The 115,343-nt window shown below is 62.1% G+C and carries 102 protein-coding genes and 7 tRNA genes (2 of these 109 only partly in view); 84 read left to right on the plus strand and 25 right to left on the minus strand.

Going from position 1 to position 115,343, the window contains the following annotated elements; all coding sequences use genetic code 11:
- The 7 genes in view from nuoH to nuoN are tightly spaced (at most 51 nt apart) and all read left to right on the plus strand, a layout consistent with a single transcriptional unit that may run on beyond the window.
- Positions 1-535 carry the 3' portion of an NADH-quinone oxidoreductase subunit NuoH gene (gene nuoH / locus DKK67_RS08155; protein WP_111495877.1) on the plus strand. The gene continues 446 nt to the left of window position 1, outside the view, so only the last 535 of its 981 coding nucleotides appear in the window; its start codon lies off the left edge, out of view; it ends in the stop codon at positions 533-535.
- Positions 536-545: 10 nt separating this feature from the next.
- Complete coding sequence (gene nuoI / locus DKK67_RS08160; RefSeq protein ID WP_111495878.1) at positions 546-1,085, plus strand: NADH-quinone oxidoreductase subunit NuoI; 540 nt, start codon at positions 546-548, stop codon at positions 1,083-1,085.
- 51 nt (positions 1,086-1,136) lie between these two features.
- Complete coding sequence (gene nuoJ / locus DKK67_RS08165) at positions 1,137-1,661, plus strand: NADH-quinone oxidoreductase subunit J (RefSeq protein WP_111496818.1); 525 nt, start codon at positions 1,137-1,139, stop codon at positions 1,659-1,661.
- On the plus strand, positions 1,658-1,966 hold the full coding sequence (nuoK, locus tag DKK67_RS08170) for an NADH-quinone oxidoreductase subunit NuoK (protein WP_111495879.1): 309 nt from the start codon (positions 1,658-1,660) through the stop codon (positions 1,964-1,966). Before nuoJ ends, nuoK begins: the two co-directional genes overlap by 4 nt.
- Complete coding sequence (gene nuoL / locus DKK67_RS08175; protein WP_111495880.1) at positions 1,963-3,825, plus strand: NADH-quinone oxidoreductase subunit L; 1,863 nt, start codon at positions 1,963-1,965, stop codon at positions 3,823-3,825. Before nuoK ends, nuoL begins: the two co-directional genes overlap by 4 nt.
- 40 nt (positions 3,826-3,865) lie before the next feature.
- Positions 3,866-5,413, plus strand: a complete 1,548-nt coding sequence (gene nuoM / locus DKK67_RS08180) for an NADH-quinone oxidoreductase subunit M (protein ID WP_111495881.1) — start codon at positions 3,866-3,868, stop codon at positions 5,411-5,413.
- Positions 5,413-6,852 carry an NADH-quinone oxidoreductase subunit NuoN gene (gene nuoN, locus DKK67_RS08185; protein WP_111495882.1) on the plus strand — a complete coding sequence of 480 codons (1,440 nt, stop codon included), beginning with the start codon at positions 5,413-5,415 and terminating at the stop codon, positions 6,850-6,852. Before nuoM ends, nuoN begins: the two co-directional genes overlap by 1 nt.
- On the opposite strand, the gene DKK67_RS08190 is transcribed toward nuoN, so the two are convergent.
- Positions 6,849-7,301, minus strand: coding sequence for a YchJ family protein (locus DKK67_RS08190; RefSeq protein ID WP_111495883.1), 453 nt, complete (start codon positions 7,299-7,301; stop codon positions 6,849-6,851). The genes nuoN and DKK67_RS08190 overlap by 4 nt on opposite strands.
- A gap of 98 nt (positions 7,302-7,399) precedes the next feature.
- A complete protein-coding gene (locus tag DKK67_RS08195; protein ID WP_111495884.1) occupies positions 7,400-9,994 on the minus strand; it encodes a bifunctional aconitate hydratase 2/2-methylisocitrate dehydratase in 2,595 nt (864 codons plus the stop codon).
- A 307-nt stretch (positions 9,995-10,301) separates the two neighbouring features.
- Between DKK67_RS08195 and miaE the strand changes: the two genes are divergently transcribed.
- A complete protein-coding gene (gene miaE / locus DKK67_RS08200; RefSeq protein WP_111495885.1) occupies positions 10,302-10,913 on the plus strand; it encodes a tRNA-(ms[2]io[6]A)-hydroxylase in 612 nt (203 codons plus the stop codon).
- 47 nt (positions 10,914-10,960) lie between these two features.
- Here the strand turns inward: miaE and DKK67_RS08205 are convergent, their stop codons facing one another.
- Positions 10,961-11,842 carry a LysR family transcriptional regulator gene (locus DKK67_RS08205; RefSeq protein WP_111495886.1) on the minus strand — a complete coding sequence of 294 codons (882 nt, stop codon included), beginning with the start codon at positions 11,840-11,842 and terminating at the stop codon, positions 10,961-10,963.
- A gap of 151 nt (positions 11,843-11,993) precedes the next feature.
- Between DKK67_RS08205 and DKK67_RS08210 the strand changes: the two genes are divergently transcribed.
- Complete coding sequence (locus DKK67_RS08210; protein WP_111495887.1) at positions 11,994-12,764, plus strand: ferredoxin--NADP reductase; 771 nt, start codon at positions 11,994-11,996, stop codon at positions 12,762-12,764.
- 70 nt (positions 12,765-12,834) lie between these two features.
- On the opposite strand, the gene DKK67_RS08215 is transcribed toward DKK67_RS08210, so the two are convergent.
- Together DKK67_RS08215 and DKK67_RS08220 are read right to left on the minus strand one after the other, a co-directional pair.
- Positions 12,835-13,563 (minus strand): UDP-2,3-diacylglucosamine diphosphatase, encoded by a 729-nt coding sequence (locus DKK67_RS08215; protein ID WP_111495888.1) that lies wholly within the window; start codon positions 13,561-13,563, stop codon positions 12,835-12,837.
- Positions 13,560-14,069: a peptidylprolyl isomerase gene (locus DKK67_RS08220; protein ID WP_111495889.1), complete on the minus strand. Its 510-nt coding sequence runs from the start codon at positions 14,067-14,069 to the stop codon at positions 13,560-13,562. Before DKK67_RS08220 ends, DKK67_RS08215 begins: the two co-directional genes overlap by 4 nt.
- A 181-nt stretch (positions 14,070-14,250) precedes the next feature.
- Between DKK67_RS08220 and DKK67_RS08225 the strand changes: the two genes are divergently transcribed.
- The 3 genes from DKK67_RS08225 to DKK67_RS08235 all read left to right on the plus strand — a co-directional run bounded on the left by DKK67_RS08225 (position 14,251) and on the right by DKK67_RS08235 (position 19,672).
- Positions 14,251-15,927 (plus strand): glutamine--tRNA ligase/YqeY domain fusion protein, encoded by a 1,677-nt coding sequence (locus DKK67_RS08225; RefSeq protein WP_111495890.1) that lies wholly within the window; start codon positions 14,251-14,253, stop codon positions 15,925-15,927.
- Positions 15,928-15,938: 11 nt separating this feature from the next.
- Positions 15,939-17,336, plus strand: coding sequence for a cysteine--tRNA ligase (gene cysS, locus DKK67_RS08230; protein WP_228160545.1), 1,398 nt, complete (start codon positions 15,939-15,941; stop codon positions 17,334-17,336).
- A gap of 155 nt (positions 17,337-17,491) precedes the next feature.
- Entirely contained in the window at positions 17,492-19,672 is a 2,181-nt protein-coding gene (locus tag DKK67_RS08235) for a malate synthase G (protein WP_111495891.1), read from the plus strand.
- Positions 19,673-19,773: 101 nt separating this feature from the next.
- Here DKK67_RS08235 and folD read toward each other — a convergent pair whose 3' ends face one another.
- Complete coding sequence (gene folD, locus DKK67_RS08240) at positions 19,774-20,631, minus strand: bifunctional methylenetetrahydrofolate dehydrogenase/methenyltetrahydrofolate cyclohydrolase FolD (RefSeq protein WP_111495892.1); 858 nt, start codon at positions 20,629-20,631, stop codon at positions 19,774-19,776.
- A 296-nt stretch (positions 20,632-20,927) separates the two neighbouring features.
- Between folD and DKK67_RS08245 the strand changes: the two genes are divergently transcribed.
- From DKK67_RS08245 to DKK67_RS08290, 10 genes are all read left to right on the plus strand, one after another.
- A tRNA-Pro gene (locus DKK67_RS08245) sits at positions 20,928-21,004 on the plus strand.
- A gap of 42 nt (positions 21,005-21,046) precedes the next feature.
- Positions 21,047-21,123: transfer RNA gene (locus DKK67_RS08250), tRNA-Arg, on the plus strand.
- A 122-nt stretch (positions 21,124-21,245) separates the two neighbouring features.
- A tRNA-His gene (locus DKK67_RS08255) sits at positions 21,246-21,321 on the plus strand.
- Between the two features lie 92 nt (positions 21,322-21,413).
- Positions 21,414-21,498: transfer RNA gene (locus tag DKK67_RS08260), tRNA-Leu, on the plus strand.
- A gap of 243 nt (positions 21,499-21,741) precedes the next feature.
- Complete coding sequence (gene tig, locus DKK67_RS08265; protein ID WP_111495893.1) at positions 21,742-23,052, plus strand: trigger factor; 1,311 nt, start codon at positions 21,742-21,744, stop codon at positions 23,050-23,052.
- A gap of 253 nt (positions 23,053-23,305) precedes the next feature.
- On the plus strand, positions 23,306-23,941 hold the full coding sequence (clpP, locus tag DKK67_RS08270) for an ATP-dependent Clp endopeptidase proteolytic subunit ClpP (protein ID WP_111495894.1): 636 nt from the start codon (positions 23,306-23,308) through the stop codon (positions 23,939-23,941).
- Between the two features lie 185 nt (positions 23,942-24,126).
- A complete protein-coding gene (clpX, locus tag DKK67_RS08275; RefSeq protein WP_111495895.1) occupies positions 24,127-25,410 on the plus strand; it encodes an ATP-dependent Clp protease ATP-binding subunit ClpX in 1,284 nt (427 codons plus the stop codon).
- A 392-nt stretch (positions 25,411-25,802) separates the two neighbouring features.
- A complete protein-coding gene (lon, locus tag DKK67_RS08280) occupies positions 25,803-28,220 on the plus strand; it encodes an endopeptidase La (RefSeq protein ID WP_111495896.1) in 2,418 nt (805 codons plus the stop codon).
- Between the two features lie 239 nt (positions 28,221-28,459).
- Positions 28,460-28,732 (plus strand): HU family DNA-binding protein, encoded by a 273-nt coding sequence (locus DKK67_RS08285; protein WP_111495897.1) that lies wholly within the window; start codon positions 28,460-28,462, stop codon positions 28,730-28,732.
- A 300-nt stretch (positions 28,733-29,032) separates the two neighbouring features.
- On the plus strand, positions 29,033-30,898 hold the full coding sequence (locus DKK67_RS08290; RefSeq protein ID WP_111495898.1) for a SurA N-terminal domain-containing protein: 1,866 nt from the start codon (positions 29,033-29,035) through the stop codon (positions 30,896-30,898).
- 207 nt (positions 30,899-31,105) lie between these two features.
- On the opposite strand, the gene pulA is transcribed toward DKK67_RS08290, so the two are convergent.
- From pulA to DKK67_RS08305, 3 genes are all read right to left on the minus strand, one after another.
- The gene (gene pulA, locus DKK67_RS08295) at positions 31,106-34,252 is read right to left on the minus strand and encodes a pullulanase-type alpha-1,6-glucosidase (protein WP_228160546.1); all 3,147 of its coding nucleotides are present in this window, start codon (positions 34,250-34,252) and stop codon (positions 31,106-31,108) included.
- Between the two features lie 238 nt (positions 34,253-34,490).
- The gene (lamB, locus tag DKK67_RS08300) at positions 34,491-35,771 is read right to left on the minus strand and encodes a maltoporin LamB (protein ID WP_228160547.1); all 1,281 of its coding nucleotides are present in this window, start codon (positions 35,769-35,771) and stop codon (positions 34,491-34,493) included.
- A gap of 293 nt (positions 35,772-36,064) precedes the next feature.
- On the minus strand, positions 36,065-36,937 hold the full coding sequence (locus DKK67_RS08305; protein ID WP_111495901.1) for a MurR/RpiR family transcriptional regulator: 873 nt from the start codon (positions 36,935-36,937) through the stop codon (positions 36,065-36,067).
- A 275-nt stretch (positions 36,938-37,212) separates the two neighbouring features.
- On the opposite strand from DKK67_RS08305, the gene zwf reads away from it, so the two are divergent.
- From zwf to DKK67_RS08320, 3 genes are read left to right on the plus strand one after another with little or no spacing between them, the layout of a single operon-like run.
- Positions 37,213-38,688: a glucose-6-phosphate dehydrogenase gene (gene zwf, locus DKK67_RS08310; RefSeq protein WP_111495902.1), complete on the plus strand. Its 1,476-nt coding sequence runs from the start codon at positions 37,213-37,215 to the stop codon at positions 38,686-38,688.
- Positions 38,681-39,394: a 6-phosphogluconolactonase gene (pgl, locus tag DKK67_RS08315; protein WP_228160548.1), complete on the plus strand. Its 714-nt coding sequence runs from the start codon at positions 38,681-38,683 to the stop codon at positions 39,392-39,394. Before zwf ends, pgl begins: the two co-directional genes overlap by 8 nt.
- 28 nt (positions 39,395-39,422) lie before the next feature.
- Positions 39,423-40,076: a bifunctional 4-hydroxy-2-oxoglutarate aldolase/2-dehydro-3-deoxy-phosphogluconate aldolase gene (locus DKK67_RS08320; protein ID WP_111495904.1), complete on the plus strand. Its 654-nt coding sequence runs from the start codon at positions 39,423-39,425 to the stop codon at positions 40,074-40,076.
- 94 nt (positions 40,077-40,170) lie between these two features.
- On the opposite strand, the gene DKK67_RS08325 is transcribed toward DKK67_RS08320, so the two are convergent.
- Complete coding sequence (locus tag DKK67_RS08325; protein ID WP_204355807.1) at positions 40,171-41,463, minus strand: M48 family metalloprotease; 1,293 nt, start codon at positions 41,461-41,463, stop codon at positions 40,171-40,173.
- A 192-nt stretch (positions 41,464-41,655) separates the two neighbouring features.
- Between DKK67_RS08325 and DKK67_RS08330 the strand changes: the two genes are divergently transcribed.
- The 6 genes from DKK67_RS08330 (at position 41,656) to DKK67_RS08355 (ending at position 47,012) form a co-directional block, all read left to right on the plus strand.
- The gene (locus DKK67_RS08330) at positions 41,656-42,402 is read left to right on the plus strand and encodes a DUF599 domain-containing protein (protein ID WP_111495905.1); all 747 of its coding nucleotides are present in this window, start codon (positions 41,656-41,658) and stop codon (positions 42,400-42,402) included.
- Between the two features lie 5 nt (positions 42,403-42,407).
- The gene (locus DKK67_RS08335; RefSeq protein WP_111495906.1) at positions 42,408-42,884 is read left to right on the plus strand and encodes a PaaI family thioesterase; all 477 of its coding nucleotides are present in this window, start codon (positions 42,408-42,410) and stop codon (positions 42,882-42,884) included.
- Positions 42,881-43,315, plus strand: coding sequence for a PaaI family thioesterase (locus DKK67_RS08340; RefSeq protein ID WP_111495907.1), 435 nt, complete (start codon positions 42,881-42,883; stop codon positions 43,313-43,315). The genes DKK67_RS08335 and DKK67_RS08340 overlap by 4 nt, the downstream gene beginning before the upstream one ends.
- Positions 43,316-43,522: 207 nt before the next feature.
- On the plus strand, positions 43,523-45,430 hold the full coding sequence (gene htpG, locus DKK67_RS08345) for a molecular chaperone HtpG (protein WP_111495908.1): 1,908 nt from the start codon (positions 43,523-43,525) through the stop codon (positions 45,428-45,430).
- Positions 45,430-45,648, plus strand: a complete 219-nt coding sequence (locus DKK67_RS08350; protein WP_111495909.1) for a DUF2835 domain-containing protein — start codon at positions 45,430-45,432, stop codon at positions 45,646-45,648. Before htpG ends, DKK67_RS08350 begins: the two co-directional genes overlap by 1 nt.
- A gap of 386 nt (positions 45,649-46,034) precedes the next feature.
- Complete coding sequence (locus tag DKK67_RS08355) at positions 46,035-47,012, plus strand: tRNA dihydrouridine synthase (RefSeq protein ID WP_111495910.1); 978 nt, start codon at positions 46,035-46,037, stop codon at positions 47,010-47,012.
- A gap of 72 nt (positions 47,013-47,084) precedes the next feature.
- On the opposite strand, the gene DKK67_RS08360 is transcribed toward DKK67_RS08355, so the two are convergent.
- Positions 47,085-48,815: a proline--tRNA ligase gene (locus tag DKK67_RS08360; RefSeq protein WP_111495911.1), complete on the minus strand. Its 1,731-nt coding sequence runs from the start codon at positions 48,813-48,815 to the stop codon at positions 47,085-47,087.
- 234 nt (positions 48,816-49,049) lie between these two features.
- Here DKK67_RS08360 and DKK67_RS08365 point away from each other — a divergent pair, with 234 nt between their 5' ends.
- The 3 genes from DKK67_RS08365 to DKK67_RS08375 all read left to right on the plus strand — a co-directional run bounded on the left by DKK67_RS08365 (position 49,050) and on the right by DKK67_RS08375 (position 50,734).
- A complete protein-coding gene (locus tag DKK67_RS08365) occupies positions 49,050-49,454 on the plus strand; it encodes a PaaI family thioesterase (RefSeq protein WP_228160619.1) in 405 nt (134 codons plus the stop codon).
- A 40-nt stretch (positions 49,455-49,494) separates the two neighbouring features.
- Positions 49,495-50,106: a TetR/AcrR family transcriptional regulator gene (locus DKK67_RS08370; RefSeq protein WP_111495913.1), complete on the plus strand. Its 612-nt coding sequence runs from the start codon at positions 49,495-49,497 to the stop codon at positions 50,104-50,106.
- A gap of 70 nt (positions 50,107-50,176) precedes the next feature.
- Positions 50,177-50,734: a lipocalin family protein gene (locus tag DKK67_RS08375; RefSeq protein WP_228160549.1), complete on the plus strand. Its 558-nt coding sequence runs from the start codon at positions 50,177-50,179 to the stop codon at positions 50,732-50,734.
- A gap of 18 nt (positions 50,735-50,752) precedes the next feature.
- Here the strand turns inward: DKK67_RS08375 and DKK67_RS08380 are convergent, their stop codons facing one another.
- Positions 50,753-51,241, minus strand: a complete 489-nt coding sequence (locus DKK67_RS08380; RefSeq protein ID WP_111495915.1) for an Lrp/AsnC family transcriptional regulator — start codon at positions 51,239-51,241, stop codon at positions 50,753-50,755.
- Between the two features lie 271 nt (positions 51,242-51,512).
- On the opposite strand from DKK67_RS08380, the gene leuA reads away from it, so the two are divergent.
- Positions 51,513-53,195 carry a 2-isopropylmalate synthase gene (gene leuA, locus DKK67_RS08385; protein ID WP_111495916.1) on the plus strand — a complete coding sequence of 561 codons (1,683 nt, stop codon included), beginning with the start codon at positions 51,513-51,515 and terminating at the stop codon, positions 53,193-53,195.
- A 92-nt stretch (positions 53,196-53,287) separates the two neighbouring features.
- Here leuA and DKK67_RS08390 read toward each other — a convergent pair whose 3' ends face one another.
- The 4 genes from DKK67_RS08390 to xseA all read right to left on the minus strand — a co-directional run bounded on the left by DKK67_RS08390 (position 53,288) and on the right by xseA (position 57,250).
- A complete protein-coding gene (locus DKK67_RS08390; protein ID WP_111495917.1) occupies positions 53,288-53,497 on the minus strand; it encodes a cold-shock protein in 210 nt (69 codons plus the stop codon).
- A 202-nt stretch (positions 53,498-53,699) separates the two neighbouring features.
- Positions 53,700-53,879 (minus strand): hypothetical protein, encoded by a 180-nt coding sequence (locus DKK67_RS21560; RefSeq protein WP_162628690.1) that lies wholly within the window; start codon positions 53,877-53,879, stop codon positions 53,700-53,702.
- Positions 53,851-55,725 carry a propionyl-CoA synthetase gene (locus DKK67_RS08395; protein ID WP_111495918.1) on the minus strand — a complete coding sequence of 625 codons (1,875 nt, stop codon included), beginning with the start codon at positions 55,723-55,725 and terminating at the stop codon, positions 53,851-53,853. Before DKK67_RS08395 ends, DKK67_RS21560 begins: the two co-directional genes overlap by 29 nt.
- A 145-nt stretch (positions 55,726-55,870) precedes the next feature.
- Complete coding sequence (gene xseA / locus DKK67_RS08400; RefSeq protein WP_111495919.1) at positions 55,871-57,250, minus strand: exodeoxyribonuclease VII large subunit; 1,380 nt, start codon at positions 57,248-57,250, stop codon at positions 55,871-55,873.
- Between the two features lie 330 nt (positions 57,251-57,580).
- Here xseA and guaB point away from each other — a divergent pair, with 330 nt between their 5' ends.
- The 6 genes from guaB (at position 57,581) to DKK67_RS08430 (ending at position 64,203) form a co-directional block, all read left to right on the plus strand.
- Entirely contained in the window at positions 57,581-59,044 is a 1,464-nt protein-coding gene (gene guaB, locus DKK67_RS08405) for an IMP dehydrogenase (protein ID WP_111495920.1), read from the plus strand.
- Positions 59,045-59,181: 137 nt separating this feature from the next.
- The gene (gene guaA, locus DKK67_RS08410; RefSeq protein WP_111495921.1) at positions 59,182-60,759 is read left to right on the plus strand and encodes a glutamine-hydrolyzing GMP synthase; all 1,578 of its coding nucleotides are present in this window, start codon (positions 59,182-59,184) and stop codon (positions 60,757-60,759) included.
- Between the two features lie 79 nt (positions 60,760-60,838).
- Complete coding sequence (gene tadA, locus DKK67_RS08415; RefSeq protein WP_407657813.1) at positions 60,839-61,345, plus strand: tRNA adenosine(34) deaminase TadA; 507 nt, start codon at positions 60,839-60,841, stop codon at positions 61,343-61,345.
- Between the two features lie 50 nt (positions 61,346-61,395).
- A complete protein-coding gene (gene galE, locus DKK67_RS08420) occupies positions 61,396-62,382 on the plus strand; it encodes a UDP-glucose 4-epimerase GalE (RefSeq protein WP_111495923.1) in 987 nt (328 codons plus the stop codon).
- 34 nt (positions 62,383-62,416) lie between these two features.
- Positions 62,417-63,766: a UDP-glucose dehydrogenase family protein gene (locus DKK67_RS08425; protein WP_111495924.1), complete on the plus strand. Its 1,350-nt coding sequence runs from the start codon at positions 62,417-62,419 to the stop codon at positions 63,764-63,766.
- A 2-nt stretch (positions 63,767-63,768) separates the two neighbouring features.
- Positions 63,769-64,203 (plus strand): HIT domain-containing protein, encoded by a 435-nt coding sequence (locus tag DKK67_RS08430; protein WP_111495925.1) that lies wholly within the window; start codon positions 63,769-63,771, stop codon positions 64,201-64,203.
- A gap of 10 nt (positions 64,204-64,213) precedes the next feature.
- Here DKK67_RS08430 and fabR read toward each other — a convergent pair whose 3' ends face one another.
- Entirely contained in the window at positions 64,214-64,846 is a 633-nt protein-coding gene (gene fabR / locus DKK67_RS08435) for an HTH-type transcriptional repressor FabR (protein ID WP_111495926.1), read from the minus strand.
- Between the two features lie 391 nt (positions 64,847-65,237).
- On the opposite strand from fabR, the gene DKK67_RS08440 reads away from it, so the two are divergent.
- The 16 genes from DKK67_RS08440 to nadA all read left to right on the plus strand — a co-directional run bounded on the left by DKK67_RS08440 (position 65,238) and on the right by nadA (position 77,842).
- Positions 65,238-65,492 (plus strand): FmdB family zinc ribbon protein, encoded by a 255-nt coding sequence (locus tag DKK67_RS08440; protein WP_111495927.1) that lies wholly within the window; start codon positions 65,238-65,240, stop codon positions 65,490-65,492.
- A 40-nt stretch (positions 65,493-65,532) separates the two neighbouring features.
- Positions 65,533-67,338, plus strand: coding sequence for an aspartate--tRNA ligase (aspS, locus tag DKK67_RS08445; protein ID WP_111495928.1), 1,806 nt, complete (start codon positions 65,533-65,535; stop codon positions 67,336-67,338).
- A gap of 91 nt (positions 67,339-67,429) precedes the next feature.
- Positions 67,430-68,179 carry a YebC/PmpR family DNA-binding transcriptional regulator gene (locus DKK67_RS08450; RefSeq protein WP_111495929.1) on the plus strand — a complete coding sequence of 250 codons (750 nt, stop codon included), beginning with the start codon at positions 67,430-67,432 and terminating at the stop codon, positions 68,177-68,179.
- Between the two features lie 27 nt (positions 68,180-68,206).
- Positions 68,207-68,725: a crossover junction endodeoxyribonuclease RuvC gene (gene ruvC, locus DKK67_RS08455; protein ID WP_111495930.1), complete on the plus strand. Its 519-nt coding sequence runs from the start codon at positions 68,207-68,209 to the stop codon at positions 68,723-68,725.
- Between the two features lie 68 nt (positions 68,726-68,793).
- Positions 68,794-69,411, plus strand: coding sequence for a Holliday junction branch migration protein RuvA (gene ruvA, locus DKK67_RS08460; RefSeq protein WP_111495931.1), 618 nt, complete (start codon positions 68,794-68,796; stop codon positions 69,409-69,411).
- 184 nt (positions 69,412-69,595) lie between these two features.
- Positions 69,596-70,618 carry a Holliday junction branch migration DNA helicase RuvB gene (gene ruvB / locus DKK67_RS08465; protein WP_111495932.1) on the plus strand — a complete coding sequence of 341 codons (1,023 nt, stop codon included), beginning with the start codon at positions 69,596-69,598 and terminating at the stop codon, positions 70,616-70,618.
- Positions 70,615-71,034: a tol-pal system-associated acyl-CoA thioesterase gene (ybgC, locus tag DKK67_RS08470; RefSeq protein ID WP_111495933.1), complete on the plus strand. Its 420-nt coding sequence runs from the start codon at positions 70,615-70,617 to the stop codon at positions 71,032-71,034. Before ruvB ends, ybgC begins: the two co-directional genes overlap by 4 nt.
- 50 nt (positions 71,035-71,084) lie before the next feature.
- Positions 71,085-71,777: a protein TolQ gene (gene tolQ, locus DKK67_RS08475; protein ID WP_111495934.1), complete on the plus strand. Its 693-nt coding sequence runs from the start codon at positions 71,085-71,087 to the stop codon at positions 71,775-71,777.
- Positions 71,778-71,795: 18 nt separating this feature from the next.
- A complete protein-coding gene (gene tolR / locus DKK67_RS08480; protein WP_111496821.1) occupies positions 71,796-72,236 on the plus strand; it encodes a protein TolR in 441 nt (146 codons plus the stop codon).
- 67 nt (positions 72,237-72,303) lie between these two features.
- A complete protein-coding gene (gene tolA, locus DKK67_RS08485) occupies positions 72,304-73,290 on the plus strand; it encodes a cell envelope integrity protein TolA (RefSeq protein WP_111495935.1) in 987 nt (328 codons plus the stop codon).
- 61 nt (positions 73,291-73,351) lie between these two features.
- Positions 73,352-74,644, plus strand: a complete 1,293-nt coding sequence (gene tolB, locus DKK67_RS08490) for a Tol-Pal system beta propeller repeat protein TolB (RefSeq protein ID WP_111495936.1) — start codon at positions 73,352-73,354, stop codon at positions 74,642-74,644.
- 68 nt (positions 74,645-74,712) lie between these two features.
- Positions 74,713-75,294: a peptidoglycan-associated lipoprotein Pal gene (gene pal / locus DKK67_RS08495; protein WP_204355750.1), complete on the plus strand. Its 582-nt coding sequence runs from the start codon at positions 74,713-74,715 to the stop codon at positions 75,292-75,294.
- Between the two features lie 29 nt (positions 75,295-75,323).
- Positions 75,324-76,073: a tol-pal system protein YbgF gene (ybgF, locus tag DKK67_RS08500; protein WP_111495938.1), complete on the plus strand. Its 750-nt coding sequence runs from the start codon at positions 75,324-75,326 to the stop codon at positions 76,071-76,073.
- Positions 76,074-76,216: 143 nt separating this feature from the next.
- Positions 76,217-76,292, plus strand: a tRNA-Lys gene (locus DKK67_RS08505).
- Between the two features lie 54 nt (positions 76,293-76,346).
- Positions 76,347-76,422, plus strand: a tRNA-Lys gene (locus tag DKK67_RS08510).
- Between the two features lie 358 nt (positions 76,423-76,780).
- Positions 76,781-77,842: a quinolinate synthase NadA gene (gene nadA / locus DKK67_RS08515; protein ID WP_111495939.1), complete on the plus strand. Its 1,062-nt coding sequence runs from the start codon at positions 76,781-76,783 to the stop codon at positions 77,840-77,842.
- Positions 77,843-77,889: 47 nt separating this feature from the next.
- Here nadA and DKK67_RS08520 read toward each other — a convergent pair whose 3' ends face one another.
- Positions 77,890-79,338: a M48 family metalloprotease gene (locus DKK67_RS08520; RefSeq protein ID WP_111495940.1), complete on the minus strand. Its 1,449-nt coding sequence runs from the start codon at positions 79,336-79,338 to the stop codon at positions 77,890-77,892.
- A 144-nt stretch (positions 79,339-79,482) separates the two neighbouring features.
- On the opposite strand from DKK67_RS08520, the gene DKK67_RS08525 reads away from it, so the two are divergent.
- Together DKK67_RS08525 and DKK67_RS08530 are read left to right on the plus strand one after the other, a co-directional pair.
- A complete protein-coding gene (locus tag DKK67_RS08525) occupies positions 79,483-79,716 on the plus strand; it encodes a sulfurtransferase TusA family protein (protein WP_111496822.1) in 234 nt (77 codons plus the stop codon).
- 12 nt (positions 79,717-79,728) lie between these two features.
- Positions 79,729-80,814 (plus strand): AI-2E family transporter, encoded by a 1,086-nt coding sequence (locus tag DKK67_RS08530; RefSeq protein ID WP_111495941.1) that lies wholly within the window; start codon positions 79,729-79,731, stop codon positions 80,812-80,814.
- Between the two features lie 61 nt (positions 80,815-80,875).
- On the opposite strand, the gene DKK67_RS08535 is transcribed toward DKK67_RS08530, so the two are convergent.
- Positions 80,876-81,346 carry a peroxiredoxin gene (locus DKK67_RS08535; protein ID WP_111495942.1) on the minus strand — a complete coding sequence of 157 codons (471 nt, stop codon included), beginning with the start codon at positions 81,344-81,346 and terminating at the stop codon, positions 80,876-80,878.
- A gap of 130 nt (positions 81,347-81,476) precedes the next feature.
- Here DKK67_RS08535 and dapA point away from each other — a divergent pair, with 130 nt between their 5' ends.
- From dapA to DKK67_RS08565, 6 genes are all read left to right on the plus strand, one after another.
- Positions 81,477-82,352, plus strand: a complete 876-nt coding sequence (gene dapA, locus DKK67_RS08540) for a 4-hydroxy-tetrahydrodipicolinate synthase (protein ID WP_111495943.1) — start codon at positions 81,477-81,479, stop codon at positions 82,350-82,352.
- A gap of 53 nt (positions 82,353-82,405) precedes the next feature.
- Positions 82,406-83,461 carry an outer membrane protein assembly factor BamC gene (gene bamC, locus DKK67_RS08545; RefSeq protein WP_111495944.1) on the plus strand — a complete coding sequence of 352 codons (1,056 nt, stop codon included), beginning with the start codon at positions 82,406-82,408 and terminating at the stop codon, positions 83,459-83,461.
- A 169-nt stretch (positions 83,462-83,630) separates the two neighbouring features.
- Entirely contained in the window at positions 83,631-84,344 is a 714-nt protein-coding gene (gene purC / locus DKK67_RS08550) for a phosphoribosylaminoimidazolesuccinocarboxamide synthase (RefSeq protein ID WP_111495945.1), read from the plus strand.
- Between the two features lie 52 nt (positions 84,345-84,396).
- Positions 84,397-85,131, plus strand: a complete 735-nt coding sequence (locus tag DKK67_RS08555; protein ID WP_111495946.1) for a TIGR04219 family outer membrane beta-barrel protein — start codon at positions 84,397-84,399, stop codon at positions 85,129-85,131.
- A 198-nt stretch (positions 85,132-85,329) separates the two neighbouring features.
- Entirely contained in the window at positions 85,330-86,337 is a 1,008-nt protein-coding gene (locus DKK67_RS08560) for an NAD-dependent epimerase (protein ID WP_111495947.1), read from the plus strand.
- A gap of 90 nt (positions 86,338-86,427) precedes the next feature.
- Positions 86,428-86,504: transfer RNA gene (locus DKK67_RS08565), tRNA-Val, on the plus strand.
- 143 nt (positions 86,505-86,647) lie between these two features.
- Here the strand turns inward: DKK67_RS08565 and DKK67_RS08570 are convergent.
- The 3 genes from DKK67_RS08570 to DKK67_RS08580 form a co-directional block, all read right to left on the minus strand.
- Positions 86,648-87,577, minus strand: coding sequence for a DMT family transporter (locus DKK67_RS08570; RefSeq protein WP_111496823.1), 930 nt, complete (start codon positions 87,575-87,577; stop codon positions 86,648-86,650).
- Positions 87,578-87,682: 105 nt separating this feature from the next.
- Positions 87,683-88,279: a YceI family protein gene (locus DKK67_RS08575; RefSeq protein ID WP_111495948.1), complete on the minus strand. Its 597-nt coding sequence runs from the start codon at positions 88,277-88,279 to the stop codon at positions 87,683-87,685.
- Positions 88,267-89,049: a CDP-alcohol phosphatidyltransferase family protein gene (locus DKK67_RS08580; RefSeq protein ID WP_111495949.1), complete on the minus strand. Its 783-nt coding sequence runs from the start codon at positions 89,047-89,049 to the stop codon at positions 88,267-88,269. The genes DKK67_RS08575 and DKK67_RS08580 overlap by 13 nt, the downstream gene beginning before the upstream one ends.
- Positions 89,050-89,303: 254 nt before the next feature.
- Here DKK67_RS08580 and DKK67_RS08585 point away from each other — a divergent pair, with 254 nt between their 5' ends.
- From DKK67_RS08585 to DKK67_RS08600, 5 genes are read left to right on the plus strand one after another with little or no spacing between them, the layout of a single operon-like run.
- Positions 89,304-90,296 (plus strand): zinc-dependent alcohol dehydrogenase, encoded by a 993-nt coding sequence (locus tag DKK67_RS08585; RefSeq protein WP_111495950.1) that lies wholly within the window; start codon positions 89,304-89,306, stop codon positions 90,294-90,296.
- A 24-nt stretch (positions 90,297-90,320) separates the two neighbouring features.
- Entirely contained in the window at positions 90,321-90,719 is a 399-nt protein-coding gene (locus tag DKK67_RS08590; RefSeq protein ID WP_111495951.1) for a 6-pyruvoyl trahydropterin synthase family protein, read from the plus strand.
- Positions 90,709-91,770 (plus strand): glycosyltransferase family 4 protein, encoded by a 1,062-nt coding sequence (locus DKK67_RS08595; RefSeq protein ID WP_162628782.1) that lies wholly within the window; start codon positions 90,709-90,711, stop codon positions 91,768-91,770. The genes DKK67_RS08590 and DKK67_RS08595 overlap by 11 nt, the downstream gene beginning before the upstream one ends.
- Before the next feature lie 52 nt (positions 91,771-91,822).
- Entirely contained in the window at positions 91,823-92,689 is an 867-nt protein-coding gene (locus DKK67_RS21565; RefSeq protein WP_162628783.1) for a class I SAM-dependent methyltransferase, read from the plus strand.
- Positions 92,686-93,624 (plus strand): lysylphosphatidylglycerol synthase transmembrane domain-containing protein, encoded by a 939-nt coding sequence (locus DKK67_RS08600; protein ID WP_162628784.1) that lies wholly within the window; start codon positions 92,686-92,688, stop codon positions 93,622-93,624. The genes DKK67_RS21565 and DKK67_RS08600 overlap by 4 nt, the downstream gene beginning before the upstream one ends.
- On the opposite strand, the gene DKK67_RS08605 is transcribed toward DKK67_RS08600, so the two are convergent.
- Both DKK67_RS08605 and DKK67_RS08610 read right to left on the minus strand, forming a co-directional pair.
- Positions 93,593-94,441 carry a RibD family protein gene (locus tag DKK67_RS08605; protein ID WP_111495954.1) on the minus strand — a complete coding sequence of 283 codons (849 nt, stop codon included), beginning with the start codon at positions 94,439-94,441 and terminating at the stop codon, positions 93,593-93,595. The two genes, DKK67_RS08600 and DKK67_RS08605, sit on opposite strands and share 32 nt — an antisense overlap.
- 144 nt (positions 94,442-94,585) lie before the next feature.
- Entirely contained in the window at positions 94,586-95,383 is a 798-nt protein-coding gene (locus DKK67_RS08610; RefSeq protein WP_111495955.1) for a creatininase family protein, read from the minus strand.
- 163 nt (positions 95,384-95,546) lie between these two features.
- Between DKK67_RS08610 and DKK67_RS08615 the strand changes: the two genes are divergently transcribed.
- Both DKK67_RS08615 and DKK67_RS08620 read left to right on the plus strand, forming a co-directional pair.
- The gene (locus DKK67_RS08615) at positions 95,547-96,332 is read left to right on the plus strand and encodes an enoyl-CoA hydratase-related protein (RefSeq protein ID WP_162628785.1); all 786 of its coding nucleotides are present in this window, start codon (positions 95,547-95,549) and stop codon (positions 96,330-96,332) included.
- A gap of 25 nt (positions 96,333-96,357) precedes the next feature.
- Positions 96,358-96,762, plus strand: coding sequence for a helix-turn-helix domain-containing protein (locus DKK67_RS08620; RefSeq protein ID WP_228160550.1), 405 nt, complete (start codon positions 96,358-96,360; stop codon positions 96,760-96,762).
- A gap of 282 nt (positions 96,763-97,044) precedes the next feature.
- Here DKK67_RS08620 and galU read toward each other — a convergent pair whose 3' ends face one another.
- Positions 97,045-97,881 carry a UTP--glucose-1-phosphate uridylyltransferase GalU gene (galU, locus tag DKK67_RS08625; protein ID WP_111495958.1) on the minus strand — a complete coding sequence of 279 codons (837 nt, stop codon included), beginning with the start codon at positions 97,879-97,881 and terminating at the stop codon, positions 97,045-97,047.
- A gap of 336 nt (positions 97,882-98,217) precedes the next feature.
- Between galU and brnQ the strand changes: the two genes are divergently transcribed.
- The 12 genes from brnQ to prpD all read left to right on the plus strand — a co-directional run.
- Positions 98,218-99,540 carry a branched-chain amino acid transport system II carrier protein gene (gene brnQ, locus DKK67_RS08630; protein WP_111495959.1) on the plus strand — a complete coding sequence of 441 codons (1,323 nt, stop codon included), beginning with the start codon at positions 98,218-98,220 and terminating at the stop codon, positions 99,538-99,540.
- A 672-nt stretch (positions 99,541-100,212) separates the two neighbouring features.
- Positions 100,213-101,691, plus strand: coding sequence for a ShlB/FhaC/HecB family hemolysin secretion/activation protein (locus DKK67_RS08635; protein ID WP_162628786.1), 1,479 nt, complete (start codon positions 100,213-100,215; stop codon positions 101,689-101,691).
- Positions 101,692-102,005: 314 nt separating this feature from the next.
- Positions 102,006-103,550 (plus strand): glucan biosynthesis protein G, encoded by a 1,545-nt coding sequence (locus DKK67_RS08640; protein WP_111495961.1) that lies wholly within the window; start codon positions 102,006-102,008, stop codon positions 103,548-103,550.
- Between the two features lie 23 nt (positions 103,551-103,573).
- On the plus strand, positions 103,574-103,831 hold the full coding sequence (locus DKK67_RS08645; protein ID WP_111495962.1) for a hypothetical protein: 258 nt from the start codon (positions 103,574-103,576) through the stop codon (positions 103,829-103,831).
- The gene (gene mdoH, locus DKK67_RS08650) at positions 103,824-105,950 is read left to right on the plus strand and encodes a glucans biosynthesis glucosyltransferase MdoH (protein ID WP_111495963.1); all 2,127 of its coding nucleotides are present in this window, start codon (positions 103,824-103,826) and stop codon (positions 105,948-105,950) included. Before DKK67_RS08645 ends, mdoH begins: the two co-directional genes overlap by 8 nt.
- Positions 105,951-105,998: 48 nt before the next feature.
- Positions 105,999-107,582 (plus strand): glucan biosynthesis protein, encoded by a 1,584-nt coding sequence (locus DKK67_RS08655; protein ID WP_111495964.1) that lies wholly within the window; start codon positions 105,999-106,001, stop codon positions 107,580-107,582.
- A 109-nt stretch (positions 107,583-107,691) separates the two neighbouring features.
- Complete coding sequence (locus DKK67_RS08660; protein ID WP_111495965.1) at positions 107,692-108,372, plus strand: GntR family transcriptional regulator; 681 nt, start codon at positions 107,692-107,694, stop codon at positions 108,370-108,372.
- Positions 108,373-108,385: 13 nt separating this feature from the next.
- Entirely contained in the window at positions 108,386-109,273 is an 888-nt protein-coding gene (gene prpB, locus DKK67_RS08665; RefSeq protein WP_111495966.1) for a methylisocitrate lyase, read from the plus strand.
- 96 nt (positions 109,274-109,369) lie between these two features.
- Positions 109,370-110,497, plus strand: a complete 1,128-nt coding sequence (gene prpC, locus DKK67_RS08670) for a bifunctional 2-methylcitrate synthase/citrate synthase (protein ID WP_111495967.1) — start codon at positions 109,370-109,372, stop codon at positions 110,495-110,497.
- Between the two features lie 87 nt (positions 110,498-110,584).
- Positions 110,585-113,191: a Fe/S-dependent 2-methylisocitrate dehydratase AcnD gene (gene acnD, locus DKK67_RS08675; protein WP_111495968.1), complete on the plus strand. Its 2,607-nt coding sequence runs from the start codon at positions 110,585-110,587 to the stop codon at positions 113,189-113,191.
- A 199-nt stretch (positions 113,192-113,390) separates the two neighbouring features.
- A complete protein-coding gene (gene prpF, locus DKK67_RS08680; RefSeq protein WP_111495969.1) occupies positions 113,391-114,569 on the plus strand; it encodes a 2-methylaconitate cis-trans isomerase PrpF in 1,179 nt (392 codons plus the stop codon).
- A 133-nt stretch (positions 114,570-114,702) separates the two neighbouring features.
- Positions 114,703-115,343: the beginning of a 2-methylcitrate dehydratase gene (prpD, locus tag DKK67_RS08685; protein WP_111495970.1), read on the plus strand. 844 nt of this gene lie beyond the right edge of the window; the window shows 641 of its 1,485 coding nt (coding positions 1-641); the start codon lies at positions 114,703-114,705; its stop codon lies off the right edge, out of view.

Raw genomic sequence — 115,343 nt, forward strand, 5'->3', positions numbered from 1 at the left:
GTCCGCCCAGACCCTGTCCTACGAGGTGTTCATGGGGCTGGCGCTGATGGGGGTGGTCGGCCTGGCCGGCTCGTTCAACATGCGCGAGATCGTCCAGGCCCAGGAAGGCATGTGGTTCATCGTGCCCCAGTTCTTCGGTTTCTGCACCTTCCTGATCGCCGGGATCGCGGTCACGCACCGTCATCCTTTCGATCAGCCCGAGGCGGAGCAGGAACTGGCGGACGGCTACCACATCGAGTTCTCCAGCATGAAATTCGGCATGTTTTTCATCGGCGAGTACGTGGGCATGGTGCTGATCTCGGCACTGCTGGTGACGCTCTTCTTCGGCGGCTGGCACGGGCCCTGGCTGCCGCCGTTTGTTTGGTTCGCCCTGAAGACGGCGTTCTTCCTGATGCTGTTCGTTCTGCTGCGGGCGTCTCTGCCCCGGCCGCGCTATGACCGCGTCATGAGTTTCGGCTGGAAAGTCTGCCTGCCGCTGACCCTGATCAATCTGCTGGTGACCGGCGCGGTGATCCTGGCGGGATCGCCGGCCTAGGAGGCTGCGCATGCTGACATGGCTGATAAAGGGGACCTGGAGCCAACTGCGGACGCTGGGCATGGTGTTCATGCACGGGTTCCGCAAACGGGAGACCCTCAACTACCCGGACGAACCGGTGCCGCTGCCGCCGCGCTACCGGGGGCGCATTGTGCTGACCCGTGATCCGGACGGGGAGGAACGCTGCGTGGCCTGCAACCTGTGCGCGGTGGCCTGTCCGGTGGACTGCATTTCGCTGCAGAAAGGGGAGAAGGACGACGGTCGCTGGTATCCCGAGTTCTTCCGCATCAATTTCTCCCGCTGCATTTTCTGCGGTATGTGCGAGGAGGCCTGCCCGACGTCGGCGATCCAGCTGACGCCGGACTTCGAGATGGCGGAGTACGACCGTCAGGAGCTGGTTTACGAGAAGGAAGACCTGTTGATCAACGGTACCGGCAAGGATCACGACACCCATTTCTACCGGGTGGCCGGGTTGTCCATCGCCGGCAAGGACAAGGGCAAGGCCCTGAACGAGGACGAACCGGTGGACGTCAAGAGCCTGCTGCCCTGATTGCAGGCGTCGGGTGCCAAGGCGCGCATCGAATCGGAAGAGGAGTCCGTCATGGAGCTTGCTTTCTATCTCAGTGGCCTGGTGGCGATACTGGCGACCCTGGGAGTAATCACCGGGACCAACGCCGTGCACGCGTTGCTGAACCTGATCGTGTCCCTGATCGCGGTGGCCATGGTGTTCTTCGCCCTGGGGGCGCCGTTTGCCGGTGCCCTGGAGATCATCGTATACGCGGGGGCCATCATGGTGCTGTTCGTGTTCGTGGTGATGATCCTCAACCTGGGGCAGGGCGCGACGGAGCAGGAGCGACTCTGGCTGCAGACGCGCACCTGGGTGCTGCCGGCGCTGCTGTCCCTGGCCCTGCTGGCGATCCTGGTCTTTACCTTGTGGCAGGGGGATACCGGGCAGCGCATTGACGGCGAGACCCTCACCGCCAAGGCGGTGGGTACGACGCTGTTCGGCCCCTGGCTGCTGGTGGTGGAGCTGGCCGCCATGCTGCTGCTGGCCGCCCTGGTGACCGCCTCCCATGTGGGGCGTACGGTACCGTTGCAGCGGGATGAGCGGGGAGGCCCATCATGAGCGGTATTCCCATGGAGCACGGCCTGGTGTTGGCGGCGATCCTGTTCGCCCTGGGGCTGGCGGGCCTCATGTTCCGGCGCAACATGGTCTTTGTGCTCATGAGTCTGGAAGTGATGCTCAATGCCACTGGCCTGGCGTTCATCGTCGCGGGCACGGCCTGGGGGCAGCCCGAGGGCCAGGCGATGTTCCTGCTGGTGATTACCCTGGCGGCGGCGGAAGCCAGCGTGGGGCTGGCGCTGCTGATCCAGCTCTACCAGCGCTTCCGCTCGCTCGACACGGATGCGGCCAGCAGGATGCGTGGATGATGCAGGGACTGCTGCCACTGACCTTCCTGTTGCCCCTGGCGGGCTGCCTGGTCCTGGCCTTTGCCCATCGCCGGCTCGGCGAGCGCGCCAGCGGGTTGATCGGCTACACCAGCGTCGGGCTGGCGGCCCTGGCCACGGCGGTGGTAACGCTGGGCTTCCTGGCCGGGGATGAATCGCCGCAGCGGCTGACACTCTGGACCTGGATCGAGGTGGGGGATTTTCAGCCGACCATCGGTCTGTGGCTGGACGGGCTGTCGGTGACCATGCTCGGTGTGATCACCGGCGTGGGCTTCCTGATCCACCTGTTCGCCGCCTGGTACATGCGTGGTGAGCCCGGCATCACGCGGTTCTTCGCGTACATGAATCTGTTCGTGTTCAGCATGGTGCTGCTGGTGCTGGGGGACAACCTGCTCCTGCTGTTCCTGGGTTGGGAGGGCGTGGGCCTGTGTAGCTACCTGCTCATCGGCTACTACTACGAGAATGCCGCCAACGGTGCCGCCGCGTTCAAGGCGTTCGTGGTGACCCGCATCGGTGATGTGTTCCTGGCCATTGGCCTGTTCCTGATCTTTGCCGAGCTGGGCACGCTGGATATACCGGCCATTCTCGAAAAAGCGCCGCAAGTCTGGTCGGTTGGCGACCCGGTGGCCGAGCTGGCGGCCCTGCTTCTCTTGGGCGGGGCGCTGGGCAAGTCCGCCCAGTTGCCGCTGCACACCTGGCTGGCGGACGCCATGGCCGGGCCCACGCCGGTGTCGGCTTTGATCCACGCCGCCACCATGGTCACCGCCGGGGTGTACCTGATTGCCCGCATGCATGGCCTGTTCGAGCTGGCGCCCCAGGCCCTGTACCTGGTGGGCGTCATCGGTGCGCTGACACTGCTGGTGGCCGGCTTTGCCGCCCTGGCGCAGACGGACATCAAACGGGTGCTGGCGTACTCCACCATGAGCCAGATCGGTTACATGTTCCTGGCCTTGGGCGTTGGCGCCTACGGGGCGGCCATTTTTCACCTGATGATCCACGCATTCTTCAAGGCGCTGCTGTTTCTGTCTGCGGGCGCTGTCATCATCAACTGCCACCACGAGCAGGAGATGCCGCGTCTCGGTGGCCTGTGGCGGCGCCTGCCCATTCCCTACGTCGGCTTCCTGGTTGGCGGCGCGGCGCTGGCGGCTCTGCCGTTGGTGACGGCCGGCTTCTACAGCAAGGACGAGATCCTCTGGGAGGCCTTCGCCGGCGGCAATAACGGGCTCCTGATGGCCGGCCTCGTGGGCGCGCTGCTGACGTCGCTCTACACGCTGCGGCTGATCGTCGGCACTTTCCACGGCAAGCCGGGCAGTGATCACGCGCTGGAGGCTGAACGCGGCCGAGGCGTGTTGCACGGTCTGCCGCTGGTGGTGCTGATGGTGTTGTCGACGTTTATCGGGGCGCTGATCACGCCGCCCCTGGCCTCGGTCCTGCCCCTGGGGCCCGGCGCCTACGGCGAATCCGGGCATACGGTTCTGGAGCTGCTGGCATCGGCGACGGCCCTGGCCGGGCTGGCGCTGGGGGTGTGGCTGTTCCTGTTCCGTCGGGACTGGCTGGCCGCGCAGGTCCGGCAGGGCGTCGGCGCCTGGCTGTGGGATTTCTGGCATCACGCCTGGCGGTTTGATGGGCTGTTCGATCGTTTGCTGGTTCGCCCCTACAAGGCGCTGGTGCGCTGGCTGCGCAACGATCTGGTGGATGCGCTGCTGATGCTGCCGGCCTGGCTGGCGCGGGCGTTCAACGGCGGGCTGACACGGACCCAGACCGGCCGGCTGCGGACCTATGCGTCCTCCATGGCACTGGGGGCGACTCTGGTACTGCTGATCCTGGCGATGGGCTATTGAGGCGTTCACCGATGGCATCGATAGGGGAGTCGATTACACGATGATTCTGGCCTGGCTGATCCTGATCCCGATCCTGGGCGGCTTGCTGTGCTGGCAGGCGGACCGCTGGGGTGACAAGGCACCGCGCTGGATTGCCCTGGCCACCATGCTGCTGGTGCTGGTCACCACCCTGGTGTTGTGGTGGCACGGTGACTATCACCTGCCCAAGACCGGCACACCGGAGGCGGTGCGCTGGGCGATCGAATGGCATGTGCCCTGGATCCCGCGGTTCGGCATCGATATTCATCTGGGGCTGGATGGCCTGTCCCTGATCCTGATCGCGCTGACCGGGCTGCTGGGGGCGCTGGCGGTGATCTGTTCGTGGAAGGAAATCGCCCACCGGGTGGGCTTCTTCCACCTCAACCTGCTGTTCATCCTGGCCGGGGTGGTGGGCGTGTTCCTGGCCATCGACCTGTTCCTGTTTTTCTGCTTCTGGGAAATGATGCTGGTGCCCATGTATTTCCTGATCGCGCTCTGGGGGCACAGCGGCTCGGCCGGCAAGACGCGCATCCGCACGGCCATCAAGTTCTTCATCTACACCCAGGCCAGCGGGTTGCTGATGCTGGTGGCGATCCTTGCGCTGGTGTTCATCCATTTCCGCCAGACCGGCACGTTTACTTTCAGCTACCTGGAGTTGCTGGGGACGCCCATGTCCGAATCCGTGGCGATGATCCTGATGCTGGGGTTCTTCATCGCCTTTGCCGTGAAGCTGCCGATCGTGCCGCTGCACGGCTGGCTGCCCGATGCCCACGCCCAGGCGCCGACGGCGGGCAGCGTGGATCTGGCGGGCATTCTGTTGAAGACCGCCGCCTACGGCATGCTGCGGTTCTGCATCCCGCTGTTCCCGGAGGCGTCCCAGGCCTTCGCCCCGGTGGCGATGGCCCTGGGAGTGGTGGGCATCTTCTACGGCGCGGTGCTGGCCTGTGGTCAGCAGGACGTCAAACGGCTGATCGCCTACACCAGTATCTCCCACATGGGGTTCGTACTGATCGGTATCTACACCGGCAACGCCATCGCGCTGCAGGGTGTGGTGGTGCTGATGGTCGCTCATGCGTTCTCCGCCGCTGGGTTGTTCATCCTGAGCGGGCAGCTCTACGAGCGGGTGCATACCCGTGACTTGGGCCAGATGGGCGGCCTGTGGGGGCGCATCGGCAGTCTGCCGGCGTTCACCCTGTGTTTCGTGGCGGCGTCGTTGGGCATGCCGGGCACCGCCAACTTCGTCGGCGAATTCATGGTGCTGTTTGGCACCTTCCCGGTAGCGCCGGTGATCACGGTGCTGGCCAGCGTGGGCATGGTGTTGGCGGTGATCTATTCCCTGCTGATCATGCAGCGGGTGCATTTCGGGCCGGCAAAGGCGAGCGATCCCTTGGCCGGACTTGATCGCCGGGAGTACAGCATGATGCTGGTGCTGGTGGCGTTAGTGGTTTTCTTCGGGCTTTATCCGCAGGGCTTGCTGGATGCCTCCGCACCGGTGATGGAGGAAGTCCGGGCCCTGTTTGCCAGCGGCTCGGCCGGGGTGGCGGCGGATGTGCTGACGGAGGTGTGGTGATGCTGGGGCGAGCCGATATCATGGCGCTGACGCCGGTTATCCTGGTCAGCGCAACCGCCATCGTGGTGATGCTCGGGATCGCTTGGCAGCGACTGCATGCGGTGACGGTGCTGGTGTCGGCGCTGGGGTTGAACCTGGCGTTATTGTCGCTGTTGCTGGTCGGCTCCCTGGGACCGACCACGACCCCTCTGCTGGTGTTCGACGGCGTCACTCTGCTGGGTATGCTGCTGGTGCTGGTCTCGTCTTTGGCGTGCGTCACTTTCTGCCACGCCTATCTGGAAGGCTATCCCGGGCCGCGTGAGGAGTTTTACCTGCTGCTGCTGTGCGCGGCGGCGGGCGGCATGATCCTGACGGCGGCCAATCATCTGGCGACGCTGTTCTTCGGGCTGGAGCTGCTGTCCATGCCGATCTACGGCATGCTGGCCTACACGTTCCGCGATCGTCTCTCGCTGGAAGCGGGGATCAAGTACCTGGTGCTGTCGGCGGCCGGGACGTCCTTCCTGCTGTTCGGCATGGCGCTGCTCTACGCCCAGACCGGTCAGCTTGCCATCGACGGCATCGTCGCGGCCATGGCGACGGGCAATGGGCCCTGGGCGCTGGCCGGGGTTGGTTTCGTACTGGTGGGGCTGGGTTTCAAACTGTCGGTGATTCCGTTTCACCTGTGGACCCCCGACGTCTATCAGGGCGGCCCCAGCCCGGCGGTGACGTTTCTCGCCACGGCCAGCAAGGCAGCGGCGTTCATCGTGCTGCTGCGGGTGGTGGTCGCGATTCCCGCCTTCCACGGCACCGAGGCGCACGACCTGCTTGCCGGCCTGGCGCTGCTGACCATGCTGGCCGGTAACCTGCTGGCACTGATGCAGGCCAACCTCAAGCGGCTGCTGGGCTACTCCTCGATCGCGCATTTCGGCTACCTGCTGGTGGCGCTGGTCGTCGCCGACGGCATGGCGGTGGAGACCAGCGGCATCTATCTGGTGACGTATCTGGTGACCACGCTGGCGGCTTTCGGCGTCGTAACGCTGCTGTCCAGCCCGTATAGCGGTGAGGATGCGTCGGCCCTGCATCATTATCGCGGTCTGTTCTGGCGCCGGCCCTATCTCGCGGCGGTGCTGACGGTGGCCTTGCTGTCGCTGGCGGGGATTCCGTTCACCGCGGGCTTTATCGGCAAGTTCTATATTCTCGCCCTGGGGGTGGAAGCTCAGCGGTGGTGGCTGGTGGGAGGTATCGTGGTCGGCAGCGCCATTGGTCTGTTCTACTACCTGCGGGTGATGGTCACGCTGTACCTGGTTGAGCCGGGCATGAGCCGCCGGGACGCGCCCAACGACTGGGGCCTTCGCGCCGGAGGCCTGGTGGTGTTGGGTCTGGCGGGGCTGACCATCCTGCTGGGCGTGTATCCAGCGCCGGTGGTGCGTTGGATTGCGCAGCTCAGCCTGACCGGTTAGCTCAGACAGCAGCTCTTGAATTTCCTGCCACTGCCACACGGGCAGCGGTCGTTGCGGCCTGGTTTGAGCACGCCCTGTTGCGGATTCCCCGACAGGTAATACCAGCGTCCGTCTTCGACTACGAAATCCGATTTCTCCTCGAGGTATCCCCACTGGCCGGACTCGCGGTAGATGGCCCGGAAGTGGACCTGGCCGCGATCACCGTCGCTGGTGCTGGACAGCACGGTCAGACCGGTCCATTGGGGCGTGTCGCCGCGATCGAGTGAGGCGGGGCGGGTCGATGGATGCCAGCTTTGCCGCAGGTAGTCGGTCAGCCCGAGCACGAAGGCCGAATAGCGCGAGCGCATAAGGGCCTCCGGAGACGGCGCGGGCGTTCCCGAATGGGCCGGTGCGCAGCATTCGCCGTAGGTGCGGCCGGTTCCGCAGGGGCAGGGGGCTTGCGGGTCCATGGTTCGGTTCCTTCTTTTCCTTCGGTAGAAACAAAAAACGCCAGCTCGGGGAGCTGGCGTTTTCCGGGGCCTGGGCCCATGGAGCTATCCGTTCAGGCTCAAGCCACGGTGGCTTCGGCGGCCTTCTTGGTGTAGTTCTCCATCTGGTCGAAGTTGAGATAGCGATAGATCTCTTTCGACATGCTGTTCAGGTCCTTGGCGTACTCCATGTATTCCTCCGGAGAGGGGAGTTTGCCCAGTACCGCACCCACCGCGGCCAGCTCGGCGGAGGTCAGGTACACGTTGGCACCATCACCGAGGCGGTTCGGGAAGTTACGGGTGGAGGTGGACAGGACCGTGGACTTCGGTGCGACCCGCGCCTGGTTACCCATGCACAGGGAGCAGCCCGGCATCTCGGTGCGCACACCGGCGGTGCCGTAGGTGTTGAAGTAGCCTTCTTCCATCAGCTGCTCCTGGTCCATCTTGGTCGGCGGAGACATCCACAGACGGGTGCTCAGGGCGCCCTTGTGTTGCTCCAGCAGCTTACCCGCGGCCCGGAAGTGACCGATGTTGGTCATGCAGGAACCGATGAACACTTCGTCCACCTTGTCGCCGGCGACGTCGGACAGCACCTTGGCGTCGTCCGGGTCGTTCGGGCAGCAGACGATCGGCTCCTTGATGTCGGCCAGGTCGATCTCGATGACGTGAGAGTACTCGGCGTCCTTGTCGGCGCGCATCAGGCTCGGGTTGGCCAGCCACTCTTCCATCTTCTGGGCACGACGCTCCAGGGTCCGCGGATCGCCGTAACCTTCGGCAATCATCCAGCGCAGCATAACGATGTTGGAGCGCAGGTACTCGGCCACGGAGTCTTCGGACAGGTTGATGGTACAACCGGCCGCGGAACGCTCGGCGGAGGCGTCAGACAGCTCGAACGCCTGCTCGACGGTCAGGTGCTCCAGACCTTCGATCTCCAGGATACGACCGGAGAACTCGTTGATCTTGCCTTTCTTCTCGACGGTCAGCATGCCTTGCTTGATGCCGTAGAGCGGAATGGCGTGGACCAGGTCACGCAGGGTGATGCCCGGCTGCATTTCGCCCTTGAAACGAACCAGAACGGATTCCGGCATGTCCAGCGGCATCACGCCGGTCGCCGCGGCAAACGCCACCAGGCCGGAACCGGCCGGGAAGGAGATGCCCATCGGGAAACGGGTGTGGGAGTCACCACCGGTACCGACGGTGTCCGGCAGCAGCATGCGGTTCAGCCAGGAGTGGATGATGCCGTCACCCGGACGCAGGGCGACACCGCCACGGGTCTGGATGAAGTCCGGCATGGTGTGCTGCATTTCCACGTCGACCGGCTTCGGATAGGCCGCGGTGTGACAGAAGGACTGCATGACCAAGTCAGACTGGAAGCCCAGGCAGGCCAGGTCTTTCAGCTCGTCCCGGGTCATCGGGCCGGTGGTGTCCTGGGAGCCGACGGTGGTCATTTCCGGCTCGCAGTAGGTGCCCGGACGGACGCCTTTGCCTTCTTCCAGGCCGCAGGCCTTGCCGACCATCTTCTGGGCCAGGGTGAAGCCCTTGGTGCCGGCTTCCGGATCTTTCGGCAGACGGAAGGTGTCCGTAGCGCCCAGCCCCAGTGCTTCGCGGGCCTTGTTGGTCAGACCGCGACCGATGATCAGCGGGATACGACCGCCGGCCTGAACTTCGTCCAGGATCACTTCGGACTTGAAGCCGAACTCGGAGATGGTCTCACCGGCTTCGTTCAGGATCTTGCCTTCGTACGGGCGGATGTCGATGACGTCGCCCATGTTCATGTCGTCGACCGGAGCCTCGAAAACCAGGGCGCCGGCGTCTTCCATGGTGTTGAAGAAGATCGGAGCCACCTTGTTACCGATACAGACACCACCGGCACGCTTGTTCGGCACGCCCGGGATGTCTTCGCCGAAGTACCACAGTACCGAGTTGGTACCGGACTTACGGGAGGAACCGGTGCCCACGACGTCGCCGACGAAGGCAACCGGCAGGCCTTTGGACTGGATGTCCTCGATCTGCTTGATCGGACCGGTCACGCCGGGCTCTTCCGGGGTCAGGCCGTCACGCTCCATCTTGTACATGGCGCGGGCGTGCAGCGGGATGTCCGGGCGGGACCAGGCATCCGGGGCCGGGGACAGGTCATCGGTGTTGGTTTCACCGGTCACCTTGAACACGACCATCTTGATGCTTTCAGGTACTTTCTTCTTGCTGGTGAACCACTCGGCGTTGGCCCAGGATTCGATGACGGACTTGGCCACGGCGTTGCCGGCGTCCATCCGGTCCTTCACGTCGTTGAACGCGTCGAACATCAGCAGGGTTTTCTTCAGCTTCTCACCGGCCAGTTCGGCCAGGTCAGCGTTGTCCAGCAGCTCGACCAGTGTGGCGATGTTGTAGCCACCCTGCATCATGCCCAGCAGCTCGACGGCCTTTTCCTTGCTCAGCAGCGGGGAAGAGGCTTCGTCTTTGACGATGGCCGTCAGGAAAGCGGCCTTGACGTAGGCGGCTTCGTCCACGCCCGGCGGAATGCGGTTTTCCAGCAGGTAAACCAGCGTTTCTTCCTCGCCGGCGGGCGGGTTTTTCAGGAGTTCAACCAGAGCAGCAGTCTGCTCGGCATTCAGAGGCTTGGGAGGAATGCCCAGCGCCGCGCGTTCTTCAACGTGTTTGCGATACTCTTCTAACACGGTAAGACCCTCATCAGTTGGATGCCCTGCCGGGCGACAAGGAGGCACTGAATAAATAGATTACGCTCTCTCCAAAAGCCCGCGCGGCGCTGAAGAAAGGGACAAGTTACTTATTCAGTGGCTCCTGTATCGAGCAGGGATTATTGGTGATTAGGGAATCATCATTGGTTCCCCGGGCTCGGTTCCGGCCGGGAATTCTAGCGGAAATCCCTCATAAAGTTAAGATGGCCCGTGCGCGGCAGGTCATCCAGACCCGAAAGGCCATTTGTGTATAATGCGCCGCGAAATCGCTGGAGTACCCGAATTCATGCAAGCTGCCCTCGACGAAATTCATCAATTCCTGCCCTGTCGCACGCCCGATCAGTGGATCGCTGACGCCCTGGACAACCCGGAGCTGATGCTGATCGATCACGCCCATTGCGAAAAGAAGGCCGCGTCGACGGCGCTGAGTCTCATGTACCGCTACGTCGACAACACGGACCTGCTCAATAAGATGTCCCGGCTGGCGCGGGAAGAGCTGCGGCACTTCGAGCAGGTGCTGGCGATCATGAAGAAACGCGGGGTGACCTACGACCACCTGACCCCGGCGCGCTATGCCGCGGGGTTGCGCAAGGAAGTGCGTTCCGAGGATCCGGGGCGTCTGGTGGATGTGCTGATCGTTGGCGCCATCATCGAGGCGCGCTCCTGCGAGCGATTTGCCGCGCTGGCGCCCCATCTGGACGAGCGTTTGTCTGAGTTCTACTCCAGCCTACTCAAATCCGAGGCACGTCACTACCAGGATTACCTGAAGTTGGCCGCCCAGGCGGCGGGCGGGCCCATCGATGATCGCGTGGCCACCTTTCTGGCCATTGAGAAAGACCTGATTGAACAGCCGGATACCGAGTTCCGCTTTCACAGCGGTCCGGTGGGCGGCGCCTGAGAACGTTTAAGCGTTCCAATGACCTTTATAGGAATATTTTTCGGCGTCTACAACGCACGGCAGAGCTCGATCCAGCGGCCGATGCCGGCACTGCGGTATTTCTGCCGGTGCAGGATGAAGTAGAACTGGCGGTCGAACTTGCGGTAGTCGGGCACCGCCAGGGGGATCAGGCTGCCACGCCGGAAGGCGTCGGCCAGGCAGACACGGGACAGGCAGCCGATGCCCAGGTTGGCCTCCACCGCGCGCTTGATGGCCTCGGTGTGTTCGAGCTCCAGCAGGATGTTCAGGTCGGGCAGGATGCCGTGCATGCCCCGCTCGAAGGTTTGCCGCGTGCCGGAGCCCGGTTCGCGCATGATCCAGGTGGCATCAACCAGCTCGCGGTCGCTGAGATTGGGAGATTGGGCCAGCGGATGATCCGGCGAGCAGAACACCACCAGCTCGTCCGGTCGCCAGGGAATGACTTCCAGCTCGTCCGATTGCAGCTCCCCTTCGATCAGCCCGATGTCCAGTTCGAAATCCCGGACCCGGCGCGCCACGGTGCTGGTGTTCGCCACTTCCAGGGACACTTTGGCGTGGGGCTGCGCTTTCATGTAGCGGGCCATCACGCCGACGGCCAGGTAGTTGCCGATGGTCAGGGTGGCGCCCACCTTGAGGGCGCCCACCTCGGTATGCCGGTTGAGCGAGAGTTCCAGTTCCCGCGCCTGGGACAGCAGGGCTTCCACCTGCGGGCGGAACAGGCGTCCGAGCTCATTGAGCTGTAAGCGTTTACCGATACGATCAAACAGCTGGATCTCGAACTGTGACTCCAGTTCCTTGAGCGCACTGCTGGCCGCGGACTGGGACATGGCCAGGGATTCCGCGGCCCGCGTGATGTTCTGGGTGTTGGCGGCGGCCAGAAAAACCTCGAGTTGTCGGAAGGTGTAGCGCATTATCGATTAATCCGAATAAGGTTATGAAAATATCCCATTTTGTCGATAGGTTACGCCTGAGGTAAGCTGTGCTCAACTTTAGGCCTCGGCTGAGCGTTCAGCCTGAGCAAACACCTAACCCAGAATTTGCTGCTTCGGGAAAGAGATCGTTATGAGCAATATGAATCGTGAGACGGTTACCAGCGTCCGCCATTGGAACGACACACTGTTCAGCTTTACGACCAGTCGGGATCCCGGTTTCCGCTTCAAGAACGGTCACTTCATCATGATCGGTCTGGAGCAGGAAGGTAAGCCGCTGATGCGCGCCTACAGCATCGCCAGCGCCAACTATGAAGAAGAGCTGGAGTTCTTCTCCATCAAGGTGCCCGATGGCCCGCTGACCTCCAAGCTGCAGAAAATCGAGGTGGGTGATGAGATCCTGGTCAGCCGCAAGCCGACCGGCACACTGGTGGTGGATCACCTGCTGCCGGGTCGTAACCTGTACCTGATCAGCACCGGCACCGGCCTGGCGCCGTTCCTGAGCATCATCAAGGATCCGGAAGTCTACGAGCGCTTCGATAAGGTCATCGTGACCCACGGCGTGCGCTACGTCTCCGAATTGGCCTACCAGGACGAGATCAGCAGCCTGCCGGACAACGAGTACTTCGGCGAAATGGTGCAGGGCAAGCTGCTTTATTACCCGACGGTCACCCGCGAAGACTTCCGCAACCAGGGGCGTCTGACGGACCTGATGGAAAGCGGCAAGCTCATGTCCGATCTGGGTCTGCCGGCCTTCAACAAGGAAGACGACCGCTTCATGATCTGCGGCAGCCCGAGCATGCTCAAAGACACCTGCGCCATCCTGGATGCCCAGGGCTTCGAGGAAGCGCGCCAGGGTGATCTTGGTCACTACGTTATCGAGCGGGCCTTCGTCGAGCGCTAGTGACTGAGGCTTGGCTTAATAGAAAAGGGACCTTAGCGGTCCCTTTTTTGTGCCTGCGTGAGGCGCAGAATCAGCGGAAGGCTTCCTTCTTGAGTTCCGGCGCCTGATTCGGGCCGACTTCTATCCACCACACATGGGAATCCCAGTCACCCAGTACATAGCGCTTGGCCGGCTGGCCACTGGCCTGCAGGTCATGAATCGCCGGGCGGTGGGTGTGACCGTGGATCAGGCGCTGCACGCCGTGCTCCTCCATGACGCGGACCACTTCGTCTGGCGTGACATCCATGATGTCTTCCTTCTTGCCCTGGTTCTTGGCCATGCTCATCTCGCGCAGCTGGCGCGCGACCAGTTGCCGGTCTTCCAGCGGGCGCTGCAGGAACATGGCCTGCCACTGCCGGTTGCGCATGTTGGCTCGGAACTTCTGGTACTCCACGTCCGCGGTGCAGAGGCTGTCGCCGTGCATCAGCAGGGTGGGGGTGCCGTAGAGGTCCACCACCGTCGGATCGTCCAGCAGGGTGCCGCCGACCCGGTCGCAGTAGTCCTCGCCGATCAGGAAGTCCCGGTTGCCGTGCATCAGGAACAGCTTGACGCCGGCGTCGGTCACCTCGCGCAGGGCGCTGGCGACTTCTTCCTGCAGCGGCGTCCGCTCGTCATCACCGATCCAGGCCTCGAAGAAATCCCCGAGAATGTAGAGGGTTTCGGCGTGGATGGCCCTGTCTTTCAGGAAGCCGAGGAAGGCGTCGGTGATGTCCCGACGCTCTTCTTCCAGGTGCAGGTCTGAAATGAATAGCGTGGTCACGCTGCGTCTCCGTCCTCCAGGACCTGGGCGGATTCGATGACCACGTCTTCGGCCGGAACGTCCTGGTGTCCCTGGCGCATGGTGGTGCGCACGGCGCGGATGCTGTTTACGGTCTCCATGCCTTCGACGACTTTTCCGAACACGCAGTAGCCCCAGCCTTCGGCGGTTTCCGCGGTGTGGTCGAGGAAGCCGTTGTTCTCCACGTTGATGAAGAACTGCGCGGTGGCGGAATGCGGATCCATGGTACGGGCCATGGAGACGGCGCCGATCATGTTGCTCAGGCCATTGTTGGCTTCGTTGCGAATCGAGTCGCGGGTCTTGCGGGGTACCATGCCCGGTTCGAAGCCGCCGCCCTGAACCATGAAGTTGCCGATCACACGGTGGAAGATCAGGCCGTCGTAAAAGCCGTCGCGAACGTACTGTTCGAAGTTCGCCGCGGTGTTGGGGGCCTTGTCGTGGTCCAGTTCAATCTTGATGTCACCGTGGTTGGTTTTCAGCAGAATCATCGGGATTTCCTGTATATAGCGGTCAGTCATGTGGTGCACCCGGGCGCATTGGGCGTCCCGCACCGGATTGTCATTTTAACTTAAGGCAAATTGTACGCGAGCATGGCGGCGGATGCATGAGATGCAGCGTCATCTATGCGTATAATAGCGGTTTTCCATCGACCACCAATTCAGAGTATCTATGAGCGCAGAATCCCGAAAAGCCAACAACTTTATCCAGAACCTGATCGAAGAAGCCATTGCCAGCGGTCAGCATCAGGGCAAGGTGGTGACGCGGTTCCCGCCCGAGCCCAATGGATATCTGCACATCGGCCACGCCAAATCCATCTGCCTGAATTTCGGCATTGCCGAAACATTTGACGGGCAATGTACACTGCGCTTTGACGATACCAACCCCGAGAAAGAGTCCCAGGAATACATCGATGCCATCACGCGCGATGTCAGCTGGCTGGGCTGCGAGTGGGAAGGTGATGTGCGCTTTGCGTCCGACTATTTCGACGCCATCTACGACTTCGCCGTCGAGTTGATCGAGAAGGGCAAGGCCTACGTCTGCGAGCTGACCGCCGAGGAAATGAACGAGTATCGTGGGTCCCTCAAGGAGCCGGGGCGCGACAGCCCGCACCGGGACCGCCCGATCGAGGACAACCTGCGCCTGTTCCGGGAGATGCGTGACGGCAAGCACGAGGGCGGTTCCTTGGTGCTGCGTGCCAAGATCGACATGGCGTCGCCGAACATCAACCTGCGCGATCCGATCCTGTACCGGATTCGCTACGCGTCCCATCACCAGACCGGGGACACGTGGTGCATCTACCCGATGTACGATTTCACCCATCCGATCTCGGATGCGATGGAAGGCGTGACCCACTCGCTGTGCACCCTGGAATTCGAGGACCATCGTCCGCTCTACGATTGGGTGATCGACAACATCTCGGCGCCGTGCAAGCCGCGCCAGATCGAGTTCGCGCGGCTCAACCTGAACTACACCATCACCAGTAAGCGCAAGCTCAAGCGGCTGGTGGATGAAGGCTTTGTCGAGTCCTGGGACGACCCGCGGATGCCGACCATCTCCGGAATGCGTCGTCGCGGCTATACGCCGCAGTCGCTGCGCAGCTTCTGCGACATGATCGGTATCAACAAGGCCGGCGGCACCGTCGACGTGGGCATGCTCGAACACGCGATCCGCGAGGACCTGAACGCTCGGGCGCCGCGTGCCATGTGCGTGATGCGTCCCCTTAAAGTGACGCTGACCAACTACCCGGAAGGCGAGGGCGAGACGCTGACACTGCCAGTGCATCCGCAGGACCCGGAAATGGGCACCCGCGAGGTGCCCTGGACCCGCACGCTCTACATCGACCGCGAGGATTTCGCCGAGGAGCCGCCGCGCAAGTGGAAGCGTCTGGCGCCGGATCAGGCGGTGCGCCTGCGCGGCGGCTACGTCATGACCTGCAAGGACATCGTGCGTGACGACAGCGGCGAGATCGTCGAGCTGCGCTGCGAATACGATCCGGCCACCCTCGGTGTGAATCCGGAAGGCTACAAGCCCAATGGCGTGATTCACTGGGTGTCCGCGGAGGACAGCGTCGAGGCCGACGTCTACCTGTACGACCGCCTGTTCAACCACGAGGCGCCGGACAGCGACAAGGACGTGGATTTCGTCACCCACATCAACAGCGAGAACCTGGTCGTCCAGGAAGGGGTGCGCGTCGAGAAGAGCCTGGCGCAGGCGCGCAACGACATTCCGTACCAGTTCGAGCGGGAAGGTTATTTCTTCCTGGACGAGCTGCGCTCCGGCACCGATCGACCCGTTTTCAACCGCACGGTCACCCTGCGTGACTCCTGGGCCAAAGCCAAAAAGTAAGTTGCCACAGCATGGAATCCGACAACGTGATTGAAGTCTACAACACCCTGACGCAGAAAAAGGAACCCCTGAAGACGCTGGAACCCGGCAAGGTGCGCATGTACGTGTGCGGCATGACGGTGTATGACTTCTGTCACCTGGGGCACGCGCGGGTACTGGTGGCGTTCGACGTGATCACCCGGTACCTGCGCGCCCAGGGATACGACGTGACCTACGTGCGCAACATCACCGACGTGGACGACAAGATCCTGCGCCGGGCGGAGGAAAACGGCGAGGCGTTCACCGCGCTGACCGAGCGCATGATCGACGCCATGCATGAGGATGAGCGCAAGCTGGGCGTGATGGCGCCGGATCAGGAGCCGCGCGCCACTGGCCACATCGACGACATGCTGCGCATGATCGAGACTCTCATCGACAAGGGTTTCGCCTACGCGGCCGACAACGGTGACGTCTACTTTGCGGTGGAGCAGTTCGAAGGCTACGGCAAACTGTCCAAGAAAAAGCTGGAAGATCTGGTGGCCGGGGCCCGCGTGGACGTCTCCGAGGTGAAGCGCAGTCCGGCAGATTTTGCCCTCTGGAAGGCGGCCGGTGACGACGAGGCCAGTTGGCCGTCTCCCTGGGGCGCGGGGCGTCCGGGCTGGCACATCGAGTGCTCGGCCATGTCCACCTGCTGCCTGGGTGAGACCTTCGATATCCACGGCGGGGGCCCGGACCTGATGTTCCCGCATCACGAGAACGAGATCGCCCAGTCGGAAGCGGCGACCGGCAAGCCCTATGTGCACTACTGGATGCACGCCGGCGCGGTGCGCGTGAACAAGGAGAAGATGTCCAAGTCCCTGGGCAATTTCTTCACCATCCGCGAAATCCTGGAGAAGTACCCGGCCGAGGTGGTCCGTTACTTCCTGGTGTCGAGCCACTACCGCAGTCAGGTGGATTATTCCGAGGACAACCTGGCTGAAGCGTCCAGTGCCCTGAGCCGTCTCTACCAGGCGCTGCGCGGCCTGGCGCCCGTTGCGGATGCACCCGAGGGTGAGTTCGACGAGCGTTTCCATGCTGCCATGGCCGATGACTTCAACACCGCCGGCGCCAATACGGTACTGCATGCCGTGGCGTCCGAGATCAACCGTCTGCGCCGCGATGGTGACGATCAGAAGGCGGCGGAGCTGGCCGGCGTACTGGTTCGGCTGGGTGATGTCCTGGGTCTTCTGCAGCAGGATCCTGAGGCGTTTTTCCAGGCGGATGCCGGCGAAGGGCCGACGGCTGACGACATCGAGGCTTTGATTGAAGCTCGCGCCGAAGCCCGGCGTAATCGCGATTTTGCCGAAGCCGACCGCATCCGGGATGAGTTGGCGGAACAGGGCGTTATCCTGGACGATTCCCGTGAGGGAACCTCCTGGCGCCGTGCATGATTTTGTCCGTATTATCCCTTACACTAGCGCGCTCGAATAACAGTAACAGGTCGCCGGTGTGTTTATCGGCGACCCATAAAGCAGGGTGATCAAAGCGCCCACAAAGAGGCGGCAAGACACCCACCGGCACACAGAAAACCACTGAGGCGATAACGATGACAGAACGCGTCCAAGTCGGCGGCCTGCAGGTCGCAAAAGTCTTGTACGACTTTGTGAATAACGAAGCGATTCCCGGTACCGGTGTTGATGCTGACAAATTCTGGTCTGAATTTGACGCCATCGTTCATGAGCTGGCGCCGCGTAACAAGGCGTTGTTGGCCAAGCGGGACGATATCCAGGCGAAGATGGACGCCTGGTACACCGAGCGCAAAGGTCAGCCGATCAACATGGGCGAGTACAAGGCGTTTCTCCAGGACATCGGCTACCTGGTCGACGAGCCGGCGGACTTCAAGGTTTCGACCTCCAACGTGGATCCGGAGATCGCCACCATGGCTGGTCCGCAGCTGGTGGTTCCGGTGATGAACGCCCGCTTTGCGCTGAATGCGGCCAACGCCCGCTGGGGCAGCCTGTACGATGCGCTCTACGGAACCGACGTCATCTCCGAGGAAGACGGCGCCGAAAAAGGGCGTGGCTATAACCCGGTGCGTGGTGCGCAGGTGATCGAGTACGCCCGCAACGTTCTGGACGCATCCGCGCCGCTGGCCCAGGGCAGCCACAAGGACGCCGCCAAGTACGCCGTCGAAGGCGGCAAGCTGGTCGTCAAGCTGCAGAACGGTGACACCACCGGTCTGAAAGACGAAGCCGGCTTCGTGGGCTTCACCGGCGCCGCTGGCGAGCCGACCGGCATCCTGCTGGTCAAGAACGGCATGCACTTCGAGATCCAGATCGATGCCAGTCACCCGATTGGCAAGGACGACGGCGCCCACGTCAAGGACGTGCTGATGGAGTCGGCCCTGACCACGATCATGGACTGCGAAGACTCGATCGCCGCCGTCGATGCCGAAGACAAGACGGTTGTCTATCGCAACTGGCTGGGCCTGATGAAAGGTGATCTGCAGGAATCCTTCGAGAAAGGCGGCCAGCAGGTAACCCGTAAGATGCACGGCGATCGGGTGTACACCGGTGCCAACGGTTCCGAGCTGTCGCTGAAAGGGCGCAGCCTGATGTTCATTCGTAACGTCGGCCACCTGATGACCAATAACGCGATCCTCGACAAGGACGGCAATGAAGTGCCGGAAGGTCTGATCGATGGTCTGGTGACATCCCTGGTCGCGATTCACGATCTCAAGGGTGACGGTCCGCTGCAGAACTCCACCACAGGCAGCGTCTACATCGTCAAGCCGAAAATGCACGGCCCGGAAGAGGTGGCGTTCACCAACGAGTTCTTCGGCCGCGTCGAAGACGCGCTTGGCCTGCCGCGCTTTACGCTGAAAGTCGGCATCATGGACGAGGAGCGCCGCACCACGGTCAACCTGAAGTCCTGCATCGAAGCCGCCAAGGAACGCTGTGTGTTCATCAACACCGGCTTCCTGGACCGTACCGGTGACGAAATCCACACCTCGATGGAAGCTGGCCCGGTTATCCGCAAGGGCGACATCAAGGGTGCTGCCTGGATCCAGGCGTACGAGCAGTGGAACGTCGACATCGGGCTGGAAGCCGGCCTCAAGGGCGTGGCCCAGATCGGCAAGGGTATGTGGGCCATGCCGGACAAGATGGCGGCCATGATGGAGGCCAAGATTGGCCATCCGAAGGCGGGCGCCAACACCGCATGGGTTCCGTCACCGACTGCGGCGACCCTGCACGCCCTGCATTACCATCAGGTCAACGTGGCGGACGTCCAGACCCAGCTTGAGCAGCGTGCCCGTGCCAGCCTGGACGACATCCTCACGGTGCCGTTGATGGCCGATCCGCAGTCCCTGTCGGCGGATGATATTCAACAGGAGCTGGACAACAACGCCCAGGGCATCCTGGGATACGTGGTGCGCTGGATCGACCAGGGTGTCGGCTGCTCCAAAGTCCCGGACATCAACGATGTGGGGCTGATGGAAGACCGTGCCACGTTGCGCATCTCCTCCCAGCACATCTGCAACTGGCTCTACCACGGCATCTGCAGTGAAGAGCAGGTGATGGAAACCATGAAGCGGATGGCGGCGGTGGTCGATCGCCAGAACGCCGGCGATCCGGAATACCGCAACATGGCGCCGGACTTCGACGACAGCGTTGCCTTCCAGGCGGCGGTCGACCTGGTCCTCAAAGGGCGCGAGCAGCCGAACGGTTATACCGAGCCATTGCTGCACGCCTATCGTCTGAAGGCGAAAGCCAAGTACGGCCAGTAGTCTTACCGGCCGGATATAAAAAAACCCCGCTCCTGGCGGGGTTTTTTTATTGTCGCGGACTGTCGCGTTGTGCGTCGATCCGTACCGGCTGTTACGGCGCTTCAGTCGTCGTGCAGCTCGTTGGCGGCGTACAGCGTGTTTTCCAGAAGAGTGGCGATGGTCATCGGGCCCACGCCGCCGGGAACCGGTGTGATGTAGGCGGCGCGCTCGGCGGCCACATCGAACTCCACGTCGCCGATCAGCTTACCCTCGCTGGTACGGTTGATGCCCACATCAATGACGGTAGCGCCTGGCTTGATCCACTCGCCCTTGACCAGCCCCGGCTTACCGACTGCGGCGATCACGATATCCGCCTGACTGACGAAGCGTTCCAGGTCGTCAGTAAAGCGATGGGTGACGGTCACCGTGGCGCCGCGAAGCAGCAGTTCCATGGCCATCGGGCGACCGACGATGTTGGACGCCCCGACGATCACTGCGTGCTGTCCCTTGTAGGGGGTGCCAATGGAGTCGAGCAGGGTGATGATTCCCGCCGGCGTGCAGGGGCGCAGTTCCGGCAGGCGTTGTACAAGTCGGCCGACGTTAAAGGGGTGGAAACCGTCCACGTCCTTGTCGGGGCGGATCTTCAGCAGGATCGGGTCGGCGTCGAGGTGCTTCGGCAGCGGCAGTTGGACCAGGATGCCGTCGACGGACGGATTGTCGTTCAGCTCGTCGATCAGGGATTCCAGGGCTTCCTGGGTGGTGTCTGCCGGCAGGTCATAGGATAGGGAAGCGATGCCGGCCTGGTCACAGGCTTTGCGTTTGTTGCCGACGTAGACCTGGGAGGCGGGATCCTCTCCCACGAGGACGACTGCGAGCCCGGGGGCGCGCTTGCCCTGGTCTACGCGGGCCTGGACGCCGATAGCGACATCTTCCCGCACTTTGGCGGCGATTTTCTTTCCGTCAATCAGTTCTGCTGTCATTGCGTGTATAATCTGCTTGGCAGGCAGGGGGAGTTCCTGTCTGCGGGAGTGACTGTTGGGTCGCAGTGTCCCCGATGCATTACCTCTGGCTCCGGCCCGGGGAAAGGGGCAAGAGTCTGTGGTAAGCGGGCGCACGACCCGGGAAAAGCGCGCGACATTGTCTCACGGTTCCGCTTTCCGTCCAACGCGAAGGAAAAGAAATGGATATCGGCCGAATTCGTGTTGACGGGGTGACAAACCGCGGGTAATATGCGCGCCAACTTTGCTGAGGCATCTGTTGTTCAGGTCGTCTGGAACGGGGTATAGCGCAGTCTGGTAGCGCGCCTGCTTTGGGAGCAGGATGTCGGGAGTTCGAATCTCTCTACCCCGACCAATCCCGGAAGAACCTGGCCTAGTCAGGTGGGCGAAAGGTCAAGCGCCCGTAGCTCAGCTGGATAGAGCAACGGCCTTCTAAGCCGTGGGTCGTAGGTTCGAGTCCTACCGGGCGCGCCATTTACCCGGCAGGTGATGTGCTGGACAGGCGATGCCAGCCCCGCAGCAAAGTTTGATAAAGTTCTTCTTTATCACTATTTTACGGCTGAATATTGATGTAGAATATTGGTCGGTACAATGTGGTGGACGTAGCTCAGTTGGTAGAGCTCAGGATTGTGACTCCTGCGGTCGAGGGTTCGAACCCCTTCGTCCACCCCACTTTTCCCTTGTTGTTCTCCCCCCCCTGTAGACTGGATTTGAAGCGTTTAGCGCATTCGTGTGTCCGGTAGCGGGTCGGCGGAAGTGAGTCGGCGAGAGTGGCGGAACTGGTAGACGCGCTGGATTTAGGTTCCAGTGGGGCAACCCGTGAGAGTTCGAGTCTCTCCTCTCGCACCATCTCTTTCATTATCCATTCTGGTTTTGCATCCCTTTTCTTCTCTCCCCCTGTCTTTCGTGTGCCTGTCCGGCCGGAAAGTGCAAACTCAACCGGCTTGGCGATTCTCTCAGCCACCAAAAGCATGGTAAAATGGCCGTTTAGGTTTCGCAGGTTCGAGCGAAAAGCGGCCCGATGCAATAAAGATGTCTTTCCGCTTGGCCTGTATTCATTAACACATTGAACCGGTAATTCGAGGAACTTCCATGCAAGTGTCTGTAGAAACGACGTCCAACATCGAGCGTCGAATGACGATTGGTGTGCCCGCTCAGGAAATTGATCAGGCTGTCCAGAAGCGTCTGCAGGAAACCGCGCGCACGGCTCGCCTGAACGGTTTTCGCCCGGGTAAGGTGCCGCTGAGCGTCGTCAAGCGTCGTTTTGGAGCGGGTGTTCGCCAGGAAGTGGTCAGCGAAGTCATGCGCGACAGCTATGTCAAAGCGCTGGAAGAAAAAGACGTATCCCCGGCGGGCTGGCCGCGTTTCGAGCCCAAAGTCATGGAAGAAGGCAAAGACCTGGAATTCGTGGCGATTTTCGAAGTGCTGCCGGAAATCGAACTGAGCGACCTGAGCAAGGTTGAAGTTGAGAAGCCCAAGGCGGAAGTCGGCGACAAAGACGTCGAGAAGATGATCGACAACCTGCGTCGTCAACAGGCGGAAATGAAGTCCGTCAAGCGCAAGTCCAAGAACAAGGACGTTGTGACCATCGACTTCAAGGGGTTCGTTGACGGTGAAGCGTTCGAAGGCGGCTCGGCCGAAAACCATCGTCTGACTCTGGGCTCCGGTCAGATGATCCCGGGCTTCGAGAAAGCCATCGTCGGCGGCAAGGCCGGTGAAGAATTCGAGATTGAGGTCACCTTCCCTGAGGATTACCAGAACGAAGAACTGGCCGGTAAAGAAGCCAAGTTCGAGATCAAGGTTCACACCGTTGAAGAGCCGATCCTGCCGGAACTGAACAAGGAATTCTTCGAGAAGTTCGGCGTTCAGGCCGAGGACGAAGAAGGCTTCCGCGAAGACGTTCGCAAGAACATGGAGCGCGAGCTGAAGCAAGCTGTCCAGAACAAGGTGAAGAACGACGTCGTCGAGGGACTGGTTGAAAACAACGATTTCGAAGTGCCGCAGGCGCTGATCGACCAGGAAATCGACCGTCTGCGCCAGGACGCCGTCCAGCGCTTCGGCGGCCAGATGCAGATGGATCCCAAGCAGTTGCCGGCCGAGCTGTTCACTGATCAGGCCAAGCGTCGCGTCAAGACCGGTCTGCTGTTCCAGGAACTGATCCGTCAGAACGACATCAAAGCGGAACCGGCCAAGGTTGACGAGAAGATCGAGGAAATCGCCTCCACCTACGAAACCCCGGACGAGGTGATTGCGCATTACAACAGCAACCCGCAGCAGAAGGCGCAGATCGAGTCAGTCGTGCTGGAAGACGCGGTAGTTGACTATGTCCTCGAGCAGGCCAAGGTCAAAGAGAAGAAGATGAAGTACGAAGAAGCGGTAGCGGCTGGCCAGCAACAGGGTTAACCGACCGTTTCGAATGACCGCGGTTTTGGGGCGGACATCGCGCCCTGAAACCGTTAGGCTACACTACGGAACAGCCGGTATCGCCGGCTGTTTTTATCTGGGGATCGGGATTCAGGGCGCTTGATGAACGATGGCCCCGAACACACATGATTGACGCTGGGGCTGATTTGCAGCGCGCTCAGTTGACTTCCGGTCAGGTGTCCCCATATCCACTGACTGGATCGTTCAAATAGCTAAGGAGTTCAGGCACATCATGACGCAACAACCGTACGACGGCCCGACCATGGTGACCAATTCCGGTCTCGTCCCGATTGTTATCGAGCAGACTGCTCGGGGTGAACGCTCTTTCGATATTTACTCCCGTCTTCTCAAGGAGCGTGTCATTTTCATGGTTGGCCCGGTCGAGGACCACATGGCGAACCTGATCGTCGCGCAGCTGCTGTTCCTGGAGTCCGAGAACCCGGACAAGGACATTCACCTGTACATCAACAGCCCGGGCGGCTCGGTCACCGCGGGTATGTCGATCTACGACACCATGCAGTTCATCAAGCCGGACGTGGCCACCCTGTGTGTCGGCCAGGCAGCGAGCATGGGCGCATTCCTGCTGGCGGGCGGCGCCGAAGGCAAACGCGCCTGTCTGCCCAATTCCCGCGTGATGATTCACCAGCCGCTGGGTGGTTATCAGGGGCAGGCGACGGATATCGAGATTCACACCCGTGAGATTCTCAAGATCCGTCAGACCCTGAACAGCCTGTTGGCCCATCACACCGGCCAGGATCTGGAGACCATCGCCCGCGACACGGATCGAGATAACTTCATGGATCCGCAGCAGGCGAAGGATTATGGCCTGATCGACTCCGTACTTGATAAACGCGTGTCGAATAAATAATACTGATTCGGTGGCCTGGGGCCGGCCCTGGCGGGCAATTGGCCGGGGCGATCACAGGCGCCGTTTGCAGTAAATTGAATTCAGTTACCGTGATCGCAAGACGTCTCGCGGGCGTACGTTGGTAGTAGGGCGAAGACGCCCGTGCTACCGGCAGTGAACACGAAAGCCAAGACAGAGGTATTTCAATGGCAGATGACAGAAACGGCAGGGGCGACGATAACGGCAAGTTGCTCTACTGCTCGTTTTGCGGAAAGAGCCAGCATGAAGTCCGCAAGCTCATTGCAGGGCCCTCGGTTTTCATCTGCGACGAGTGTGTCGACCTGTGCAATGACATCATCCGGGAAGAGATCCAGGAAAGTGCCCAGGAAGAGCAGAGCGACCGACTGCCCAGCCCGGCGGAAATCCGCGACACATTGAACCAGTATGTCATTGGCCAGGATCGCGCCAAGATTGTGCTGTCTGTGGCGGTCTACAACCACTACAAGCGGCTTCGCTACGGCGAAGGCAAGGCCGACGTGGAGCTGGGCAAGAGCAATATCCTGCTGATTGGTCCGACCGGTAGCGGTAAGACACTGCTTGCCGAAACGCTCGCGCGCATGCTGAATGTCCCGTTTACCATCGCCGATGCGACGACGCTGACGGAAGCCGGTTACGTTGGTGAGGACGTCGAGAATATTATTCAGAAACTGCTGCAGAAATGTGATTACGACGTCGACAAGGCCCAGCGAGGCATCGTCTACATCGACGAGATCGACAAGATTTCGCGCAAGTCGGATAACCCGTCGATCACCCGGGACGTGTCCGGCGAGGGTGTGCAGCAGGCATTGCTCAAGCTGATCGAGGGCACGGTTGCTTCGGTGCCGCCGCAGGGCGGGCGCAAGCATCCGCAGCAGGAATTCCTGCAGGTCGATACCGGCAACATCCTGTTTATCTGCGGTGGTGCATTTGCCGGTCTGGATAAGGTCATCCGTGAGCGCTCCGAGCGTAGCAGTATTGGTTTCTCGGCGTCTGTTGTCAGTGAGGACGATCGCAAGAGCACCGGCGACATCATCAAGGATGTGGAAACCGAGGATTTGGTCAAGTATGGCCTGATCCCCGAGTTTGTCGGTCGTCTGCCGGTCGTGGCGACGCTGACCGAGCTGGACGAAGACGCGCTGATCCAGATCCTCACCGAGCCCAAGAACGCGCTGACCAAGCAGTATCAGAAGCTGTTCGATATGGAAGACGTGGAACTCGACTTCCGTGAGGACGCCCTGCGGGCCGTGGCGCGAAAAGCCATGGAACGCAAGACCGGTGCCCGTGGTCTGCGCTCGATTCTCGAGGCGACACTGCTGGATACCATGTACCAGATTCCGTCCGAGCATGATGTGTGCAAGGTCGTGATCGACGAGAGCGTCATCAATGGCGACTCGGAGCCGTTCAAGATCTACGCCAACAGCGATCACGCCAAGGCCGTTCCGGAGGACTGACGTTCAGGTCAGACGCGAACGACACTAAAGACAGAAAGGGGCGCTTGCGCCCCTTTTTGCTGTCCGCTGGTTTTCTGTTCGTTGGCCGTTCGTTACCCAATAGCGATTCGGTTTCCCGGAAGTCCTGAGTCGGCGTCAGCCCTGATTGCGCGATACTGCTCAGAAATTACCCGATTATCCGGATCAGCCCGGTACGCGGCCCGACAGGGCATTGCAATCGCGTGAATCGCCCCCAATCATTGAATCAAAGGCAGCTGAGTCACCCGGTTCTGTGGCATGATGGAATCAAAGGATGACGAGGCTCATCACCGGATTTGTACCGGTCAGCGCTGTGACGCCCGGCGCGGGTCGGTTCACACGTGTTACAAGACGCGTCAGTCAGAGGATTCTCTATGACATCGATACCTGAAGCCCCCATGAACGATTATCCGATGCTTCCGTTGCGGGACGTTGTGGTCTTTCCACACATGGTCGTTCCGCTGTTTGTCGGCCGGGAAAAGTCAATCCAGGCCCTGGAAGCGGCAATGGAGGGGAGCAAGGAAATCCTGCTGGTTGCCCAGCGCGATGCCGGAACCGACGACCCCGCGGCGGGCGATGTCTACAACATGGGCACCCTGGCCACCGTTCTGCAAATGCTGAAACTACCGGACGGTACGGTGAAGGTGCTGGTGGAAGGCAACGCCCGTGCCCGTCTGGACTCGATTGAAGAAGGCGACTTCCTGACGGCCCGGGCGTCGCTGCTGGAAGAGGACAGCCTGCCGGAAAAAGAAGAGTCCGTTCTGGTCAAGACGCTGAGCGAAGAGTTCGAGAAGTACGTCAAGCTGTCCAAGAAAGTGCCCTCGGAGGTGACCAACTCCCTGTCCGGCATCGACGACCTGGAGCGACTGGCCGACACCATGGCGGCGCACCTGGAGCTCAAGATTCACGAAAAGCAGGAGCTGCTGGAAACGCTCGATGTGCGCGAGCGGGTCGAGCTGCTGCTGGGCCGCCTGGATGGCGAGATCGACCTGATCGAGGTTGAGAAGCGCATCCGTGGCCGGGTCAAGAAGCAGATGGAGCGCAGCCAGCGCGAGTACTACCTCAACGAGCAGATGAAGGCCATCCAGAAGGAAATGGGCCAGCTCGGCGAGGGCGGCAACGACTTCGAGGATCTTGAGCAGAAGCTCGACGAAGCCGGCCTGCCGGAGGAAGCACGCAAGAAAACAGAGGCCGAGCTGAACAAGCTCAAGATGATGTCGCCGATGTCCGCCGAAGCGACGGTGGTACGCGGCTACATCGAGTGGATGCTGGCCATCCCCTGGAAGAAGCGTAGTCGGGTTCGTCACGACCTGGAGAAAGCGCGCGATATCCTCGACAAGGACCACTACGGTCTGGATGAGGTGAAGAAGCGCATTCTCGAATACCTCGCGGTGCAGAGCCGGGTGAAGAAGATCAAGGGCCCGGTGCTCTGCCTGGTAGGCCCTCCGGGGGTGGGGAAGACGTCGCTGGGACAGTCTATCGCCCGGGCGACCAACCGCAAGTACACCCGCATGGCGCTGGGTGGTGTGCGTGATGAAGCGGAGATCCGCGGTCATCGCAAGACCTACATCGGCGCGCTGCCAGGTAAGCTGCTGCAGAAGCTTTCCAAGGTGGGGGTGAAGAACCCGCTGTTCCTGTTCGACGAGATTGACAAGATGGGTATGGACCATCGCGGCGATCCCGCCTCGGCACTGCTTGAGGTGCTCGACCCGGAACAGAACCACACCTTCAACGACCATTACCTGGAAGTGGACTACGACCTGTCCGACGTGATGTTCGTGTGTACCTCCAACTCCATGGACATTCCGCCGGCGCTGCTCGACCGGATGGAGATCATCCGCATCCCGGGCTACACCGAGGACGAAAAGGTCAACATCGCGCTGCAGCACCTGCTGCCCAAGCAGCTCAAGGCCAACGGCTTGCGCAAGAACGAGTTGCAGGTCTCCGACGACAGCATGCGCGACCTGATCCGCTATTACACCCGCGAGGCGGGCGTGCGGAGTCTGGAGCGTGAGATCGCCAAGATCTGCCGCAAGGTCGTGCGCGAGCATGTGGAATCCGGCAGCAAGGACAGCGTCGAGCTGACGCCGGACCTGCTGGAGCATTACTCCGGCGTCCGCAAATTCAAGTACGGCCTGGCTGAGGAATCCAATCAGGTGGGGCAGGTCACCGGGCTGGCCTGGACTCAGGTGGGCGGCGAGTTGCTGACCATCGAGTGCGCCCTGACCAAGGGTAAGGGTAAGGTCATCAAGACCGGCTCACTGGGCGATGTGATGCAGGAGTCTATCCAGGCGGCACTGACGGTAGTGCGCAGCCGGGCTGCGGGACTGGGTATCAGTGACGATTTCTACGAGAAGCACGACCTGCACGTCCACGTGCCCGAGGGTGCGACCCCGAAAGATGGCCCCAGCGCCGGCATCGGCATGTGCACCGGTCTGGTGTCGGCACTGACCGGCATTCCGGTTCGGGCGGACGTGGCCATGACCGGCGAGATCACCTTGCGTGGCCGGGTGCTGGCTATCGGCGGCCTCAAGGAGAAGCTGTTGGCAGCCCACCGCGGCGGCATCAAAACCGTGATTATCCCGGAAGAAAATGTTCGTGATCTCAAGGAGATACCGGAAAACATCAAGGAGTCCCTGGAGATCCGTCCAGCCACCTGGATCGATGAAGTGCTGGACGTCGCCCTGGCGTATCAGCCGACGCCCGAGACGGAGGGCATGCCGCAAAAGCCGGCAGGCGCCAAGAAGCGGGACGACGAGGGCGATGCTGGGGAGCGTATTAATACGCATTAAACCCCAGCCACTCTGTTGACACGCCGGAGAGCCCGTTGGTATAACTGTTTCGTCCTGAAGCAGCCTGTACCAAGGGCTCCCGGGGTTTTTGCCAGTATTCCTATCGACACCCGATGACCGAAAGGAATAAAAAAACCGAAGAATGGAACTCGCCCGCCGCTTGTGCGATAGTCGGGAAGCTCCGAGAAAAACAAACCTATCCATAAAACATATCCAACCTGAAATCGAAGGGGTTTAGTGTGAACAAGTCCGAACTTATTGATGCAATTGCCGAGTCAGCTGATATCTCCAAGGCCGGAGCAGGCCGTGCCCTGGACGCAATGGTGGATTCCATCACTGACGCATTGAAAAAAGGTGATCAGGTTACTCTGATCGGCTTCGGTACTTTCTCTGTTAAAGAGCGTGCCGCTCGCACTGGTCGTAACCCGCAGACTGGCGCAGAAATCAAGATCCCGGCCTCCAAAGTGCCTGGTTTCAAAGCCGGTAAGGCTCTGAAAGACGCCGTTAAGTAAGAGGCGACTTCTACGGCAATGTCCTTTGGGCATTGCCGGGGTAGTTTCTTCAAGGCATTTGTTTCCGGTAACTCAACCTACCTGATCATGCTGAAATCTACTGAATGACTGCCCCACAGATTTCGAGGCGCATCCCTGGAAGGATGCGCCTTTTTACGTTCAGTACGCCGCTCTCACCGTTCTGTCTCAGTGGTTCCCAGGTGGCGACTGATATTTCCCAAGAACACAAAAGTGAGGCCTGACGCGGATATCCGGTAGGCGACCAAGAGCCGCCGGTCATCGCTGACGTCTGGGAGGAACATGCTTCAAGATATCCGGAATAACGCCCAGAGTACGATTGCCAAGATCATCATCGTGCTGCTGGTGATCGGTCTGTCCATGTTTGGTGTCGATGCCATTATCGGCGGGTTTTCGGGCGAACCCGAAGTGGCCACGGTGAATGGCCAGGATATTACCGAGCGACAGTTCACACGTACGGTCCAGATGCAGCGCCAACGTCAGCTGGCCCAGATGGATAACCCGGATCCTTCCCTCATTAATGAGGACCAGATCCGACAGTCCGTCCTCGAAGGGTTGATCCGGCAGGCGGTCCTGACCCAGGACGCCGAAGAGCAGGGGCTGATCCTCTCTGACCGCGACATCGACAGCGTGATTACTTCCATGTCGCAGTTCCAGGTCGACGGCGAATTTAGCCGTGACGCCTTTGTCGCAGGTGTGCGCAACCTGGGTATGGGCGTGGCGGAATTTCGCGAGGCTCTGCGCAAGGAGTTCGTGGTCAACCAGATTCGCAGCGGCATTACCTCCAGTGCCATCGTCAACCCGCAGAACGCCGAGGCCATCCTGCGGATTCAGTCCCAGACCCGGACCTTCCAGACTCTCGAGATCCCGGCTTCCGTCGTCGCCGACCAGGTGGAGGTGTCAGACGCCGATATCCAGGAGTACTACGACGAGCACAAATCGGAGTTCCTCCAGTCTGAATCGGTGGACGTCAACTACATCACTCTGTCGGTCGACGATCTGGCCAGTCAGGTGGACGTGTCCGAAGACGAAGTGCGTGACCTGTACGAACAGCGCAAGGCGGACCTCGGTGGTGACGAGCAGCGTCGGGCCTCCCACATCCTGATCGAGGACGGCGATGACGCCCAGGCCAAACTGAAGGAAGTGCAGCAGAAGCTGGCCGACGGTGAAGACTTTGCCAAGGTGGCGGAAGAATATTCTGCCGACACCGCCACAGCGACTCAGGGCGGTGACCTGGGCTATTCCGGTAAGGGCGTCTACGACAGTGCTTTCGAGCAGGCGCTGTTCAGTCTGGAAGACGGTGAGGTGTCCGAACCGGTGGAAACCCAGTTTGGCTATCACATCATCAAGCTGACCGGTGTTCGCGAGACGCAGGCGCCGTCGTTCGAGGATATGAAGGACAAGCTCCGGCAGGAAGTGGCGCGCGAAAAAGCGGGCCAGACGTTCTCCGAGATTCGCACCCAACTGGCGGATATCTCCTACTCCGAGCCGACCCTGGAATCGCCCGCCGAGCAGTTGGGCCTGACGATCCAGACCCGTGACGGCATCAAGCGTGAAGGTAATCAGGCACCGTTCGATCACCAGGGGCTGGTGCGCCAGCTCTACTCTGATGACGTGCTGAGCGGTGAGTACAACACCGAAGTCATCGATGTCGACAAAACCACTGCAGTGGTGGCCCATGTTAGCGAGCACCACCCGGAGGAGCAGCTGGCTCTGGACGCGGTAAGTGAGCAGATCCAGGAAAAACTGCGCGCTGAGAAGATCCGTGCCGCGCTGGCGGATCGGAGCAAGGCGCTGGTGGCCCGCCTGCAGGACGGCGACGCGCCGGCCGACATTGCTGCCGATGCGGATGCCGAATGGACGACCCATGAAGCGGTATCCCGTAACGCCAGCGATGTGGACTTCGACGTGATTCGTTCCGCGTTCTCCATGCCGCGTCCGCAGGGCGACACTGCCTCCTATGATTGGGTCGGCGGAGCCGAGCGCGCGGTGGTGCTGTCACTGAGTCAGGTAACCGATGGCGAGGTGGACGGTCAGGAGACCCAGATGCAGGCGCTTAACCAGTTCCTGACCCAGCAACGTGGTCAAAGCGAATACGCGGCCTACGTCGATTCGCTGCGCGACAGTGCCGAAGTCGAGCGTCCCTGATGGGAACGCTCCGACGCAAAGAATCCGATTGATCTGACGCGGGTGCTTGCTCAGGCGAGCGCAGAACCGTGAGGCAAAGCGGAATAAGAAAGGCAGGGCTTCGGCCCTGCCTTTTTTGTGGGTGAATGATCCGTGTTGTGTCCGTTTGAGGTGCGTTGCCGAACAGGCATGTACCGTCGCCGGAAGAACCGGTTCAGACACTCGCTTCTAAGGCACGGGAACGCCGTTACCCTGGGCGCCGGACTGGCTTTGCTCGAATACCGCAACGGACAAGCCGGGCAGTGTAAAGTCGCCGGCGGAAAAGCTGGCGGTAACGGCCCCGTCCAGTTCGTCGTGCAGGGTAAACCCGGTCAGGCCGGTGCCAAGCGTGACGCTGCCGGGCGCGGCATTGATCAGTACCATCAACGCGTCGCGATCTGGATCCAGATCATCCCCCGCAGCTGTTCCGTCATCCAGGCTGAAGGCGATCAATCCGGGTATCTGGTCAGGGCCGGTGTTGTGGAAGGCCAGACGGGTACGGACCTGGTCGGCACTTGCCAGGTGAAACAGCGGTGAATCCCGTCGAATGCGCAACAGCCGCTCGACGGCTTGTAATGAGTCGCTGATATCACTGGTGGTCGGTGCCGCGTTGGGGTCATCGAGGATATCCAGGATGACGTCCCAGTTGTCGCCGTCCTTGTCTTCCCGGGGCAGGCCTCGATTCCAGGCGGTGGTCTGGTAGCTGAAGTCTACGGCATTGAACCAGTCGCCCGAGTCGTAGCTGTCCCGCTGCATGGATTTGGAGCGCAGGAGTTCCGAACCCATGTGCAGGAAGGGGATGCCCTGGCCGAGTAGCGGGACCGCCAATGCAACCACCTGCGTTCGCGCGCGGTCGGCGCTGCTGACCCCGCCGGCGATCTTGTACTGGTTGTTATCCCAGAGGGTCTGGTTGTCGTGCTTGGACACGTAATTGACCAGCTCCTGAGGATCGTCCGTGTAGCCGGCCGGTTGGCCGTTGTAATCGATCTCCGCCGTGCTCAGAACATCCCCGTTGGCGGTCTCGAAGCGGAAGTCACGCAGGCCGCCGGCGATACCCGCGCGGATCCAGTCGGTGCCGGCAAGCAGGGTTTGCCGTTCATCCTCTGAACCGCTGTTGAGCTCGTTGGGCCGGGTGAACAGGCCATTGGCAAAGCCCTGGTTTCTTCGCAGCGCCTCACCGCTGTCGAACGGGCCGCCCCCGCGCACTCCGTCCCGCGACCGGTCGTTGAACGAGCCGATGCCGGTGCCCGCCAGGTTCGCCTGGATGGCATTGACCCCGCGGGCGTTATCGGCCACCTCGCCGAAATTCCAGCCCTCACCGTAGAAGTAGGTGTCCGGGTCTACCGCCTGGACCGCCTCCAGTGCGCGGGTCATGTTGTCCAGCATGTGATGGCCCATGAGGTCGAAGCGGAAGCCGGAAATTCCGTAGGCGTCGGCCCAGGTCACCAGCGAGTCGACCATCAGCTTTTCCATCATGGCGTGTTCGGAGGCGGTGTTTTCACAGCAGGTGGATTGCAGTACGGCGCCGGTTTGCGGATCGAGACGGTGGTAGTAGCCGGGTACGATCTTGTCGAGCACGGATTGGTCCGCCAGACCCGAGGCATTGGTGTGGTTGTAGACCACGTCCATCACCACGTTGAAACCCATGGCCGTGAGCGATTGCACCATCCGGCGGAATTCGATGATGCGGGTGGCTCCCTCGGCGTCAGAAGCGTAGCTGCCTTCCGGTACCGTGTAGTGGACCGGGTCGTAGCCCCAGTTGAAGCTGTCGAGGTTGCGCAGCACGCCATACAGGGCCTGGGCGTCACCGCTGGTCGGATCGAAGGAAGCCAGCACCGAACGAATGCTGCCGGCATTGCAGTATCCGGACCAGTCACTGGCGGCGGTTGGTGACAGATCGCAGAGTCGACTGAACGGATCGTCGATATCGACCACCTGCGTCGGGTCTTCGTCGACTGTGGCGATGTCGAAGGCTGGCAGGAGATGCAGGTGGGTCACGCCCGCATCGGCCAGGCGCTGCAGATGGGTCACCCCGGCACTGCCGCTGCGGCTGAAGGCGGCGTATTTGCCGCGATCCTCTTCGGGCACCGACGCATCGCCGGCGCTGAAATCGCGGATATGGGTCTCGTAGACGACGATGTCTTCCGGTTTGTCGACCGCCGGCGGATTCAGACTGTCCCAGCTGGCCGGTTTCAGATCGGCGTCGTCCAGGTTAACCACTTGTGCATACTGGCCGTTGGTGGACAGGCTGTGGGCGTAGGGATCGGTCGTCAACGCTGTTTCGACCTCGTCGGTTTCCGGATGAAAGGCCGTGACCTCGTATTGATAGTACTGCCGGTCGAGACTGAGGGGTGCCTCGTGAATCCAAACGCCGGAATGGTCCGGGTCCGCGGTCATGGCGGCCGGGTAGCCGGCGAGGGGATCCTTTTCGGCGTCGAAGGCGTGCAGCCGGACCGACTGAGCGGTTGGCGCCCAGACCCGGAAGGTGACGCCGCTGTCGGTTACCTCGGCGCCGAGCGGGCCGTTATAGGTGAACAGCTCGTCGACAACACCCGGAATCTGTACCCGGGTGGCGGCCATCAGATCGCCGTCAGCGGCGTAGGCGGCGGCGACCAGTTGCCCCTGGAGCACTCGGGCCTGCTCCGTGGTCGGCAGCGTAACGGCAAAGGCGGGCCAGTCCGCCAGGTGCGGGAAGGTCGTGGCGGTGTCGGAGCTGATGTGGCCAGTGTCCAGTTCGATGCTGCTGCCGCCCTGGAGTCGGCCGTCTTCAATACGGATATCGCCTTGGCGGTCGTAATTCAGGGTCAACCGTTCAGCGCCAGTGGCGTCGTCCCAGACCAGGGTGTCGGCGTCGATCCAGTGGGCACTGGCGCCGTCCAGCGACACCTCGATGCTGACCGGTTCGCTGGACAGTTCGCTGGATCCGCTGAGAGTGAACACCCGACGGCCCAGCTCGTCGAGTTGCCAGGTGATGTCGTTGCCGCCCAGGTCTTTGTCGTCGCCCTGATGCATGATCAGGTTGAGGCACTCGGCGTCCGCGGTCAGATCGATCCGGTAGTAGGCGCCGTAAGTGTCGCTCACGCCGTCGGCCAGCAGTGGGTCAGTCCACGCGGTTGGCGTCGCGGCGCCGGAACAGGTGTCGGTATTCCAGAGATGCAGCCCCCAGCCGTCGTAAACGTCGTCGGGGCGCAGGTAATAGAGAATGGCCTCGTCGGGGCCGGGATCTATAAGAGCCTCCGCGGAATCCCCGCCGGAGTCTCCTTCGGTCTTGCAGCCGGAGACGCCGAGCGTCAACACGGCCAGCAAGGCAGGCGTTATCCATCGATGGTGAGTCATGAGATGCATTCCTTGTACGGTTGTTTTTGTTGGTACTGCATCGGCGATGGTGGTGCTGGTGGGATGTGGGCACATCCTCTTTGCGGGTATCGGTTTCGGCGTAGCGGCGGGGGCGTAGGGTGGGGCTGTGGGTAGGGTGCTGAAACGGAGAAAGCCTCCGCGCGGCTGGTACGGAGGCTTTCCGGTTACCCGCCCCGGGCCGGGAAGGAAGGGCCGGCCGGGGCTGTGGTGGTGGCTATTACCACCAGGCTTCCATTTGCAGGCCGACCTGGATGTCGCCATCGACGCCGTCGCCTTCGCGCGCGGCTTCAGCGCGATCACCAAAGAAGGTGGCGGCGTAAGCGCGGATCACCGGACGTGCCCAGTAATTGCCGCCGGCTGACCACTGCTGTGCAATGGCGATCTTGGACAGATCCGATGAATCGTCCTCGCCCAGGAACTGGGCGTCGTCATAACCGATCTCGACGGCCGTGCTCAGTACCGGCGACCACTTGTAGGTGGGGCGGATCACGACGCTGGTGCGTTCCGCATCGTCCTGGCTGGAATCGTGCGGTGACCCCTGCTGGTACAGCGCGGAGTAGCCCATTTCCCAGTTGGCGCCCAGGTTGATCACACCGTGATCGAGGATGCGCCAGCTGTCCTCCAGGTAACCGTCGACGTTGCTGTTGGCGATCCGGCCGCCACCGCCGGCTTCAAAGGCGCCGAAGCCCATGGAGTCCGCACCGTACTGCAGTACAAACTTGTTGAAACCGCCCAGCAGGCCGCTTGAGAGTTCCGCCGTGAAGAAGTAGCCGTCCTCGTCTTCAAAGCCGGCGTCTTCCTGCTGGTCGGTCAGGTCGGCCATGCCGTAGATACCGACCAGGGTGAGGGTGCTCTGACCCACCGGGAAGGCGTAGCGCACGTCGAACTTGTTGTTCTGGATGAACTCGTCACCGTCCGGGTTATCGTGGTTGATGAACGCCAGGGACAGCTTGCCGGGGCCGGCCTGGATGTTCTCGACACCGCCGCCGTAGCCGGAGTTGTTCAGATAGTAGAAGTCCAGGTGGTGGACATCGTGACGCTGGTAGTAGCGCTTACCCGCCCACAGCGTGGAGCCCGGCAGGGACTCGATCACGTTGTTGCCGGAGATGTAGAGCTGACGCAGCGATGTGTTGCCGCCGTCGTAGCCGCCGCCGGCATCGTTATAGCTGTAGCTCTGGAAGTCGTTGCCCTGATTGTCGGCACCGTAGGACACCATCGAGTCGAAGCGGAAGGTTTTGCCATCCTCGTTGTACAGCTCGTCGCCCAGGCCGATTTCGGCGTAGGTGTCGCACTCGTCCGCCAGTCGGCCGACAAAGTGACCGGCGGCGCCACTGCCGAAGCAGGTCTGCTCGCCACCGCTTTGCAGGTTGGTCGAGGCTCCGGCACGCGCATAGCCGCTGAAGTCCACGGCCAGAGCCGGCGATGCCAGCGCAGCGGATGCGATGGCCACAGCTACCGGCGCGAGTTTGAAGGTCGATCTCTTGTTGTTTTGCATCATATCTGTCCTGTGCTTCTTGTCTTTTTTGGTTGGCCGGGGCTAGACCTGACGCCGGTCAGCGGGTGTGTCCCGCAAGCAACGCCGGAAGACCCGGGCCATGGGCGAGGGGAATGACGGAAGCCTGTTCCGGTCTTTCGCCCGTCCGTATCGGTAAACCCGTATTCATGGTCGGGAATGCGGGTCAGGGCCACATCATCCGGGTCGGGAGAAAAGGGGGGTGAGTTTTCAGGGGGAGGAGGGGCGTAGAAATCGGGTACGGGATTCCTGGTTGAATCCCGTACCCCGGAGGGCCGTTATTCGGCGCTGAAACGGGTAGGCTTGAGGCTGTCCTTGATCTTCTTCAGGTGGGCCTGGAAGTCGCTGCCGCGCTTGAGGGTGACGCCGGTGGCCAGGATGTCGATGATCATCAGATGGATGATGCGGGACGTCATCGGCATGTAGACGTCGGTGTCTTCCGGGGCGGTGACCTCCAGCGCCACCGTACAGGCTTTCGACAGCGGCGAGTTGGGTGCGGTAATGCCGATAACGGTGGCGCCATTGCTGCGACCGGCTTCGGCGATGTCTACCAGTTCCCGGGTGCGGCCGGTGTAGGAAATCACCACGATCACGTCGCCGGTATGGCTGCCGGCCGCGACCATGCGCTGCATCAGGGCGTCGTCGTAGGAGGTGACCGGAATATTGAAGCGGAAGAATTTGTGCTGCGCGTCCAGAGCCACGGGAGCGGAGCCGCCCATGCCGAAGAAGTTGATCTGCTTGGCCTGGATCAGATAGTCGATGGCCGCACCCAGGGCCGCCGGGTCCAGGGCCTGACGGGCCTTGTCCAGGCTGGCGATGGTGCTGAGCACGATCTTGTCGGAAAACGTGGCGACATCGTCTTCCGGGCGCACGTTCTGGCTGACGTAGGGTGTGCCGGTAGCGATGCTCTGGGCCAACTGGATCTTGAAGTCGGGGAAGCCGTTGGTGGAGAAGCCGCGACAGAAGCGGTTGACCGTTGGCTCGCTCACATCCGCGGCACGGGCCAGGGCGGCAATGGAGTAGCGTGTGGCGGCGGTAGGGTCACGCAGGATGGCCTCGGCGACCTTGCGTTCGGACTTGTTCAGGGTGTCCAGTTTGCCCTGGATCTGCTCCAGCAGGTTGGGTGCTGTGGCGTCGTGGTTCTTGTTCATGCTTGGCTATCCCGCAAAGACTCTGCTTGACTGAAAATGCTTGCCTGAAAGTGGCTGGCGGCGCGAATTATACCGGTTTTCGCCCTTTCATTGTGTAGTAAAGTAGTCAAGAATTCCCGATTATTCTTGGAATCGGTGGCTTTTGATGCCATTATTTTGTCAAAATTACTACATTGCCGCATTCCTGTGAATGGGTGGACTGGGTTCCGCCCGTCGGGCCGACAGGCCGATGTTGCAGGATCGTCCAGAAAACAGGTTGAAGGACTGTCATAAGAATGAGCCGGAAAAACGAAAATCAGTGCGACCTGATCATGTTCGGCGCACTGGGGGACCTGGCGCAGCGTAAACTGTTTCCTGCCCTTTACCAACTGGAAGCCGCTGGCCTGCTGGCGCCGAAAACCCGGATTCTGGCTCTGGCCAGACAGGAACTGGACACAGCCGGCGCCCGCGAGAAGCTGAAAGCCAAGCTGAAAGAACACATCAAGCCGGACGAGCAGGACGAAGGGGCCATGACCAAGCTCCTGTCGCGCATCGATTACCAACGGCTGGATTTCGCCAACACCGACGATTACGTGAGCCTGCGTGAATGGCGTGAAACCGGTGGCGGTGCGCTGATCGTCTATATGGCCACGCCGCCTTCCATCTACGGCATGATCGCCCGCAACCTGAAACAGACCCAGTGCATCGACACCGCCACCCGCGTTGTGGTGGAGAAGCCGATCGGGCACGATCTGGAGTCTTCCGAAGAGATCAACGACCAGCTGGCGGAAGTGTTCAACGAGAACCAGCTGTTCCGGATCGACCACTACCTGGGTAAAGAAACCGTCCAGAACCTGATTGCCCTGCGCTTCGCCAACAACCTGTTTGCCTCCCAGTGGAACCAGGATCACATCTCCCACGTGGAAATCACCGTGGCCGAGAGTGTCGGAATTGAGGGGCGTTGGGGGTATTTCGACCAGGCCGGCCAGATGCGGGACATGATCCAGAATCACCTCCTGCAGCTGCTGTGCCTCATTGCCATGGATCCGCCGTCGGACCTGTCCGCGGACAGCATCCGTGATGAGAAGGTCAAGGTGCTCAAGGCCCTTCGGCCGATTACGCCGGACCTGGTGGAAACCCACCTGGTGCGCGGTCAGTACACAGCCGGTACGGCGGCCGGAAAGCCGGTACCCGGATACCTGGAAGAGGAAGATGCGGTGCGCGGCAGCACCACCGAGACCTTCGTGGCGCTCAAGGCCGAAATTTCCAACTGGCGCTGGTCCGGCGTGCCGTTCTACATCCGCACCGGCAAGCGGATGCCGGAGAAACTGTCGCAGATCATCATCCACTTCAAGCCGGCACCGCACTACATTTTTGATCCGGACCAGAAGCACCTGGCCAACAACAAGCTGATCATTCGTCTGCAGCCGGATGAGGGTATGTCCCTGCAGATCCTGACCAAGGATCAGGGCCTGGACAAAGGCATGCGTCTGCGTCAGGGCCCGCTGGAGCTGACATTCTCCGAGACGTTCCAGCAGGAGCGGATTCCGGACGCCTATGAGCGTCTCTTGTGGGAGGCCATGAAGGGCAACCAGTACCTGTTCGTGCGCCGTGACGAGGTGGAATACGCCTGGCGCTGGGTTGACCGCGTGATCGCCAACTGGGAAGAGCACGCATCGCCGCCCAAGCGCTATGCGGCGGGTACCTGGGGGCCGGTGGCATCCATTGCACTGATTACTCGTGATGGCAGGAGCTGGTATGAAGATGCCTGAGATTGACTGGCCGGCCACCGTAGAGCCGGCCCTGGGCGAAAACCCTGACGCGGTCGCCGCCGAGCTGGCCGACCGCGTTGGCGAGCGACTGGAAGGGGCGCTGGCTGAGCGTGATCGCGCGAGCCTGGCGTTGTCCGGCGGCAGCACACCGAAGCCTTTCTTCGAGAAGCTTCGGGACAAGCCGCTCGACTGGTCCCGTGTCGATGTAACGCTGGTCGATGAGCGTTGGGTGACCCCGGACTCGCCGGACAGCAACGAAAAATTGCTGCGTGAGCATTTCCTGCAGGGCGCCGCGTCGGCGGCACGGTTCGTGCCGATGAAGCAGAAGCACGAGAGCGCCAATGCCGGCCAGCCGCTGGCGGAGGAGGCCCTGGCCGATATCGCCTGGCCCCTGGACGTGCTGATCCTGGGGATGGGCAATGACGGGCATACCGCGTCGCTGTTCCCGGACGCGCCGGAGATCGATCGCGCGCTCGATCCCAGCCAGCCTTATCGCTGCATGGCGTTGCACCCGGCTTCCCAGCCGCAGGCGCGGCTATCGCTGACGCGAACCGTCCTGGAACAGGCCAGCTGGACCGCGCTCCATCTCAAGGGTGAGGACAAGCTTGAGACCCTCAAGGTGGCCTTGAGCGACATGCCGTCGATACGTGAAATGCCGATCCGGGCTTTCCTGTCGACGGGCCTGACGCTGTTCTGGAGCCCCTGAATCCGTTTCATAAAGAGAGATCGTTTCGATGCCTTCATTATTGACTGAAGCCCATCGTCAGCAGGTGCAGGCCGTTCTGGATGCCTGTCCCCTGGTGCCGGTGATCGCCATCAACAAGCCGGAAGAGGCGTTGCCGCTGGGTCGTGCCCTCGTTGCCGGCGGCATCAAGGTGCTGGAGATCACCCTGAGAACCCCTTACGGCCTGGACGCCATCCGCGAGCTGCGTGCCGAGCTGCCGGACGCCTGGGTGGGCGCCGGTACCGTGACCACCGTCGAGCAGTACCGGCAGGTGGAAGAGGCGGGTGCCCAGTTCGTCATTACGCCAGGTCTGACCCAGAGCCTGCTGGATTACTCCATTACGGCCAAGGCACCGCTGCTGCCGGGTATTTCCACCATCTCCGAGATGATGATGGGATATGAGCGTGGCTTCCGGCATTTCAAGTTCTTCCCGGCGGAAGCCTCGGGCGGTCGCCCGGCGCTGAAAGCCTTTGCCGGTCCTTTCGGTGACGTGGTGTTCTGTCCAACCGGCGGCATCAGCCCGGATACTGCCAGTGATTATCTGGCGCTGCCCAACGTGGTGGCCGTAGGCGGCAGCTGGCTGACCCCGAAAGATGCCATTGCCGCCGGCGATTGGGATAAGGTCACTGAGGTGGCCCGGGACAGCCTGGAGCGCCTCAAGTAAGCGTTCCGGCCCGTTCATGCCCGCATAAGAAAGGCGCCCCGATGTGGGCGCCTTTTTCGTTTCGACATGACGCCAGGGAGCGTCATCACGTCTCTCAGGACTGTTGCAGATCGGCCAGCTTGCGGCGGGCTTCGTTGCCGATTTCGCCTTCGACGTCGGCGATAGCGGAGTAGTACTGGACCGCTTCGTCCTTGCGTCCCTGCCTGGCGGCGATATCGCCCAGTCGCAGGTAGGCGATGGAGGTCGGGACCACATCGTTGGCCGCTTTCAGGTCAGCCTGTGCGGCATCCAACTGGTCCGCGTCGAGGTAGCCCAGGCCGCGGTGGATGCGGTAGCTGAACATCTCGGGGTAGAGTGAAACCGCTTTGTCGAAATCCTTCAGTGCGGCCGTGGACTTGTCCTGCTCCTCAAGAATCTGTCCGCGAAGCACGTAAAAGGCGGGCTCGTTGGGTTCGATACGAATGGCTTCGTTGATTTTCTTCAGCGCGCCGTCCAGGTTTTCGGCCTGCGCCATTTCCAGGGCCTTTTCCTGAGCGTCGTAGGCCGGTTGCTTGCTACGCAGGTAGGCCAGGTGGTTGCTGTACTCCTGCTTGCCGCGGAAGCCGCCCGGGTTGCCCAGTTCGTCGACCAGGGCCTGGTTGGCGTTGACGCGCTCCTGCGAAGGCGGGTGGGAGGCGAACAGGCCGTCGACCCAGCTGGCGTTCTGCCCCTCCGACAGCTTTACGAAGATTCTCTGCAGTTCCACCGCAGCCTGCGGGTCGTAGCCGGCCCGCACCATGTACTCGATGCCGTAGTGATCTGATTCCAGCTCATGGCCCTGGCTGTATTGCGCCATGGTCAGTTGGCTGCCCACGGCGGCGCCACCCATGATCAGTGACGCGTAGTCGTTGTCGGACAACGCGATCCCCAGGCCGGCGATCCCCGCGTTGAGGAGCATGCCCTGCTGCATGCGCTGCACGCTGTGGCGAGCGGCGGCGTGTACGATCTCGTGGCCCAGCACGGAGGCCAGCTGCGCTTCGTCTTCCAGCTTGGTGAGCAGTCCCCGGTTGATGGCGATTTTGCCCGAGGGCAGAGCCCAGGCATTGGGGACGCCGCTGTTGAGCACCACGAACTCGTAGGGCAGGTCGGGGCGGTCGCTGACCCTGGCCAGCTTCTGTCCCACCTTCGACACGTACGCCGCCAGCTCCGGATCGGCCGTGTATTCGCCGCCCTGGATCTGCACGGTGGGCTTGTATTGCTCCTCGCCCAGGGCCATTTCCTGGCTTTCGGAAATCAGCGACAGCTGGCTCTCCCCGGTGACCGGGTTAACCGAGCAGCCGGTCAGGATGAGCGCCAGGGTGGCGAGCAGGGTAGCGGGTAACACGTTCAATCGCACAGCGAACTCCATCATCCAACGATTTCATGTTTCAGGTTATAACACAGTTGTGTGGGTCTTCGGTGCCTGCCGGCAAAACAGGCTTAGCTGTCTGTATTATGGCGACATTCCGGGGCATTCTGTATCATTTTGAGGATCGGGCTCCGGCCCGCCCCGGGCCAAATCGGCCCCGTCTTCACCACCCTGATAACGGATCGTTTCCGGATGGTACCTTTTCTGGACCTGATTGCCCTGGCCTGGTTTCTTGTGTGCTGGCTGGGTTACAGCGAGTATTCCCGACGCAAGGCCGACGACCGGCCCTGCCTTTCCAACACCCTGGACCTGTACCGCGAGGACTGGATGCGGGGCATGCTGAGTCGCGGCAACCGAATCGCCGACGCTTCGGTGGTGGGGAACCTGGAGCGCAATGGCGCCTTCTTCGCTTCCAGTTGCCTGCTGATCCTGGCGGGTCTGTTGACCGCCATGGGTTATACCCAGGAAGTGATGGAAGTGTTCAGTTCCCTGCCGTTTGCCAGCAGCGGCAACCGGGTGGTCTGGGAGATCCGCCTGTTCATGCTGATGCTGGTGTTCGTCTACGCCTTCTTCAAGTTCACCTGGTCCATGCGCATGTACAATTTCGCCTCGGTTCTGATTGGCGGTGCCCCGTTGAACGACGACAAGCAGGTGTCGCCGGCGGCCCGCGAGGCCTTCGCGCGCAGCTCAGCCCGGGTGTGCAGCCTGGCCGGTGATGCCTTCAACCTGGGGCTGCGTTCGTACTATTACGCGCTGGCGGTGGTAACCTGGTTTGTCCACCCCGCCTGCTTTATCGTGGCGTCCAGTCTGGTGGTTTTCATCCTCTATCGCCGGGAGTTCAAATCGGATGCCCTGGACGCACTGCGTTCCGGCAAGGTGTTCGATGATCCAGCCTCCAAATCGAAGGACGACGCCGAGTCGTCGGCAACTGCAAGGTAGAACAGATGACGAACGATCGGACCCGGTTCGACCGGGTCAGCCGGTTTATCGAAACCCTGGCCCAGGCCAGGGAACTGGGCGTGAGCGTCGAGGAAGCGCGGGACAACCACCTGGTCCTCAAGCTACCGTACAGCGACCGCATCATCGGCAATCCGGACACCCGGATCATCCACGGTGGCGCGATCACCACGTTGATGGACACGACGTCCGGTTCCGTGGTGCTGTGCGCGCTGGACGAGTTTGAGCTGTGTCCCACCCTCGACTTGCGGGTGGATTACATGCGCCCGGCGGTTCCGGACGAGCCGGTATACGCTCGGGCCGAGGCGTATCGCGTCACGCGCAATATCATCTTCACCCGTTGCGAGGCGTATCAGGCCCACGACAACCAGACCATTGCCAATTGCGTGGCGACCTTCATGCGCATTGGCAAGGAAGCCACGCCCAAGGCGTACCGGGACCAGATCACGGGAGACGACGCATGACCAGTCCCGAAGTCCTTCGTTATACCCAGGAAACCGGCGACTTCTCACGGATGCTGGCGGAGATTCCCTATGCCCAGACCATCGGCTTGGCCTGCGACCGGTTCGGCGACGATCTGATCTTCCGCCTCCCGCGCAAGCCGGAGAACCTGGGTAACCCGGTGTTGCCGGCCATCCACGGTGGAGTGATCGGTGGTTTCATGGAGCTGTCGGCGGCCATCTATCTGATGATGTCCCAGGACACGTTGCGCATGCCGCGGATCGTCGACTTCTCCCTCGACTACCTGCGTGCCGGCCTGGACCGGGAAACCTACGCCGAGTGCCGGCTGACCCGCCAGGGAAACCGGGTCGCCAATGTGATGATCACCGCCTGGCAGAAGTCCCGCAATGAACCCATTGCCACCGCCCGGGCGCATTTCCTGATGGAGGACTGAGCCCGCCAGCGGTGTTGTCCGGGCAGACTGCGGTGCGGATTACCGTGCGAAGTGCCGGGCGAATCCGGTGGCCGCATGCCAGCTTGCCCAATCCTCTTGAAATGGGGGCGAGTGCCCCAATCTCCTTTGCCAGACCCAATGGGCCCGTTCCGTCAAGCGGGCCCTGTGACTGTTTAGACAGGTACTGAGTAAGGAGATACAGCCACCATGACGGTCGAGACGCAGAAAGAAACCCTGGGCTTCCAGACCGAGGTGAAGCAGTTGCTTCACCTGATGATCCATTCGCTTTACTCCAACAAGGAAATCTTCCTGCGGGAGTTGGTATCCAACGCTTCCGATGCCGAGGACAAGCTGCGCTTTGCCGCGCTGAAGGATGACGGCCTCTTTGAGGACGATCCCGATCTCAGGATCCGCCTGGCCTACGACAAGGAAGCGAATACCGTCACCCTGAGTGATAACGGCATCGGCATGAGCCGTGACGACGTGATCGAGAACCTGGGCACCATCGCCCGGTCCGGCACCGCCGAATTCCTCAGTCAGCTCACCGGTGACGAGAAGAAAGACAGCAAGCTGATCGGTCAGTTTGGTGTGGGTTTCTATTCCGCCTTTATCGTCGCCGACCGCGTCGAGGTCTTCACCCGTCGCGCCGGACTGCCGGCGGAAGAGGGCGTTCACTGGGAGTCGACCGGTGATGGCGAATTCACCATTGAGCAGACCGATCGCGCCGCACGCGGCACCGAAATTGTGCTGCACCTGAAGCCGGAAGCGTCCGAGTTCGCCGACGGCCACCGCCTGCGCAGCCTGATCAAGAAGTACTCCGACCACATTTCCTTCCCGGTTGTCATGAAGGCCGAAGAGCCGGCCGACGAAGACGGCAACGAACCGGAAGCGAAGGAAGAGACCGTCAACGAAGCCACGGCGCTGTGGACCCTGCCGCGTACCGAGATCAAGGCCGAGGAGTACAAGGGCTTCTACAAGCACATCGCCCACGACTTCGAGGACCCGCTGACCTGGTCCCACAACAAGGTGGAAGGCAAGCTGGATTACACCAGCCTGCTGTACATCCCCAAGCGCGCGCCGTTCGACCTGTACAACCGCGAAGCGCCGCGTGGCATCAAGCTGTACGTCCAGCGCGTGTTCATCATGGACCACGCCGAGCAGTTCCTGCCGCTGTACATGCGCTTCGTCAAAGGCGTGGTGGACTCCAACGATCTGTCGCTGAACGTCTCCCGTGAGATTCTCCAGAACGACAGCACCGTGGAGAGCATCAAGTCCGCGCTGACCAAGCGTGTCCTGGACATGCTGGGCAAGCTGGCGAAGAAAGAGCCGGAGGAATACCAGGGCTTCTGGAACGAGTTTGGCACCGTGCTCAAGGAAGGTCCGGCCGAGGACTTCAGCAACCGCGAGAAGATCGCCGGCCTGTTGCGTTTCGCGTCCACCCACAGCGGTGAGCCGACGGAAAACGTGTCGCTGGCCGATTACGTCGGGCGCATGAAGGAAGGTCAGAAGAAGATCTACTACATCACCGCCGACAGCTTCACCGCGGCCAAGAGCAGCCCGCATCTGGAAGTCTTCCGTAAGAAGGGTATCGAGGTGCTGATCCTGTCCGATCGCATTGACGAGTGGATGATGGGTTACCTCACTGAGTTCGACGGCACACAGCTGCAGGACGTCGCGCGCGGCGAGCTGGATCTGGGCGAGGTCGAGACCGAGGAAGACAAGAAGCACCAGGAAGAAGCTACCGAAGCCCACAAAGGGCTGCTGGAGCGGATCAAGACGGCGCTGGACGACCGGGTCCAGGAGGTGCGCGTAACCAACCGCCTGACCGAATCGCCGGCCTGTCTCGTGGTGGGTGACTTCGACATGGGCGCCCAGATGAAGAAGATCATGGAGGCCGCCGGCCAGAAAGTGCCGGACAGCAAGCCGATCTTCGAGATCAACGTGGAGCACCCGCTGGTGGCACGTCTGGAGTCGGAAGCATCGGACGATCAGTTCGCCGATCTCGCCGCCGTACTCTTCGACCAGGCGACCCTGGCCAGCGGTGAGCAGCTTCAGGATCCGGGCAGCTACGTCAGCCGCCTGAACCGTCTGTTGCTGGACATGAGCAACCGTTGATGCAGTCCATTGTGGTGGATATCGCCATCGGCCCTGAAGAGTGGATCCGACTCTATCAGGGCACGGCCCACCACGTTCATGCGGTGTCCCGGGACGGACGTTCCGTCCAGTTCCCGGCCCGCATCCTTTCCCGCTTTGCCTTACGCGACGGCGTGAACGGCTCCTTCCGCATCGATTTCGACGATCAGGGCCGGTTCCAGGCCATTTCCCGCCTCTGAAGCAGGTCGTGCCAGGTGTTCCGTTTTCGGTCCCCTCGCTGTGCCACCGTCCATACACATCGCCATCTATAGAAAATTACTTTTAAAATATTAAAGGCAATTGATTATATTGTCGGTCGGCCATTTCCTAGAATGATGTTCATAGGGCCCATGCAGCCCGGACATCAGAATCAGGGAGAGAGACCATCATGAAACACGGCCAGAATAACCGGACGCTGATCCGCTGGATCGAGTACTACGCCAATTTCGCGCTGTCCCAGTAAGGGGCAGCGGACGCCGATTACCCCACCCAACGAACACTCTCTTTGGCCGGTTGCGGAAGCTACCGGCTTTTTTTTGCCCGGATTATCCCTACAATGCGCGGCAGATACTTCCGGAAGAATGCCATGCGCCTGTTTCTCGCCCCGATGGAGGGGCTGGTCGACTGTTACATCCGCGAACTGCTGACGGCCGTCGGTGGGATCGACCGTTGTGTGACCGAGTTCATTCGGGTGACCCGCGGCCAGTTGCCGCCCCGGGTGTTCTATCGTTTTGCCCCCGAACTGCGTCAGGGGTCGGTGACCCGCGCCGGGGTGCCGGTTGCGGTTCAACTGCTGGGCTCCCATGTGTCGCAGGTGGCCTGGCACGCCGCCAGGGCGGTGGAGCTGGGCGCGCCCCAGATCGACCTGAACTTCGGCTGCCCGGCCAAGACGGTGAACAAGCATAAAGGCGGCTCCATTCTCATGCGTGAGCCGGATTTGATGCATGCCCTGGTGTCGGCCGTGCGTGAGGCGGTCCCGGCGGAGATCCCGGTCACGGCCAAGATGCGGCTGGGTTACGACGACCGCTCGATGGGCGTGGCCTGCGGCGAAGCGCTGGCGGACGCCGGCGCCGATGAGATCTGCATCCATGCCCGCAGCAAGGTGGACGGCTATCGTCCGCCGGCTTACTGGGAGGAAATCGCCCGGGTGCGGGAGCGGGTCAGCGTTCCGGTCATCGCTAACGGCGATGTCTGGTCGGTGGCCGACTACTGGCGCTGCCGCGAGATTTCCGGCTGTGACGACGTGATGATCGGCCGGGGCCTGGTGGCGCAGCCGGACCTGGCTCGCCAGATCAAGGCGAGTCAGGCGGGAGAGCCCTGTGATCCGATGCCTTGGCGTGATGTTGTGCCGTTGTTGATTGACTACAGCCAGACGCTGCAAACGTTTCTTGAGCCGCGTTATGTCACCGGTCGCATCAAACAATGGCTGAACTACACGCGCCGCCCTTACGCCGAGGCGGATGCCGCCTGGAGTCAGGTCAAGCGGATGAACGATCCTGACGAGGTGTGCCGGCTGCTGAGGGCCAGTGCGGGTTTGGTTGGGGAACTGGCCGAGAGCGCCTGACGGCGACGGCCGGGGAAACCGTTTCGGGAAAGGGCAATGCCGGCGCCCGCGGGCGCCGGCGGCATCGCGCGCTTAGCGTTTTGGCTTGGCGGCGTCTACCAGGAAGGAGAGGGCGTCACCGGCCGGGATGTCCTGGCGGTCCGCATCGCTGCGCCCCTTGTATTCCAGGGTGCCGGCTTCCAGACCGCGGTCGGACACCACCACCCGGTGGGGGATGCCGATCAGCTCCATGTCCGCGAATTTCACGCCCGGCCGTTCGTTACGGTCGTCCAGCAGCACGTCCAGGCCGGCATCGCGCAGATCACTGTACAGTTTTTCCGCCGCTTCCCGGACCGCCGGCGACTTGTGCCCATTGAGGGTGACCACGACCACCTGGAACGGCGCGATAGCCGTCGGCCAGAGGATGCCTTTGTCGTCGTGGTTCTGCTCGATGGCGGCCGCCACGATTCGCGATACGCCAATGCCGTAACAACCCATGTCGAGCAGGGCGGACTTGCCGTTCTCGTCCAGTACGGTGGCGTTCATCGCCCGGCTGTATTTGTTGCCCAGCTTGAAGATGTGGCCCACTTCGATGCCGCGCTTGATTTCCAGGTGGCCATCACCGGTCGGGCTGGGGTCGCCTTCGACGATGTTGCGCAGGTCCTCGACCCGGCCCAGGGGCAGGTCGCGCTCCCAGTTGACGCCGGTCAGGTGCACATCATCGGTGTTGGCGCCGCAGATGAAATCGGCCAGATGGGCGGCGCTGCGGTCGACGATGACCGGAATTGGCAGATCGACCGGGCCAATGGAGCCGGTACCGCAGCCGACGGTTGCCTTGATCTCTTCGTCCGTCGCCATGGTCAGCGGCTCGGCCACGTCCGGCAGGTTTTCCGCCTTGATTTCGTTCAGTTCGTGGTCGCCACGAAGCACCAGCGCCAGCAGGCCCTGGTTGCCGTCGTCATCGGCGGCGGCCTTGACGATCAGCGTCTTGATTGTGCGTGCCGCATCCACCTTCAGGAAGGCGGCCAGGTCGGCGATGGTGTGCTGGTCCGGGGTGTCGACCCGGGCCATATCCTCGCCTGGCGCCGGACGTTCACCGGCCGGTGCTACGGCCTCGGCCTTCTCGATGTTGGCGGCGTACTGGCCGCCGCTGCTGAAGGCGATGGCGTCTTCGCCCGAGGAGGCCAGCACATGGAACTCGTGGGACGAACTACCGCCGATCGCTCCGGAATCGGCTTCCACCGGGCGGTAGTCGAGGCCCAGCCGGTCGAAGATGTTGCAGTAGGTGCGGTGCATGACCTGATAGGTTTCGTCCAGGGAGGCCTGATCGATGTGGAACGAGTAGGCGTCCTTCATGACGAATTCGCGAGCGCGCATCACACCGAAGCGCGGCCGGCGCTCGTCACGGAATTTGGTCTGGATCTGGTAGAAGTTCGCCGGCAGCTCCTTGTAGCTCTTGAGCTCGTTGCGCATGAGGTCGGTGATGACTTCCTCGTGGGTCGGGCCAAAGCAGAAGTCGCGGCCGTGCCGGTCGTTGAGGCGCAGCAGCTCGCCGCCGTACTGTTCCCAGCGCCCGGATTCCTGCCACAGCTCAGCGGGCTGGATGGCTGGCATCAGCACTTCCTGGGCGCCGCTCCTGTCCATTTCCTCGCGGACGATCCGTTCCACCTTGCGCAGAACCCGAAGCCCCATTGGCAGCCAGGTGTACAGGCCGGCGGCGAGTTTGCGGATCATGCCCGCACGGAGCATGAGCTGGTGACTGACGATTTCCGCGTCGGAGGGAGTTTCTTTCAGTGTGGCAATCAGATAACGGCTTGCGCGCATCTCGGAATCCGTATTCTTTATATGGGTTATCGGTCAGCGATACCGGTCGACTTGTTTCCTGCAGCGCTTGCTGCCGTCGTCGCGACCGGCGGGCTATTCCTATCATTCGATCAGCCCGTTATTGTACGGAGCCGGTACGGTTACGTACAGGCAAAGGTGCCCGGCCTTTCAGGCACGCTTTCGAGTAGACCAAAAGGGCGCCAGCAACAATAATTAAAGGAGAACGTCATGACGTTGAGTGCCAGCGAGGTGGAGTCGCTGATTCGCGATGGGGTGCCCATGGCGGGGGACATCGACTTCCGCGTGGAGGCGGTCGATAACGGCTTTGCCCGAACCCGGGTACCGTTTGCCGGCAATCTGGTGCGTCCGGGCGGGACGCTGTCCGGCCCGGTGCAGATGGCGCTGGCCGATGCCTCGATGTATGCCGCCATCCTCGCCTCGCTGGGACGGGTGGAAATGGCGGTCACCAGTAACCTGAACATCAATTTCCTGCAGAAGCCGGCGGCGGCCGACCTGATCGCCGAGGCCGTGGTTCTGCGAATGGGGCGCCGCCTGGCGTTCTGCGAAGTCCGCTTGCTGTCCGGCGAGGAAGAGCGTCTGGTGGCGCACGTGACCGGGAGCTACGCTTTGCCGGCCTGACGGTGGGCCTGTGTGGGGTGGCTCGACAGGGTGCGATGCCATGACTCACGCCAGTGAACATAGCCAGCGGCGGACGCCCCGACAGGCGCGCAGTCGGGAGCGGGTGGAAGCCATTCTCGAACATGCCTCGCGGATCTTCCATGAGTCCGGGGTGGATGGCACCAGCATGTCCGCCATTGCCCGCAGCGCTGACATGTCCCTGGCGTCACTCTATCGCTATTTCCCCAACAAGTCGGCGGTCGTCCGTGCCATCGCCGAGCGTCATGTGGTCCGGCTGGAACACGTTCTGCGTGAGCGTCTGGCCGCGTGCCGGCCCGACACCGTGGCGGAAACGCTGTTGGAGGTTTACTTCGCCTTCTACCGCGAAGAGCCGGCCTACCAGGCCATCTGGGCGGGCGTTGAAGCCATGCCGGAGCTGCAGGCGCTGGATCTTGATGAGCTCCGGGCCAACGCGGCGGATCTGGATGTCTACCTGGCGAGACATTTCCCGGACCTGCCGGTGGCGCGCCGTCACGCGGCCAGCATGATGCTGCCCCGTGCGTGCGGCAGTCTGCTGAGGCTGGCCATGACTTTGCCTGAGTCAAGCGGGCGGGCCTTGCTGGATGAACTGAAACGGATGGTCCGGGCGTACCTCCATGCGCTTGAAGATTGAACGTCTTCTCCAGACTAACCCTCTCGCTGACTGGCTTGAGGATGGAATCTTGACCAAAAGGAGTCTCCCGGTGGCTGTCAGCCTCAAATACCCCCTTTCACTGTTTCTGGTTGTGCTGTTGGCCGGTTGCACCGGCGTGCCAGATCGCGTTCAGCCGGTCACGGGTTTCCAGCCCGACCGATACCTGGGCACCTGGTATGAAATCGCCCGCTTGTCGCATCCCTTCGAAGAGGGGTTGAGCTACGTGCAGGCGACCTACACCGAGAACGAAGACGGCAGCATCGATGTCCTGAACGAGGGTTTCAATGCGGAAGAGGGCCAATGGGAGCGGGCCGACGGTGTCGCCAAATTTGTGGGCGAGCCTGAGACCGCGCACCTGAAGGTGTCCTTCTTCGGGCCGTTTTACGCCAGTTATGTCGTGATGGCGCTGGACAAGCAGGGTTACCAGTACTCCCTGGTGACCGGGCCGGACCGGGATTACCTGTGGATCCTGTCGCGGAAACCGACCCTGGACGAGCCGACCCGGCAGCGCCTGGTGGCCCAAGCGCGGGATGCCGGCTATCCGGTGGACGATCTGATCTGGGTGAACCAGTCCGGCAAGCCGCCGGTCCCACGCCCGCAACGCTGATGCGCGACGCCCTGCGGTTTACAGGTAGCCCAGCGGCAGGGCGGTGCTGTCGATCACACGCCGCAGCACGAAGCTGGAGTGGACGCCGCTGACCCCCTGGATCCGGGTGATCTTGTTGAGCAGGAACTCGTGGTAGACGTCCATGTCCGGCACCACCACTTTCAGCATGTAGTCCGCGTCCTGGCCGGTGATCAGGTAGCATTCCTGCACTTCGGGGTACTCGCCCACCTGTCGTTCGAAAGCCTCGAAGCGCTCCGGCGTATGACGGTCCATCCCGATCAGGATGATCGCCGTCAACGCCAGCCCCAGCTTCTTGTGGTCAAGCACCGTCACCCGGCGCAGGATGATACCGGCGTCCTCCAGTGCCCGTACGCGGCGGGAGCAGGGCGACGGCGACAGGCCCACCCGCTCCGACAGCTCCTGGTTGCTCAGCTCGCCGTGGCGTTGCAATTCATCGAGGATTTTACGGTCAATACGATCGAGTTTGATCAGGTTTTTGTCGCTCATGATAGAAAATGCCAAGTTCGATTGATTTGGTGGCAGGGTCTACCAATCATGGCGGTAATCGGAGAAAATTAGCAAGCACATTGCGCTTGTGTTTTCCTATCCTGTATCTCGTTGTCGACAGTCCCCGCCACCGATCCGGGGTGAGGGGATGTCGGCAGCCAAGCGCTGACCCGGTGCATGTCCAGGCCAAAAGCCGCAGGACACGGAACACAGGATACCGAGCCCGTAAACAGGCGGGCCTTTATTTCACTTGAACCAGCAAGGAATCATCATGGCTTTCGATCATCGCAAATACGTTGCCTTCCAGCCGGTACGCAAGACCGACCGTCGCTGGCCCGACCAGGTTATCCAACACGCGCCGACCTGGTGTGCCGTTGACCTGCGGGATGGTAACCAGGCGCTAGTCAAGCCGATGTCGGTGGCGCAGAAGCAGCGCCTGTTCGACTTGCTGGTCAAGATCGGCATGAAAGAGATTGAGATCGGTTTCCCCGCCGCGAGCCAGCCGGACTTCGATTTCTGCCGCAAGCTCATCGAAGAGGACCGTGTGCCGGACGACGTGCACATCCAGGTGCTGACCCAGGCGCGTCCGGAATTGATTGCACGGACCTACGAAGCCTTGAAGGGCGCCAGGAATGCGATCGTTCACGTCTATAACTCCACCTCCACGGTGCAGCGGGAGAAGGTTTTCCGCATGGATCGTGAGGGCATCAAGGAGATCGCGGTGAACGGCGCGCGCATCGTCAAGGCGCACGCGGAGAAAGAGCCCAACACCAACTGGACTTTCCAGTATTCGCCGGAGAGTTTCACCGGCACCGAACTGGATTTTGCCGTCGAGGTGGTGGATGCGGTCAACGATGTCTGGCGTCCGGATCAGGGCCAACCGGTCATCATCAACCTCCCGGCGACGGTGGAGATGGCCACGCCGAACGTGTTTGCCGACCAGATCGAGTGGGTCTGCGACAACGTCAAGTACCGCGAGCACATCCAGATCAGCGTGCACACCCACAACGACCGGGGCTGTGGTGTTGCCGCCGCCGAGCTGGCGGTCATGGCTGGTGCCGACCGGGTGGAAGGCACCTTGATGGGCAACGGCGAGCGCACCGGTAACATGGATCTGGTCACCATGGCCATGAACGTGTACTCCCAGGGCATCGATCCCAAGCTGGATCTGTCCGGCATGGCCGAGATCACCGATGTGGTCGAAGCCTGTACCGAGATTCCGACGCATCCGCGTCATCCGTACGCCGGCGAGCTGGTTTTCACCGCCTTCTCAGGCAGTCACCAGGATGCAATCCGCAAATGCCTGTCCACCTACAGCGAAGGCGACAAGTGGGAAATCGCGTATCTGCCGATTGATCCGCGCGATCTGGGGCGTCGTTACGAGGAAGTGGTGCGCATCAACAGTCAGTCCGGCAAGGGCGGCGTGGCCTATGTCCTGGAGAGGGATTACAACATCGCGATGCCCCGCTGGCTGCAGATCGAATTCTCCAAGGTGGTGCAGAATGCCGCGGAAACCGAAGGCGGCGAGGTGGATTCCGATACCATCCACCGGCTGTTCGAGGAGAAGTACCTGGCGGTACGTCCGGACTGGCGTCTGCGGGCCTACGACCTGCATCGCACCGATGAAAGCGTGAAGGCCACCATTGAGATTGGCGAAGAGCAGCGCGAGAAGCTCTCCGGCGCCGGTCTGGGTGCGGTGGAAGCCGTGGCGGCAGCGCTGGAGGAGCGCTTTGGCGTGACCCTGGCGGTGGAGGCCTACGATGAGTTCGCGCTGGGCGAGGGCACCAATGCCAACGCCATGGCCTGCATCCGTATCCAGGTGAACGGTGAGCCGCACAGTGCCGCGGCGCTGGCCGAGGACACCACGTCGGCCATCATGCAGGCGCTGTTGTCGGCGGTGGCCAACCACGTGGCCGTCGCTGAGTCGGGTAGCGCGGGGCGCGCAACGGCCTGATCAGCGGGGCAGACACGAAAAAGCCGACACCGGAGTGTCGGCTTTTTTATGGGCCAGCCATGCCACGAAGGTGACCGGCCAAATCATGCGGGTCACAGCGGGGTTACATTTTCCGCCTGAGGTCCCTTCGGTCCCTGGGTCACAGTAAACTGCACCTGTTGACCTTCAGCCAGTGTACGGAAGCCACTCGCGTTAATGGCGCTGTAGTGAACGAAAACGTCACTGCCGCCTTCCTGAGCAATAAAACCAAAGCCCTTAGCTTCATTGAACCACTTTACATGGCCAGTTTTGGTATCCGACATTTATCTTCTTTCCTGTATTTCTGAGATTGAAGCCCGTTACGGGGTAGGCCTTTTCCGGAGAAAAAGCGGATGTGCTGAGATTCAACAGAGAGTACCGAGGAAGGGACCAACGCAGAGCAATTCAAGCTGACCGTGGTAACGCTTTCACAGAATACCGCTGTCTTTCCACAGCAAATTCAGTATAGACCTTGATCAAAGGCCGTCAAAGAAAATATTCGGCCCAAAAAACAGGTATTTCCGGGGAGTTCGGTGCTTTTTTGCTGTTTTCGGTCCGGGTAAGCGCCGATTTGACCGGGGTGCTCGCCCGGACCGAAAGTTTGTTCTTTTTCAACAGGTTCAGCGCAACCCGGCGATCAGCGCCTGAAACGGTCTTCAATGTCACCGAGGATGGCCGGGTCGTCGATGGTCGACGGCACTGAATAGTCATCGCCGTCGGCGATGCTGCGCAGCACACGCCTGAGGATCTTGCCGGAACGCGTCTTGGGCAGGCGGTCGACGATCATGGCGCGGCGGAAAAAGGCCACCGCGCCGATGCGTTCCCGCACCATGTCCACCAGCTCTTCCTCCAGTTCGTCCTGCTCGATGGTGGCGCCGTCCTTGAGCAACACCAGGCCCACCGGCACCTGCCCGCGCATCTCATCCTGCACGCCGATCACACAGCACTCCGCCACGGCCGGGTGGGAGGCCACCACTTCCTCCATTTCACCCGTCGATAGCCGGTGCCCGGCCACGTTGATGACGTCGTCGGTGCGTCCCATGATGAAGACGTAGCCATCCTCGTCGATGAAGCCGCCGTCACCGGAACTGTAGTAGCCAGGCATCGGGGCGAGGTAGGTTTTGACGAAACGTGCCTGATCGCCCCAGATGCCGCTCAGGCAGCCTGGCGGCAGCGGCAGCCCTACCGCCACCAGGCCTTGCTCTCCGGGCGGTAGCGGGGTGCCGTTGAAATCCAGTATCCGCACGTTGTAGCCGGGGGACGGCATGGTCGCCGAGCCGGGTTTGGTGGGCAGGGTCTGCAGCCCCACCGGGTTACAGCAGATGGCCCAGCCGGTTTCGGTTTGCCACCAGTGGTCGAGTACCGGCAGTCCGGTCTTCTCTCGAAGCCAGTCATAGGTCGGTGGATCGAGCCGCTCGCCGGCCAGCAGGATGCGGTGCAGGGACGAAATATCGTACTTGAGCAGTTCGTCCGCTTCCGGATCTTCCTTGCGCACGGCCCGGAAGGCGGTGGGCGCGGTGAACAGGATGTTAACCCGGTGATCGGCACAGACGCGCCAGAAAGCCCCGGCATCCGGCGTCTTCACCGGTTTGCCTTCGTAGAGAATGGTGGTGCAGCCGGTAATCAGCGGCCCGTAGACGATGTAGCTGTGGCCCACGACCCAGCCGACGTCCGACGCTGCCCAGAACACGTCGCCGGGCTTGGCGCCGTAGACCAGCGACATGCTGTAGCGCATGGCCACCGCGTGGCCGCCGTTGTCCCGCACCACGCCCTTGGGTTTGCCGGTGGTGCCGGAGGTGTAGAGGATGTAGAGCGGATCGCCGGATTTCACCGGCACAGGGTCTACGGGGCTGGCCTGGGCTTCCTGTTCGTGCCAGTCGAGATCGCGACCGCTGACCAGCGTTGCTTCCACTTGCGGCCGTGCCAGCACAATGCAGCACTGGGGCTTGTGCTGGGCCTCATCGATGGCCGCGTCCACCAGCGGTTTGTAGGGAATCACCTTCTGCACTTCGATACCGCAGGATGCGGTCAGGATTACTTTCGGACGGGCGTCGTCGATGCGTACGGCCAGTTCGTGGGCCGCAAATCCGCCGAACACCACCGAGTGGATGGCGCCAAGTCGGGCGCAGGCCAGCATGCCGATGACGGCTTCCGGGATCATGGGCATGTAGATGATCACGCGGTCACCCTTGCTGACGCCCTGCTCGGCCAGGGCACCGGCGAAGCGCGCCACCCGGTCAGTCAGTTCGTCGTAGGTGAAGGTCTGTTTCTGACCCGTGACCGGCGAGTCGTAAACCAGCGCGGCCTGGTCGCCGCGACCGTTGCGGATGTGAGCGTCGAGGGCCAGGTCGCAGGTGTTGAGTTCACCGTCCTCGAACCAGGTGTAAGTGTGCTCGTCGCTCTGGGTGAGGATTCGTTGTGGTGGCCGCATCCAGTCGATCTGCCGGGCTTTTTCCTTCCAGAAGGCTTCCGGCTGATCAATGGACGCGCGAAATTCGTCACGGTAACTCATGGAACCACCTCGCTTATTATCGGCATTGTGAAGGACGGTTTTCCTCCACTTTAGGTGGTTGTTTTTTAGTCGCCACTAGACAATGGGCTAACGGCGGCCAGGCATCGCTGGCGCGCCGGAAAACCGCGCTGCCCGGCCCGCCGGATCAGTCGTCGTCGAGCGGCCTGGCGGGCGTGTCGTCCGGGTGAACGGCGGTCACCATTGCCTCGATCGACCCCTCGCCCAGGCGGGCGGTGATGCCGTCGCCGGCATAAAGATCGGAGGCGCGGCGAATTACGGATTTCTCCGGCGTGCCGACGATGGCGTAACCGCGATCCAGGGTGGCCAGTGGGCTGACCAGGTGCAGGGATTGCCCGGCGTGAGTCAGTCGTTCTTTCTGTTCGGTCAGGCGCCAGCCGATGGCGCGGCTGAGGCGTTCTCCCAGCTGGCGAGTCGTGGTCAGTCGGTCGTTGAGCAGGCGCTGCGGGTTCTGGGCGTCGAGCCGCTGTCGCTGTTGCTGCACCTGGCCTTGCAGGCGCTCAAGGCGCTGGCCGAGGACACCCTGCAGCCGCAGATCAAGTTCATCCAGGCGCTGCTGGTGCATCTGCAGCTCGCGGCGCGGATCGCGCAACCGTTGACCCAGGTGGCCCAACTGCTGGCTGGCGTGGCGCAGCAGGCGGCGCATGACGCTGTCCAGGCGATGGAATTGCTGGTCGAGCGTGCGCTGCCAGGCGCTCTGGTCCGGCGCCAGATGCTCGGCCGCGGCGGAGGGCGTGGGCGCGCGCAGATCGGCGACGAAATCGGCGATGCTAAAGTCGACCTCGTGGCCCACGGCGCTGACCGTGGGCAGGGCGCAGCCGGCGAGGGCGCGGGCTACCTTCTCTTCGTTGAACGGCCACAGGTCTTCCAGCGAGCCGCCGCCGCGACCGACGATCAGCACATCCGCGACGCCGTGACGCTGGGCGTTGTCGATGGCGGCGACGATCTCGTCCGCGGCACCGGCGCCCTGGACCGACGTCGGGTAGAGGGTGACCGGAATCCCCGGGCAGCGACGCTTGAGCACCGTCAGAATGTCATGCACGGCGGCCCCGGTGGGGGAGGTAACGACGCCAATATGGCGTGGCACGGCGGGCAGGGCTTTCTTGCGGCTGTCCTCAAAAAGACCTTCCGCCTGCAGCTTCTGCTTGAGCGCTTCGAAGGCTTGCTGCAGGGCGCCGAGACCGGCGGGCTCCAGGCTCTCGGCGATGATCTGGTAATCGCCCCGGCTCTCGTACAGCGTGACCTTGCCCCGGATCAGCACCTGGTCGCCTTCCTTGGGGCGGGTGCCGATTTTCTGGTTGTGCCCGCGGAACATGGCGCAGCGTACCTGGCTCTTGGCGTCCTTGAGGGTGAAATACCAGTGTCCTGATGCCGGGCGCGAGAAGGACGACAGCTCGCCCTCCACCCACACCTGCAGGAAACTGACCTCCAGCAGATGTCGTACCTGGTGGTTCAGCTCGCTGACGGAAAGCGCGCGCGGGCGTGAGGCGGTGGCGGTTATATCCATAATATATAGGGGTTTTCCGAGAACCTTGGTGGTTAAAACAGGCGCAATTTCAAAAGGATGCAATAAAACAGGGTGATAATGCAGGTTGTCTGTACATTCACACCCTCATATAATAGATCGATTAAAGGGAGCGATGATAAACACGCTTCGGCAACTCCTCCAGTCCCGACCGGAAATCGAACCCTCTCGGGCCAGCTGGATACAGGTGCTGAAGCGTTTGTTTTATCTGAATTCCCTGATAGCTGCCGGACCTGCCTTTCCAATTCCAGTGCCGGCGTCTTCAGGGACAGGCCTCCCGGAAATTTAGCACGTTAGATTAAGGCGGGTCCCATGCTGCGTATTGCCGAAGAAGCCCTCACGTTCGATGACGTCCTCCTCGTTCCCGGTTATTCCGAAGTCCTGCCCAAGGATGTCAGCCTTGAGACGCAGCTGACGAAGGGCATTTCCCTGAACATTCCCCTGGTCTCTGCGGCCATGGACACCGTCACCGGTTCCGATCTGGCCATCGCCATGGCGCAGGAAGGCGGGATTGGCATCATCCACAAGAACATGAGCGTCGAGCAGCAGGCCGCTGCCGTTCGCAAGGTCAAGAAATACGAGAGCGGTGTGGTGAAAGACCCGATCACGGTCTCGCCCGATACCACGGTACGCGAGCTGATCGACATCACCGCCGCCAACAGCATCTCCGGCCTGCCGGTGGTGGACGGTCGTGACCTGGTGGGTATCGTCACCGGTCGCGACATCCGTTTCGAAAGCGGTCTGGATACCCGGGTGTCCGATATCATGACCCCCAAGGAAAAACTGGTCACCGCCAAAGAAGGCGCCAGCCTCGACGAGGTCAAGAACCTGCTGCACCGTCATCGCATCGAGAAGGTGCTGGTGGTCAACGACGATTTCCAGCTGCGTGGCCTGATCACCGTCAAGGATATCCAGAAAGCCAAGGATTACCCGCTGGCCTGCAAAGACGAGCAGGGTCGCCTGCGTGTCGGCGCTGCGGTGGGTACCGGTGGTGACACCGAAGCACGACTCGCGGCGCTGGTGGAAGCCGGCGTTGACGTGGTCGTGATCGACACCGCCCACGGCCATTCCCGCGGCGTGATCGAGCGTGTTCGCTGGACCAAGGAGAAGTATCCGGATGTCCAGGTGATTGGCGGCAACATTGCCACTGCCGAGGCGGCTCTGGCTTTGGCGGACGCCGGCGCGGACGCGGTCAAGGTGGGTATCGGCCCCGGTTCCATCTGTACCACTCGCATCGTCGCCGGTATCGGCGTGCCTCAGATTACCGCCGTTTCCAATGTCGCGGCGGCGCTGAAGGATCGCGGTGTTCCGCTGATCGCCGATGGCGGCGTCCGTTTCTCCGGTGACCTGGCCAAGGCCCTGGCGGCCGGCGCCTACAGCGTTATGGTTGGCAGCCTGCTGGCCGGTACCGACGAAGCACCGGGTGAAGTTGAGCTTTACCAGGGCCGTAGCTACAAGGCGTATCGTGGCATGGGCTCCCTGGGAGCGATGGGGCAGGGCTCCAGCGACCGTTACTTCCAGGATGCCAGCGAGGGTGTCGAGAAGCTGGTGCCGGAAGGTATTGAGGGTCGCGTGGCCTGCAAAGGCCCGATGCGCGCCATCGTGCATCAGCTGATGGGCGGCGTGCGCGCTTCCATGGGTTACACCGGTTGCGCCAACATGGACGAGATGCGTACACGGCCGCAGTTCTCGCGCATCACCAACGCGGGCATGCGTGAGAGCCACGTCCACGACGTGACCATCACCAAGGAAGCGCCGAACTATCGCGTCGGCTGATTCCAGCGGTGAATGATGACAGGCAAGCGGACAGCGCCGCTTCGCCGCTCGGGACTTGAGGCCGGCGCCTTGAGTCCGCTACCGGGGTGCGGGATATTGACTCGTGCCCCGTTCGTTTTTTCTGAGTTGAGGATTTCATGGTTCAAAACATTCATGACCACCGCATTCTGATCCTGGATTTTGGTTCCCAGTACACCCAGCTGATTGCCCGCCGCGTTCGTGAGATCGGTGTCTACTGTGAAATCCGTGCGTTCGATGTCACGGCCGAAGACATCGCCGAGTTCCGTCCCAAAGGCATCATTCTCGCCGGCAGCCCCGAATCGGTGACCGACCTGGGTGGGCCGCGCCCGCCGGAAGGGCTTTTCGACCAGGGTATCCCGGTGCTGGGTATCTGCTACGGCATGCAGGCGATGGCCGAGCAGCTCGGCGGCCGGGTGGCCAGCTCCGAGAAGCGCGAGTTTGGTTATGCCCAGGTCAAGGTCCGTGCCGAGGGGCCGTTGCTGAAAGACATCACCGATCACCTCACCGAGCAGGGCGAGTCCCTCCTGGACGTGTGGATGAGCCATGGTGACAAGGTCGTGGCCTTGCCGGATGGCTTCGAGCTGCTGGCCTCCACCGAAAGCGCACCGATCGCCGCGATGCAGAACGTCGAGCGCAAGCTCTACGGCGTCCAGTTCCACCCGGAAGTGACCCACACCCTGCAGGGCAAACGCATTCTGGAGCACTTCGTGCGGAACATCGCCGACTGTGAAGCGCTCTGGACCCCGGCCCAGATCGTCGACGACGCGGTGCGCCAGATTCGCGAACAGGTGGGTTCCGAGAAGGTGCTGCTGGGGCTGTCCGGTGGCGTCGATTCGTCCGTGACCGCGGCGTTGCTGCACAAGGCCATCGGTGACCAGCTCACCTGCGTGTTCGTGGACAACGGCCTGCTGCGTCTGCACGAGGGCGATCAGGTCATGGATATGTTCTCACGCAACATGGGCGTGAAAGTGATTCGCGCCGATTCCGAAGACCTGTTCCTGTCCAAGCTCAAGGGCGTGACCGATCCGGAAGAGAAGCGCAAGGTCATCGGCAATACCTTCATCGACGTGTTTGATGACGAGGCTACCCGCATCAAGGACGTCAACTGGCTGGCCCAGGGCACCATCTACCCGGACGTGATCGAGTCCGCCGCGTCCAAGACCGGCAAGGCTCACGTCATCAAATCCCACCACAATGTGGGCGGGTTGCCGGAGACCATGAAGCTCAAGCTGGTCGAGCCGCTGCGCGAGCTGTTCAAGGACGAGGTGCGCCGCATAGGCCTGGAGCTGGGCCTGCCCTACGACATGCTCTACCGTCACCCGTTCCCGGGGCCGGGGCTGGGTGTGCGCATTCTGGGCGAGGTGAAGAAGGAATATGCCGACATCCTGCGTCGTGCCGATGCCATCTTCCTCGAAGAGCTGCATCGTGCCGACTATTACCACAAGGTCAGCCAGGCCTTCGCGGTCTTCCTGCCGGTGAAGTCGGTCGGCGTTGTCGGCGATGCCCGCCGTTACGAATATGTCATCGCCGTGCGCGCGGTCGAGACGGTCGATTTCATGACCGCCCGCTGGGCACACCTCCCGTACGAGCTGCTTGAGACCGTGTCGAGCCGGATCATCAACGAAATTTCCGGCGTATCGCGGGTCACCTACGACATTTCCTCCAAGCCGCCCGCCACGATTGAGTGGGAATAAGTCGCGCTCACCAGAGTGGAAATTTAACGGGATGGTAACGGAGCAGGCGAGTCATCAGGCGCAAGAGGATGTACGCTGGATGACTCGTGCCCTGGCTCTGGCCGAACAGGCGGCCTCAATCGGTGAAGTACCGGTTGGGGCCGTCGTCGTGTTGGACGGCCGCGAAATCGGTGCCGGGTTCAACGCGCCTATCTCCGGATGCGATCCCACCGCCCATGCGGAAATGCGTGCGCTGCGTGATGCGGCGCTGCGGGTGGGGAACTATCGCCTGTCCGGTGCTACGCTCTACGTGACGATCGAGCCGTGCACCATGTGTGCCGGTGCCCTGGTTCACAGCCGTATCTCGCGACTGGTATACGGCGCTACGGAGCCCAAGGCGGGCGCTATCGAATCGTCGGCCCGGGTACTTGAGGGCGAGGCCATGAACTGGCAGATCGAAGTGGTCGCCGGTGTCATGGCGCAAGCCTGTAGCGACCGGATGAGCACGTTCTTTGCAGCACGAAGAAAAGCGATCAAGGAACAGCGCCGGCAAAAGCGCCAGGGACAGAGGGGCGAGAACGGGCAGGGACCGGCCAGCCAGGGCTAGCGCGGGCCAACTCCTGCTCCAACTGACATCGGGAACGGAAAGGGAAAGCGATGAAAGTTCTGGTTACCGGCGGAGCCGGTTATATTGGCAGTCACGTGGTGCGCCAGCTGGGCGAAGCCGGGCACGACGTTGTGGTCTATGACAATCTCTCCACCGGCCATCGCTGGGCCGTCACCTGCGGTGAGCTGGTCGTGGGTGACCTGGCGGACGAAGCGGCGCTGCAGGCCCTGTTCGAAGCGCACGATTTTGAGGCGGTGCTGCACTTCGCCGCGGCCATCGTGGTGCCGGAATCTGTGGCCAACCCGCTCAAGTACTACAGCAACAACACCCGCAACACCCTGAATCTTCTCAAGGCTGTCGAGCGCCACGAGGTGCCCTACATGGTGTTTTCCTCCACGGCGGCGGTCTATGGCATGCCCGATGCAGAGATTCTCACCGAGGATATGCCCCTGGCGCCGATCAACCCGTACGGCGCGTCGAAAATGATGAGTGAGCGCATGATCATGGACCTGGCGGCTGCCAGTTCACTCAACTACGTGATCCTGCGTTACTTCAACGTTGCCGGCGCCAATCCCGACGGCCTGCTGGGGCAGGCCACGCCGGAGGCCACGCACCTGATCAAAGTGGCCTGCGAGTGTGTGACCGGCGCGCGCGAGGGCATGCAGATTTTTGGAACCGATTACGGCACGCGGGATGGCACCTGCGTGCGCGATTATATCCACGTCGAAGACCTGGCCAAGGCGCACGTCATGGCCCTGGATCATATGAAACAGGGTGGGGCGTCCGATGTACTCAATTGCGGCTACGGTCGCGGCTTCACCGTGCGTGAGGTGATCGACGTGGTGAAACGGCTTTCCGGCTCCGATTTTCCGGTTAACGAAACCGGGCGACGGGCCGGGGACCCGGCTGCGCTGATGGCGGATAACTCGAAAATTACCCGAACGCTGGGTTGGCAGCCCGACTACGACAACCTCGATACCATTGTCGGGAACGCGCTGGCCTGGGAGCAGATCTGGCAGGACCGCCAGAAAGGCTGATACAGAATTCGTAACGCTTTAAAAGGAAGAGTGCATGAAAATCACGATCTTCGGAACTGGGTATGTAGGACTGGTGACCGGCGCCTGTCTGGCTGACGTTGGCCACGAAGTCCTGTGCATGGATGTGGACCCGGAAAAAATCGACAAGCTGCGCAGCGGCATCATCCCCATCTATGAGCCGGGGCTGGAGTCGATTGTTGCCCATAACGCCTCGGCAGGCCGCCTGCTGTTTACCACCGATACCGCTGAGGCGGTCGCGCACGGCGATGTGCAGTTCATCGCGGTCGGTACGCCGCCGGATGAGGACGGCTCCGCTGACCTGCAGTATGTCACGGCGGTGGCCCGTTCGATTGGTCAGCATATGAGCGACTACAAGGTCGTCGTGGACAAATCCACCGTGCCGGTTGGCACCGCCGACAAGGTGCGAGCGGCTCTGCGTGCGGAGCTGGACAAGCGCGGCGAAGAGCTGGATTTCGACGTGGTCTCCAACCCCGAGTTTCTGAAGGAAGGCGCGGCCGTGGCCGACTTCATGAAGCCGGATCGCATTGTCGTGGGCACCGAAAGCGACAAGGCGGAGGAAATCCTGCGCGAGGTCTACTACCCGTTCAACCGTAACCACGACCGTATGATCTTCATGGACGTGCGTTCGGCCGAGCTGACCAAGTACGCCGCCAACGCCATGCTGGCCACCAAGATCAGCTTCATGAACGAGATCGCCAATCTGGCCGAGCGCCTGGGCGCGGATATCGAAGCGGTGCGTCGTGGCATCGGTTCCGATCCGCGCATTGGCTACCACTTCATCTATCCGGGTTGCGGCTACGGCGGCTCATGCTTCCCGAAAGACGTCACGGCGCTGTCCCGCACGGCCCGCGACTGCGACTACGAGGCGCGCCTGCTGAACGCCGTCGAGGCGGTCAACATGGCCCAGAAGCACGTGCTGTTCGACAAGGTCAGCCACTACTTCGGCGGCGACCTGTCAGGCAAGACCATTGCCCTGTGGGGGCTGGCGTTCAAGCCCAATACCGACGACATGCGCGAAGCGTCCTCCCGTGTGCTGATGGAGTCGCTCTGGAAGGCCGGTGCCCGGGTCCAGGCCTACGATCCGGAAGCCATGCAGGAAACCCAGCGGATCTACGGCGAAGAGCCGGGTCTGCAGCTGTGTGGCACCAAGGAGCAGGCCATGAAGGGCGCCGATGCCCTGGTCATCTGCACCGAGTGGAAAGAGTTCCGCCTGCCGGACTTCGCCGCGATTGCCGAGGCACTGAAGCATCCGGTGGTATTCGACGGTCGTAACCTCTATGCGCCGGACATGGTCGAGCGCCATGGCCTTGTTTACTATGCTATAGGTAGAGGTAAGACTCAGTTTTCCGCAACCGGGAGCTAAGCATGGACGGGGCAGGCGACTTTATCCTGCACCAGAAGCTCGCTGAAGATACGGTGCCGCTGGCCACAAGCGAGCTGAGCGAGCTGCGATTGATGAATGACAGCCACTATCCCTGGCTCCTGCTCGTCCCTCGACGGGTGGGAGTCAGGGAAGTGTACGAGCTGCCGCCGGCGGATCAGCAGCGGCTGGTGCGGGAGTCCAGTGCCATCGGCGAGGCGTTGATGACCGTCTTCGACGGCCACAAGCTGAACGTCGCGGCGCTGGGCAATATGGTGCCGCAGCTCCATCTGCATCACGTGGTGCGCTACGAGGGTGACGCGGCGTGGCCGGGTCCGGTCTGGGGTGTGGTGCCTGCGGCGGCCTACAGTGAGGCGGCGTTGCGGGACATGCGCAAGAAGCTGGTCCCCGTCATTTCGGCCTTCAACTCCGTGTCCTGACCCTTTCCGGTCAGGTGCGGAATCCCTTTTCGCCCTGGCGTGCCAGCGCCTGGGCGCCTACCAGGATCATTCTCAGCTCGTTCTTGAGCTTCTCCTGCAACACGGTTTTCTCTCGTGGTGACGCGTCGAGGGCTTCGGCGCCCTGGTTGAATACCAGTGTGACCATGGCCTCGGCGACCAGTCGCGCCTCGGCCAGCGGTTTTCCCTGTTCTTCCCCGAAACGTCGCAGGTCGTCGGCCAGTTCCGTTACGAAATGGTCAATCTCGGCCTGTATGGCGGTCCGGAACGTCTTGGAGACCCCCGTGCGCTCGCGCAGCATCAACCGGAACAGGTTGGCGTTGTTGCTCAGGTACTCCATGAAGGTGTCGACGGAAGTGTTGATGGCGCTGCCGTTGCGGGCGATGCGTTTGCGTGCCTGGCGCATCAGTTGGCGCAGTGCCACGCCGCCTTCATCCACCAGGGCCAGGCCCAGTTCGTCCAGTTCGGCGAAATGGCGGTAGAAGGACGTGGGGGCGATGCCGGCTTCCCGGGCCACCTCCCGCAGGCTCAGGCTGCCGAAGCCCCGTTCCGCGCTGAGCTGTCTCAGGGCAGCATCCATCAGGGCGCGGCGGGTCTTGAGCTTCTGTTCGGCGCGGGCGGACACAGCGTTCTCCAGTTCCAGTTGGTCCAGGGAGTGCCCGGTGGGGGCTCCCGAAAAGGCAACATGTTACCGTCACAGGGCGGGAGCGTCATCTCGCGCGGTGACTGCAGGCAGGCCGGTCGGCTGAAGGTGACGATCAGCGTGTACAAATCGGTACCGATGCGGCCTGATTTTGATGGCGGTTATGTTTATAATATGCGGCCTTTAAAGAACCGATGGGTCCGCTCGCGGGCGGGGCTGCGGCTATTGTGGTCGGCAGTCTGGCAGGGCGGTGCAGGCTCGGCGGTTTTCCTTTGATGTGATCAGCGCTCCGTGACGACGGACGAGGCCGGCAGGACCGGTGCTCCGGCGGCTGTGAGATCGCTGCTGTTGGTTATGTTACGGGGATTCGAATATGCCGATTTATGAGTATGTCTGCGACGCGTGCGGCTTCGAGAAAGACGTGATCCAGAAGATGAGTGACGCGCCGCTCAAGGCGTGTCCGTCGTGCGAGGCGGATGCGTTTCGCAAGCGAATTTCGGCCGCCGGCTTCCGCCTGTCCGGAAGCGGCTGGTACGAGACCGATTTCAAGACCGGAAGCAAGAAGAACCTGGCCGAGAAAAGCGGTCAGTCCGGAACCACAAGCAAGACTGAGTCGGCGGCCGGCTGAGTCTCGAACACATTTCGAACACTGATTAACAGGAATGGATATGCGCAGTCACTATTGCGGTGGAATCAACGAATCACACATCGATCAGGACGTGACCCTCTGCGGCTGGGTTCATCGTCGCCGCGACCATGGCGGGGTTATCTTTCTGGATCTGCGTGATCGTGACGGCATGTCCCAGGTGGTTGTCGATCCGGACACGCCCGAAGCATTCGCGCTGGCCGAGAAAGTACGCAGCGAGTTCGTTATCCAAATCACCGGTCGTGTGCGTCGTCGTCCGCAAGGTACGGAAAACGCCAACATGCCGACCGGGCAGGTGGAAGTGCTGTGTAAGGAACTGACCATCCTCAACGCCGCCGCCACGCCGCCGTTCCCGCTGGACGAGCACGTTGACGTGGGCGAGGACGTGCGCCTGCGCTACCGCTTCGTCGACCTGCGTCGCCCGGAGATGCTCAACCGCCTGCGCTTCCGCTCGCGGGTCACCAGCTACATCCGCAACTACCTGGACAGCCACGACTTCATGGACGTGGAGACGCCGATCCTGACCCGCGCCACGCCGGAAGGCGCCCGCGACTACCTGGTGCCGAGCCGGACCCACGACGGTTCCTTCTTCGCGCTGCCGCAGTCGCCGCAGCTGTTCAAGCAGCTGCTGATGGTGTCCGGCGTTGACCGCTACTACCAGATCGCCAAGTGCTTCCGTGACGAAGACCTGCGCGCCGACCGTCAGCCGGAGTTCACCCAGGTGGACATCGAGGCGTCGTTCATCGACGAGAAGGGCCTGATGGGCATCACCGAAGGCATGGTGCGCGAGCTGTTCCGCGACGTGCTCAAGGTGGATCTGCCGGAATTCCCGCGGATGCCGTATGCCGAAGCCATGCAGCGCTATGGCAGCGACAAGCCGGATCTGCGTATCCCGCTGGAGCTGATCGACGTGGCCGACCTCGTGGAAAGCGTCGACTTCAAGGTCTTCGCCGGCCCGGCCAAGGACCCGAAAGGTCGCGTGGCCGCGCTGCGCCTGCCGAAGGGTGGCGAGCTGACCCGCAAGCAGATCGACGAGTACACCAAGTACGTTGGCATCTACGGCGCCAAAGGTCTGGCCTACATCAAGGTCAACGACCTGAGCCAGGGCGTGGCCGGCCTGCAGTCGCCGATCATCAAGTTCCTGGGTGACGACGTGGCCCAGGCACTGATCGAACGGGTCGGCGCGGAAGACGGTGATATCGTCTTCTTCGGTGCGGACAAGACCAGCATCGTCAACGAGGCTCTGGGTGCGCTGCGCGTCAAGCTGGGTCACGATCTGAACCTGCTGACCGCCGAGTGGGCGCCGCTGTGGGTGGTCGATTTCCCGATGTTCGAGGAAGGCAGCGATGGCAGCCTGACCGCGATTCATCACCCGTTCACCGCGCCGTCCTGTACGCCGGAAGAGCTGGCGGCGGACCCGGCCAACGCGCTGTCCCGTGCCTACGACATGGTGCTCAACGGCACCGAGCTGGGCGGTGGTTCGATCCGTATCCACAACGAGGATATGCAGCAGGCGGTCTTCCGCATCCTGGGCATCGACGAAGAGGAAGCGCGCGCCAAGTTCGGCTTCCTGCTGGATGCGCTGAAGTTCGGCTGCCCGCCCCACGGCGGCCTGGCGTTCGGTCTGGACCGTCTGGTCATGCTGATGACCGGTGCCTCTTCCATCCGTGACGTGATCGCGTTCCCGAAAACCCAGAGCGCGACCTGCCTGATGACTCAGGCACCGGGCGAAGTGGACGAGCGTCAGCTGCGCGAGCTGCACATCCGTCTGCGCAAGCCGGCGGTTGCCAAGGGCGCTGAAGCCGGAGACGCCAAGAAAGAAGACTGAAGTACACCGGGCCCGCCTGCTTGAGACCCGATAGGGGTAGCTCTCGGTTGCCCGTTGCCGCGGGCGGGCCCGTCGATTGAAGGAGTGATGTATGGCCGGTCATAGCAAGTGGTCCAATATCAAACATCGCAAGGCAGCGCAGGATGCCAGGCGCGGTAAGATCTTTACCAAGCTGATCCGCGAGCTGACCGTGGCGGCCCGTCAGGGCGGTCCCGAGCCGGCGGACAATCCGCGGCTGCGGGCGGTGATTGATAAGGCGCTGACCGCCAACATGAAAAAGGACACCATGGAGCGCGCCATCGAGCGCGGCGCCGGGAGCGGGGATGACACCAACTACGAGGAGCTGACCTACGAAGGTTACGGCCCGAATGGTGTGGCGATCTTCGTTGAGGCGATGACGGACAACAAGAACCGGACCGTCGCCGAGGTGCGCCATGCCTTCAACAAGTTCGGCGGCAATCTCGGCACGGACGGTTCGGTGGCGTTTCTGTTTACCCGCCAGGGTGTGCTGTCTTATGGCCCGGAAACGGACGAAGAGGCATTGATGGAGGCCGCATTGGAAGCCGGCGCTGAGGACGTGGCGCCGCAGGACGACGGTTCCTTCGAGATCGTGACCCTGCCGGAGCAGTTCCTGGACGTGAAAGAGGCCCTCGTCGCTTCGGGCCATGCGCCGGACAACGCCGAAGTCACCATGGTGCCCGCCACCTATGTCACCCTGGATGAGGACAGCGCCCAGACCATCCTCAAGCTGATCGACATGCTGGAGGATCTGGACGACGTGCAGAACGTCTATTCCAATGCCGACATCCCGGCCGACGTGATGGACGCGCTGGATGCCTGACGCCGCGCGCTTGCCGGGAGCCCGGTTGTGCCCATAATTCTAGGCGTGGACCCCGGCTCGCGGATCACCGGCTACGGCGTGATACGCTGCGCCGGCCGTGTGACGGAGTACATCGACAGCGGCTGTATTCGCATGGGAGAGAAGCCCATGGCGGAGCGTTTGCAGATCATTTACCAGGGGCTGGCAACACTCATCGACCAGTATCGGCCGGATGAGTTTGCTATCGAGCAGGTCTTTATGGCGCGCAATCCGGATTCGGCCCTCAAGCTCGGCCAGGCCCGGGGTGTGGCCATCGTGACGGCCGCCAACAGCGGTCTGCCGGTTCATGAATACACCGCTCGACAGGTCAAGCAGGCCGTTGTGGGGAAGGGGGGCGCCGAGAAGACGCAGGTTCAGCACATGGTGCAGAGCATCCTGTCGCTGAACCGCCGGCCCCAGGAAGATGCCGCGGATGCGTTGGCCATCGCCCTGTGCCACTCCCATATGAGTCAGAGCATCGGTCGTATCGCCTCGGGTAACCGCGTACGTGCCGGTCGAATCCGTTAAGAATCGGGCGGTGGATGGGCGGTTGTCATTCTCGGCCCGGCAGCTGTTCGCCCAACAGGAGGTAATGCGTGATTGCCCAAATCCGGGGAAAACTGATCGAGAAAATGCCCGGCCATGTGCTGGTCGACTGTTCCGGTCTCGGCTACGAGCTCGATATCCCGTATACGACGTTCTTTCATCTGCCCGAATCCGGCCAGGAAGTCACGCTGTTCACGCACTTCGCCGTTCGCGAGGATGCCCATAAGCTCTATGGCTTTGCCGGGCGCCTGGATCGCGATCTGTTCCGTATGCTGATCAAGGTGAATGGGGTCGGGCCCAAAATGGCGCTGGCGATTCTCTCCGGTCTCGATGCGCAGCAGTTTGTGCGTTGCGTCGATAATCGCGATGTGGCGGCCCTGGTGAAGATTCCCGGCGTCGGTAAGAAGACCGCCGAGCGGCTGCTGATCGAGATGGGCGACAAGCTCGGCCAGTTGGAAGGAATGCCCAAGATTACGCCCGAAATGCCGTCGTTGAACCCGGCCAGCGAACCGGCGCACAAGCCCGAAGAGGAAGCCGAAGCGGCTCTTATTACCTTGGGCTACAAACCCCAGGAAGCGGCAAAGGCCGTCAGCCGCGTGGCCGAGGCCGGTATGAACTCCCAGGAGATGATTCGCCTGGCGCTTAAGAATATGATCCCTGCCAGCTAAACCACCGAAACATCGGGCCTTATTCGGGCCCGTTTGCCATGCATCCCCGTTGATGTCTTAATGGAATCTGACTGTAGCGTAACGTGACAGCGTGACTCGCGTTTGTAAAATGGACCTGTTTTTATAGTAACGCGTCGCCACGGAAGACAGATAAAAGACAACAGCATGCCCGCGAAACACCATCATGATTGAATCCGATCGCCTGATTTCACCGCAAAGCAGTGCGTCTGAAGAAGTACAGGATCGCGCCATCCGCCCGACGCTACTCTCCGAGTACGTTGGGCAGCCGGCTGTCCGTGAGCAGATGGAGATTTTTATCTCGGCCGCGCGAGGTCGGCAGGAAGCCCTGGATCACGTCCTGATCTTCGGGCCGCCGGGGCTTGGGAAGACCACGCTGGCAAACATCATTGCCAATGAGATGGGCGTGTCCATCAAGACAACGTCCGGCCCGGTTCTGGAAAAGGCCGGTGACCTGGCGGCGATGCTAACCAACCTGGAAGAGGGTGATGTTCTCTTCATCGACGAGATCCACCGCCTGAACGCGGCCGTCGAGGAAGTGCTCTATCCGGCGATGGAGGACTACCAGCTCGACATCATGATCGGCGAGGGGCCGGCGGCGCGCTCAATCAAGCTCGATCTGCCGCCGTTCACGCTGGTGGGGGCGACCACGCGGGCCGGTCTGCTGACCTCGCCGCTGCGAGACCGTTTCGGTATCGTCCAGCGACTGGAGTTTTACAACACCCAGGACCTGACCCATATCGTGCAGCGTTCGGCCCAGCTGCTCGGCGTGTCGATGGACGAGGCGGGCGCGCTGGAAATCGCGCGCCGATCCCGGGGGACGCCGCGGATCGCCAACCGGCTGTTGCGCCGGGTACGCGATTACGCCGAGGTGAAATCCGACGGTTCGGTGACCCTGGACGTGGCGGACAGCGCGCTGAATATGCTTAAGGTGGACAATCAGGGTTTCGACCACATGGACCGTCGATTGCTTCTGGCCATGATCGAGAAGTTCGATGGCGGCCCGGTGGGCGTGGAGAGCCTGGCGGCCGCCATCAGCGAGGAACGCGGTACGATCGAAGACGTGCTTGAACCTTTCCTGATCCAGCAGGGCTACATGATCCGCACGCCGCGGGGTCGAATGGTGACGTCCCATGCGTACCTGCACTTCGGTGTGACCCCGCCGAAGTCGGGCGAGGGCGCGTCATGACGGCCGTGGATAGCGCCCAATTCCATTGGCCGGTACGGGTCTATATCGAAGACACCGACGCCGGCGGTATTGTGTATCACGCCCGCTACCTGCACTTTATGGAACGGGCACGCACCGAGTGGGTGCGATCCCAGGGCATTGCCCTGCGCCGCGGGCTGGACGAGAACGTCAGCTACGTGGTGCAGAAAATGGCGATCCAGTTTCGTCAGCCCGCCAAACTGGACGATGAATTATGGGTGACGGCCGTCCTGACCGGCAGCGGTCGTGTCTGGTTTGGTTTCGACCAGAAAGTCATCCGCCAGTCCGACGGCGCCGTGTTGGCCGAGGCGGACGTCAAGGTCGCCTGTGTGGCGCTGGACAGCGGGCGTCCGCGGGCCTTGCCGGAGTCCATGCAGGCCATCGTCAGGGAACAATAATGTACATGCCGGTCCGATGGATCGGTCGAATACAGATCCAGGAGTGAAACGTGGAGTCACATCTTTCGGTTTGGAGCCTTATCGCCAATGCCAGTTTCCTGGTGCAGATCGTCATGCTGCTGCTGGTGCTGGCGTCGATCATGTCCTGGGGGTTTGTCTTCCAGCGCCTGCAGGTGTTCAAAAAGGCGCGTAAGGCCCAGTTGGCGTTTGAAGAGCAGTTCTGGTCCGGCATGGATCTGGGGCAACTCTATCGCGACGCCAGCAACCACCCCACGCCTCACAGCGGCATGGAATCGGTATTTCGTGCCGGCTTCCGGGAATTCTCGCGCCTGCGCCAGCAGAGCCAGGATCCGGACGCCGTGATGGACGGAACCCAGCGCGCCATGCGGGTGGCCCTGTCCCGCGAGCAGGAGCGGCTCGAAGCGCATCTGCCGTTCCTGGCGACGGTGGGCTCCACCAGTCCGTACATCGGCCTGTTCGGTACCGTCTGGGGGATCATGAATTCTTTCCGCGGCCTGGCCCAGGTGCAGCACGCGTCACTGGCCACCGTGGCACCGGGCATTTCCGAGGCGCTGATCGCTACCGCCATGGGCCTGTTTGCGGCGATTCCCGCGGTCATCGCCTACAACCGCTTTGCCGCCAAGTCCGATGCCCTGCTGAAGAACTATGAGACGTTCGCCGAGGAGTTCTCCAGCATCCTGCATCGCCGGGTTCACAGCAGCGAGAAAGGCCGCGCAGCCTGATCCGCCGGGAGGCGCATGATGAAAAGCACGGGAATTACCTCGACGCCGCGTCGCAAGCCCATGGCCGAGATCAACGTGGTGCCCTACATCGACGTCATGCTGGTGCTGCTGGTGATCTTCATGGTGACCGCGCCGATGATGACGCAGGGCGTGAAGGTGGATCTGCCGGAAACCACGTCGGACCCGATGCAGGCACCAAAAGACGTTGAGCCTGTCATTGTATCCATCGATGCCAATGGTGCGTACTACATGGAAGTGGGGGACAAAGGGTCGGACCCCATGCCGTTGCCAGCGTTGCGCGAGCAGGTGAGCAAGGTCCTGTCAGGCCGTGCCCAGCGTGATGTGTTGGTGCGTGGCGACCGTAATATCGACTACGGCACCGTAGTGAACCTGATGGCGACCTTGCAGGGCGCCGGGGCCACCAGTGTCGGATTGATCACAGAAGAACCGGAAGGCTAGCTCGGTAGTGGCGGATAATACTCGCGAATCCAATGATTATCAGTCGCGCCAGCCATGGCGCAGCCCGATGGCGATCTCCGTCGGCCTGCATGTCGCTATTGTGCTGTTCTCCCTGGCTGGGTGGAGCTGGTCCGAGCCCAGCCACGAACCGCCGCCACGCAGCATTTCGGCGCGCCTGATCATGCCTGAGCCGGTACCGGCCCAGCAGGCGTCGCAACCCGCAGCGCAGCCTTCGGCCCAGCCTGAGCCCGAACCGCAGGAGGATGCGCAGGAAGAGGCGCGTAAAGAAGCCGAGGAGAAGGCTCGCCAGGAAGAGCAGCGGCAGGAAGAAGCCCGCAAGCAGGCGCTGATCCGGGAAAAGGAAAAGCAGGAAGCCGCCGCCAAGGCCAAGGAAGAAGCGCGCCGTAAAGCGGAAGCCGAAGCGGCGGCCGCCGCCAAACGCAAGGCCGAGGAAGAGCGTCGGCGTAAGGAACTGGAGGCGGAGAAAGCGGCCGAAGAGAAACGGCGGGCGGAAGAGAAAGCCGCCGAGGAGCGTCGTAAAGCCGAGGAAAAACGGCGCCAGGAAGAGGCGGAACGCAAGCGTCAGGAAAAGCTGGAGCAGGAGCGTCGCGAAGCCGAGCAACGTAAGCGCGAAGAGGAGCGCCGCAAGCGGGAAGAGCAACTGGCGGCCCTGGCTGAACAGTCTGCCGAAGAGCAGGCCGCCTCCGAACAGGCGCGCCAGGAAGCGGCTGCTGCGGCTCGGGCCAAGCAGGCGCAAATGGCGTCGGAGAGCGAGAAGTACGAGGCGTTGATCCGGCAGCGCCTGAGCAACGCCTGGTATATCCCGTCGTCTGCCCAGAAAGGGTTGGTGACGACGCTGGAAATTACCCTGTTGCCGACGGGCGAGCTGGCCTCGGTCCGCATCGCCAAGAGCAGTGGCAACACCGCTTTCGATAACTCGGCGCTGAGCGCGGTGCGCGGTGTCCAGCGGTTCCCCGTGCCGAACGATCCGGATGTATTCAACGCCTATTTCCGGAATTTCTCGATTCAGTTCGATCCGGAGAAATTGCGCTGATGCCTGAAAGTAAACCCATGACCATGTCCAGGATGCATTTCAGACAGACAGGATGCCCAGAATGATGCGAGTAATCGTAACCCTGCTGCTGGCGACGGCAATGGCATTGCCGGCGCAGGCGGAACTCTTGATCCGGATCACCGAGGGTGCGGACAACGCCCTCCCGGTCGCCGTCGTTCCCTTCGGCACCGAAGGTGGTTTGCAGCCTACTGAGAATATCAGCGAAATCGTGCGCGACGATCTGGCGATGAGCGGCGAGTTCGCTCCGCTGGAGACCAACCGGATGCTGAGTCTGCCCACTTCCGGAGAGGACGTCTTCTATCGCGATTGGCGCATGCTGGGGCAGAAGTACCTGCTGGTTGGCAATCTGTCGCCCGCCGCTGGCGGCAGCAAGGTACAGGCCCGCTTCGAACTGTTCGACGTGAATCGGGAAGCTCGGATTCTGGGCGAGACCGCCACCGTGTCCGCCGATAACCTGCGTACCCTGGGCCACCACATCAGCGACAAGGTGTACAAGGCGATCACCGGCAATCGGGGCGTGTTTTCCACCCGTATTGCTTATGTGACCCTGGACATGGAGAACGGCAAGCGCACGTATCGCCTTAACATCAGCGATGTGGATGGCAAGCGCTCCCGGGTTTTCCTCAAGTCGAAGGAGCCGATACTGTCGCCGGACTGGTCGCCGGATGGCAAGAAACTGGCCTACGTCTCGTTCGAGACCGGGCGTCCCGCCATCTATGTCCAGGAACTGGCCAGCGGCAAACGCACGCGCATTGCCCAGTTCCCGGGGCTGAATTCGGCCCCGTCCTGGTCGCCGGACGGTAAGTCCCTGCTGATGACCCTGTCCCGCGACGGTAACGCCGAAATCTACCGGATGAACGTGGCCACCCGTCAGTTGACGCGGCTGACCAACCACTGGGCCATCGACACGGAGCCAAGCTGGGCGCCGGATGGGGATGAGTTCGTCTTTACCTCTGATCGCTCGGGTGGCCCCCAGTCGTATCTGATGGATGCCGACGGCGGGGACGTGCAGCGACTGACGTTTGGCAGCCGCTACAACGCACGTCCGCGGTTCAGCCCGGACGGTGAGCACATTTTCTATGTTCATAAGCGCGAAAACTTTTTCCATATCGCGCGGTTGAATATCGAAACCGGTCAGGAGACCATTCTGACCCGGACCAAGCTGGACGAGTCGCCGAGTGTGGCTCCCAACGGACGTCTGTTGATTTACGCGACCCAGGATGGGGGCAAAAGTGTCCTCGCGGTCATCTCGGCCGACGGCGGCTCCAACTACGTGTTGCCGTCGCGTTTCGGGGATGTTCGCGAACCGGCCTGGTCGCCTTTTATCGACTGACGTCGGCTTTCAGAAACCCGGATCGGCTTTTCGGCTTCCGGGGCATTAATACAAACTAAATCAAGGACATGAAAATGATTCGTACCTATTCCAAGCTTTTTGCATTGCTGGTTGCCATGGGTGTTATGGCCGGTTGTAGCTCAACCGGCGGCACGCAGGAAGAAGGTGCTTATGACTCGGACGTCTCCGCCGTCGATCAGGAAGGTGGCAGCGAAGTCTATGGCGGTGAAGGCTCCGACGGTGTCAGCTCCACACCGCTGACCGACGAAGAGCGCGCGGCCCAGCAGGAGCGTGCTGCCCAGCAGGAACAGGCGGCGATGCGCAAGATCACCACCTTCTACTTCGATTTTGACACTTCCGAGCTGAAGGCTGAGTCCCGCGATGTCCTGATCGCCCACGCCCAGTACCTGGCGTCCAACCCGAACCGCAATGTACGCCTGGAAGGCCACGCCGACGAGCGCGGTACCAAGGAATACAACCTGGCCCTGGGCGAGCGTCGTGCCAAATCCGTCGAGCGTTTCCTGGTGGTTAACGGCGCATCCCGTGATCAGATCGAAACCGTCAGCTACGGCGAAGAGAAGCCGGCGGCCATGGGCAGCAACGAAAGCGCTTACGCCCAGAACCGTCGCGTGGAACTGATCTACCAGTAAGTTCAACCGATCGATAAGGTGTAAGGCACATGAGGCGATTGCTCATGGCCGTCACGGCGCTGTCGCTTTGCGGTAGCGCCCTGGCGCAGTCAACCGTACCCGCTTACCAGAACGCCGATTCCGCCGCCCAGAGCCAGTCGGGCGGCAATCAGGCCACAGCCGAACTGTACTTCATGATCCAGCAGTTGCAGCGTCAGGTGCAGCAACTGCAGGGATCGGTGGAGGAGCAACGGCACAAGCTTGAACAGTTGTCGCGCCAGTCCCGTGAGCGCTACATCGATCTGGATCAGCGGATCCTCGACCTGTCCCGCCAGAAGGCGGAGCAGGCCGAGGCTCCCGCCCCCGAGCAGGAGGCGCCCGCAGCCGACACGGCCCAGGAAACGCGGGAGTACCGCCAGCCCAGCGAGGAGGAGCAGGCGCAGTACAGCGAGATCGTCAAGCTGATCCGGGACGACAAGGATTACGACACCGCCATTGATCGCCTCTACACGTTTATTTCCGATCACCCGGAAGGCGATCTGACGGTCAACGCCTATTACTGGCTTGGTGAGGTGTATCTCGTCAAACCCCAGCTCAAACAGGCGAAGCAGGCCTTTTCGATCGTCGCGACCCGTTTTGCGGATCATCGCAAAGCGCCGGATGCGCTCTACAAACTCGGCGTGACCGAGGCTCGGATGGGCGACGACGCTGAAGCGCGCCAAACGCTCAAGTCCGTCTCCTCGAAGTATCCGGATTCCAACGCCGCCCAGTTGGCGAGCGATTACCTGGCCAAGTTATAATCAGGCTGCGCAAGTATTGATCAGCTTGTTCAGCGGTTGAGCAGGTTGTTGTTGTACTGAGGAAAATTTTACGGATTGCCAAAAAAATCTCTGAAACAGGGGTTGCCAAGGCCAAAAAAATCCGTACTATATGCGCCTCGATTGGGTCGTTAGCTCAGTTGGTAGAGCAGTTGGCTTTTAACCAATTGGTCGATGGTTCGAATCCATCACGACCCACCATTATATCGAAGCAGCCTGAGCAGGGTGCTTCCGGGCAGTTGCCCGACCCGTTTTGGGTCGTTAGCTCAGTTGGTAGAGCAGTTGGCTTTTAACCAATTGGTCGATGGTTCGAATCCATCACGACCCACCAAATACGGCGGTTACGCACCGCCTGAAAAAGGGGAGCCCACGGGCTCCCCTTTTTTGTTTGTTTGTCCCGGGCGTGATCCCCTGGCTGGATCCTTGTCAGGGTCGGCGAGTTTCTTGTCCGATCCTGCCGGAATGGACCCCGGCAACCCGCTGGGCCGGGCGGGCTCTGTGAAGCTGCTGGCAACTGCCTTATCATGGAATCGTGACGAAACGATGTCTGTTCCGGGGTGGTATACTGGCGTTTTGCCCCCATATCCAGTCGTGCACCGGCCAGCCGAAGCCGGCAACGACGACACAGGCGTGCATCGGGTCCAGGTCGGCATTCGACCGGCCCGGTTTTGGATGAGAGAAGCGAATTCATGGTAAAGGCCCAAGACAGAATCCTGGTCCAGGAACACCTCGCCCATGAGGCAGAGCCTCGCGAGCTGAGCGGGGAAGAAAAACAGCGTCTTGAAGCTGAGATCAAGGCCGAGCTGAAAGCGCGTGACGCCGTGCTCGTGGCCCATTACTACACCGATGCCGACATTCAGCGGCTGGCGGAAGAGACGGGCGGCTGTGTCGCCGATTCCCTGGAAATGGCGCGCTTCGGCAACCAGCACCCGGCCTCGACCGTGGTGGTGGCCGGGGTCAAGTTCATGGGTGAAACCGCCAAGATCCTGAATCCCGAGAAAACGGTTCTGATGCCCACCCTGGAAGCCACCTGTTCCCTGGATGTGGGTTGCCAGCCGGAGGAATTCAGCGCCTTCTGCGACGCCCATCCCGACCGTACCGTGGTGGTCTACGCCAACACGTCGGCGGCGGTGAAGGCGAGGGCGGACTGGGTGGTCACGTCCAGCTGCGCCCAGGCCATCGTCGAGCACCTGGATTCCCGCGGTGAGAAAATCCTGTGGGCCCCGGACAAGCATCTGGGGCACTACGTGCAGCGCACGACCGGCGCGGACATGCTGCTTTGGGACGGCTCGTGCATCGTGCACGAAGAGTTCAAGGCTCGCGGCGTGGAGGATCTGCGCGCACTGTATCCCGATGCCGCCATCCTGGTGCACCCGGAGTCCCCCGAGGCCGTGGTGGACATGGCCGACGTGGTGGGCTCAACGTCACAGTTGATTCACGCGGTGCAGACGATGCCCAACGAGCGCTTCGTGGTGGCTACGGATAACGGCATTTTCTATAAAATGCAGCAACTGGCGCCGAACAAGACCCTGATCGAAGCGCCCACCGCCGGCAATGGCGCGACCTGCCGCAGCTGCGCGCACTGCCCGTGGATGGCGATGAACGGCCTGGAGAACCTGCTGCAGGTTCTGCGCCGGGGGGATCAGGCGATTGAGGTGGATGAAAGCCTGCGTGAAGAAGCGCTGCGGCCGTTGCGCCGAATGCTGGATTTTACCGCATCGATGAACCTGAAAGCGGCCGGTAACGCCTGATCGGTCGTTTGCGCGGCCGCTTGCTTGGTGCTGAGCGTCACGAACCGCTACAGCGGCGACTCGTCACGATTCCGCGATATCTGGGCCAGGCGCTGACTGATGATTTCGTGGGTTGGCGTGCCCGGGGACGCTTTCTCCCGGGCTTCACGCAATTGTCGCACTGCTGCCTCGCGGTCCCCCATCAACAGGTAGAATTCCGCCCGTGCCCGATGCACGCCGATGATATTCCGGGCCTGTCCTTCCGCGTCTGACAGCTTCTGCCACAGCCCGGCATTGTCGGGATACTGCTTGGTCAGCTCCCGGTAGATTTCCGCCGCCTCGGCGGCGTGATCGGCCTGGTACTGAACGGCCGCGAGCTGATACAGGATGGGGTAGTTGCCCGGGTTGCGTTGCCGGGCGTCCTGCATCAGGGTGATGGCGTCATCCAGCTTGCCGGCACGCATCATGGTATCGGCCAGAGTAACCTGGAAGGTTATGCGGCCCGGATGCTCCTCCAGCAGTGTGCGCAGGATGGTTTCAGCCTGCTTCGTATCGCCGGCGCCGAGATAGGCGACGGCGAGCCCATACTGTACGGCGGCGTCCGGCAGCTCGCTGCTTCCGTCGCGGTAGGTCTGGAAGATCTCGACCGCTTTCTCCGGCGATTGCGCGTAGTGGACCAGCAGTCGTGCCCGCACCAGGTGGTATTCCAGGGAGTCCTGGTAGTTGCGGTCCGGGAACTGATTGGCTCGGTTACGGGAGTCGGAGATACGGCTCCGGGTCAGGGGGTGAGTCGAGAGGTATTCGGGGATTGCGTTTCCCTGGATGCGACTCTGGCGCATCATGATCTCGAACATTTCCGGCATGCCGTGGGGATCAAGGCCGGCATCCTCCATGATGTCCAGGCCCACGCGGTCGGCCTCCTGCTCATTGGAGCGGCTGTACTGGAGCATGTTCTGCACGGCCATGGCCTGGGTGCCGGCGACCGTGGCAATGCCCACGTCCGACTGGGTGGCGGCGGACAGGATGATCCCGGCCAGCATGCCGGCGATGGTCAGCGGCGTCATGTTCTCCTGCTGTTCAAGCTGGCGGGCATAGTGACGCTGAGCCAGGTGGGCCAGTTCGTGGGCCATGACCGCGGCGAACTGCTGTTCGGTGCGGGCATTGAGAAAGAGGCCGCCGTTGACCCCGATGACGCCACCGGGCACGGCAAAGGCATTGATCGCGGGGCTGTCAATCACCACCATGCGCAGGTCGCGGTTCTGCAAGGGCGCGTAGGGGACCAGTCGGTAAACGATGCTCGACAGGTAGTCGAGGGTGATCGGATCGCCGATTTGCCGTGTCGAGCGGCGCAGTGAGCGCAGGACCTGTTCGCCGATGGCCGCTTCCTTCTGCTCCGAGATCAGCCCGCCGCCGACGCCGCCCAACGAGGGCAGGGTGTTGTCTTCCGCGTGCGCAGGCACACTGGTGGCCAGTCCGAGCAGGATGGCGGCGGTCAGCCCCTTGAGTCGAGGGTGCATACAACGAGGCTGTCGAAAACGGTTGACTGCAGTGTGAAACATGGCAGGCCTGATATACTCCCGAATGCTTGGGGATCGGGACACTTGCAGTGTAACCCATCCCGAACAGCGTGGATCATGACAGATTTACAAGACATTGAAACCATGACAGATCATTTACTTGATACCAGCGGGCTTCGGTGCCCGATGCCGCTGCTCAAGACCAAGCTCCAGCTCAATGCCATGCAGCCGGGCGACCGGCTCGAAGTCATCTCTACAGACCCTGGATCGGCCCGGGATATCCCGTCTTTCCTGAAATTGACGTCACATGCGCTGGAAAAATCAGAGGAAAACGAGGGGGTCTTTCGTTTTCTGATACGCTGTGGCCAATCGCAGTAGACGGAGTCGTTAATGGTCAAAATTCTTAGGGGGCTTGCCCACAAATATTTCTCGGATGATGAAGCCGTCATCCTGTTTCTGCTGCTGGTAATCGGCACCCTCGGTGTCATCTGGCTGGGCAATATCCTCGCTCCCGTCATCGCCTCCGTCATCATTGCCTTCATCCTGCAGGGGTTGGTCACCAAGCTGACGGATCGGGGTGTGCCCACCATGGCGGCGGTGCTTGTGGTCTATCTGCTGTTCCTGGGTGTCCTGGTGGGTTTCCTGCTGGGCATGCTGCCGCTGATCTGGATCCAGCTGACGTCCCTGGCCGGTGAAGCCCCGCGGATTTTCCGGGAAATGCAGACCTACCTGGAGCTGCTGCCCCAGGAATACCCGCACCTGATCTCGATGGATTCGATCAACAGCCTGTACCAGCAGGTGACCAGCGAAGTGGCGAACTTCACCCAGTGGCTGGTGTCCTTCTCGCTGGCCAGCATTCCCGACGTGATGGCGTTGCTGATCTACCTGGTGCTGTTGCCGATTCTGGTGTTCTTCTTCCTGAAGGACCGCGACCTGCTGATCAACGCCATTGCCTCCACGCTGCCTCAGCAGCGTCCGATGATGCGTCGCATCTGGCACGAAGTGAACGAGCAGTGTGCCAACTATGTGCGGGGCAAGGCGGTGGAAATCGTCATCGTGGGTGGCGTGACCTTCATCGCCTTCCGGCTGCTTGGTCTGCCGTACGCGGCACTGCTGTCGCTTCTGGTCGGGCTGTCGGTGGTGATTCCCTACATCGGCGCGGCGGTGGTCACCGTACCGGTGGCCATGATCGGCCTGTTTGCCTTCGGCTGGAGCAGTGATTTCATCTGGCTGATGGTGATTTACGGCGTGATTCAGGCGATCGACGGCAATGTGCTGGTGCCGTTGCTGTTCTCGGAGGTGAACAACCTGCACCCGGTGGTGATCATCATTGCGGTGCTGTTCTTTGGCGGGATCTGGGGCCTGTGGGGCGTGTTCTTCGCGATTCCGCTGGCGACCATGCTCAAGGCGGTTTTTGCGGCCTGGCCGGTGCACTATTCGCTGCCACCCCAGGATCAGGACAAGAACGCCGCCTGAGGCCTGAACGACCGGCCATGTGCGCCGGTCGTCCGGTTACCGCCGGGGCGGCTGTTGGGGGTTACAGCGCCTTGGCGGCGTCCAGAACCTCATCCACGTGGTCCTTGACCTTCACCTTGCGCCATTCCTGACGCAGCACGCCTTCCTTGTCGATCAGGAAGGTGCTGCGCTCGACGCCCAGGCTTTCCCGGCCGTACATTTTCTTGAGCTTGATCACATCGAACAGCTGGCAGACCGCCTCGTCCTTGTCGGACAGCAGCTCGAACGGGAACGACTGCTTGGCCTTGAAGTTTTCGTGGGATTTGATGCCGTCCCGGGAGACGCCCAGGATCACAGTGTCGGCGGCGGCAAAGTCATCGTGACGGTCGCGAAAATCCTGGCCCTCGGTGGTGCAGCCCGGCGTGCTGTCCTTGGGGTAGAAGTAGATCACGACATTCTTCTTGCCACGGAAGTCCGACAGGCTGATTTCCTGGTCACCGGTGGCCAACGCCTTGAAATCCGGCACTGGCTGGTTCAATTCTACGCTGCTCATTTCATCTCCTTTCTCTTTTTCAGAGGCTCCCAAGCCTATTCGACCAAAAGTCGGTAAAGCGGTCATACAGAATGGTTGTTTCGGTTGTCAGCCGCAATTACCATTACCGTTTTACGCGAACGGAGTCATTATGATCACTGGTAGCCTCGTCGCCCTGGTCACCCCCATGCACCCCGATGGCGAAGTCCATTGGGAACAGTTGGATCGCGTGGTTGATTTCCACCTGGAGAACGGAACCCACGGCATTGTCGCCGTCGGCACTACCGGTGAATCGTCCACTCTCGATCCCGATGAGCATTGTCGTGTTATCGGGCACATTATCAAGCGTGTAAATGGTCGTATTCCGGTGATTGCCGGCACAGGTGGCAACTCGACGCGCGAGGCCATCGAGTTGACCACCGAAGCCCACAAGCTGGGCGCCGATGCCTGCCTGCTGGTGGTGCCGTACTACAACAAGCCTACCCAGGAAGGCCTGTATCGCCACTTCCGTACCATCGCTGAAGCCGTTCCGGTCGACCAGATCCTCTACAACGTGCCGGGGCGTACCGCCTGCGACATGATGAATGAGACGGTTGAGCGCCTGGCGGATATTCCCAACATCATCGGCATCAAGGACGCCACCGGCAATATTCCGCGGGGCGAGGAACTTGTGCGTCGGATCGAAGGTCGTATGGTCGTTTACTCCGGCGATGACGCCACCGCCGCGGATCTGATGCTGTGTGGCGGCAAGGGCAACATCTCCGTGACGGCCAACGTCGCTCCCCGCGGCATGGCGGATCTGTGCGAGGCGGCCATTGCCGGCGACCGGGAAAAGGTCGAGTCCATCAACGAGAAGCTGATGCCGCTGCATCGCAAGCTTTTCCTCGAGGCCAATCCGATCCCTGTCAAATGGGCCCTGTATCGCATGGGCATGATCGATGAAGGCATTCGCCTGCCGCTGACGCCGCTTGACCCCAAATTCCATGGGGAAGTCGAGGAGGCGCTGACAAGCGCAGGCGTCCTTTGAACCCAACCAAACAGAGGGGGACGGTCGTCGAATGGCCGTCCCGGAGTCGTTTGATGTTTGCAGAACCCGGACGTGCCCGCCTGCTGGCGGGCGCTTTGATGCTGGGCCTGGTCTCGGGCTGCAGCCTGATCAAGGACCGCTCTGAAGAATACCGTGATGCGCCTGCCGGCAAGTCGGTCAAAGTGCCCGACTGGCAGAACAGCGGGCGCATCCAGCCCGCGTACCCCGTTCCCGAGGCCCAGGCCGGTGATACCGTCCTGACAGGCTCCTTCGATGTGCCCAATCCACCGGACATGACCGCCGAGATCCTCGATGAAAACTACGTCATCGAAGAGCTCAACGGCCAGATCTGGCTGCTGGTCAACGAGGTGCCCGGCCGGGTCTGGCCCATGGTGTCGTCCTACCTGACCGAGCGAGGCCTGGGCGTGTACCGCGAGAATCCCCAGATCGGCCTGCTGCAGTCCGATGTGGCGGACTACAGCCAACAGGCGCGGGCGCTGCTGAGTATCACCGGAGAGGGCAGCGACGACCTGACGATCGTCCAGTCGCGCATCTCGCCGGGCGTGCGCCGCAAGACCACTGAAATCCAGTTCCGCCTGCGTGAAGTGGATCAGCGGCCCGACGGTCTCATGCAATGGCCTTCGGAAACCTCGGTGGCGGAACGTGAGAAGACGTTGCTGGCGGATCTCGGCGATTTCCTCAAACAGCGTGAAGACACCAAGTCCTACTCCCGTGCCGCGCTGAACATCCCCAACAAACCCAAGGTCAAGATGGTGGCCGGGCAGAGCAACGATCCGCGCGTGGAGATGGAGCTGAGCGTCGACCGGGCCTGGTCGGAAGTGAACCGGGCCCTGTCCGAGGCCGACATTCCCATTGTCGATATCGACCGCAGCGCCGGTCAGTTCTACGTCGACTTCCGCACTGACGAGGAGCGGGAACCGGGCTGGTTCGACTGGTTTGCGGATCCGGCGAAACCGGAGTACACCTACCTCGTGAGCATTCGCGAAGAGGATGGCGTGGTCAATCTCAGAACCCGCGCCGCGCCGGATTACGAGGGTGACAACCGTTCCCCGCAGCTGCTGTCGACGCTGTTCGAGCATCTTTACTGATGACGTGCTGTACTGACTAAGACGCTGCACTGATCAGGCACCGTTGCTGACAGGCCGGTGCCGTTTTCGATCCGCGGAGCCTCCTTCCCGTTGGGGGCCGCGGGTCCAGGCCAGATTATTCACAGATTGAGGCGGCCCGCTTGGCCGTCGAGCATACCGGAGAAGCAAGATGGAAAAGCGCGAAGCGCTCTATTCAGGTAAAGCCAAATCGGTTTACACCACCGACGATCCCGATCGCTTCGTACTGCTCTTTCGCGACGATACCTCCGCCTTCGATGGCGAGAAGAAAGAGCAACTGGCCCGCAAGGGTATGGTCAATAACCGCTTCAACGCCTTCATTATGGAGAAGCTGGAAGCGGCCGGCATCCCGACGCATTTCGAGAAGCTGCTGTCTCCGGTGGAATCGCTGGTCAAGAAGCTGGACATGATCCCGGTGGAGTGCGTCGTGCGTAATTATTCCGCCGGTAGTCTGTGTCGCCGTCTGGGCGTTGAAGAGGGTCAGGAGCTGCAGCCGCCGACCTTCGAGCTGTTCCTCAAGAACGACGAGATGCACGACCCCATGATCAACGAGTCCCTGGCCGAAACCTTCGGCTGGGCGGCTGCGGACGACCTGGCGGAAATGAAGGCGCTGACCTACAAGGTTAACGACGTCCTGAAGAAGCTGTTCGACGACGCCGGCATGCTGCTGGTGGACTACAAGCTCGAGTTTGGTCGGGCCGACGGACAGATTGTGCTGGGCGATGAGTTCAGCCCGGACGGTTGCCGGATCTGGGACAAGGAAACGCGCAAGAAAATGGACAAGGACCGGTTCCGCCAGGGGCTGGGCGATGTCATCGAAACCTACGAAGAAGTCGGTGGGCGACTGGGCATCCAGTTCGACTGAGCCTGATTCCGCCCCAACCATGGACAAGAAACAGGACAATAAAGGGTAAGACATGCGTAAGTTTGCTTTTGCACTACTCGGCGGTATGACCTGCTTCAGCTCCGCCGCCCTGGCCGATGTGGTGGGCCTGGGCGCGAACGTCAGTTACTGGGATTCGGACCTGACCGGTACCGCCAGTCAGGGCAACGACACGGTCGATGTGGACGACGACCTGAATCTGGACAGCGACGACAACGTCAACCTGACGGCCATCCTGGAGCACCCGGTGCCGCTGCTGCCGAACGTACGCCTGAACTACACCTCGATCGAGCAGAGTGGTCGTGGGCGGCTGTCCACCAACTACAACGGTATTATCGTTGGTAGCGAGGTTCGGTCTGAACTGGATCTGGACCAGGTGGATCTGACGCTCTACTACGAGCTGCTCGACAACTGGGTGAACCTGGATGGCGGTCTGACGGTGCGTAACCTGGACGGTAAGCTCACCGTTCGCGATACCACCAACACAGCCAATGTCAGCGAAACCGAGGTGGACGCCGTGATCCCGATGCTCTATGCCGCGGCGCGGTTCGACCTGCCGCTGACCGGCTTGTCCGTCGGTGTGGAAGGCAGCGGCATCGCCTACGGCGGCGACTCCATCCTCGATGGCTCGGCCTATGGCCAGTACGATTTGTCCGTCCTGCGTTTGCGGGCGGGTTACCGTGAATACAGCATCGACTACGAAGACGGCGACGATGCCCTGGACGTCGAAATCGGCGGACCCTTCATCAGCGCCGGCCTCGACTTCTGATCGATCGTTCGCCTTATTCGAGCGAGACATTACAAGAGCGCCATCTGGCGCTCTTTTTTTATGTCCGACGATAGAATAGGCTTCTATCGAAAGAGCGTCGCGAAAACGCTCAGCGCTCGCAGGGCCGGGATCGCCGGGCGGTCCTGTCCACGCGCACCGACACATCCTTGATTTCCAAACGCATATAGGGAGATTGCCTTGAAGATTCTGGTTACCGGAACGGCGGGATTTATCGGGTCCCATCTGGCTCATCGTCTGTTGGAGCGCGGCGACGAAGTCATTGGGGTTGATAACGTCAACGATTACTACGACGTCAGCCTGAAAGAGGCGCGCCTGGCCCGACTGACCCCGGAACCGGGCTTCACCGAGATTCGCAAGGACGTCGCCGACCGTGAGGCTATGGACGCCGTATTCCGGGAACATCAGCCGGAACGCGTGGTTCACCTGGCCGCCCAGGCCGGCGTGCGCTACTCGCTGGAAAATCCACACGCCTACGTCGATGCCAACCTGGTGGGGTTCATGAACATCCTCGAGGGCTGTCGTCACAATGACGTCAAACACCTGGTCTACGCCTCCAGCAGCTCCGTCTACGGCGCCAACGAGACCATGCCGTTCTCGGTGCACGACAACGTCGACCACCCACTCAGCCTGTACGCAGCGTCCAAGAAAGCCAACGAGCTGATGGCGCACACCTACAGCCACCTCTATCGTCTGCCGACCACCGGGCTGCGCTTCTTCACCGTCTATGGCCCCTGGGGCCGGCCGGATATGGCACTGTTCATCTTTACCCGCAAAATCCTGGCGGGAGAGCCGATCGACGTGTTCAACCACGGTCACCACAAACGCGATTTCACCTACATTGACGACATTGTCGAAGGTGTGGTGCGCACGCTGGACAATGTGGTGGAACCGAATGCCGAGTGGAGTGGCGAAACCCCCGATCCGGGCACCAGTAATGCGCCGTATCGTCTGTACAATATCGGCAGCAACAACCCGGTGGAGCTGAGCCGTTTCATCGAGATCATCGAGGAGCGGATCGGTCGTAAGGCCGAGAAAAACCTGCTGCCCATGCAACCCGGGGACGTACCGGCCACCTACGCCGACGTGGACGCCCTGATCGACGACGTGGGTTATCGTCCGTCGACTTCGGTGGAAGAGGGGATTGCCCGTTTTGTAGACTGGTATCGGGACTTCTATCAGGTGTGACGAGCCGGGCCGTCACTTTTTTCATATCCAGGGAAAAAAGCGGTTGACCGCCCCGAATCGGATCAGTATAGTTCGTCCCCGTTGAAGCACAGGACCATAGCTCAGTTGGTTAGAGCGCTACCTTGACATGGTAGAGGTCGGCAGTTCGAATCTGCCTGGTCCTACCAAGATTCCCGAATAAAGGCAGTGAGTTACAGCGATGTAGCCACTGCCTTTTTTCGTTGTGTTTCGGAAAGCGCAGGCACGACCGTCGTTGTGAAGGGGCCGCGATGCAGCCCCCAAACCGTTATTCGGCGAGAGGTGCAGTGCGTCACCGCCGCAGCAACAACTTCTTCACCGCTCCCCACCGATTGAACAGCAGCGCCGCAAAGATCAGTGAACAGCCACCCAGCTGTACCGCGGACATGGTCTCGCCGAACCAGGCCGCGGCGAAGATCGCGACCCACACCGGCTCCAGTACCAGGATCACCACGCCATGGCTGTTGGCGGACAGGCTCTGGGCGTAGGTCTGCACGAAGAAGCGGCCGGCGGTCCCGATGGTGGCGCTGGCCAGGACCCAGACCCAGAGCATCGGCTGGAAACCGGAGAAGGTCGGGGCCCAGGGCTCGCGCAACGCGGAGAGGGCAAGGGTCACAAAGCCCACCGTGGTGAGGGCGATGGCGGTGAGTGCCAGTGCCGGCACCCGTTCCTTGCGTTGCTCCTCGCCCCGGCTGCCGCGGGTCACCCGAGTGTTGGCGGCGCGGGTGTTGAGGGTGAAGTAGAGCGCGAATACCGATGCAGCCAGCACGAAAAACACCTGTCCCGCTTCGGGTCTGAAGCCATTACGCAGCGACAGCAGCGCCAGTCCGGCGATGGCTACCGGCAACGCCACCCAGGTGGACAGCGGCTGGATTTCGCGGAATACCACCCGGGCAATGATCGGCACGAAAACCACGCCCAGGCTGGTGAGGAAGGCCCCTTCGCCGACGTTGTCGGTCAGGAACAGCCCGGTGATCCAGGCGCTCATGGCAAAGCCGAAAACCAGGCCCACGCCGATGGCCCGTCGCAGCTGGTCCGGCGCCAGCCGGCGGATCTGTCCCTGGCCGGCGACCAGCAGAATGGCGCCGGCGATGAAGAAACGCAGGGACATGAACAGCAACGGCGGCATCAGCTGCACCGCTTCTTTGGAAAACATCCAGCCGATGGCGGCCAGCAGGGTGACGACGACCATCAGCAGGTCGGCTTTGCGGGATTGCGGAATCATCATTCTCGATACGGTCGAAAGCGGGTTGAGAGGCGCCGCAGTGTATCACGAGAATGTTAGGAAGCGAACATAATGCAGCCGCACCCGACGGGCTGTCACCGCTCAGAAGAGGCCGCTGTCCTCATTGGCTTCCAGCTCGAACCGGAGATGAACCTCATCGCCAACCATGTCCTGCCCGTAGTCCATCCCCCAGGTGCTGCGCTGGATCGTGGTGGTGGCGGACAGGCCCATGGTGTAGTCGCCGTGGCCGAACGGGTAATCGCCGGTCTTGTTGAGGGTCACCTGGACGTCCACCGGGTGGGTTTCGCCGCGCAGGGTGAGGTTGCCGCTGAGGACGCCGCGACGATGCCCGGACGCCTCGAAGCCGGTCAGCTCGAAGACGATCTCCGGATGGGCTTTCGCATCGAGGAAGTCATCGCTGCGCAGGTGCTCGTCCCGCTTCTTGTTGTCGGTAAAGACGCTGTCGGCCTGGACAACAACCCGGCCGGACTCGAATTCGCCGGTGGCTTCGTCGTAGACGAACGTGCCTTCGGCGTCACGGAAGAACCCCAGCACCGATGCATAGCCCAGGTGGTCGACGGCGAAGCTGACGGCAAAGTGGCCGGGGTCGATGTCAAAGGTCCGGGGCTCGGCCCACGATGGGACGGCCAGGGTCATCCCCACGGCCGCGGCGAGACAGGATTGGATCATGGATCGCATGTTGAGCGTCCTCCGCTGTGAGTGGCGCCGTCCGGCTGACGCAGCAGCCAGACCACATCGCGCCCGAATGAGTAAACCAGAAGCACCAGCGACAGCGCCAAAGCGGGTGCCGCCAGCGCCGCTGGGAAAGGCGGCAGGAGCACCAGCAGCAGCGTCACCAGTTGCCACACACAGATGGTCTTGCGCCGGAAGCTGTCCGGCAGTGGTTGCTGTAATTTGGGTTGGGCACGGCCGGCCAGCAGGAACAGGTAGCGTGCCAGGCCGATCAACAGGACCCAGCTACCGGCTTTGTCGAGCGATACGGCCAGGGCGCACAGCAACAGCATCAGCGCTGAATCCAGCTCCATATCGAAGCGCGCGCCGAAGCGGGAGTGGCTGCCGGTGCGGCGCGCGGTGGCACCGTCGACGCCGTCCATGACCAGGGCCACGAAACACAGCCAGGCAAGGGTCCAGGACTGCGCCGGTGTGATCGACGTCAATGGCAGGAAGGCCGCGATCAGGCAGATCAGTGTGCCACGGGTCAGGGTGACCCGATTGGCCGGCCCCAGCGACTCATGCCCGGCCATGCCATGGGACTCCGGGTGGCGGTGCCAGCAGTGACCCACCACGATCGCGAGCAGGCCGGCCGCGCCGGTTGCCAGGGCGGGGAATACGGCCGGAAGGTGCAGCGCATAGCCCAGCCCGATGCCGACAACGCCGGTGAGGGCGACGGCCGCGAGCAATTCCGTCATGATACGGCCGTTGAGCCGGCCAGGGCGCAATACATCCATACACCACTCCTGCGACGATCCGGATTGAGGTACGGCCCGCGTGCCGTTACCTTGCATCTCGGCAAAGATTACGCCTTCATGATTAAGGTGGATCGTCCAATCGCAAACGGCAAGCGTAATCCTCCCCGTCAATGGGTTTGACCGCAGGGGGCGGGGGAAAGTTTGCCCACCAGCGACCGGGCGGTTCATGGCAGCTCAGGGGTGTGACATGGAATCGGGCAGGACGGGGAGTCCGGCATGAGAAGGAGTGGTTCATGACGAGTGCGGCGTGTTACCGGGGCGAGGCCTTCTGGATACGCGAGCCGGGGCAGGGCGACATTCGACCGGTCAATATTGACCGCACTGGCGTGGCCGACGCCGGCGATGTGGTGGTCGAAACCCTGTTCAGCGCGGTCAGCCGGGGTACGGAAAGTCTGGTCTTCCACGGCGCCGTGCCGGAATCCGAGTACCAGCGTATGCGCTGCCCGTTCCAGGAGGGGGCGTTCCCGTTCCCGGTCAAATACGGCTATGCCAATGTCGGGCGGGTGATCGAAGGTCCGGACGACTGGCGCAACGAGCTGGTGTTCTGCCTGTATCCGCACCAGACGTGTTTCCGTGTTCCCGGCTCGGCGGTGCAGCGGCTGCCGCGGAATGTGCCGCCGGAGCGGGCCGTGCTGGCGGCCAATATGGAAACGGCGGTCAACGCCCTTTGGGACGCATCGCCCCGTGTCGGCGACCGGATCGCGGTGATTGGCTGCGGCGTGGTCGGTAGCCTGGTGGCCTGGCTGGCCAGCCGGATTCCCGGCACCCGGGTGCAGGCCATCGACCCCAATCCGGACCGCCGCGACACCCTGGCCGCGCTCGGTGTCAGCTGGTCCGCGCAGGCCGATGGGCCGGACGATCACGACCTGGTGGTGCATGCCAGCGGTCAGCCGGAAGGGCTGCAGGTAGCGCTGAGCCTGGCCGGTGTGGAAGGGCGCATCGTGGAAATGAGCTGGTACGGCGATCAGGCGGTTCCCCTGACGCTTGGAGGCGCCTTTCATTCCCGGCGTCTGTCGCTGGTCTCCAGCCAGGTGGGGCGCATCAGCGGGTTTCAGGCACCGCGCTGGAATCATGGCGAGCGCCTGGCACTGGCGTTACGCTTGCTCGCGGCCCCGGAGCTGGATGCCCTGATCAACTCCCAGGGCGCCTTTCACGATCTGCCGGAATCACTTGCCCGGGTGGCCGCGCCGGACTCCGGCGTGTTATGCCATCGGGTTCGCTATTAATGTATATCAGGAGGTATTTCTGACATGTTCAGCCTGACCGTCCGCGATCACCTGATGATCGCCCACAGCTTCAGCGGCGAGCGCTTCGGCCCCGCCCGGAAAATGCATGGCGCGACCTACGTCGTGGACGTAACGTTCCTCCGGGACGAACTGGATGACGACGACCTGGTGGTGGACATCGGTCTGGCCAGCGAACAGCTCAAGGCGGTGGTCACCGAGTTCAATCTCAGCAATCTCGACGAACACAAGGAATTCTCCGGCCGCAACACCACCACCGAATTCATGGCCCGGGTGATTTTCGACCGCATGGCCGAACGCATCCTGGCCGGGCAACTGGGGCCCGAAGCCGAGGGGCTGCGGCGGATGAAAGTCACGCTGGCGGAATCCCATGTCGCCTGGGCGGGGTACGAGAATGAGCTCTGATCTGACGTTTCTGGTTCCCGGATCGCCCGACCAGCGTACCGGTGGCTACACCTACGTCCGGTGTATCGTCGAGGGGCTCAGGGCCGCTGGCCAAGCGGTTCGGCTGCAGGGCCTGGAGGGCGAATTTCCCGAGACCGACCCCCGCGCCCAATCCGCCATGGACCAGGCGCTGGATGCGCTGGAGGACGGGACCACCGCGGTGATCGACGGGCTGGCGCTGAGCGGACTGCCGCCGCTGGCCGAGCGCCACACCCGTCGTCTGCGGATCGTGGCGCTGGTGCATCACCCACTGGCGGATGAGCCGGACCTGGACGAAAGCCGGCGCCAGCGGTTTTTCGATTCGGAGCGGAGAGCCCTGGCGGTGGTCTCCGGCGTGATCGTCACCAGCGACTTCACGGCCCGGCGCCTCGCGGATTTTGACGTCAGCCCGGCGAGGCTGGCGGTGGTGGTGCCCGGAGTACATGTGCCGCAGCGGCTGGAGCCCCGGGTCAAGCCGGATGCGCCGTTCGAGTTTCTCTGCGTCGCCACCCTCGCGCCCCGCAAGGGTCAGGATCTGCTGGTCCAGGCGCTGGCGCGCTGCCCGTCGGACGCCTGGCACTGCACCCTGGCGGGTTCACTGGATCGTTACCCGGCCTATGTGGCGGATCTGCGCAGGCAGATTGAGACACTTGGGCTGGAGGATCGTATTGATCTGTGTGGCGAACTGGATGACGCCGGCCTCGACCAGTCGTACCGGGAAGCGGATGCCTTCGTGTTGCCATCCTGGTACGAGGGGTACGGCATGGTGATCACCGAAGCGCTGGCCTACGGGCTGCCGGTGATCACGACGTCCGGGGGCGCCCTGGCGTATACCGCGGACAACCCAGCTTCCATCAAGGTGGAACCGGGCGATGTGGATGCCCTGGCCGCCGCGCTGAGTCAGTTGCTGGATCAGCCGCAAAGGCTGCAACAGTTGGTCGCGGCGGCGGCTGAGCAACGCCGGACCCTGCCGCAGTGGTCCGATGCGGCCGCCCAGTTCCGGGCCGCCTTGGAGACTTTGACGCAACCGTAGCGCCGGGCCGCTATGGCTGAAAGCAATCACAGCAATGTTACCGGGGGCGTGCATGGCGGTGTCGGAACACAGGCAGGCGGGTTTTTTCGAGGTGGACTGGCTCAGTCTGAGGGAGTCGGTCGATCACGCCGCACGTTCCCCGGCGTTGACCCATGAACTCGCCGGATTCATCGGCGACAGGCTGCCCGCCGGAGCTGGCTATGAGCTGGTGGATCTGGGCTGCGGCACCGGCTCCAACCTGCGTTACCTGGTGCCGCTCTTGCCCGCCGGTCAACGCTGGACCCTGATCGATCATGACGCCTCACATCTGGCCCGGGCAGACGACGCCTGCCGGTCGCTGCCGGGGATCGACACTATCCGGTGCCGTCGCGCCGGGCTGGACCGCCCGCTGGACAGCCTGATTCCCCGGACCACCCACATCGTGACCGCCTCGGCGCTGATCGACCTGGTTTCCCGAGCCTGGCTGGAGCGGCTCGTCGCGCGCTGCGCCGAGTGTGGCGCGGCGGTGCTGGTGGCGCTCAGTTACAGCGGCACTTTCCGGTTAACGCCGGCCCGGACCGATGACGACTGGATCCTGTCACAGTTCAATGATCACCAGTGCCAGGACAAGGGTGCCGGCCCGGCGCTGGGGCCGGAGGCCTGGCCCGAGCTGGTGGAATGCCTGCAGGCGCAGGGCTACGCGGTGCAGACCGCCGCGGCCGACTGGCAGCTGGGGCCGGAGCAGGGCGCGCTGCAGGTCTCCCTGTTACAGGGCTGGGCCCAGGCGGTCGCCGAGCAGTGCCCGATGGACATCGATCGGGTGCGGCGCTGGCTGGATCAGCGACTCAGGGACCGCGCCGCCGATCGGCTCACGATCGAAGTGGCCCACCGGGACGTGCTTGGCTTGCCGGCAGCGGCGGGCGCGGAGGCGCCGGAATGAGAGGATGGATCGGCCAGGCATTCGCTTCCCCATGGGCCCGTTGGCTGTGGACATTGCTGGTCCTGATCGGTGCCTTGTGGGTGTTCGGTCGCAGTGACTGGCAGGTGTCATTGAGCCAGTTGACGCCCGCGGCGCTGGCCGGTGCGTTGGCGTTAACCCTGGTGCAGGTGCTTGTCTCCGCCTGGCGCTGGCAGTTGACCGCGCGTCGGCTTGGTCTGCCGCTCGATTACCGGGCTGCCGTGCGCGAGTATTACCGGGCCACCTGGATTAACCAGGTGTTGCCGGGAGGCGTTCTGGGTGATGCCAACCGGGCGCTTCGCCATGGCTCGGCGCATGGGGATCATGCCCAGGCCGCCCATGCAGTGATGATCGAACGTTTTTCCGGCCAGCTGGTACTGATCCTGGCGGCGTTGCTGGCCTGGCGCTGGATGCCGATCGGGCAACTGGGGCTGAGCCCATCGGCTGTCAGCCTGCCGGGCTCGGTGCAGGCAGTGATCGTCGGCGCGGGGCTGGCGCTCCTGCTTGGCCTGGCATGGTTGGCGCGGCGGTCGTTGCGCGCCCATTCGCTGTCTTTCTGGCGCTCTTTGAAAGCCGGGCTGCTGGTGCCGGACATGCTGGCATGGCAGCTTGCCGGGTCGACGCTGGTGCTGGCCAGCTATGTCGGTGTCTTTGTCATCCTCGCCCAGGCCCTGGGGCTGTCCATGCCGCCGACCGAGGTTGTTCCCTGCGCGCTGATCCTGTTGCTGGCGATGACGCTGCCGGTCACGGTGGCCGGCTGGGGTGTCCGGGAGGGGGTGGCCGGCGTTCTCTGGCTGTCGCTGGGTTATCCGGCCGGGGAGGGCGTGGCGCTGGGCCTGGCGTATGGACTTGTGTTCCTGGTATCGAGCCTGCCGGGGCTGGTCTTCATGATCCCGCAGCTGCGGCCGGCGACCTGAGGCGCATGTCGAACAGATAATCGCTCCCCAGGTTAAATGACGCCCATTCCGGGCGCAGGGCGCCATCCAGTGAATCAATGGCGGGCAACTGGATACCGGGAATGCCACTGCCGATGATCATCGGCGCGACAATCACATGCAGGTGATCGAGACAACCGGCTTCCAGGAAATGGGACACGGTACAACTGCCCCCTTCGATGAAGATCCGCCGATAACCCCGCTCGCGCAGCACCGCGATAATGCCTTCCGGCGTCATGCAGTCCGATGGGCAGGGAATGCCGATCTCGTCGGCGTGCTCGGCCTGCTCGCGGACCAGGCAGTAGGTGCTGGCCTGACGCTGGTCGAACAGCGACTGGTCCCGATCCACGCGCCGGTTGGGGTCGATCACCGCCCGATCCGGATTGCTGCCTTCCACCCGTCGCACTGTCAGTCGAGGCCGATCGCTTGCGGCCGTACCGGCACCGACCACCACGATATCGGCCACCGCGCGCAAGCGGTGCAGATGATCCAACCCGCCATCGCCGTTGATGAACTGGGACGCGCCGGTGACGGTGGCGATACGGCCGTCCAGGCTCTGCCCCACCTGGGCATAGACCACCGGATCCCGGGTCGGAAGACACAGCGGGACAAAGCACTGCAGCAGATCGTCGGCGGTGCGGTCGGCGGGTGTCGCGTGCAGTTGCCAGTCGCCGCGATCACCAACCGTTAGCACCGGTTCCTCCCGGCCGGGCAGGAAACAAGGGCCGGGTGTGGTCTGTGTGGCCAGCGACTGGATCAGGGTCCAGGCGGTTTCGGCATCGAGCGTGGGTCGGGTCATGGTGTCGGTCCTGGCGGTATATCCGTCGCTTTTATTGGGGTGCCCGCGGGGGCGGCTCCTGAAACCATACGAGGCCGGAGCAACGTTTGGATCCCCGGTGTCACGGCGGTTTGTGGCAGCGTGGCGAAACGGTCGGTCATCGTGTCAGCGGGATCGCAGCCATTTCAGATTGAAGGCGGCGGCCTCGCGCACCGTGTCGGCGAGGGAAGCGGCGAAATGGGCCACCAGTTGGGCGCCCTGATCCGCGGTGGCCTTGCCGGCGCGGCCAACGACGCCGGCCGGGTTCAGGTCCTGGCCCATCCAGGCGTAGGCGGCGGTGCCTTCCGGGGCGAGGTAGACGAAATCGGCGAGGTCCGTTTCCGCTGGCGTGGCGAAATCCCGGATCAGCTCCGAGCGGACGCTGTCGGGCGCCAGGTGCAGCATCATGGCGGTTTCCAGTTCGCCGCCATGGATGCCGTGACGGATCTCTTCCGTGGCCACCAGGTGCTCCGGTGGCGGGAATTGGAAGTAGTTGGCCTTGATCACCAGCATGCCGAAGCGCTGACGCAGCTGCAGCGCGGCCAGGTCGATGATCTGGCGGTTGCCGCCGTGGCTGTTGAAGATCACCAGGCGTTTGATACCGGCGGCCGCCACCGACTGGCCGATATCGACAAGCACATCAATCGCGGTATCCGGTCGCAGCGACAGGGTCCCGGGAAAGGCGCCATGCTCCAGGCTCAGCCCAACTGGCAGCGTAGGCAGCACCAGGGCGGGAACGTCTTGCAGGAGAGGAAGGCTGGCATGAAGGATGCCTTCACCAATGGACAGGTCGGTGGACAGTGGCAGGTGAGGGCCGTGTTGCTCGACCGCCGCAACCGGCAGGATGGCAACCGCCTCGCGGTCGGCTTTGTCCGCCAGTTCCACGGTCGTCAGATTCTGCCAGTAGAGAGGCTGCGCGCCCATGCCGGATCGCCTTTTTCGGTTGGCGTTTAAGGCAGTGTAGACCACTCTGGCGTGCCGCATAATACCGGCAAAGAACCTGGCGCGCGCGGCATTGCACGGTCGGCGCTCTATCAAGTGTAATGATGTATTGGCACCGTTTGGGTGCATGGCAACGGAGCAGAGGGTGAGTCAGTCACAAGCGAACCAATCGATCGTCGAAAGCGGGCTGGCGCAGGTGGAACTGCCGCTGTCCGAGGCGCGGACCTGGGATGAAACGTCCCTGCAGGTGTTCCATGAGACCATCCAGGCGCTGCTGCTGGACGAGTCGGTGCGTGGTCTGGTCGTCGCCGGTGAGCCCGGCGAGGCGTTCTGCCGGGGTGTCGACATCGGTCTGTTTGGGAGCGGCAGCAAGGTGGCCGGTGCGGGTCTGAATCGTGCCTTCGCCCAGGCCTTCACGGCATTGCGGCGTTTCCCGGGCGTTTCGGCCGCGGCGCTGACCGGTGAGGCCACGGACGCCGGGCTGGAATGTGCGCTATGCTGTGACTTCCGGATCGCCGAGCCGGGCGTTCGGTTATCCCTGTCTCCGGCGCGCTACGGCCTGGTTCCCAACGCCGGCGGCAGCCAGCTGCTGGTTCGGTTGGTGGGCGAAGTCTGGGCCAAGCGTATGCTGCTGTGCGGCGAATCGGTGGACGCGCAGACGGCGCTGCGGATCGGGCTGGTGGATGCCATCAGCGAGCCGGGCCAGGCCCGCCTGCTGGCGGACGACTGGGTACGGCGTTCGTTCCGCCAGGGACCGCAGGCGGTGCGGGCCACCAAGCAACTGATCGAGCACGCCCGGATGCGGCCGCTGGAAACCGGCTTTGCCGCCGAGCGCGATTGGATGGTGGAACTGCAGGGCGCCGACGAGCAGATCGAGGGCATAGCGGCGGATCGCGAAGGACGCGCACCGTCCTGGCAGGACGATCGTTGACAGAGGGAATCACCAGATGCGGTACATGAAGTCTTTCCATCGTCGGATCAAGGCCCTGCGGGACTCCAGGCAGCTATCCATCGCCGACGTGGCACGCCTGTGCGATACCGACGAACGCCGGGTGCAGAGCTGGGAGGAGGGGAATGCCAACCACCGTGGCTACCCTGACATCGACGAGCTGATGGATCTGTGCCTCAAGACGGAAACCCCGCTGGAGGCGCTGCTGGATTTTGAAGAGGCGCCCGATGCCGGCCAGATGGAGCTGCCGGGGCTGGCTTTTGACAGCGACATGGATCTGACGCGGGCGCTGGATGCGCTGGAGAAGGAAGTCGACAGGCTGAAGCCGTCGGAGCAGGAGATGGAACTGCTGCGCCGGTTCCGTAACAGCACGGACGAAAACCGGCGCATGATCATTCAGCTGTTGGGCTGAATCCTGGAGTCCCGTCTGGTTGGTTCGCTGACCTACTGAACCCCTGAGAGATCAGGCAGCAAGGCGTAGGGACGCCGGTTTGGTGGTTACAAATCAAGTCACTACAACGCAGCAGTACGGTCTCTCAGGGCCTCCCGAAGGACGCGCCGCTGAAGGCCCTGGCCCTGCGTTCGCCGTTGTTGACATGGAGTCACCATGCCGGCGAACGGCGACTTGTCCAGAACCTTCAGTGACGCGCAGTCGATTAGCGAATCAACCAGACGGGACACTCGCGGCGACCGATCAGTCGCCGTTCTTGTAGATATTCTCGTAGACGTGGTTGGTGGCCTGTACGAAGCCATCAATGCTGCCACAGTCGAAGCGGCGACCACGGAACTGGTAGGCCAGTACGCACCCCTTGCGCGCCTGTTCCAGCAGGGCGTCGGTAATCTGCACTTCGCCGTTCTTGCCCGGTTCGGTGTTCTCGATGATCTCGAAAATATCCGGAGTCAGGATATAGCGGCCGATGATCGCGAGGTTGGACGGTGCGTCTTCCGGCGCCGGCTTCTCGACCATGTCGGTGATTCGGTAGAGGCCGTCCTTCATGGGCTCGCCAGCGATCACACCGTATTTGTGGGTCTCGTCGGCGGGCACTTCCTCGATGGCGACGATGGAGCAGCGGAACTGCTTGTACAGTTCGGCCATCTGCGCCAGCACGCCGATGTCGCCCGGTTCGGCGACACAGAAATCGTCCGCCAGGACCACCGCAAACGGGTTGTCGCCCATCAGATTGCGACCGGTCCAGATGGCGTGGCCCAGGCCCTTCATCTCATTCTGGCGGGTGAAGGAGAAGGAGCTGTGGTTGATCAGGTCACGGATGGACGTCAGCAGGTTTTCCTTGCCGGAACCGGCGATCTGGTGCTCGAGCTCGTAGCTGATGTCGAAATGGTCCTCGATGGCGCGCTTGCCGCGACCGGTGACAAAACCGAACTCGTGAATGCCGGCTTCCGAGGCTTCTTCAACCCCGTACTGCACAAGCGGCTTGTTTACGATGGGCAGGATTTCCTTGGGCATGGCCTTGGTGGCCGGCAGGAAACGGGTACCGTAACCTGCGACGGGGAAGAGGCACTTCCTGATCATAGATGTCGTCCTTCTATCGGGCTTGTGAAAACCTGTCCTTTCGGGGCCGTTGGTCCCGCAAGAGGCTCAGTGCTGTTGTGCACAAAGTTTGCCAAGTGTAACCAACTTGTTGTGACAAATGGAGGTATCCAGGGCTTACCACTTCGTCACCTTCCCTTAATCCACGGGGCCATCGGGGCTTTCCCGAATGGCGCCGGGGCGCGGATTCCCTGAGTATTGGCCCACCCGAATCGGTACTGCAAGTCCGTCGTCGCGGTACTCCCGCGCACGACTTCCCGGTGCTTCCCGCCGTGCTGATCTGCCACACAATCGACTGAACGCAACAAGGCTTTTTCTGTGAAACCTGTCAATAATTCCGACGTACTCTACGTTGGGCTGATGACGTTTGCCCTGTTTTTGGGCGCCGGCAACCTGATCTTTCCACCCGAACTGGGGCAGCAGGCCGGCCACCAGCTGGGCTGGGCCATGGCCGGCTTCCTGCTCACCGGTGTGGGCCTGCCCCTACTGGGCGTGGTGGCGGCCGCGCGCATGGGCGGTGGGCTGTCCCGGATCACCCAGGACCTGCCGCCGCTGTTGGCCACGCTGATCGGTCTGGTGCTTTACCTGTCCATAGGGCCGCTGTTCGCGGCGCCGCGTACCGGGCTGGTGGCCTATGAGTTCAGTGTGATGCCGTTGCTGGGCGAGTCGGCCGGCGATGCCAGCCAGTTGATCTACACCCTTGGGTTCTTCGGGTTGAGTCTGCTGGCGGCGATGTTTCCCGGGCGTATCGTCGATTCGGTGGGCAAGTTGATCACGCCCCTGTTGGTGTTGGTCCTGCTGCTGATTGGCGGCGGCACGCTGCTTTTCCCCCAGGGCGAGATGTCCGGGGCGGTCAGCCAAATGGAGCAGGGCGCTTTTGGCAGCGGCTTCCTGGCCGGTTACCAGACCCTGGATGCGCTGGCCTCCCTGGCCTTCGGTATCGTGATCATCACGGCCCTTAAAGGGCGTGGCGTCCATGACGAAAAGGCATTGACCGGAGCCACCATCAAGGCCGGAATCATCGCTGCGGCGGGTTTGTCGATGGTCTACATGGCCCTGGGTTTCCTGGGGGCGACCAGCCACGGCATCGCCTCCGGCACCGACAACGGGGCCCAGATGATCAGCCTCTACATCACCGGTATCTTCGGCGACTGGGGCCAGTGGCTGTTGGCCGCCACCATGACGCTGGCGTGCCTGAGCACCAGCATCGGCCTGGTGACGGCTTGCTCCGAGTACTTCCACGAGCAGTTTCCGCGGGTGTCCTACCGGGTGTTTGCCGTGGCCATGACGCTGGCGTGCGTGCTCGTCGCCAACGTGGGCCTGGAGCAACTGATCGCGCTGACGATCCCGGCGCTGCTGGTGATCTACCCGGTGTGCATCGGCCTGATTGTGTTGTGCCTGATCCGGCCGAGCCTCGCCAACCCGAGACGTACCTTTGCCATGATGTTGACGCCGATGTTCATCGTTGGCCTGATCGATGGTCTGTCCGGTACCGGGCTGGTGCTGTTTGCCAGGGCGGCTGACGCCATCAGCGTCCTGCCGTTCAGCGAATCGGGCATGGGGTGGCTGGTGCCGGGCCTTGCAGCTCTGGTGTTGTCTGAAGCGTCCGTCCGGATCCGGCAGAATTCGGCGGCGGCCTGAGTGGCGAGAGGTCCGGAGTGATCCGGGCCGCGCTCCGAGTCGCTGGCGCCCGGGACCGCATTAAAAACGTGTCATCATGTTGCGTATTTCCGTTACGGACCGACTCCAGAATCTACATATAAATAACGTTACAAGCGCCTGTTTTACTGAAAAAATTAAATTTGTAAAAAATTGAAATCAGGGGCTGGAATCACTCCGCTGGATTACCTATAGTCAACGCCACTGCCAGCAGGCCGGGCTCGATAATGTCGAGCGGTCTGTGCAGCGCTCTGTTCTGAGCACAGATCCTCCCCAAGCTGCGTCGTCTGGGGCACTCGGTAGTAGCCGGCTTCTCTGATCGGTTACCGACAACCTTTTATAGCGACAACCTTTGACAGACAGGTGCGTTTTGCCACCTGCCGGGGACCTTTGTTTGTGAGATTGACAGCGCTCATGATTTTGCTGGGATGTGCTTTCAGCACCGGTGCGGGTGCTGTTGCGCGCATTGAACCGGCTGACATCGGGGCTGGTATCCCGCATTCGTCGATCAGCCTCTCACAGGATCGCTCCTACCTCCGTGAATCCGCCGCAGCCAACAGTTGGCTGACGACGCCGGCACGCCCCTTGCCAGAACGCTCTTCCCTCAACGCCGACTGGCCCAGCGGCCGCTGTGTTCCGGTTAAATCGGTCCGGATGCCCGGTCTTCAGTTGCTGTCCAAGCGGGTGGTGACCCGGGTTTATGCGCTGGTTCAGCCCAATACGGCCCAGTGCCTCGACCCCGAGCGGCTCGACGGTCTCGCCAGCCGCATCAATGACGTGCTGGAGCGCGAAGAAGGTGGCCAAGTGGTGGTTTGGTTGCCGCAGCGGCCCATTGTGGGGCAGGTGCTCACCCTGCGCTTCAAGGACGCCAAGGTGGCTCTACCGGACAATGGCGACTTCCCTGTCAGGCGTCCGGCATCGAGCCGGGTCGAGCGGGCCGGTGAAGCCGGTGCTGCCGACATCGTGGTGCCCCAGTCGCTGCCGTCCTACACCTTCGGGCGCTGGACGCCGCCAGCCGGTACCGCCAATGTGGCGGCGGTGGAGTCGGCCAAGCCCACCGAGCGAGGCCAATCGGGACCCAGTTTCAGTTTGCAGCACGTTCAGCAGCACTGGCTCGGCTCGCACCTGCAGTTGGCGGGCAGCAGTTCCCGATCCCGCGAAGGCCATTCCGGCCGGATCGGGCTGGAAGCGGATGACCTGATCGAAGCCAACCATGCGATGCGCTTCAATTTCAACGAGTCCGGTTCCCAGCGGGTGCAGAACGAAGCCGAGGCGTTTGCCTTCCACTATGCGTTTCCGCTGGCGGGCAATAGCCTGAGCATGGACGTCGATACCTTCTCCTACCAGAGCACTGTCACCGGCGACGAGAGCAAGTACGAAGCTCGCGGGGAAGGGCGCAACCTGATGTTCAGCGGTCGCCGCTCGCTGTTCTCCTGGAGCGGAATCAACTTCGACTCGGTACTGGGTGTACGCAACCAGCAGGCCACCTATCACGAGAAAGGCGAGTGGGTGGAGGATTCGTCGCGTCAGCTGTCGATGTTCACCCTGGAAGGTTCGACATCGCGGGAGCTGCTGTTCGATGTCACCGCATCGACCCGCTTTGCGGCCAGTTCCGGCATGGAGATGGTCAGCAAGGATTACGACGACGAAGACGGCCTTGACGAGAACGATGGTTTCCAGAAGTACGTGCTGTCCGGTTCGCTGAGTCGCCAGCTTTTCGACTGGCAGCTGGACTTCAGTGGCCACTACCAGTTTACGCCGGACGATCTGCCGGACTCCCAGTACTTTACGGTGGTGGGGCCGGCGATGATTTCGGGCTTCAACGGCCAGTCGATTACCGCCGCCAAGGGTGGTTGGCTGCGGCTGGATGCCAACAGTCCGCGATTCACCATGCCAATGGTGTCCTACCTGCGATCAGCGCTCCAGTTCTCGCTGCTGCGGGGCTGGATTCCGGACGCCAGCATGCAGGCGGATCGGGCCGGTTCGGCCAGTGCGGCGGAGGTGTCACTGCGCTTCCAGGGCCGGGGTATCCAGGCCGGCTTCAGTGTCGGGCGGATGCTTGGCGCGTCCAGCGATGCTACCGATAAACCGGACGTTCCGGACGTTTCCCTGTCTCTCTCCGTCGGCCTCTGACCCCGGCGGAGCACCCGATGCCAACCTGACGACATTCCTGCCATCGTCCCCGACATATCCTGAAACAAACCTGAAATTGTGCATATACTGAACAGTGTCGCCTGCGTTGATGATCGGGGCCTTACAGAGATGTCACTTGAAGCCTAAGCCACTGAGAGTGTTACATTTCAACAGCACCGGGCGTGGTAACTGAAATAGACGGCCATACCCCGGTTGCTGAATCAAGGGAGTCGGCACCGCGTTGTGACCGGGAAGCATCATGGTCTGCAAGGTTGTGACAGTGCCCCACTGAACCAACGGAGAAAGGATCGTCCATGTTCCCAGCACGACTGCTGTCTTGCCTTATCGCCCCAGTCATCATGATCACCGCACAGACCGCCCAGGCCTTCGGTCTGGAGGACGTGGTGGATATGGCCAAGGCGCGTGCTGCCACCCCTTACGAAGCACCGGCCCAGGCCCCCCAGTTCCTGCGCGATCTGAATTTCAGCGATTATCAGGCCATCCGCTTCAAGCCTGATGCCAGCCTGTGGCGTCAGGGCGCTTCCCGGTTCCAGGTCAACCTGTTCACGCCCGGCAGCTACTACACCCATGCCGTCAAGTTGCACGAGGTGGATAAGGAGGGCGTCAAGCCCATCGAGTTCGATAAGTCGAACTTCAACTACCCTAACGATGCATTTGCCAAGCGCGTGCCGGCCGACCTCGGCTATGCCGGTTTCAAACTGACGTTTCCCATGCACCAGGAGACCGAGCAGAACCCGTTCCTGGTGTTTGGCGGAGCCAGCTACCTGCAGGGACTGGGCCGCGGTGAGCGGTTCGGCGCATCCGCCCGTGGTATCGCCATCGACACGGGCCTGCCGTCCGGGGAGGAGGTGCCCAGTTTCGTCGAGTTCTGGCTCGAACGTCCGGCCGGCGGCAGCGACACCATGCGCGTCTACGCGCTGCTCGATGGGCCCAGCGTGACCGGCGCCTACCGATTCGACGTGCATCCCGGCGACAGCACCCGGGTCGACGTCAAGGCCCAGCTGTTTTTCCGCAGCGATGTGGAGCTGCTTGGCCTGGCACCGCTGACCTCCATGTTCTACTACGGCGAGAATACCGTCCGCCCGGTGGGAGAGTGGCGCCCCCAGGTGCACGATTCCGATGGGTTGCTGATTCACGACGGCGCCAGCGGCGAGTGGCTGTGGCGGCCGCTGATCAACCCGCGCAAATTGCGGATGAGTTACCTGTATGCCGGAGACATCAAAGGCTTCGGTCTGATGCAGCGCAATACGGATTTCAAGCAGTTCGAGGACATGGAAGCCCGCTATGACCTGCGTCCCAGCGCCTGGGTCACGACCCGCGGCGACTGGGGCGAAGGGCAGGTGGTGTTGGTGGAAATTCCCACCCGCTCGGAAGTGAACGACAACATCGTCGCCTTCTGGCGCCCTGGTAAGCCGATCAAGGCCGGCCAGGAGCGGACCCTGGAATACACCATGCGCTTCGGGGACCAGGAAATCGCTCGGGAGCCAACCGCCAGTGCGCTGCAGACGTTTGTCGGCGAAGGGGATCGTATCGGCGGAGGCAGCGTTGAAGGGGCGTATCGGATCATCGTCGATTTTACCGGGGGCGAGCTGGCCAAGCTCAAATCCGATGCCCCGGTCGTCAGCCAGGTCAGCGGTGGCGACGGCGTCGAGGTGATCGAGCATTTCGTGGAATACAACGAACCGTTGGACGCCTGGCGGTTGTCCATGCTCGTGAAACCGAATCCGGAGGCCGACATGGCGCTGCGCGGTTTCCTCAGCATGGACGGCAAGCCGCTTACCGAGACCTGGACCTACGAACTGCCACCGGGTGCCGACCTGCGTGAGCCTCAGGAATAATCGACCACTCGGGAGGAGTGAACATGCCTAGAGCCGTCTGTCAGCAGGTCCTGGACCGCCTGATAGCCTATCTGCGCGGTTGCGGCGTCGAGATGACGTCGGAAGACTGTTGCAAGGCCCTGTCCCTGGTTGAGCGCGCCCTGCGCGAGGACCCCGATGGCAAGGTCATGGAGCGTGCCATGAACCTGCTGCCGGAGTATTTTGACATCCCGGATGCGACCATTCCCCGGCAGGCGCCTCCGCTGTTACGCGGCAGCATCGGGTACAGTCCCTATGTCTGAAACGCTATCGCAGGACGCCACCGGGGCAACCGCCGAGCAAGCCGCCGACAAGCCGGTACGCTGGCGCGGGATCGCCTTCCTGCGGCGAGCCCTGCTGATCCTGTTCGTGCTCGGTCAGACCGTGGTGGCCTGCTACTACCTTCTGTGGGTACTGCCTTATCACGGTGGCACCGCCGTGGAGATGGGATTGCTGGTCCTGTTTGCGCTGCTCTATGCCTGGATTGCCGTCGGTTTCTGGACGGCGGTGCTGGGCTTCGTGCTGCGCCTGACCGGCGGCGACCGGCGCTCGCTGCTGCACCGCCACCGGCCGGAGGTGTTGGAGCAGACGCCGCTGGGCAAGACCGCGGTGATCATGCCGATCTACCACGAGCCGGTGCACCGTACCCTGAGCGGGCTGAAAGCGGTCTACCAGGACATCGAACGTGCCGGCAAGATCGACGACTTCGAGTTCTATATCCTGTCCGACAGCCGCGACCCCAACGTCTGGCTGGAGGAGCAGGCCACCTGGCACCGGATCTGCGAGGAGCTGGGGGCCCAGGGTCGACTGTTCTATCGTCGCCGGACCGTCAACCTCAACTACAAGAGCGGCAACGTGGCGGATTTCCTGCGCCGCTGGGGGCGCCGCTCGAAGTACATGGTGGTGCTGGACGCCGACAGCCTGGTCAGCGGCCAGACGCTGATCCGCATGGTGCAGTTGATGGAGCGCGAGCCCCAGGTCGGCATCCTGCAGACCAATCCGACGCTGATCAACGGCCAGTCCCTGTTCGCCCGGATGCAGCAGTTCGCCAATCGCATGTACTCGCCGCTCTTCGCCACGGGGCTGGCGGCCATCCAGATGGGCGATGCCGCCTTCTGGGGGCATAACGCGGTGCTGCGGGTGGACGCCTTCATGGCTCATTGCGGTCTGCGTAAGCTGCCGGGCTTCGGTATCTTCGGCGGGCCGATTCTGAGTCATGATTTCGTCGAGGCGGCCTACATGGGGCGCGCCGGCTACGAAGTCTGGCTGGAGCCGGGGCTGGGGCAGAGCTACGAGGAATCGCCGCCCACGCTGTCGGATGAGCTGACCCGGGACGAACGCTGGTCCAAGGGGAACCTGCAGCATCTCTGGATCATGCTGCTGGGCCGGCGGATTCGCTTCGCCCATCGCCTGGCGTTCATGAACGGCATCATGGCCTATGTGGCCTCGCCGCTCTGGCTATGCTTTCTGATTCTGACCACCGTGGAGGCGGCCCAGATGGCGCTGTCTCCGATCGACTATTTCCCAGAGGGGCACGAGGGGCTGTTCCCGCTGTGGCCCGAATGGCGCCCAGAGTGGGCCCTGAGTCTGGCGCTGAGCACGCTGGCGCTGCTGTTCCTGCCCAAGTTCCTGGCGATTCTGGACGCGCTGCTCCACCGTAAGTCCCGTCAGTTCGGTGGTTTCGGGCGAATGGCGCTGAGTGTGCTGTTGGAGATCGTTATCTCCGTGCTGCTGGCACCGGTGCGCATGCTGGCCCACAGCCGCTACGTGCTCAGCGGCCTGATGAATGTGTCCCTCAGCTGGGCCGGCCAGAACCGCACTGAAGAGACCTCCTGGCGGGAAGCGATCGTGACGCAGTTGCCGGGGCTCATCGTGGGCGCCGGTTGGTCGGCGTTTGCCTGGAGCCTGGATCCGTTGTTCTTCCTGTGGTCGTTGCCGGTGGCTGTTCCGCTGGTACTGGCTGCACCGACCTGCGTGTACCTGAGCCGCGTCAGCATTGGCGAGCGGCTGCGGCGTCGCCGGTTGCTGTTGATTCCCGAAGAGTTGCACCCCAGCCAGTTGCTGGATGACGCCGAGCTGAGCCGGGAGGCGGAGCCGGACTCATCGCCGCTGACCAATTTCGAGGAGGCGATCCTGCGCCCGCGACTGAACAAGATGCATCAGGCCCTGGCCGGCCGGCACCGTCGCGAGGTGAGGGCGGAAGTGCTCAGTCGCCTGGTGCGGCGATGCGTGGACGAAGGGCCGGATGGCCTGACCCGCAGTGAACTCAGTCACTTGTGCCGCGACCAGGAGTCCCTGGGGGCGCTGCACCACGAAGCCTGGCGTGCCACTCCGGAGAGCTACTGGGGCCGCCGCATTGCGAAGCTGGCTGCATTCGATTGAGCGGCCGCCTAACGGAAACGACCCCGATTGAGGGAGGGAATTGCAGACATGGATCGACGGACGCTGTTGAAAATGTTCGCCGCCGCCGGCGTGCAGGGTATCCCGGCGAGCGCCCTGTTCCACTCGGCGACCGCCCAGGCGCGCCCCATAGGCGTGGTCAGGGACTTCAGTTACGCCTGGCTCAAGGGGCACGCCCGGGAGCTGGCAGGCCGGCCCTATGAATCCCATGAAGGGGATCTGCCGCGCTCCCTGAAAAACCTGTCCTGGGACGATTACCAGGCGATCCAGTTCCGGCCTGAAAAGTCCCTGTGGCAGGAAGAGGGCATGGCGTTCCGTGCCCAGCTATTCCACCTGGGGTTGTTCTTCAAGACGCCGGTTCACATCTTCGAGGTGATCGACGGCAAGGCCCAGGAGCTTGGCTACGACCCCGAATACTTCAGCTATAGCGGCGAGGAGCCCCTGGGCGATTTACCGGAAGACCTGGGTTACGCCGGCTTCCGAATCCAGTTCCATACCAACTTCAAGCTTGATCTGGCGGCGTTCCAGGGCGCCAGCTATTTCCGTGCGGTCGGGGCCGACATGCAGTACGGGTTGTCCGCACGTGGCCTGGCCATCGACACGGCCACCGACCAGAAGGAAGAGTTCCCCAATTTCACCGCGTTCTGGCTGGAGAAGCCCAAGCCAAACAGCGCCAAGCTGACGGTGTATGCCCTGTTGGATTCACCCAGTGTCACCGGGGCTTATGTCTTCGATCTGCATCCGGGGCGCAATATGGTGATGGACGTGGGCGTCGCCCTCTACCCGCGGACGATCATGGAGCGCGTCGGTATCGCCCCACTGACCAGCATGTACCAGGTGGGGGAGAACAGTCAGCGCATGGACTACGACTGGCGCCCGGAGATCCACGATTCTGACGGTCTGGCGATGCATACCGGTGCCGGCGAATGGATCTGGCGGCCTGTGGTCAACCCGCGGGGTATCCGCGTGAACACCTTCTCCGACCGCAATCCGAAAGGCTTCGGCCTGCTACAGCGGGATCGCAACTTCGATCACTACCAGGACGACGGCGTGTTCTACGAGAAGCGTCCCAGCCTCTGGGTCGAGCCCAGGGAAGACTGGGGCGAGGGCCGCGTCATGCTGGTGGAAATCCCCACGGTCGACGAGACCTTCGACAACATCGTCGCCTTCTGGACCCCGCAGGAGCCGTTGGCACCGGATCAGGAGCACCTGTTCTCGTACCGCCTGCACTGGGGCGAGCGGCCGCCGGTCAAACCCTATGAACTGGCGACCGCACAGGCGACCCGGACGGGCCTGGGCGGCGTGGTCGGCCAGGAGCGGGAATACTTTTCCTGGCGTTTTGCCATCGATTTCGCCGGCGGTATGCTCGATATGCTGGGGGACGACGCCAATGTGGTACCCGTGATCACCAGCAGCCGGGGGCGCATCGAAATCACCTCGGCGCGACCGCTGCATTCGATCAACGGTTATCGGGCCATGTTCGATCTGGTCCCTGACGATTCCGAAGAGCCCATCGACCTGCGGCTCTACCTCAAGCTGGATGACCAGCCTCTCACCGAAACCTGGGTTTACCAGTACACCCCGCCCCCCAAGGATCAGCGCACGCTGTACTGAACCGGTCTTCTGATTGTCAACAATCTGCGTCTTTGGTGGCGCGGATTGTTGACAATGCACCTTCCTGGGCGTAGTTTTCCAGCATTCCACTTTAATATTGTCGACAAAGATGCTGGATATTGCCCCGCAAACCCAAACCCGAGCTGACGAAGCCTTCGATTGTCTGCAAACGGCGATCGTCAAGGGCGATCTGGCCCCCGGCGAGAAGATTGGTGAACTGGAACTCTGCGAACGCTTCCAGCTGACCCGCGGTCCGTTGCGTGAGGCCCTGGGGCGGCTGGAGTCCCGCGGTCTGCTGATTCGGCGGCCCCACGCCGGGTTCAAGGTGATGGCGGTCAGCGGTGACGAGCTGTTAGAGCTGTACCGGATTCGCGAGGTCATGGAAGGGTTGGCCGCCCAGCAGGCGGCCGAGCGCATGAACGACGAAGAGATCGACGATCTGATGCGCCTGCTGGACCGGCACGAACAGATGGTCGAAGAAGCCCAGGGTCAGGCCTACTACCAGCACGAAGGCGACTACGATTTCCATTACTGCATTGCCATGGGCAGCCGCAACCGCAAGCTGAGCCAGATGCTGCTGGGCGATCTGTACTACATGGTCCGCATGTACCGCTATCGCCTGAGCACCTCCACCGGCCGGCCCCAGCGCGCCTTGCGCGAACACCGCAACATTGCCGAGGCCATCGCCCAGCGGGACGGGGAACTGGCCCGTTTCCTGATGCAGCGACACATCAATGCGGCGCGCCTCAATATCGAGAAAAAAATAAAAGAAGGTTCTTTAACCCTTTGAATCAGGAGCCGTTATGAGCCAGCAACTGTCCGCCGGAGCGCGTTTCCGGAAAGCTCTCGAAGACAACACCCCCCTTCAGATTGTCGGCACGGTCAACGCCTACTGCGCCATGATGGCGGAAAAGGTGGGGCACCAGGCGATTTACCTGTCCGGCGGCGGCGTGGCGAATGCCTCCTACGGTCTGCCGGACCTGGGAATGACCACCATGAACGACGTGCTGGAGGACGTGCGCCGCATTACCGCCGCCACCCAGACGCCGCTGCTGATCGATATCGACACCGGCTGGGGCGGGGCGTTCAACATCGGCCGCACCATTAAAGAGATGGAGCGCGCAGGCGCGGCGGCGGTCCACATTGAAGACCAGGTGGCGCAGAAGCGCTGCGGCCACCGCCCCAACAAGGAGATCGTCTCCCAGCAGGAGATGGTCGACCGCATCAAGGCCTGCGCCGATGCCCGTACCGACGACGACTTCTTCATCATGGCACGCACCGACGCCTTCCAGCGTGAAGGTCTGGAGCCGGCCATCGAGCGCGCCCGCGCCTGTATCGAAGCCGGCGCTGACGGTATCTTCGCTGAGGCGGTGACGGAACTGGAACACTACCGCGCTTTCTCCGAGGCCCTCGACGTGCCGATCCTCGCCAACATCACTGAATTTGGCGCCACGCCGCTCTATAACTGCAAGGAGCTGGCGGAAGCGGGCGCGGACATGGTGCTGTATCCGCTGAGCGCCTTCCGGGCCATGAACAAGGCGGCACTGGCGGTTTACCAGAACATCCTGGACAAGGGTGACCAGAAGGACGTGGTGGATACGATGCAGACTCGCATGGAGCTGTACGATTTCCTCGACTATCACGAATTCGAGCAGAAGCTCGACAAACTGTTCGCCCAGCAGAAAGGGTGAGCGGTACGGAATCTGATTGCGTCGGGGCCCGGAACAGAGGCTCCGGCGGACACCACAAACACCAATAATCCCAACAAAGATCGACAAGGTGACATCATGGCTGAGAAAAAACTGGGCGGCGCTGGCCTTCGTGGTCAGGTCGCTGGCGAAACCGCACTGTGTACCGTCGGCAAATCAGGTACCGGGCTGACCTATCGGGGCTACGACATCACCGATCTGGCGGACAATGCCCAGTTTGAGGAAGTGGCCTACCTGCTGCTGCGCGGCAAGCTGCCCAACCAGCAGGAGCTGGACGCCTACAAGAGCCGGCTGCGCGGATTGCGGGCGCTGCCGGACGCTGTCAAGACGGTTCTCGAGCAGATTCCCAAAGACGCCCACCCGATGGACGTCATGCGCACCGGCTGCTCCATGCTGGGCAACCTGGAGACCGAGCAGGACTTCAGCGAGCAGGACGACAAGATCGACCGCATGCTGGCGGTGTTCCCGAGCATCATCACCTACTGGTACCGCTTCGCCCACGAAGGCGTACGCATTCAGACCGACGGAGACTGCGACTCCATCGGCGGGCATTTCCTGGAGCTTCTGCACGGCAAGAAGCCCAGCGAGCTGCACGAGCGCGTCATGAACGTCTCGCTGATTCTCTACGCCGAGCACGAGTTCAACGCCTCGACCTTCACCGCGCGGGTCTGCGCCTCCACGCTGTCCGACATCCACAGCTGCGTGACCGGCGCCATCGGCACGCTGCGTGGACCGCTGCACGGCGGCGCCAACGAAGCCGCCATGGCGCTGATCCAGAAGTTCCAGACTCCGGATGAAGCGGAGCAGGGGCTGCTGGGCATGCTCGAACGCAAGGAAAAGATCATGGGCTTCGGCCACGCGATCTACCGCGAGTCCGATCCGCGCAACGGCATCATCAAGAAGTGGTCCGAAAAACTGGCGCAGGAAGTGGGCGACGAGGTGCTGTATCCCGTCTCGGTGCGCTGCGAAGAGGTCATGTGGCGCGAGAAGAAACTGTTCTGTAACGCCGACTTCTTCCACGCCTCGGCCTATCACTTCATGGGCATCCCGACCGAGCTGTTCACGCCGATCTTCGTGATGTCACGGGTGTCCGGCTGGACCGCCCACGTGAAGGAGCAGCGTGAAAACAACCGGATCATCCGTCCCAGCGCGGACTACACCGGTCCGGATCACGCCGAGTGGCTGCCGATTGAGAAGCGCGCCTGACGCGCCAATGAGAGAGACCGGAGCCGGCCGCACTGGCCGGTTCCGACACAAAGGCCCTCCGACCATTCTTCACAAGAGCCTTAAGTCATGAACACCCAATACCGCAAGCCCCTGCCGGGCACCGACTACGACTACTTCGATACCCGCAAGGCGGTCGACGCCATCCAGCCCGGCGCCTACGACAAGCTCCCGTACACCTCCCGTATCCTGGCGGAGCAGCTGGTGCGCCGCTGTGATCCGTCCATGCTGACCGATTCCCTGAAACAGCTGATCGAACGCAAGCGGGATCTGGATTTTCCCTGGTATCCGGCCCGCGTGGTGTGTCACGACATCCTGGGGCAGACCGCCCTGGTCGACCTGGCCGGCCTGCGCGATGCGATCGCCGAGAAGGGCGGCGATCCGGCCAAGGTGAACCCGGTGGTGCCCACCCAGCTGATCGTCGACCATTCGCTGGCCGTCGAGCATCCGGGATTCGAGAAGGACGCGTTCGAGAAGAACCGCGCCATCGAGGATCGCCGCAACGACGACCGCTTCCACTTCATCAACTGGACCAAGACCGCGTTCGAGAACGTGGACGTGATCCCGCCGGGCAACGGCATCATGCACCAGATCAACCTGGAGAAGATGTCGCCGGTGGTCCAGGTGCGCGACCGCGTGGCGTTCCCGGATACCTGTGTCGGCACCGACAGCCACACGCCGATGGTCGATGCCCTCGGCGTGATTTCCGTCGGTGTGGGCGGTCTGGAAGCTGAAAGCGTCATGCTGGGCCGTGCCTCCATGATGCGCCTGCCGGACATTGTCGGCGTGGAGCTGACCGGCAAGCTGCAGCCGGGCATTACCGGCACGGACATGGTCCTGGCGTTGACCGAATTCCTGCGCAAGGAGCGGGTCGTCGGTGCGTACCTGGAATTCTTTGGCGAAGGCGCCGACAGCCTGACTGTGGGCGACCGCGCCACCATCTCCAACATGACGCCGGAATACGGCGCCACGGCCGCGATGTTCTACATCGACGACCAGACCATCGACTACCTGAAGCTGACCGGTCGCGATGACGAACAGGTGGCTCTGGTGGAGAGCTTCGCGAAGCACACCGGTCTGTGGTCGGACAGCCTCAGGAACGCCGAGTACGAGCGCGTGCTGACGTTTGATCTGTCCAAGGTCGTGCGCACGCTGGCCGGTCCCTCCAATCCGCACGCGCACCTGCCGACGTCGGAACTGGCGCAGCGCGGCATTGCCGGCCAGTGGGAAGAGAAAGAAGGCGAGATGCCGGACGGTGCGGTCATCATTGCCGCCATCACCAGCTGCACGAACACTTCCAACCCGCGCAACATGGTCGCGGCCGGCCTGATCGCCCGCAACGCCAACAAGCTGGGCCTGATCCGTAAGCCGTGGGTAAAATCCTCCCTGGCGCCTGGGTCCAAGACCGTCAAAATGTATCTGGAAGAGGCGGAGCTGCTGCCGGAGCTGGAACAATTGGGCTTCGGCGTGGTTGCCTTTGCCTGCACCACCTGCAACGGCATGAGCGGTGCGCTCGATCCCAAGATCCAGAAAGAAGTGGTTGACCGGGATCTCTATTCAACGGCGGTGCTGTCCGGTAACCGCAACTTCGACGGCCGGATTCATCCCTACGCCAAGCAGGCGTTCCTGGCCTCGCCGCCGCTGGTGGTCGCCTACGCCATTGCCGGCACCATCCGTTTCGACATCGAGAAGGACGCTCTGGGCCACGACGCCGACGGCAACCCGATCATGCTCAAGGACATCTGGCCTCAAGACGAGGAAATCGACGCCATCGTGAAGTCGTCGGTGAAGCCGGACCAGTTCCGCGACACCTACATCCCGATGTTCGATGTCACCCGTAAGGCCCAGGCGCAGTCCGACCCGCTCTACGAGTGGCGCCCGATGAGCACCTACATCCGTCGCCCGCCGTATTGGGAAGGAGCGCTGGCCGGGGAAAAGAACCTGACGGGCATGCGCCCGCTGGCGGTCCTGGGTGACAACATCACCACCGATCATCTCTCCCCGTCGAACGCGATCCTGGCGTCCAGCGCCGCCGGCGAATACCTCGCGAAAATGGGCCTGCCGGAAGAGGACTTCAATTCCTACGCGACCCACCGTGGCGACCATCTGACGGCGCAGCGGGCCACGTTTGCGAACCCGAAGTTGCTGAACGAGATGGTTTCTGACGACAACGGCGAGATGAAACAGGGTTCCCTGGCGCGCATCGAACCGGAAGGGAAGGTAGTGCGCATGTGGGAGGCGATCGAGACCTACATGGATCGCAAGCAGCCTCTGATCATCGTCGCCGGTGCCGATTACGGGCAGGGCTCCTCCCGTGATTGGGCCGCCAAGGGCGTGGCCCTGGCCGGCGTTGAGGCCATCGTTGCCGAAGGCTTCGAACGGATTCACCGTACTAACCTGGTGGGTATGGGCGTGATGCCGCTGCAGTTCGAGGAAGGCACCACCCGCAAGACACTGGGCATCGATGGCACCGAAATGTTCGACGTCAAGGGCGAACCGTCACCGCGCGCGACGCTGGCGCTGGTGATCCACCGCGCCAACGGCGAGAGCCAGGAAGTTCCGGTCATTTGCCGCCTGGATACCCAGGAGGAAGTGTCCATCTACAAGGCGGGCGGTGTGCTGCAGCGCTTTGCGCAGGACTTCCTGGAGGCCGAGGCGGATAAGGCGAGTGCTTGAGCAACCGTCCCTGCCAGGCAAGAGCTATTAGTGTGGGGCTGACTGGGGCACCTGACGGTGCCTCAGAAGCTAAAGCATCTGCTACCTACTCGGGGTGACCTGAAAATGTAGCCGACGCTTCAGCTTCGGAGCAGCCCGCAGGGCTGCCGATGATCCCCCCAGCGGCCGATATCGTCCACAGAATCCGGGAAACACCAAAATGACCCACAAACCCCAAATCAGAATCCCCGCCACCTACATGCGGGGCGGCACCAGCAAGGGCGTGTTTTTCAACCTTGCCGATCTGCCCGAAGCGGCTCAGGTGCCGGGCGAAGCCCGCGACAAACTGCTGCTGCGCGTGATCGGCAGCCCCGATCCCTACGGCAAGCAGACCGACGGTATGGGCGGCGCCACGTCCAGCACCAGCAAGACCGTTATCCTGTCGAAAAGCGAAAGCCCGGATCACGACGTGGACTATCTGTTCGGCCAGGTCTCCATCGACAAGCCGTTCGTCGACTGGAGCGGCAACTGCGGTAACCTGACCGCGGCCGTCGGGGCCTTTGCCATCAATAACGGTCTGGTCGATCCGGGGCAGGTGCCTGAAAACGGCCTGGCAACGGTCCGGATCTGGCAGAAAAACATCGAGAAGACCATCATCGCCCGCATTCCCATGACGAACGGGGATGTGCAGGAAACCGGCGACTTCGAGCTGGACGGCGTCACCTTCCCGGCGGCGGAAGTCCAGGTTGAGTTCATGGATCCGGCGGACGGTGAGGGCGCCATGTTCCCCACCGGCAACGTGGTCGACGACCTGGACGTGCCCGGCGTCGGCACCCTGAAAGCCACCATGATCAACGCCGGTATCCCGACCATATTCATCAATGCCGAGGCCATCGGCTACGAGGGCACGGAACTGCAGGAAGCGATCAACAACGACAACGAGGCACTGGCCCGTTTCGAAACCATTCGTGCCCACGGCGCGCTCAAAATGGGGCTGATCGGCGATGTCTCAGAAGCGGCCAATCGCCAGCACACGCCCAAGGTGGCCTTTGTCGCGCCGCCCAGGGGCTACGTGGCGTCCAGCGGGAAGGCAATCGCCGCGGCCGATATCGACGTGCTGGTCCGCGCGCTGTCCATGGGCAAGCTGCATCACGCCATGATGGGCACCGCGGCGGTCGCCATCGCCACGGCCGCGGCGGTTCCGGGAACCCTGGTGAACCTGGCGGCGGGCGGCGGCGATCGCACGTCCGTGACCTTTGGTCATCCGTCGGGCACCTTGCGTGTCGGTGCCGAAGCCGAGTCCGTAAACGGTCAGTGGACCGCCAGGAAAGCCATCATGAGCCGCAGCGCCCGCATCCTGATGGAAGGCTGGGTGCGCATCCCGGAGGATGCCTTCTAGGTTCCCCGTTTTAGGGGCCGGGCCGGTCGAAGGGCCCCGGCATCCGGTCCATACTGTCCTCACGTCATTGCAAAGCCGGGGCGGGGTGACGTCACGCCAGCCGCGTCCCCGGCAGGGATAAGGGAGAGCAGGCATGTCCGCGACTTTCGATCTCAACGAACGCCCAGACTACGACGACGTACTCCAACAGATCGCCGACTACGTGCTGACCTTCCGGGTCGACAGTCCGGAGGCGCTGGATACGGCCCGTCACTGTCTGATAGACACCCTCGGCTGCGGTCTTCTGGCCCTGCGTTTCCCGGAATGCACCAAGCACCTCGGGCCGCTGGTTGAGGGGACAACGGTACCCCACGGGGCCCGCGTGCCGGGCACCCCGTTTCGGCTGGATCCGGTCAAGGCGGCCTGGGACATCGGCTGCATCGTGCGCTGGCTGGACTACAACGACACCTGGCTGGCCGCCGAATGGGGCCACCCATCCGACAACCTCGGCGCGATCCTGGCGGTTGCCGACCATCTGTCACAGAAACGCGTGGCCTCGGGTCATGCGCCGCTGACGATGCGCGAGGTGCTGGACAGCATGGTCATGGCCCACGAGATCCAGGGCGTGCTGGCGCTTGAGAACTCGTTCAATCGCGTGGGGCTGGATCACGTTGTGTTGGTCAAAGTGGCGTCCACGGCTGTCGCCGCCCGGCTGATGGGAGCGGATCGGGAACAGATCCTGTCGGCACTGTCGCACGCCTGGGTGGACGGACAGGCCCTGCGCACCTATCGCCA

It is taken from the genome of Marinobacter bohaiensis, from assembly GCF_003258515.1.
GTDB lineage: Bacteria > Pseudomonadota > Gammaproteobacteria > Pseudomonadales > Oleiphilaceae > Marinobacter_A > Marinobacter_A bohaiensis.

Coding starts and splice junctions, on each gene's coding strand:
- DKK67_RS08440 (WP_111495927.1), top strand. CDS start 65,238: ATGCCGATTTATGAGTATGTCTGCGACGCGTGCGGCTTCGAGAAAGAC.
- DKK67_RS08340 (WP_111495907.1), top strand. CDS start 42,881: ATGACCAGTCCCGAAGTCCTTCGTTATACCCAGGAAACCGGCGACTTC.
- pulA (WP_228160546.1), bottom strand. CDS start 34,252: ATGACTCACCATCGATGGATAACGCCTGCCTTGCTGGCCGTGTTGACG.
- DKK67_RS08190 (WP_111495883.1), bottom strand. CDS start 7,301: ATGGACCCGCAAGCCCCCTGCCCCTGCGGAACCGGCCGCACCTACGGC.
- DKK67_RS08325 (WP_204355807.1), bottom strand. CDS start 41,463: ATGGAGTTCGCTGTGCGATTGAACGTGTTACCCGCTACCCTGCTCGCC.
- miaE (WP_111495885.1), top strand. CDS start 10,302: ATGCAAGCTGCCCTCGACGAAATTCATCAATTCCTGCCCTGTCGCACG.
- cysS (WP_228160545.1), top strand. CDS start 15,939: ATGGAATCCGACAACGTGATTGAAGTCTACAACACCCTGACGCAGAAA.
- DKK67_RS08395 (WP_111495918.1), bottom strand. CDS start 55,725: ATGAGTTACCGTGACGAATTTCGCGCGTCCATTGATCAGCCGGAAGCC.
- DKK67_RS08645 (WP_111495962.1), top strand. CDS start 103,574: ATGCCTAGAGCCGTCTGTCAGCAGGTCCTGGACCGCCTGATAGCCTAT.
- tig (WP_111495893.1), top strand. CDS start 21,742: ATGCAAGTGTCTGTAGAAACGACGTCCAACATCGAGCGTCGAATGACG.
- DKK67_RS08575 (WP_111495948.1), bottom strand. CDS start 88,279: ATGCGATCCATGATCCAATCCTGTCTCGCCGCGGCCGTGGGGATGACC.
- DKK67_RS08390 (WP_111495917.1), bottom strand. CDS start 53,497: ATGTCGGATACCAAAACTGGCCATGTAAAGTGGTTCAATGAAGCTAAG.
- prpF (WP_111495969.1), top strand. CDS start 113,391: ATGACCCACAAACCCCAAATCAGAATCCCCGCCACCTACATGCGGGGC.
- ybgF (WP_111495938.1), top strand. CDS start 75,324: ATGAGGCGATTGCTCATGGCCGTCACGGCGCTGTCGCTTTGCGGTAGC.
- pgl (WP_228160548.1), top strand. CDS start 38,681: ATGCCTGAGATTGACTGGCCGGCCACCGTAGAGCCGGCCCTGGGCGAA.
- DKK67_RS08620 (WP_228160550.1), top strand. CDS start 96,358: ATGAAGTCTTTCCATCGTCGGATCAAGGCCCTGCGGGACTCCAGGCAG.
- DKK67_RS08660 (WP_111495965.1), top strand. CDS start 107,692: ATGCTGGATATTGCCCCGCAAACCCAAACCCGAGCTGACGAAGCCTTC.
- DKK67_RS08210 (WP_111495887.1), top strand. CDS start 11,994: ATGAGCAATATGAATCGTGAGACGGTTACCAGCGTCCGCCATTGGAAC.
- guaB (WP_111495920.1), top strand. CDS start 57,581: ATGCTGCGTATTGCCGAAGAAGCCCTCACGTTCGATGACGTCCTCCTC.
- lon (WP_111495896.1), top strand. CDS start 25,803: ATGACATCGATACCTGAAGCCCCCATGAACGATTATCCGATGCTTCCG.
- xseA (WP_111495919.1), bottom strand. CDS start 57,250: ATGGATATAACCGCCACCGCCTCACGCCCGCGCGCGCTTTCCGTCAGC.
- nuoJ (WP_111496818.1), top strand. CDS start 1,137: ATGGAGCTTGCTTTCTATCTCAGTGGCCTGGTGGCGATACTGGCGACC.
- guaA (WP_111495921.1), top strand. CDS start 59,182: ATGGTTCAAAACATTCATGACCACCGCATTCTGATCCTGGATTTTGGT.
- DKK67_RS08635 (WP_162628786.1), top strand. CDS start 100,213: ATGCCCGGTCTTCAGTTGCTGTCCAAGCGGGTGGTGACCCGGGTTTAT.
- lamB (WP_228160547.1), bottom strand. CDS start 35,771: ATGATGCAAAACAACAAGAGATCGACCTTCAAACTCGCGCCGGTAGCT.
- tadA (WP_407657813.1), top strand. CDS start 60,839: ATGACTCGTGCCCTGGCTCTGGCCGAACAGGCGGCCTCAATCGGTGAA.
- DKK67_RS08595 (WP_162628782.1), top strand. CDS start 90,709: ATGAGCTCTGATCTGACGTTTCTGGTTCCCGGATCGCCCGACCAGCGT.
- tolR (WP_111496821.1), top strand. CDS start 71,796: ATGAAAAGCACGGGAATTACCTCGACGCCGCGTCGCAAGCCCATGGCC.
- DKK67_RS08590 (WP_111495951.1), top strand. CDS start 90,321: ATGTTCAGCCTGACCGTCCGCGATCACCTGATGATCGCCCACAGCTTC.
- pal (WP_204355750.1), top strand. CDS start 74,713: ATGAAAATGATTCGTACCTATTCCAAGCTTTTTGCATTGCTGGTTGCC.
- nuoN (WP_111495882.1), top strand. CDS start 5,413: ATGCTGGGGCGAGCCGATATCATGGCGCTGACGCCGGTTATCCTGGTC.
- dapA (WP_111495943.1), top strand. CDS start 81,477: ATGATCACTGGTAGCCTCGTCGCCCTGGTCACCCCCATGCACCCCGAT.
- aspS (WP_111495928.1), top strand. CDS start 65,533: ATGCGCAGTCACTATTGCGGTGGAATCAACGAATCACACATCGATCAG.
- DKK67_RS08205 (WP_111495886.1), bottom strand. CDS start 11,842: ATGCGCTACACCTTCCGACAACTCGAGGTTTTTCTGGCCGCCGCCAAC.
- DKK67_RS08355 (WP_111495910.1), top strand. CDS start 46,035: ATGCGCCTGTTTCTCGCCCCGATGGAGGGGCTGGTCGACTGTTACATC.
- DKK67_RS08450 (WP_111495929.1), top strand. CDS start 67,430: ATGGCCGGTCATAGCAAGTGGTCCAATATCAAACATCGCAAGGCAGCG.
- zwf (WP_111495902.1), top strand. CDS start 37,213: ATGAGCCGGAAAAACGAAAATCAGTGCGACCTGATCATGTTCGGCGCA.
- tolA (WP_111495935.1), top strand. CDS start 72,304: ATGGCGATCTCCGTCGGCCTGCATGTCGCTATTGTGCTGTTCTCCCTG.
- nuoM (WP_111495881.1), top strand. CDS start 3,866: ATGATTCTGGCCTGGCTGATCCTGATCCCGATCCTGGGCGGCTTGCTG.
- DKK67_RS08600 (WP_162628784.1), top strand. CDS start 92,686: ATGAGAGGATGGATCGGCCAGGCATTCGCTTCCCCATGGGCCCGTTGG.
- DKK67_RS08320 (WP_111495904.1), top strand. CDS start 39,423: ATGCCTTCATTATTGACTGAAGCCCATCGTCAGCAGGTGCAGGCCGTT.
- ruvB (WP_111495932.1), top strand. CDS start 69,596: ATGATTGAATCCGATCGCCTGATTTCACCGCAAAGCAGTGCGTCTGAA.
- DKK67_RS08350 (WP_111495909.1), top strand. CDS start 45,430: ATGCAGTCCATTGTGGTGGATATCGCCATCGGCCCTGAAGAGTGGATC.
- DKK67_RS08580 (WP_111495949.1), bottom strand. CDS start 89,049: ATGGATGTATTGCGCCCTGGCCGGCTCAACGGCCGTATCATGACGGAA.
- DKK67_RS08610 (WP_111495955.1), bottom strand. CDS start 95,383: ATGGGCGCGCAGCCTCTCTACTGGCAGAATCTGACGACCGTGGAACTG.
- DKK67_RS08520 (WP_111495940.1), bottom strand. CDS start 79,338: ATGCACCCTCGACTCAAGGGGCTGACCGCCGCCATCCTGCTCGGACTG.
- leuA (WP_111495916.1), top strand. CDS start 51,513: ATGGCTTTCGATCATCGCAAATACGTTGCCTTCCAGCCGGTACGCAAG.
- DKK67_RS08605 (WP_111495954.1), bottom strand. CDS start 94,441: ATGACCCGACCCACGCTCGATGCCGAAACCGCCTGGACCCTGATCCAG.
- nuoI (WP_111495878.1), top strand. CDS start 546: ATGCTGACATGGCTGATAAAGGGGACCTGGAGCCAACTGCGGACGCTG.
- DKK67_RS08585 (WP_111495950.1), top strand. CDS start 89,304: ATGACGAGTGCGGCGTGTTACCGGGGCGAGGCCTTCTGGATACGCGAG.
- DKK67_RS08535 (WP_111495942.1), bottom strand. CDS start 81,346: ATGAGCAGCGTAGAATTGAACCAGCCAGTGCCGGATTTCAAGGCGTTG.
- nadA (WP_111495939.1), top strand. CDS start 76,781: ATGGTAAAGGCCCAAGACAGAATCCTGGTCCAGGAACACCTCGCCCAT.
- purC (WP_111495945.1), top strand. CDS start 83,631: ATGGAAAAGCGCGAAGCGCTCTATTCAGGTAAAGCCAAATCGGTTTAC.
- galU (WP_111495958.1), bottom strand. CDS start 97,881: ATGATCAGGAAGTGCCTCTTCCCCGTCGCAGGTTACGGTACCCGTTTC.
- prpB (WP_111495966.1), top strand. CDS start 108,386: ATGAGCCAGCAACTGTCCGCCGGAGCGCGTTTCCGGAAAGCTCTCGAA.
- DKK67_RS08425 (WP_111495924.1), top strand. CDS start 62,417: ATGAAAATCACGATCTTCGGAACTGGGTATGTAGGACTGGTGACCGGC.
- DKK67_RS08555 (WP_111495946.1), top strand. CDS start 84,397: ATGCGTAAGTTTGCTTTTGCACTACTCGGCGGTATGACCTGCTTCAGC.
- clpX (WP_111495895.1), top strand. CDS start 24,127: ATGGCAGATGACAGAAACGGCAGGGGCGACGATAACGGCAAGTTGCTC.
- acnD (WP_111495968.1), top strand. CDS start 110,585: ATGAACACCCAATACCGCAAGCCCCTGCCGGGCACCGACTACGACTAC.
- DKK67_RS08370 (WP_111495913.1), top strand. CDS start 49,495: ATGACTCACGCCAGTGAACATAGCCAGCGGCGGACGCCCCGACAGGCG.
- DKK67_RS08380 (WP_111495915.1), bottom strand. CDS start 51,241: ATGAGCGACAAAAACCTGATCAAACTCGATCGTATTGACCGTAAAATC.
- nuoK (WP_111495879.1), top strand. CDS start 1,658: ATGAGCGGTATTCCCATGGAGCACGGCCTGGTGTTGGCGGCGATCCTG.
- DKK67_RS08220 (WP_111495889.1), bottom strand. CDS start 14,069: ATGATTCTGCTGAAAACCAACCACGGTGACATCAAGATTGAACTGGAC.
- bamC (WP_111495944.1), top strand. CDS start 82,406: ATGTTTGCAGAACCCGGACGTGCCCGCCTGCTGGCGGGCGCTTTGATG.
- prpC (WP_111495967.1), top strand. CDS start 109,370: ATGGCTGAGAAAAAACTGGGCGGCGCTGGCCTTCGTGGTCAGGTCGCT.
- DKK67_RS08530 (WP_111495941.1), top strand. CDS start 79,729: ATGGTCAAAATTCTTAGGGGGCTTGCCCACAAATATTTCTCGGATGAT.
- DKK67_RS08305 (WP_111495901.1), bottom strand. CDS start 36,937: ATGAACAAGAACCACGACGCCACAGCACCCAACCTGCTGGAGCAGATC.
- DKK67_RS08655 (WP_111495964.1), top strand. CDS start 105,999: ATGGATCGACGGACGCTGTTGAAAATGTTCGCCGCCGCCGGCGTGCAG.
- mdoH (WP_111495963.1), top strand. CDS start 103,824: ATGTCTGAAACGCTATCGCAGGACGCCACCGGGGCAACCGCCGAGCAA.
- DKK67_RS08640 (WP_111495961.1), top strand. CDS start 102,006: ATGTTCCCAGCACGACTGCTGTCTTGCCTTATCGCCCCAGTCATCATG.
- htpG (WP_111495908.1), top strand. CDS start 43,523: ATGACGGTCGAGACGCAGAAAGAAACCCTGGGCTTCCAGACCGAGGTG.
- DKK67_RS08225 (WP_111495890.1), top strand. CDS start 14,251: ATGAGCGCAGAATCCCGAAAAGCCAACAACTTTATCCAGAACCTGATC.
- DKK67_RS08360 (WP_111495911.1), bottom strand. CDS start 48,815: ATGCGCGCAAGCCGTTATCTGATTGCCACACTGAAAGAAACTCCCTCC.
- tolB (WP_111495936.1), top strand. CDS start 73,352: ATGATGCGAGTAATCGTAACCCTGCTGCTGGCGACGGCAATGGCATTG.
- DKK67_RS08330 (WP_111495905.1), top strand. CDS start 41,656: ATGGTACCTTTTCTGGACCTGATTGCCCTGGCCTGGTTTCTTGTGTGC.
- DKK67_RS08290 (WP_111495898.1), top strand. CDS start 29,033: ATGCTTCAAGATATCCGGAATAACGCCCAGAGTACGATTGCCAAGATC.
- DKK67_RS08525 (WP_111496822.1), top strand. CDS start 79,483: ATGACAGATCATTTACTTGATACCAGCGGGCTTCGGTGCCCGATGCCG.
- clpP (WP_111495894.1), top strand. CDS start 23,306: ATGACGCAACAACCGTACGACGGCCCGACCATGGTGACCAATTCCGGT.
- DKK67_RS08335 (WP_111495906.1), top strand. CDS start 42,408: ATGACGAACGATCGGACCCGGTTCGACCGGGTCAGCCGGTTTATCGAA.
- galE (WP_111495923.1), top strand. CDS start 61,396: ATGAAAGTTCTGGTTACCGGCGGAGCCGGTTATATTGGCAGTCACGTG.
- folD (WP_111495892.1), bottom strand. CDS start 20,631: ATGACAGCAGAACTGATTGACGGAAAGAAAATCGCCGCCAAAGTGCGG.
- DKK67_RS08430 (WP_111495925.1), top strand. CDS start 63,769: ATGGACGGGGCAGGCGACTTTATCCTGCACCAGAAGCTCGCTGAAGAT.
- DKK67_RS08235 (WP_111495891.1), top strand. CDS start 17,492: ATGACAGAACGCGTCCAAGTCGGCGGCCTGCAGGTCGCAAAAGTCTTG.
- DKK67_RS21565 (WP_162628783.1), top strand. CDS start 91,823: ATGGCGGTGTCGGAACACAGGCAGGCGGGTTTTTTCGAGGTGGACTGG.
- ybgC (WP_111495933.1), top strand. CDS start 70,615: ATGACGGCCGTGGATAGCGCCCAATTCCATTGGCCGGTACGGGTCTAT.
- nuoL (WP_111495880.1), top strand. CDS start 1,963: ATGATGCAGGGACTGCTGCCACTGACCTTCCTGTTGCCCCTGGCGGGC.